Origin of the sequence: Priestia sp. YIM B13486, from assembly GCF_042787865.1 — a bacterium.
GTDB lineage: Bacteria > Bacillota > Bacilli > Bacillales > Bacillaceae_H > Priestia > Priestia megaterium.
Genome location: NZ_JBHZOZ010000005.1, coordinates 54,755 through 170,097 on the forward strand (window position 1 = coordinate 54,755; position 115,343 = coordinate 170,097).

Here is a 115,343-nt window from a genome sequence, read left to right on the forward strand (position 1 = left end):
AGAACCAGGAACACTCATTGGCGGAGTAGGAAGTTCCGGTTATGGACCTCCTGGAACTTCTGGGAAATTCCCTCCTCACTTGCATTATGGAATGTATAAAGATAACGGCAAAAATGAGTGGTCGTTTGACCCATATCCTCAGTTAAGAACGTGGGAAAGAAATGATCGTTTAGAACTAAAGAAAAAATAAAAAAACAGGAAGCCGACGCTTCCTGTTTTTTTATCCTGACGCTTTGCTTTCTTTTGCTTTTTTCACAGCATGAGCAATACTCGCGGCCAAGCCGCCCCATATGATGACCATTCCTACAACCATCATTGTAATTGAACTTCCATCCATTATTTAGAAACCCCCTTCTCTTTAACTGACAAACGGATCGTCCCATCTTTCCATCGTGCAAAAGAGAAAACAATTCCTAAAATAACAGCCAGAGCTGCCACGCCCCAACCAAAAGGACCTACAAAAGTCGTTGCATACTGCTCGTAATTTTCCGAAATATTTTTCCGGAAGTTATCAAACATCATATACCCAAGTACAAGTGGTGTAACGACTCCTAAACATATCTTCCACCATGATCCGATTCGGATATCAGAGACTTCATTTGCATGCTGCTGAAGGCTGCTCAACTTTTTAAATACCCAAGCAACTAATACAACTTCTACTAAGCCTGCTAAAGCAACTCCGAAGTTATTAATGAAATAGTCGACCACATCTAAGAAATAAAGTCCGCCTTGTGTTGCAAATAACAGCGAGCAAATTGAAGCGATTCCTCCGCCTATTAATACAGATTTTGTACGTGAGATAGTAAATTTATCTTGAATGCCTGCTACAAAGGTTTCAATAATTGAAATAAGCGACGTTAATCCTGCTAATGTTAAGGAAGCAAAGAATAACATTCCAAACAGCTGTTTAAAGGCCGGAAATTCATTAATAATTTGCGGGAAAACAACAAAGGCTAGTCCTACCCCTCCCTGAACCACCTTATCGATTGGGATACCTTGCTGAGTAGCCATAAAACCAAGTGCGCTAAACACACCGATTCCTGCTAGTAATTCAAAAGCGGAATTACCGAATCCAGTAATAAACGCATTATTAGTTAAATCAGATTTTTTTGGAAGGTAACTGGAATAAGTGATCATAATAGCAAAACCAACAGATAAACTAAAGAAAATCTGACCATATGCCGCAATCCAAACCTTTCCATCTCCAATTGCGCTCCAGTTTGGTTTAAAGAAAGCGTGCAGACCTTCCATTGCTCCGTCCAATGTTACTGCTCGAATAACGATGATTAAAAATAGAACAATTAGTGTTGGTAAAAAGATTTTGTTTGCCGCTTCAATTCCTTTTTTGATTCCTTTTAATAACACACCTAACGTGACAATCCATACAAGTACAAGCGGAATTAAAACATGTAATACGATGCTTCCTGTTTGTCCTGGTGCTTCAGCTAACTTTAAGTAATCTCCATATAGAAACGCTTCCGTATCCTTTCCCCAGCTTAACTTAAATGAAAAGATAAAATACGACATCGCCCACGCGATAATGACGGAATAGTAAACTGAAATAAAAAAGGAAATAGCTACTTGCCACCAGCCTAGCCACTCAGCCTTTGGACTTAGTCTCGCTAATGATAAAGGAGAAGAACCTTTATATTTATGACCTATAGCAAACTCCATGATTAAAATAGGAATTCCTGCCGTCAACAAAGCAAATAAATAGGGAAGAAAAAATGCTCCTCCTCCGTTTTCATATGCAGTAGCTGGAAACCTCCATATATTCCCTAGTCCAATTGCTGAACCTGCTGCTGCTAAAATAAACCCTGCTCTTGATCCCCACTGCGGCCTATTTTCCACTGTAATTCCCCCTCTTGTTCTCTCCCTACTCTCTTTTTATCGTAGATCAGCGAGAATTTTTATAATTTTTAGATTATTCTTTCTATAACTTCCTATCTCAAATTATAGAAGGGAGAAGATAGTATGTCAAAATATTTTTTATAGAAAATTCAGACAAATGTTCTAATGAATAAAAGCAAGTATGAAAGTCTTTTTGAACTTCCGCACCTGCTTTTTTAATAATACTTTATCACGTTAATATAATATTGTTAATTTTTCTTCGGAAGTTCAATCGCCGGAGAAGACGAGTTTCCACCGTTAAAATAGTCAGGAACGTTTCCAGGAATAACGGTGCCTCCGACCGGGATTGTAGCCGTAACGGTTGTTTTTTTAGTTGCAAATGGGATAATGATTTGCATGTTTACTTTTACTTTGATAGATACTTCAAGAAACGCATTATTTATTCCATACTCTTCGATTTTTCGCACTACGTCTGTTTGAACGTCACCAATAGCATGAAATTTAACCGGAATCAGCGGACCTAGATTTCCAAGCAGCGCATTATTAGTCGCTTGCCCAAGCGGAACTTGGTATACAATTCCTTGATTCCGCAACTTTTCACTTTTTTCAATACGAATATCTGTTGGAAGTTCAAGTGCATCTAAATTCCCTTTCTCTGCTTCTTTTAAGTTAGCCTGGACAAATGACGTAGTTTGAGCTCTGACCCGATTTACAAGCGCTGTGTCAATTTTGGCTACTTGACCGTTAGGTGTGGATTCCACTTTAATGACATCTACGTCCAGTTGATCAAGTACCTGTTTATTCACCGCTTTATTAATAACTAAAGTTGCAATCTCTTTTGTTTGTGCTTCAGCATATTTCATTAACGTCGGTTCAATCCCTCTATTAATTAGCCATAATCCTACCCCTGTGGAAAGCATAAAAAAAAGAAAGGTGAGCAACAGAACGTAACGAAAAGGAAGCGGGCCTTTTCTTGTTAATTTCCGACGAAGTTTAACCAAAAAAAATCCCTCCTTACAAGCTATATGTATGCATGTATAAGGAGGTTCACGCTTCTTTTAAAAAGTTTTATCTTAAATTTTCCACTATATTAAAGCATTTTCAATAAAGCATCTTTACCAATTGTCCCTTTAAAAATCCCTCTTTTTTCAGCTTCAAGCGTTACAGATTCAAGAGGCGCTTCAAGAAGCTGCTCAATTGTACGTACACCTACAGCTCTTCCAGCTATTATTTGACGATCAGCTAATTTATCATTTAATAGACCTACGTCTAGTGCTCCGCACATAATGTACCCTTTATCTGATGAGATTGTTAACAGAGTTGTTTTTGGCAGCAATACGGTAACTGCATTAAACGTATGACCTTCAATTACGATAGGCGCTAAGGTAATCATAGTAACTCACTCCTTTCTTAATCAATTTATGATTTTGAAAGAAAAAAGTGAGGTTTTACATATACTTTTCTACCTATTTGACGTTTATATTCCTTCTTCCTTATTTATATAAACTTTTATAGGACTCAGTTCTAAAATTCATTAAAAAAATCTAATTGTTTAGGAGCTAAATTCTCATATTCAATATTTAATAAACTCATGAGCTGTTTGGCATTATGTACAGCATCTCCGCCCGAGTTATTATTAAATAACAGGTAAATGTCCTTCGTTTGTTTTTGTAGCTTTTCAAGCCGTTCTTTCCACTCTAGGAGCTCTTTTTCATTGTAACGATACAAAAACCTTACTGCTCGCCAATTGCCTTCTGCGGGCTTATTCCAACCGTGTACGTTTCGTCCGTGAAAACGGATAAGTGTTTTCTGTTTATCTGTAGCATGAATCACAATAGGAATAGAGCCTTCTCCTGCCTGCGGTTCATCACAAATACCGTGAATCCACTTCTCTTGTTCCATAAACGTCAGCGTTTTATCGTAGAAAAATGGCTTAAACCAAGATTGATTTCGAAACTCAAGCGCTACTGGCAAATCGCCAAACTTCTCGCGGCTATATCTCAAATAGGCTACATTTTCTTTTGTACAGTCAAACCAGGGCGGCATTTGAAATAAAATCATACCAAGCTTATTCGATGTTACGTAAGGCTTCACTGATTCTAAAAACGCATGAAACATTTCTTCTTTGCTATCGAACGGATTTCCTTCTCCCATATGGCCTGTCATACCTTGATAGGCTTTTACCACAAAACGAAAAGATTCCGGTGTATCGTTCACCCATTTTTCTACATTTGATGTTGGTTGAATTGCATAAAAAGATGAATCGACTTCAACAATTGGAAAATGGCCTGCATATACGGCAAGCTTGTCTCTTGATGAAACCCCCGCTTCATATAATGAATCATGATCTCCCCAGCCTGTAACTCCAATATAAATCATGCCACTCCTCCTCTATGTTCTTAGCTTCGCTTTTCTTTATTTTAATACAAACGATACAAAAAAACTCGTTTGCATAAACAGCAAACGAGTTTTGATCTATTATTAACCGATTGAACCTTCCATTTCAAATTTGATTAGACGGTTCATTTCTACTGCATATTCCATTGGAAGCTCTTTTGTAAATGGCTCAATAAAGCCCATTACAATCATTTCTGTTGCTTCTTCTTCAGAAATACCGCGGCTCATTAGATAGAATAATTGTTCTTCAGATACTTTCGATACCTTCGCTTCATGCTCAAGTGAGATGTTGTCATTTAAAATCTCATTGTACGGAATTGTATCAGAAGTTGATTGATTATCCATAATCAGCGTATCACACTCAATGTTCGCACGTGCACCTTCTGCTTTACGGCCGAAGTGTACGATACCGCGGTATGTTACTTTACCGCCTTGTTTTGAAATTGATTTTGATACGATCGTTGAAGATGTGTTCGGTGCTAAGTGAATCATTTTTGCACCAGCATCTTGGTGCTGTCCTTTACCAGCAAGGGCAATAGATAATGTCATACCACGTGCACCTTCACCTTTTAAGATAACAGCTGGATATTTCATTGTTAACTTAGAACCGATGTTTCCATCAATCCATTCCATTGTTGCGTTTGCTTCACAAACCGCGCGTTTTGTTACAAGGTTGTATACGTTGTTCGCCCAGTTTTGAATTGTTGTATAGCGGCAATACGCATCTTTTTTGATGATGATCTCTACAACGGCACTGTGAAGAGAGTTTGTTGTATAAACAGGTGCTGTACAGCCCTCTACATAGTGAACGTGTGAGCCTTCATCAGCAATAATTAACGTACGCTCAAACTGTCCCATATTTTCAGAGTTAATACGGAAATAAGCTTGTAATGGTGTATCTACTTTTACACCTTTTGGTACGTAAATGAATGATCCACCAGACCAAACCGCCGAGTTAAGTGCAGAGAATTTGTTATCCGTTGGCGGGATAACTTTTCCAAAATGCTCACGGAAAATATCTTCGTTTTCTTTTAGCGCCGTATCCGTATCTTTAAATACGATACCTTGTGCTTCAAGATCTTCTTTCATATTGTGATAAACAACTTCAGATTCGTACTGAGCTGATACACCCGCAAGATACTTTTGCTCTGCTTCAGGAATACCTAGTTTATCAAACGTTTGTTTAATTTCTTCAGGAACTTCATCCCAAGAGCGTTCAGACTTCTCAGATGGTTTTACGTAGTACGTAATTTCATCAAAGTCTAAGCTTGCCATGTCTCCGCCCCACTGTGGCATTGGCATGTTGTAGAAGTGCTCTAGAGATTTCAAACGGAAGTCAAGCATCCATTGTGGTTCCTCTTTCATACGAGAAATTTCTTCTACGATTTCTTTCGTTAAACCGCGTTTTGAGCGGAAAATTGATACGTCTTTATCGGAAAATCCATATTTATAATCGCCGATTTCTGGCATTTTTTTAGCCATCTTTTATTACCCCCTACTTGATAGGATTGGGAATGAATGAAGGTCTTATTTTTGTTCGTTAAGACCTTTTTCCATCGCTTTCCACGCTAGTGTTGCACATTTAATACGCGCAGGAAATTTTGCTACACCTTGAAGTGCTTCAATATCTCCTAAATCTATACTATCATCATACTCTTTACCTTGCATCATGTCAGAGAAGATATGGGCCATTTTAAACGCTTTGTCTACTTCTTGACCTTTAATTGCTTGTGTCATCATTGAAGCTGATGACATTGAAATTGAACATCCTTCGCCTTCGAACTTTGCATCCACCACTTTGCCGTCCTCTACTTTTAAAGAAAGTTCAATGCGGTCTCCACACGTCGGGTTATTCATATGAATGTTCACAGTATCTTCATTCAACGTTCCACGATTACGCGGATTTTTATAATGGTCCATAATTACTTGACGATAGAGAGTATCTAAATTATTAAAAGCCATTTGTAAAATACTCCTTCGTTTTTATTAATGATGACACCAATTTATCTACTTCTTCTTCCGTGTTATACAAATAGAAGCTTGCACGTGCAGTAGAAGATACGTTTAAATATTTCATCAGCGGCTGCGCACAGTGATGACCTGCACGAATCGCAATTCCATCAGCGTCTACTACTGTTGCAACGTCGTGCGGATGCACATCTTCAATATTAAACGTCACAACACCCGCTCGCTCTTTCGGTCCGTAAATCGTAATTCCATCTACTTGCGATAAGCGATCCAGTGCATACTGCGCTAACTTGTGCTCATGTGCTTGAATATTATCTAAACCAACTTCTTCTAAGAAATCAATCGCTGCACCTAAACCAATTGCACCTGCAATGATTGGCGTACCTCCTTCAAATTTCCAAGGAAGCTCTTTCCACGTTGATTCGTATAGGTTTACGAAGTCAATCATTTCGCCACCAAACTCGATTGGTTCCATTTTTTCAAGAAGCTCTTTCTTTCCATAAAGAGCGCCAATTCCAGTCGGTCCGCCCATTTTATGTCCAGAGAAAGCAAAGAAATCACAGTCTAAATCTTGTACATCCACCTTCATATGAGGCGTACTTTGCGCACCATCCACAACCATTACTGCACCGTTAGCATGTGCAATTTCTGCAATCTCTTTTACTGGGTTAATCGTGCCCAATACGTTAGATACTTGCATAATCGATACAATTTTGGTGTTGGATGTAATCGTGCTTTTTACCTCTTCTAGTGAAAGTGCATGATCTTCTGTTAATGAAATATATTTTAACGTTGCACCTGTTTCCTTGGCAACTTGCTGCCAAGGAATGATGTTGCTGTGATGCTCCATATAAGTAATCACAATTTCATCACCAGGTTTGAGATTAGCACGGCCATAGCTTGCAGCTACTGTATTAAGAGCTGTCGTTGTACCGCGCGTAAAGATAATCTCTTCCGTTGATTTTGCATTAATAAACTTACGAACCTTTTCACGAGCGCCTTCGTATCCGTCTGTTGCTCTTGTACCAAGCGTGTGAACACCTCGGTGTACGTTTGAGTTATATTCTTTATAATACTTCTCAATTGCTTCAATTACAGCAAGCGGCTTTTGTGAAGTTGCTGCACTGTCTAAATAAACGAGCGGGCTGCCATTTACCTCTTGGTCTAAAATAGGAAATTGTTTACGAATATCAGAGATATTCATTATCGAACTTTCCTTTCAATTAAATCTGTTAATTGCTTTTTAACCGTTTCGATTGGCAACTCGTTTACAACTGGTGCTAAGAACCCGTGGATAACTAGACGTTCTGCTTCTGTTTGCGGAATACCGCGGCTCATTAAGTAGTAAAGCTGAATTGGATCTACGCGTCCAACAGATGCAGCGTGTCCTGCTGTTACATCGTCTTCATCAATTAGAAGAATTGGGTTTGCGTCTCCACGTGCTTTTTCACTTAACATTAACACACGAGATTCTTGCTCAGCGTTTGATTTAGACGCACCGTGTTCAATTTTACCGATACCGTTAAAGATTGAAGACGCGCTTTCTTTCATAACGCCGTGTTTTAAAATGTAGCCTTCAGAATGTTTTCCAAAATGTACGATACTTGTTGTTAAGTTTTGAGACTGTTCTCCACGTCCAACTGTTACCGTTTTTGTATCTCCATATGAACCGTCGCCCATTAGATACGTTGTATTTTCTGAAACTGTATTTCCTTCACTCATTAAGCCTAAAGCCCACTCAATGCGACCATCTTTGCCCGCTACGCCGCGGCGGTTCACATAAGTAGTTGTGCCTTTAGCTAAGTAGTCAACAGCCCCAAATGTTACTTTTGCATTGCTGTTAGCAAATACTTCCGTCACAATATTGACAACACCTTTTGACTCTTCAGCAGTAGCAATGTAGTTTTCTACATATGTTACTGAGCTGTTGTCTTCAGCTACAACAATCACATGGTTGAATAAAGCAGCTTCTTCATCTTCACGGACAAATACAGCTTGAAGCGGCTCTTGTACTTCTACATTTTTAGGAACGTACACGAATACACCGCCGTTTAATAACGCTGCGTTTAATGCAGTTAAACGGTGCTCATCTACTTTAACTCCGTCTTTCATGAAGTACTTCTCGACAAGGTCGCTATGCTCTTTAGCAGCTGTTTGAATATCTGTAAAGATAACGCCTTGAGACTTTAGCTCTTCTGTTAATGTTGAATATGCAGCTGTTTGGTCACGCTGAACATATAGATTTTTAACAGCTTCTGTATCAATCAATGCTTTAACCACTTCTGGAAGCTCGTCTACAGATGAGATTGTGCTTGCCTGTGAAGTGTGCTTGTCAAATGCAGTAAAGTTCCATTTCGAAATGTTTGTTTTATCTGGCTTTGGAAGTGCAAGATCTTCTGCTTTCGCAAGAGCTTGTAAGCGAAGATCTAGCAGCCAACTTGGTTCATTAGCTTCTTTTGAAAAGCTGCTGATGTACTCTTGATCAAATGGTAATTTCGTATCAATAGTCATAGAGATCCTCCTAACTCTTAAGCTTCTTGCTCTACAGTTTCGTCTTCAATACCTAATTCTTGTTTGATCCAGTCATAACCTTCTGCCTCTAGACGCTGTGCTAATTCTGGTCCGCCTGATTTTACAACGCGACCTTGCATCATAACGTGAACTTTATCTGGTGTAATGTAGTTTAGTAAACGTTGGTAGTGAGTAATCATTAAGCAACCAAACTCGCTGCCGCGCAGTTCATTAATACCTTTTGATACAACTTTTAACGCATCGATATCTAAACCAGAGTCGATTTCATCTAAAATTGCAATTCCTGGTTGAAGCATCATTAATTGCAGAATTTCATTACGTTTCTTCTCACCGCCAGAGAAACCTTCGTTTAGGTAACGCTGAGCCATGTCTTGATCCATCTCTAAGAAATCCATGTTTTTGTCTAATTGACGGATGAATTTCATTAGTGAAATTTCTTCGCCTTCTTCGCGACGAGCATTAATTGCTGAACGTAAGAAGTCAGCATTTGTTACCCCGCTGATTTCACTTGGATATTGCATAGCTAGGAATAGACCTGCACGAGCGCGCTCATCTACTTCCATCTCAAGTACATCTTCGCCGTCTAGCGTGATGCTTCCTTGTGTAACCTCGTATTTAGGATGTCCCATGATTGCTGAAGATAATGTTGATTTACCAGTACCGTTTGGTCCCATGATTGCATGGATTTCGCCGCCCTTAACTTCTAAATTAACACCTTTTAAAATTTCTTTACCTTCAATTGCAACATGAAGATCTTTAATTGTTAAAGTTGACCCTGCCATATTAAAACCTCCAGTTATAGACGTATATAGTAAAAAACGATATACCTATATCTTTTTAATTATTCTCATTTTATTCTCATTACAATCTTATAACAAATGAAAACTTATAGCAACCTTTTGACCCAAAAGGTTTTAAACCATTATGTACATTTTTCAAGACTAAATCCACTCATAAAAAAGTTGCCTTAAAAGACTCCATAGAGCCTTCTAAGACAAGCTTTTTTACCCTCTTTATTTACTTAGTGCGTGTGGCTAGTCAGTTCTGAAATACACTCTTGGACAAGCGTAACGGACTGACTCATCGCTGCGCCTCCGCCAAATGCTGCTGACACTCCGCATGCTTCTAAAATTTCTTGTTCAGTTGCACCTTGATCAATGCAGCCTTTTGTATGATAAATCATACAGTACTCGTCTTGAGCTACTACGCTGATTCCTAACGCGATTAACTGCTTTTCTTTTTTAGAAAGAGAACCTTCTCCAAAACATGCTTCAGTAAACGCATTAAACGTTTTTGTTACTTCCGGCAATTTTTCGCTAAATTTCCCAACACCCATTTTATAATCATGAAGTGCTTGCTCAGTTGAATGACGTGCTTCTTGCTGCATAACGTCAGCTCCCATCATCAGTAAAGTTTTCACGGTTAGTATGCGTGAGAAAAATAAGAGTTATTCGTTTTCCCGCATACAAAAAAAGCACTTGCCCAGAGTGGACAAGCGCTTTTCTTCTATTATTTATTTACCGGCAGTACTCCGCCTTTGTATTTTTCTTTAATGTAGTCTTGAATTTCTTTAGAGTGAAGAACTTTCACTAAAGCTTTCACTGTATCTTTATTTTCGTCGCCTTTGTGAACCGTAATGATGTTTGCATAAGGGTTATTTTCTTTGCTTTCCACTGCGATTGGATCTTTTACTGGATCTAAACCAGCATCGATAGCATAGTTAGCATTGATAACAACAGCGTCACCTTCATTATTTTTGTACATTTGAGGTAGCAATCCGCCTTCAACATCGGCTTTAAATTTTAAATTCTTCGGGTTTTCTACGATATCTTTAATTTGTGCATCTGTTTTCTTTACGCCTGGTTTTAATTTGATTACGCCGGCTTTTTCAAAAATCGATAAAATACGTCCTTGCTCTGCTACTGCATCACGCATAATAACTGTGCCGTTTTTCGGAAGATCTTTTAAGCTTTTGTATTTTTTAGAGTAGATACCGATTGGTTCAATGTGGATGGCACCGGCACTTACAAAATCATACCCTTTTTCACCCTTGTGATCTTTCAGCACTGAATTCATATAAGGAACGTGCTGGAAGTAGTTTGCATCAATTTCATTGTTTGCAAGAGCTGTGTTCGGTAAGATGTAATCTTGGAATTTTTTAATTTCTAAGTCGATTCCTTGTTTTTCTAAAATCGGTTTTGCTTGTTCTAAAATTTCAGCATGAGGCGTATTAGATGCACCCACAACAATTTTCTTTTCATCTTTTGATCCATTGTTAGATCCACATGCAGCTAATCCTACTACTAGCGCAGATGTTAGTGCTAAAGCCGAAAGCCATTTTTTCATAATAAATAATCCTCCCTTTATCTTTTATCAATTTTTGCAGTAATCGCATCTCCAATAAGTTGGATAATAAATACAATAATCAAAATTAAGATCGTAGCAGCTAGCGTTACATCATTATGACTGCGCTGGAATCCTTCTAAATATGCAAGATTCCCAAGACCTCCAGCTCCAATCACACCCGCCATTGCCGTATAGCCGACTAGCGCAATCGTCGTTACCGTCAAACCAGAAATTAAAGCTGGCAGCGATTCAGGTAACAGCACTTTAAAGATAATAGTGCTTGTTGTTGCTCCCATTGATTTAGCAGCTTCAATAACACCTTTATCAATTTCACGCAGACCAATTTCTACAAGACGCGCATAAAATGGTGCTGCTCCCACAATTAAAGCAGGTAACGCTGCATTAGCGCCTAAAATACTTCCTACCAATGCTTTGGTAAATGGAATCAGTAAAACAATTAAAATAATGAATGGAATGGAACGAAAGATATTTACAACTGCTGACACAATGGCATATAAAGGTTTGTTTTGCCAGAGCTGTCCTTTGGACGTTAAAAATAAAAGCAAGCCCAATAAAATACCTAGAACAAACGTGGCTATAACTGAAATAGCCGTCATATATAGTGTTTCATTTGTCGCTTGAATAAAATCATCTAAAATAACGTTCGGAAATAGTTTCTCAAGCATTTGTCATTACCTCCACTTCTACCTGCTGCTCATGAATGTATGCAATGACTTTTTCAACTTCTGTTAATTCTCCGTCTAAATGAACGAACAACGTCCCGTATGAACCTGTTTGTGTATGAGAAATCTTTCCTTGCAAAATATTAATCGTTACATCAAACTGTTTTAAAATCGTTGTGATGAGCGGTTGCTCTGCTTTTCCGCCAACAAACGTCAGCTGAATAATTTGCCCGCTTGGATATAACCCCTGTACTTGTTCAATTGTTTCAAACGTTTCTTCTGGTTCAGAAATCTGTTGAACGAATCGTTTTGTAATCGGCTGCTTAGGTTTTCTGAATACTTCTAGCACTTGTCCTTCTTCTACCACTGCCCCATTTTCCATAACGGCTACCCGATGACAAATTTTACGAATAACGTGCATTTCATGAGTAATCAATACAATGGTTAACCCTAGCTTCTCATTAATATCTACTAACAGATCTAAAATGGAATCTGTCGTTTGAGGATCAAGCGCTGATGTTGCTTCATCACACAGCAATACTTTTGGGTTATTGGCTAGCGCTCGAGCAATACCAACACGCTGCTTTTGTCCACCGCTAAGCTGTGATGGATAAGCATTTTCACGCCCTTCAAGCCCGACTAACTTGATAAGCTCGTCTACTCGTTTCATTCTTTTTTCTTTTGAGATCCCTGCTATTTCTAACGGAAAAGCAATATTTTCTCGCACCGTACGCGACCACAAGATATTAAAGTGCTGAAATACCATACTAATTTCTTGTCTAGCTTTTCTGAGTTTTCCGCCTTTAATTTTTCCAATATCATTACCTGCTACTTCTACCGTTCCTGTCGTTGGTGTTTCTAACCCGTTTAGCAAGCGAATTAAAGAACTTTTCCCCGCTCCGCTATAACCAATAATTCCGTAAATTTCACCTTGGTTAACGGTTAGATTCACATTATCAACAGCTGTTATTTGACCACTTTTGGCCTGATAAATTTTTGTAACGTCTGTTAATGTAATCATATTTCTTCACCTTCTTTAGTAAAAACTTAATTATGTTAGGTTGCCCTATAGGATGAAAAAGCCGTAAAACAATTTTCCCCATCAAAAAAGCCTCTCTGCGCATGACAGAAAGGCTCGATATTTAATCCTTTCTCTCATCTTTCAAAGCGCATAGCTTTGCAGGAATTGGCACCATTTCAGTTAGTCTGACGGTTGCCGGGTTTCACAGGGCTCAGTCCCTCCACCTCTCTTGATAAGAGTTCGCAACAATTATTTTATTTTTGGGAAATATTCATTCATTTATGAACATTCATGAGTGTGATTTTAGCATGTGTCAGATAGGCTGTCAACAGATTTTGTTCTTGGGATAATATCCCAAGATTCCAACAGCCCCAACGGTTCACTCTCTTTCAATTTCTTCATTTTAAACAAACGTTTGATTATCGAAGCTCTTCAAGTACGTGCTCGATGGAATGAAACGCATAGAGTTTTTTTACCATTTCGCCATTTTTCACTTCAATCAAACAAGGTACACTTTCAATTGAAAATATTTCTGCTTTTGAAGGCATATAATTTAAATTGCTCATTCCGATGGTCACACCGGGCAGCATCGCTTCTGCTACGGTTAACATTTTTTTTGCCAGCTGACATGTCCCGCAAAAAGGTGTATGGAAAAAGATAAACGTTCTTTGTCCTTCTTTTAACTGATCGTCAAGCTGTTTTTCGCTCCATTCTTGCATGTTGCTCATTCCTTTTATGTTAAAAATTCTGCATTAACATCGATATTGGCACTCAGTAATACTGTTGCTATGTGATGTCTAGGGGCGGCAGCAACCTCTCGGTACATTTTATCAATATATAGATGCTCTGCTTCCGGAAGCTCTCGTTTAAATTGTTTTCTTAGCTTATTCCCTGAATCATCAGAGTCAACAAGTATGTATACCTCTTTGTTAAACGTACAGTCAATAATTTCATCCAGCTTTGATAAACTAATCGTACCGTTTGTACAGATAATTTCAATTGGTTCTCGAATGATATCTTGGATACGCTTTTTATCTGATTTTCCTTCGACAATAATTACTTTTTCAATTTCAATTAGCCCCATTTTCATCACCCATAATCGTCAGTTGTATAGTAACATCATTTCTTTATGCTATACAATATTCGTTAATGTATCACAGTTCACCTGTTTTTTAAAAGAAATTTGCAAGAAAGAACTGTTTTAAAAAGCAGCTTAGGCCATATTGTTTCCATAAGACAAGAAAAACAGTGGCAGTTGCCACTGTTTAGCACCATCCTGCTTCTTCGTCGCAGTCTGTATATTTTTGCGTTTCACCTTGTTTTTGTACATCCGTATATTGATAGAACTTATTATTTTCTTGCGAATAACCTTCTTCAAAGCGGTATTCATTGCCGCTTGTTCCGTAACTAACTTCACCAATTGGCTGCTTATCAACATATAATTTCATACCGCCGTCATGAAATTTAGCTGTAACGCGATCTGTAACGTCCATTTTTTGTTTTTCAAACATAAAAAGACACTCCTTTAGCTTGTTTACTAATAGAGTGTCCAGTCAAAAACTTTTCATAAAGACAATTTATGGAGGAATATTATCCTTCGTTTGTCATTTCTTCGTATTGCTCTGCTGTCATTAGCTTATCTACTTGAGAAGCATCAGACGGTTTGATTGTAATCATCCATGCTTCTTCGTATGGAGATTCATTAACAAGTTCAGGGCTATCGCTTAAGTTGTCGTTTACTGCTACAACTTCACCGCTAATTGGTGCATAAAGCTCAGAAACTGTTTTTACTGATTCAACGCTGCCAAACGGCTCGTCAGCTTCTACTGTTGCTCCTACTTCTGGCAGTTCAACGAATACGATGTCGCCAAGCTCAGCTTGAGCGAAATGCGTAATACCTACGCGGACAACGTCCCCTTCTGTTTTTACCCATTCATGCTCTTCAGAATAACGCAAATCTTTTGGTGTACTCATCTTAATCCCTCCAAAATATGTATCGTAATTTGTTTATATAAAAAGCGCCTTCAACGTGGAGAACACTTTCTACAACCTAAAATAACTTCCTATTAACAGTGTAACGTAAAAGGTAAAAATTTTCTATTTGAAAACTTACTTCCACACGTCCTCAAACTGCTCTTCTTTGAAGCCAAGCGTTACTTTTTGTCCATCTGTTAGCAGCGGACGCTTAATTAACATGCCATCTGACGCAAGAATCGACAGAAGTTCATCTTCACTCGCACTGCTTACTTTATCTTTAAGTCCTAATTCGCGATATTTTTTACCGCTTGTATTAAAGAATTTTTTTAATTCTAAGCCGCTGTTCTGATAATAAGATTGCAGCTGCTCTTTTGTTGGCGGGTTTTCTACAATATGAATTTCTTCATACGCTACTCCGTTATCATCCAGCCACTTCTTAGCTTTTCGGCACGTACCACACTTTGGATATGAATAAAAAAATAATGACATTTCGTCAACCACCCTTTATTTTAAGCTTTTTTCGTATTTTAACACATCCTTTATCATTTACCTAGATAGAGGCTTCTTAAACAAAAAGGAGCTCGTAAAACGAGCTCCTTTTCCCTTAAACTGTGAACTTCTCTACTTCTAGAAGCGTTTTTGCAATCTCGCGCTTTACACTAATTACATTAATTGGTGTATAGCGAGTTAACTTGCGAAGAGACGAAAGCATGACTCTAAGCGTATCACCTTGTTCAACGCCAATTAACGTTTCCTTTGCATCTGCTTCAATTCGATTAAATGCTTCTTGGCAAAATACTTGCGTATATTTTACCTTCAAGCTGTTTTGATCTGCACCTGTTTTGGAAATCGCTTTTTCAGTACGTAAAACAGTGGATTCCATTGCATATACGTTACTAATCATATCGGAAATATTAACGAGAATTTCTTGTTCTTTCTCTAATTCTTTCCCATACTTCTGTGCAGCTAGACCTAAAAGCAAGAGCGCAATTTTCTTTCCATTTTGCACAAGCATTTTTTCTTGATCTAACGGCTCATTTCCTACTTCCTGCGGCATAAGCATCATCAATTCTTCTTGAAGCGTTTGTGCTTTTTGAAGCAGCGGAAGCTCTCCTTTTAGCGCTTTGCGTAAATATGTGCCTGGTACTAAGAGTCGATTAATTTCATTTGTTCCTTCAAAAATACGGTTAATGCGGGAATCACGATACAGGCGCTCAATTTCATACTCACTCATAAAACCATAGCCTCCGTGAAGCTGCACCCCTTCATCTACGATGTAGTCAAGAGATTCCGTGGCAAACACTTTGTTTAATGAGCATTCAATGGCATATTCAGCAATGGAAGCGGCAATTTGCTTTCCATCTTTTTGCTGTTCTTCTGAAAGCTGGCCCATATGGTCTTCAAAAAGTCCTACCGTACGATAGACGGAGCTTTCAGTTGCATATAATTTAGAAGCCATTGTTGCTAATTTTTCTTGGGTTAATGAAAATTTAGCGATTGGCGTTTTAAACTGCTGACGCTGGTTAACATATTGAGACGTGATTTCTAACGCACGTTTCCCTGCTCCAACTGCTCCAACTCCAAGCTTGTAGCGCCCAATATTTAAAATGTTAAAGGCAATCACATGACCTTTTCCCACTTCACCTAACACGTTCTCTTTTGGAACAAGTGCATCTTCAAGAATCAACGTTCTTGTTGATGAACTCTTGATTCCCATCTTCTTCTCTTCCGGTCCAACCGATACGCCTGGAAATTCGCGTTCAACGATAAAAGCAGAAAATTTATCGCCGTCGATTTTCGCGTACACGACGAACACATCAGCAAATCCGGCATTTGTAATCCACTGCTTTTCTCCATTTAACACATAGTGTGTGCCTTCTGCGTTAAGGCGAGCTGTTGTGCGAGCACCGAGGGCATCGGAACCAGAACCAGGTTCTGTTAACGCATATGCTGCTATTTTTTCCCCAACTGCTAAAGCAGGTAAATATGCTTGTTTTTGCTCTTCTGTTCCAAATAAGACGATTGGCAATGACCCAATTCCTACGTGAGCACCATGAGTGATGGAAAATCCGCCTGCTCGAGACATTTTTTCAGCAATTAAAGCCGAGGTAATCTTATCTAAACCGAGTCCACCGTATTCTTCTGGTACATCTGCACCAAGCAAACCTAATTCACCAGCTTGTTTTAATAACTTTACAGAACGGTCAAACTCATGCTTTTCTAAATATTCCACTTGTGGAAGGACTTCATTTTCTACAAATTCATCTGTCGTCTTGGCAATCATCTTTTGTTCAGATGTATAATCCTCCGGCGTGTAGACGCGGCTTGCATCGCCTTCTTCAATTAAAAAGCTTCCACCTTTAATCATTTGTTTTGTTTTATTTGACATGTTCATATCCCCCTTTGAAATGATTATGCTAACAATTCAAATACACCAGCAGCTCCCATTCCTCCGCCAATACACATCGTGACAATTCCAAACTGCTCATTTCGACGCTGCATTTCGTGCATTAAGCTAATAGTCAGCTTAGCTCCGGTACAGCCTAATGGATGACCTAAGGCAATAGCGCCTCCGTTTACATTTACTTTATCTTCATTAATATTTAATTCACGAATAACGCCAAGTGCTTGAGAAGCAAATGCTTCATTTAATTCAAACAATCCGATATCAGAAAGCTCCAGCCCTGCTAGTTTAAGAGCTTTGGGAATGGCAGCTATCGGGCCAATCCCCATTACTTCAGGCGGAACTCCTCCAACTGCAAATGAGCGAAACTTAAGCAAAGGCTTTAACCCTTCTGCTTCAGCTTGCTCTTTATCCATTAGAAAAACGGATGCAGCTCCGTCACTTGTCTGCGAAGAGTTTCCAGCTGTTACGGATCCTTTAACCGAAAAAGCTGGACGAAGTTTTCCTAATACATCCGCAGTTGTGCCAGGACGAACTCCTTCATCTTGAGAGAACATCAGCTTTTGTTCACGGAGCTTATTGTTTTCATCCACTTTTCGAAGCGTCACTTCCACCGGAACAATTTCGTCGTTAAACTTCCCTTCTTGAAGTGCTTTTGCTGCTTTTTGATGGCTGCGTACAGCAAACGCATCCTGGTCTTCACGTGAAATGCCGTATTTCATCGCTACTTGTTCTGCTGTATGTCCCATGCCCATATAATATTCCGGCGCATTTTCAACCAGCTGAACATTTGGACGCGCTACGTTTCCAAACATCGGAACAAAACTCATTGATTCTGCTCCTCCAGCTAACACTGCTTTGGCTTGCCCTAGCATAATTCGTTCTGCACCGTAGGCAATACTTTGCAAACCTGATGAACAATAACGATTAATCGTTATTGCTGGCACCGTATAAGGCAAACCCGCAAGAGCGCCAATATTTCGAGCCATATTCAAACCTTGTTCTGCTTCAGGCATCGCACAACCAATAATTAAATCATCAATTGGTCCTTCGTATCCGCCTGCTCGGCGAAGAGTTTCTTTAACCGCAATGGCTCCCAAATCATCAGGCCTAACACTTGCCAGTGAACCTTTTTTTGCTTTTCCAACCGGTGTCCTAGCACCTGCTACAATAACTGCTTCTCTCATTTTTTCTCCCCCTTAATTACGCAGTGGTTTTCCTTTAACTAACATGTGCTGCATACGTTCTTGAGACTTCGCTTCTCCAACAAGGCTTAAAAACGCTTCTCTCTCTAAGTCCAGCAAATACTCTTCATCAACTTCCGAACCAAACGCTACACGTCCTCCAGCTAACACAAATGCTAACTTACTAGCAATTTTATAATCATGTTCTGATATATATCCTGAATACTTCATGGATTGAGCTCCTAGCAGCAACGTTGCATATCCTGTTTCTCCAACCACAGGAATTTTAGTTCTTACAGGTGGTTTATAGCCCGTGTCATGTAAAGCAAGGACTGAGTTCTTCGCATCATTCAGCAAGTGATCTCCGTTTACGCTGATGCCATCATGACGATTTAAAAAGTTTAGCTGTCTAGCTTCTGCAGCAGAAGCAGATACTTTTGCAGTAGCAATTGTTTCAAATGTTTTATTGGCAATTTGCTGAAGATCGAGCGTTACACCGTTAGGTAAACCATTTAGCTGTTTGATATAAAGCTCCTTATTACCTCCTCCACCAGGAATGAGTCCGACTCCTACTTCTACAAGGCCCATGTAAGTTTCAGCAGAAGCTTGAATTTTAGCTGACGGTAAGCAAATTTCTGCTCCGCCTCCAAGAGTCATCGCAAATGGAGCTGCAACAACCGGCTTTTCATTGTATTTCACCTTCATCATTGCCTGTTGAAATTGTTTAATGACAAATTCAATTTCAAAATAATTGTCATCTTGTGCTTCCATTAAAATCATAGCTAAGTTAGCGCCAACGCAGAAATTTTTCCCTTGATTTCCTATGACCAGCCCTTTATAGTTCTTATTCACTTCTTCAAGAGACTGATTTAATAAACTAATAATATCTAGCCCGATTGCATTGTTAGGAGAGGTGAACTGCAGGCACGCCACATCATCTCCTAAATCAATTAAACTCGCTCCGCTGTTTTCTAAAATGACATTATTTTGAGAACGTAAAGATGACAGGTGAATCACCTTTTTATTTTCTTTTACCGCTTTATACTCTTCATCTTCGTAGTAAAGCGTTTGACCTTCCATTTCTTTATAGAAGCTTGTAAATCCATTTTCCTGCATTTGTTTTACCCACTGCGGAACTGCTAAACCAGACTGCTCCATCTTCTCAATTGACTTTTCTAAACCAATTGCATCCCACGTCTCAAAAGGACCCATTTTCCAGCCAAATCCCCACTTCATAGCTTGATCAACGGCCACGATATCGTCGGCGATTTCATTTTTTAACTGTGCTGCATATACAAGAACGGGACTGATCACATTCCAAAGAAGCTGTCCGGCACGATCATCAGAATATATAAGCGCTTTCATTTTATTTTGCAGCCCTTTTGCCTGCTTGCTTAATTCGGTAGAAGCTGTTTTTAACTTCTTTCTCTCGACGTATTGAAGTGTACTAGGATCAAGTTCCAAAATTTCCTTTCCTTTCTTCAAAAAGAAGCCTTGCCCTGACTTGCTTCCCAGCCAGCCATTTTCCTGCATTTGTTTCATAAATAAAGGGACATCGAACACTTCTTTTTCTTTGCCTTCTACTTTGTCAAATACATTATTAGCCACATGAATAAATGTGTCTAGACCCACTACGTCTAGTGTTCGAAACGTTGCGCTTTTTGGTCTTCCAATTAAGGGGCCCGTCACAGAGTCAACTTCTCCCACGCTGTAATTGCCTTTTAACATTTCTTGAACGGTCACAAGTAAACCGTACGTACCGATACGGTTGGCGATAAAGTTAGGCGTATCTTTTGCAATAACTACTCCTTTACCTAATACATCTTCACCAAACGTTTTCATATATTCAACAATTTCTGATTTTGTGTCATGAGTTGGAATGATTTCTAATAACTTTAAATAACGCGGTGGATTAAAAAAGTGCGTTCCTAAAAAATGCGCTTTAAAATCTTCTGAGCGTCCTTTAGCCATTTCGTGGATCGATATTCCTGAAGTATTTGAACTTACGATACTTCCTTTTTTTCGTACACTGTCAATTCTTTCAAACAACTGCTGTTTAATATCAAGACGTTCCACTACTACTTCAATAATCCAATCACACTCGCTTAACTCCTGTAAATGATCTTCAAGATTTCCTGGCGTAATTAACGATAGTGATGACTTCGACGTTAAAGGTGCCGGTTTTTGCTTCGTTAATTTAGCTAGAGCAGTTGTACTCAACCGATTTCTCACTTGTCTATCTTCAAGCGTTAGCTGTTTTTTTTCCTCGTCTGCTGTTAATGAAGTTGGAACCACGTCTAGCAAAAGTGTTGGAATTCCTACATTTGCTAAATGAGCTGCAATTCCAGAGCCCATAACTCCTGAACCTAAAACGGCGGCTTTTTTTATGTTCATAATTATCCCCACATCCCCTTTAATATATTGAATGAATGATCATTCATTTTATGCGTAAAAAAAGAGAGTCACTGTTAATCTCTGTTTTTACTATAAAACATTTTTTAAATTTTCGCAATATATTCACAATATTATCTCTAACTATTTTTAATGTGTTTGGTTATCTTAATACACAGGAGGTGATTTTGTGAGCAAATTAAAGAAGGATCCATCGTCAGCAGGCGTAAGCGCAGCAAGCGTTAAAGGAAATGCTGGACCGGTCAATGAACCGCACGGACGCGGCAAAAAGACATCTCAAAACCAACAGTACACAAAGCATAACACTCAAGGACATTAACCTCAAAATCGAACATGAGTAATCGAATCATGTTCGATTTTTGATTATTTCTTACTTTGTCATCACGACCATTTCATTATTATTTTTTTACAATTCCTTTTAAGACAAATGCGACATTTGCAGGTCTTTCTGCAAGGCGCCTCATAAAGTACCCATACCAGTCCGTTCCATAAGGAACGTACACTCTCATTTTATATTGTTCTGCTACGAGCTGAACTTGCCTTTCTGATCGAATCCCGTATAGCATCTGAAACTCAAACTGATTCATTGAAATTCCATGCTTTTTAACAAACTCTTTTGTATACTGAATGATTCGTTCATCGTGAGTAGCAACTGCTGTGTAGTGACCGTTTAATAAGTGAAGTCCAATGATGTTTTGAAAGTTTTCGTCCACGTCTTCTTTATCAGGAAACGCCACGTCTGCTGCTTCTTTGTACGCCCCTTTCACTAACCTTAATTTAGGAGCATAAGCATCTAATTCACGGATGTCACTTTCTGTTCGATATAAGTATGCTTGAAGCACCGTCCCTACGTGTTCATACTCATTTTTTAATTGTTTAAATAGCTTAATCGTCTTGCTGCATCGCTTATAGTCCTCCATATCAATCGTCACAAATACGCTATGTTTTTCCGCTTCTTCAAGAATACGCCGCATATGATGAAGCGCCAAATCTTCTGAAATATCTAGTCCCATAGACGTTAATTTTAAAGAAATTTCTGAATCTAATCTTTCTTTGTGTATAAGGTGAATGGCCTTTATGCATTGAGCTGCAGCATGATCCACTTCAACTTCACTTTCCACAAACTCGCCAAGATAATCAATCGTTACTTTTAATCCCTGTTCATTTAGCTTTTTTATCACACTAACAGCTTCATCGATGGTTTCCCCTGCAACAAAACGTGCTGCTCCAAAACGTAAGCCATAGCGCTTAGCCAGCTTTGTTAACTTTTTGCTTTTTGATAACAATAAAAAAAAGTTTCTTATCGTTTGTTCCAAAGCAACCCCCCGCCTTCACTTGTCATACGCCTCACAAAATTTATTTAATTATCGTTAATTTTACCATTTTTCAAACTAGATAGGCACCCTTTATTAACGTATGCACACAAAACCAAAAAGCGACCGAGAGCTTTTGGATAAAAAAACATCCATCAGCTTTGTGATGAATGTTTTTATTCTGGTTTTCGCTGTGACGCTCGATGCGCTTCATTCAGCTCTTTTATTTCCTTCACAATCTCGACCATTTCCGCTTTTGCTTCTGGATATAATTGATTCCAATGCTTGGTTAAAGGCGGCATGGATTTTGAGATATGGTTGTAAAGTGCCCACATTTTTACTTTTTCTTGTAGCTGCTCGTCACTTTGACCAACCATTAGTTCCGTATACTTTTCAATTAAACCGTCGAATTGCTCTTGAAAGGTTTTACTCATGCACAATCACTCCTTTCTTTGGTTTACAAATAACCGGACACGTTCGACAATAAGTCTTTTTATCTCCTGTTTGGTAAGACAAACAGCACGTTTGCCGACCTCTTATCTCCTGCTTTTGCTTCTCTACTTGAAGAGGTGAACTGTACCTAGCAAACGGATTATGATGGTATGAACCAAAGTGATGACCCTCAGCTTCTTCCAACACATATCGTAAATTCTTTTGTACTTGCACATTTTCTATTTCTTCATTTGCTAAAAGCAAATCACAAAGCCAGTGGATATAAACAGCTACGTTTTCCCACAGCGTCAGCTTCGAGATTTTTGTCACTTTACGCAGTGATGACCATATCCGCTCAATGTGATGAGCAAACAATTCATCAAGAAGTTCATCAAGAAGAATTTTCCGATTGTCCTCTGTTACTTCTTTCGTCTCAGTTTCTGAGATGAACACTTTTGGGAGCCACATCGTTTCAGCGTCTTCTGTATGCAACGAAACATTTTTAGTCGATGCATTTATCTTTTTTTGAAACACAATAAATGAATACAAAGCCGCCACCACAACAAAGCTATACCGCTTAGCTAACATGGAGGCAGCTGCTCTCAAGTTATCAGCCTCCATCGTCTGTTGAATCCATAGCAGCTGCATCCGCAGCGTGCTTTCATCCATGCAGCTGGAGGGAGACAACCTATACAGCGAGTTATCTTTAAACGTACAGCGGAATTTTTCTGCTAACTCGCTTTGCTCTTTCTTATTGAGCATGCTGCGTTTCAACGCGCAGCTTATTCACAATACATCGTCCGCGCCCATGAGGAATACAAAGAGGCGTTCCAAATAACGGATCCACCGTCACTTCACAGTTCATATTAAAGACTCGCTGTACTAAATCGCAGTTAATGACTTCTTCTGGTCTTCCCTGTGCATAGATTTTTTTATCTTGAAGCGCCACAATATGATGAGCATAGCGGCAGGCTAAGTTTAAATCATGCAGCACCATTACGATGGTACGATTTTCTTTTTCATTCAGTTCAAACAACAAGTCCAAGATCTCAATTTGATGCGTCATATCTAAATACGTTGTCGGTTCATCAAGTAAAATAATATCCGTATCTTGTGCTAATGTCATAGCAATCCATGCGCGCTGACGCTGTCCTCCAGAAAGCGAATCAACTTGACGATCAGCCAAGTCTGCTAACCCTGTTGCTTCGAGTGCATTTTGTACTTTTTCTTCATCTTCTTGAGACCACTGACGGAACCAATTTTGATACGGATAGCGCCCTTGTTTAACAAGCTGAAGCACTGTCAGCCCTTCAGGTGCAACAGGACCTTGCGGAAGAATTGCTAGCTGCTTTGCAATTTCCTTGGTCGGAAGAGAGGAAATTTTAGAGCCTTCTAGTAAAATAGAGCCTGCATGTGGCTTTAATAGTCTTGCTAGTGAACGCAGCAGCGTAGATTTTCCGCATCCATTACTGCCGATAAAAACCGTAATCTCACCCTTTGGGATGGTAACGTCAAGCTCATCTATAATCATCGCTTCTCCATATGATAATGTTAGCGATTTTGTTTCTAACGAATGCATGCGAATCGCTCCTTCTACAAAGAATGCTATACGTTTCTTTGTTTGTATAGTAAATAAATGAAGTACGGTGCGCCAATTGCAGCTGTAAATACACCTGCTGGCACTTCGATTGGCAAGAAAAATGTTCGGCCAATTAAATCTGCTGCTGTGATTAAAATCGCTCCGATTAGTGCCGATAGCGGTATTAAAGCTCCGAACGAAGAACCTACCAGCTTTCGGGCAATATGTGGAGCAAGCAATCCTACAAAGCTAATCCCGCCGGCAAATGCAACGGCGCTTCCTGTTAAAGCTGTACTCATCAGTAATAGTGCCAATCGATTTTTTTGAACGCGACTTCCAACGTTAGTCGCAATTTCTTCACCTAATTCTTGAACATTTAAATTTCGAATCATTAAAATCGTGATTATAACCAGCCCTATTGTAACAGGAACTAGTACGGAAACACTGGCCCAGTTTGAGCCATACACCGTTCCTGTAATCCAAATATTTGCCTGGCTTGCGCGATAGATAGGACCCATAATCATAAACAGCGTGGTCATAGCTTTCGTTAACGCTGTTAATCCAATTCCTATTAATACTAGTGTAATAGGAGAGACGCCATTTTTCCAGGCAAACACATAAAGTAAAAGCGCCACTGCCAATGCACCTAAAAATGCGCTAACAGGCATCCAATTAATACTTACGGTTAACGAGTTGCTTTTATCACTAAATAGTGTCAAAAATAACACTACACCGACTGACGCTCCCCCTGTTAATCCAATTAAGTCTGGTGAAGCAAGCGGATTTCGCACAAGCCCCTGCAAGATAGCACCTGCAATGGCTAAACAAATACCGGCACAAATGGCAACGATAATGCGCGGAAGTCTAAAGGAGGTAACAACTAACCGTTCAAACTCCAGTCCATGACCCGCTAAAATGTTAATCACACGAAAGGGATTGATAAATAAGTCACCCGTACCTGCACTTAATAAAAAAAGAGCAATAAGTACAGCTGAAAAACCAGTGATAATCAAAGCTGCTTTTATGTTAATTAAAAATGAAATCCGCTTTAAGCGAAGAGATAAGTATGTTTTCATGACGCCTTCGCCCCTTTCCTTGCCATGTAGATAAAGAAAGGTGTACCAATAACAGCAGTCATGACTCCAACAGGGATTTCTTGAGGCATAATGACATACCTAGCCGCAACATCAGCTAATAAAATTAAAATCCCGCCGGCAACCGCACTATAGGGAAATACCCAGCGATAATCTTGTCCTACAATTGCTCTTACAACATGAGGAACAATGATTCCCACAAAGCTAATCGGACCGGCTACTGCAACGGCTCCACCAGCTAAAATGGCAATAATGATCCCGCTTATAATTTTCACAAGAGCCGTTCTTTGACCTAATCCTTTAGCTACATCTTCACCAATCGTTAAAATATTAATTTTTGAAGCAATAAAAAACGTGACAATAATTGCTAGCACTACATAAGGCAGTATGTCATACAGCATTTCCACCTTGCGCCCTTGAACAGACCCAGCCAGCCAAAAGAGAACTTGATCAAGTGAAGATTCATCGACAGCCAGCAGACCTTGTGTTAAAGAAGAGAAAAAGGCTGCAATAGCCGCTCCTGCGAGCGTCAATTTAATAGGCGTTAATCCTTCTTTTCCGATGGACCCAAGAAAATAGACAACCACTACGGTTAATGCCGCTCCTACAAATGCAATCCATGTAAAAGCTTGAAGTGAATTGACCGAAAAAATCATCACTGCAACAACAATAAAAAAGCTGGCCCCAGCGTTCACACCAATAATATCTGGTGAAGCAAGTGGGTTTTTCGTTAACGCCTGCATCATTGCTCCTGCAATTCCTAAACAAATACCTACCACAGCACCGATTATAGCGCGCGGCAATCGAATATTTTGAATAACTATGTGCTCATTCGAACCGTTAAACGCTTGAAAAGCTTCAAATGCTGTCTTGATACTTGTATCTGTGTATCCGAGTACGATACTTAATCCAATACAGATTAAAAGCAGCATGATTCCAATGATGAGCCCCATTACTTTCATTTGAACACTGCGTAGCATCATTTTCATTGCTCTCCTCTAAGATGATTCCTATATATATCTAACCTTTAGTTTAGGAAACATTGAAAAAAGTGTCAATGATTTTGAGAATCATTTTCAATTTTTAATTGACACCGCTTAAAAGTTAGAATATTATCTTAATTGTTAATGAAAATCATTATCACTTAAGAGGAGGAAGAGATGTGAATACATATTCTAAAGGCAAGTTGTCATATTTGTTATCCATTCTTACCATTATGACACTGCTTGTGCTGGCAGCCTGCGGTAATTCAAACAGCGCTGACGATAATAAAAAAGAAAAAACTGAGGGTTCTGGCGAAACTTATACAGTAAAACACGCAATGGATAAAACAGAGATTAAAGGAACACCTAAACGAGTGGTCGTTTTAACAAACGAAGGTACTGAAGCTCTGCTTGCAATGGGTGTAAAGCCTGTGGGTGCTGTTCAATCATGGTTAGGAAATCCGTGGTATGACCATATTAAAGGTCAGATGAAAGGCGTTAAAAGTGTAGGTACAGAAAGCGAACCAAGCTTAGAAGCAATCGCAGCTTTAAAACCTGACTTGATTATCGGAAATAAGATGCGCCAAGAAAAAGTATACGATCAGCTGAGTCAAATTGCTCCGACTGTATTTTCTGAAGAGCTGCGCGGAGACTGGAAATCAAACTTTAAGTTATATGCAAAAGCTGTGAATAAAGAAGAAAAAGGTAAAGAAGTATTAGCTGACTATGACAATCGCGTAGCAGATTTAAAGAAACGTCTTGGTGATCAGTTAAAACAAAAAATCTCAGTTGTACGCTTTACAGCTGGAGACGTTCGTATCTATCATAAAGATTCGTTCTCAGGCGTTATTTTAGATCAGCTTGGTTTTGCTCGCCCTGAATCTCAAAACAAAAATGATTTTGCTGAAATGAATGCAACAAAAGAACGCATTCCGGCAATGGACGGCGATCAGCTATTCTACTTCTCTTATGAAACGGGAGACGGCGAAGCAACAAAGCTTGAAAAAGAATGGATAAACGATCCGCTTTTCAAAAAGTTAAAAGTAGCTCAAGAAGACCATGTTCATAAAGTAGATGATGCTACTTGGAATACAGCAGGCGGTGTGTTAGCAGCTAATATCGTACTTGATGATATTGAAAAAATCTTCTTAGATAAAAAACAATAATAATATGAAAGAAAGAGCTTCGACGAACCGAAGCTCTTTTTGCATGTATAATGTATTTCCTTTCATCGCACACTAACCGTGGTCTCACTTTATTAAATAGGAGTGGTGAAAATGAATTCAAAAAAACAGCCTAAAAAGCAGCCTGATACAAATGAAATGGCTGACCGTCAGTTCGAAACAGAAGATTATAACCGACACGATGCACTCTCACAAGGCCTAGCAGAAACACATGAGCAAGTAAGCGACGCCTATCAAGAAGGATCATTTGAAGATACAGATCGTTAATAAAAAAAGAGCTGACTCTAAGTCAGCTCTTTTTTATTTTGAATGCTGCCATGCCGTTTTAGGCAATGACATGGACATCCACTGCTGGCGCTTTGATTTATCAATCGTTACTTTCTTTGCTTTAATTCCTTGTTGAATCAACTGTTTCATTAGTTTATCAATTGACTTCATCGCTATTCACCTCAAAAGCGGAAATTTGTTTTGCTTCTACTTTTTTACTTTTTTGCGCTTAAACTTCATAAAAAACTCATAGACAATTGGAACGATAATGAGCGTAAGCAGCGTAGAACTTGTTAGTCCTCCGATTACCGTAACCCCTAGCCCTTTTGAAATAAGGCCTCCACCTTCAAATCCAAACGCTAATGGAAGCAGTGCACCAATCGTTGCAATAGCTGTCATTAAGATCGGGCGAAGACGGGTCATTCCAGCTTCTAGTAACGCTTCACGCGTCGACAGACCCTCTTGCTCTTTATGAATCACGCGGTCAATCAGAACAATTGCATTGGTTACCACAATTCCAATCAGCATAAGAGCTCCAATCATCGAAGAAATGCTGATTGTTTCTCCAGAGATTAACAGCGCCACTAGTGCACCAATAAGTGTAAATGGAAGTGAGAATAAGATAGCAAACGGTGCTAGCCCTCCACCAAATGTCAGTACTAGTACGAAGTACACGATACCGATGGCTGCGAGCATAGCAATTCCTAATTGACTAAATGAGTCATTAATTTGCTCTGATGCTCCGCCAAAGTTAATATCCATATCACTTGGCAAATCAATTTTCTTCACTTCTTTTTGAACGTTAGAAGAAACGCCGCCTACATCGTCACTCTTAATATCGGCACTTACCTCTGCATAAATTTTATTATCACGGCGAGTTACCGTATTCGATGTTTTACCTTTTTTAATATCGACAACTTCATTTAATGTAACTTCCTGTCCAGTTTGAGAGGTCACTTTTGTGCTTGAAAGTTCGGCAAAAGTAGAGAAATCCTCTTTTTCTTTTGGAAGGTATACGTTAATTTCGTTTCCATCTTTTTGGATAGTCGTTAATACTTCACGCTGGCCAAGGTTCGAAATTTGCATGCCGATTTGACTAGCAGACAAGCCCAGTTTAGCGGCTTTCTTTTGATTCGGTACTAGCGTATATTCATCAAACGTATCTGAAAGCGTAGAATCGACATTTTTCAGTTCTTTATGCTTGTCTAAAACATGCTGAACTTTATCAGCATAAGGTTTGATTTCATCTAAGCTATCTCCGTAAATAAGGACGTTTAATGAATTATTGCTACCGCTAGACGCCGTATTCATTGAGCCCCATTCACCTTGATTCGCTTGTTTATTAAGAGCTTTTAATACTTTATCCTGCTCTTTATCAAAGTTTTGTGTATCCTCGTCATATTGCACAAATGTTAAAACGTTATTTTTGCTTCCCGGATTAAAAGAGTTACCTTCACCGAACGAATACTGAACCGTTTTGACACCCTCTCGCTTCATCAAGTACGCTTCTGCGCGATTTGCTGCTTTTTCTACGTCGCTTTGAGACTGTCCGGCTTTCGGTGTATACGTAAGCGTCAGCGTTTTTTCTTGATCGGATGATAAGAAGCTCACGCCAATAGAAGGAACTAAGAATAAACTTCCTACTAACAGTAGTACGGCTAACCCAAAGGAAATAAGCTTATGGTTTAGCGTCCAGTTCAAAATTCGCTTATATCCGTGCGCTAGTTTGCTTGGTTTTTCTTCTTTTACTTTTACATTTGTTTTAAATAACGAATGAGCAAGCATCGGCACGAGTGTTACCGCTACTAGCAGTGATGCTAACAGTGCAAAAACAACGGTTAACGCAAACGGTAAGAATAGCTCTCCTACCGGTCCTTCTACTAGACCTAACGGTAAGAATACGGCCACGGTTACGATTGTAGAAGAGAAAATTGGAACAAACATCTCTTTCGTTGCCGCGACAATTAAATCTTTTCCTTTAAGCTTTTCTTCCTGATAAGCCATGCGGCGGTAAATATTTTCAATAACGACAATGGAATCATCTACAACCCTTCCAATGGCTACAGTCATCGCTCCGAGCGTCATAATATTTAAAGAGATATCCATTGATTTGAGCGCTAAAATGGCGATTAATAACGAAAGCGGAATCGAAATAACGGCAATAATCGTTGAACGAATATCACGTAAAAATAAAAGAATAATAATAACCGCAAAGACCGCACCGATAATAGCTTTATTTAGCATCGTATGAACAGAATCTTCAATCGGTTTACCTTGATCAAAAATATTGTCAACGTGAAGGTCTTTGTTTTTCTTTTCTAGGCTATTCATTTTTTCTTTAATATCATTTACAACATTTACTGTGTTCGCATCCTTCGCTTTGACAACTTGTACAGCAATTGAAGGTTTTCCATTCGTGCGAGAAATAGATTCTGCTTTCCCCGTCACTTTAATATCCGCAATTTCTTTTAATTTCACAGTGGGAATAGAAGCTGCGGACGGCGCCTGCTGAACGGCTCCTTGTGTCTGCTGCTGGCTCATTCCTTGTTGCTGATCTCGAGCAGCTCCTTGACTAGGCACAGCTGGAATCTCTAAGTTTTCCAAATTTTTTTCTGTTGTCATCTTTCCGTCTACCACAACAGATTTTTGAGATCCATCCATCGTATACGTACCAGCCGGCACTTTTGCATCAGATGCTTGGATAAGCTTTTTCACCGTATCTTCATCGAGTCCCAGCTGCTTGAGCTTATCTTGTTTGAATACAAGTTCTGCTTCTTCAACTTGTTCTCCTGACACGCTGACCGAAGAAATCCCCTGCACTTTTTCAACTTGTGGAACAACAGTATTTTTTACATACTTCGTTAATTCTTCTAATGATTTTTTATCATCTGAAACGCTTAATGAAATAATCGGAAAATCACTAATGCTTTGTCTTGAAACATTTGGTTCCTCTACATCATCTGGCAGATCTACGTTTGAAAGAGCTCGTCTAACTTCGTCTTCTGCCTTCTCCATATCTTTACTAAAGCTATATTCAACTTGAATAGTAGCCATATTTTCATAAGAAGATGAGCTAACTGTGTCAACGCCGCTCAGTCCCTGAAGCTTTTGTTCAATCGGCTTACTCACCTTATCTGCCACTTGTTCCGGAGTGGCTCCCGGATAAGTTGCACTGACTGTTACAACAGGCGTTGAAATATCAGGAATGGTCTCTAGCTTCATATTAAACCCTGAATACAGCCCTGCAATAATGACAAATAGTGTTAACAGCCATACTGCAAATTTATTTTTCAATGAAAATTTAATAAACTTCCCCAATGCATATCCTCCTTCAAATATATGTATACTAATAAAATTGACTGATCGGTCACAACAACTTAAAATATAAATGACTAACCGGTCAGTGTCAACCCTAAGCAGGCTCTCTCCTAACATGTTCATAATAAAGACATATTTACGATAAATCGTTTTTTAAAGGAACTGACTCCCGGTTTTAACTTTGATATATACCTTTATCTTTTTTAGTGTATGATACTATTATCTAACGAAATGAATGGCTAAATTGTTCAATAAAGGAGGTAGAATACATGAAAGAAAAAGAAAAGAGAATAATTGAAGCTTCGATTAAGCTTTTTGCAAAAAAAGGATTTAATGCTACCTCTGTGCAAGAAATTGTAGATGAATGCAACATTTCAAAAGGTGCATTTTACCTGCACTTCAAATCTAAGGATGCACTTTTATTATCAATTCTAAACTTTTACTATGAAAAGCTGTTTAGCTCTGTTTATGCTCTCGACGAGGAAGTAAACGATGCCCGCAGCCGCTATATGAATCAGCTCATCTATTTCTATGAATTTATTACGGAGCACAGAGATTTTATTATCATGCAAATTCGTGAAAAATCTATTCCATTTAACAAAGAAGTGGAGACCTTTGTTCATAAAATGCAGCGAGAAACGTTTTACTTTCATCGCAAAAGCCTCGTTAGCGTATACGGAGAAGACGTAACTCCTTATATCTCGGATTTAACGAAAATGATTGAAGGTATTCATCATTCCTTTTTAGAAATTATTATCTTCAATCAATTCGAACTTACATTTAAAGAAGTAGCACAGTACATAATGGATCGAGTTGATGTATTAGTAGAAGATTTATTAGCTAGAAAACCTCGTCCCCTTATTCCTGCTTCTTTTGGTGAAGATATATATGGAAAGGAAAGAACGACTTTTCTCAGTAAAAATGAGCAGGTAAAACAAGCTCTTGAGGAAATTAAACATCTGCTAGACACCAGCGATCATATTTCTGATGAGCACGCAGACAGCTTTCACATTTTACAAACGGAGCTAAAAAAAGATAAGCCTACCGCTGCTATTGTAAAAGGCATGGTTGGAAATTTAACGGAACTTAAACCGTTGGAAGAACCGCTTAATCTTTTAACAGCCTTACTCCAACAAAAATAACAGAAGGCTTCAACAAGCCTTCTGTTATTTTTCTGCTTTTGAACTAGATACTCCCCCAGATAACACGAACTTCATTGCTTCTTCCGGCTTAATATCTAACCATTCAATTTCTTCTTTTGGAATCAAAAAAGTAAAACCAGCTACTTGAAAAGTTTGCGGAACATAGACGGCTACGTGGTCTTTTAACGAGTGAATCACCTCTTCTACTTCTTCGGAGGTCACAAACCCTATGACTTTCATTGACGTGCCGGGCATCATCACTAAAACTACTTTTGAAAAGGACTTTTTTTCTCCAAGAAAAGATTGAAGCGTATCTTTAATGACGATATATAGCGTTTTAACAAGCGGTATTCTTTCTAACAACCGGTCAATTAAGTTAATGATTTTCCCTGCAAAAAAACGAGTGGATAACCATCCTAAGAACGTAATTAAGACAAGAGTCGCTAAGATCCCAACCCCCGGTATATAATCCTGCTTCATGTAGGGCTTCAATACGTTTCCTAAAATGCTGTCTAAAAAATTAAACACTCTTACCAAAATATAAATAACGAGGATAATAGGAACAATCGTTAAGAGCCCATTAATAAAACTTTTTATGATTGCTTTCATGCAAACACCTCATTTTTTCTAACATACTGCTGTTCATTATACAATGGATTTATTTTCGCTGCCCCTCTTTATTCTTATTCACATACGTATAAACTAGCGACGTTTTATCAAAATAATAGATGGGTACATGAACATACATACTTATATATTTATTTTTTCGGAGGGATACAATTGGGACGTTTAGAATCAAAAATTGCTGTTATTACAGGGTCAAGCTCTGGCATAGGAAAAGCAACCGCTGAGCGCTTCGCGAAAGAAGGCGCGGTTGTTATTTGTGCCGATATTAATTTAGACGGTGTGAAAAAAGTAGCACAAGAAATTAAAGATGCTGGCGGTGAAGCCTACGCCTACTATATCGATGTAGCTGAAGAAGAAAAAGTAAAAGAATTCACAGCAGAAATTGAAAAGAAATTTGGTAAAGTGGACATTCTTTTTAATAATGCCGGTACAGACACAGAAGGCGGCAAGCTTCACGAATATCCAGTAGAACTTTGGGATCGCTTAATGTCGGTAGATTTACGCGGAACGTTTCTTGTAAGCAAATACGTTATTCCGCTGATGTTAGAAAATGGCGGATCGATTATTAATAATTCATCTGTGTCCGGACTGGCAGCAGACTTAGATCGTTCTGGCTATAACGCGGCGAAAGGTGCTATTACCAACCTAACAAGAACCATGGCAATTGACTACGCTCGTGAAGGTATTCGCGTTAACTCAATTGCTCCTGGAACAATCGAAACACCTCTTCTTGATGATTTATCAGGCGCTGAAGAAGGAAAAAAATTCAGAAAAGCATATGAATGGGTCGATCCGATGGGGCGTCTAGGAAAACCGGAAGAAGTAGCCGGTGCTGTATTATTTTTAGCATCTGATGACAGCTCATATGTGACAGGTGATTGCATTACTGTAGACGGCGGTCATATGGCGTATACGTGGCCTGGAAAAATGCTTTACGATAAAATGTGAGCATAAAATTAGCTCTATACCAGTAGGTATAGAGCTTTTCCGTTTGAATTTTTTCTTTAAAATAGACGTGACATTATGTCAAGACAAGTGTAAACTTAAAGCAAAATTCTTTGCTTCTAGGAGGAAGACATGAAAACAAAACAATTATCAGAACGTCAGCTTCTTGGCATCGCAGGGCTCGGGTGGCTCTTCGATGCAATGGATGTTGGCATTTTGTCTTTTATCATTGCAGCTCTTCACGCTGAATGGGGACTTTCCCCTACTGAAATGAGTTGGATAGGCAGCGTTAACTCGATCGGAATGGCGGTTGGAGCTTTGGTGTTTGGGTTACTGGCTGATCGAATTGGGCGAAAAACTGTTTTTATTGTAACTCTTGTTCTTTTTTCAGTGGCAAGCGGCCTTTCGGCTCTTACTACTACCCTTGCTGCTTTTTTAGTATTTCGATTTTTAATTGGAATGGGTTTAGGAGGAGAGCTGCCTGTTGCTTCTACACTTGTTTCTGAGACCGTGGCGCCGGAAAAACGCGGTAAAGTGGTCGTGCTGTTAGAAAGTTTTTGGGCGTTCGGTTGGCTACTGGCAGCGCTTATTTCTTATTTTGTAATCCCAGCTTACGGGTGGCAGCTAGCGCTTATCCTAACGGCTATTCCAGCGTTTTATGCCATTTATTTGCGCATTAAACTGCCCGATTCTCCTCAGTTTGTGGAAGCGACAAAAGAAAAGAAACCGTCGATTGCGGACAATGTAAGAAGCGTGTGGTCTAAGCCTTATCGTCAATCTACCATTATGCTCTGGGTTCTGTGGTTTTGCGTTGTATTTTCATATTACGGCATGTTTTTATGGCTACCTAGCGTCATGGTCATTAAAGGTTTTAGCTTGATCAAAAGCTTTGAATACGTATTGATTATGACATTAGCTCAACTGCCTGGCTATTATACGGCTGCTTGGTTTATTGAACGCATGGGCCGAAAATTCGTATTGGTCACATATCTGTTAGGTACGGCTGCCAGCGCATATATCTTCGGAAATGCGGAGTCACTTTGGCTGCTGCTAACAGCAGGTATGCTGTTGTCTTTCTTCAACTTAGGTGCTTGGGGTGCTTTATACGCGTATACACCTGAGCAATATCCGACATCTATCCGAGGCACAGGAGCTGGAATGGCTGCTTCTTTTGGACGAATTGGAGGAATTTTAGGGCCGCTGTTAGTTGGATATATGTCAACGCAAGGTATGTCTTTAACCGTTACGTTCTCAATCTTTTGTGGAGCTATTTTAATCGGTGTTGGTTCGGTTGTTTTTCTAGGAAAAGAAACCAAACAAAAGCAGCTCGTATAAACAAAGACGCTCTTTTAGAGCGTCTTTGTTGTGCTTATTATTTATTTTCTACCAGCTCTTTTTCATCTGCCTCTACTTCCACGTCACGCTGAGCGAATACTTTCTTGGCTACGCTTAAAGCATTTAACACGCGAGGGAAGCCTGTGTATGGGATTAATTGAATAATGCTCTCCACAATCTCCTTCGGCTTTAGTCCAGCTGTTAAACCTGTATTTAAATGCAGCTCAAGCTGAGGCTCTGTACCCTGAGTGACTAATGATGAAATGGTAACTAATGCTCGTTGCTTATTGGTTAGACCCGGTCGTGAATAAATGTCTCCATAGGCAAATTCAATAATATATTTCCCAACGTCAGGAGCTAGGTCTTTTAAGTCTTCTGTAATTTTTAAATGAGTTGAAATATCATCGTTACTCGTTAATGTATATTCCATTAATTTATCTAAACCTTTTTGATAACTATCTTGTGCCATGTAAAATCAACCTCCGTATTTTTTACTGACACCGCGCGGAATCAATGTTTGTTTTCTTGTATGTTTTCTACACTATCTACTTTAACGCACGTTCTCTCTTTCGTAAAATACATATATTCAATACAACATATGCATTTTATCTATATAAAGCAGAATGCTGTTCATTCATATAGTGAAGAAATTGCTTAGAGGCATATGAAATATACTTATCTTTTTTTAAAATCAATCCTAAATCCCATGAAATTGAAGGGTTAGTAATAGGAACTGCTTTTACAATAGAGGAATCTACTTTTGCCGCAATGGACTGTGGAAAGATAGATACTCCTAAGTTTTCGGCAATCATTTCACCAATAAAATCCCATTGAGAGCTCTCGTAAGCTACGTTAGGTTCAAATCCTGCTTGTTGACATGCATGAATAAGCCGGTCGTGAAGCGTAAAATCTTCATTAAATAAAATAAATTTCTCTTGGGCCAATTCATTAATTTCCACATGAGTTTTAGAGGCTAAAGGATGGGAATGGTGAACATATAAAAGCATTTTTTCAGAGATAAAAGGATTAATATCAAAAAGATGTTCATTTACCGGAAGCACCGCTACACCTAAGTCTAACTCTCCTTTTTCTACTGCTTTTTGAACACGATTGGCTCCGTATTCAATAAGTTTAATCGTAATATCTGGATAGAGCTGCTGAAACCCTTTGATAATCTTTGGAAAGAACAGAACTCCAATCAATGGAGGAATTCCAATTTTAATCATTCCTTTCTTCAGATTCATCACATCATATAAATAAGTCGATAGCTCATCAATGGATGCCATGACTTTTTGTCCTTGCGCATACACCACTTCCCCGGCATCCGTTAAATCAATCTGTCTTGCGGACCGATCAATTAATTCTACTTCCAATTCTTCTTCTAAGTTTTTCACCATTTTGCTCAAGGTCGGCTGTGAAATATGGAGACTTTGAGATGCTTTAGTAAAGCTCCTTAATTTAGCGACTTCTAAAAAATAATTAAGCTGACGAATATCCATCTCTGCTCCTCCTATAGATAAGGCGAATATCTTTTATATTTTTTATTCATTTTACCTATTATTTTTTAGGATATACAGTAAAAATATAAAGAAAAGATGGACACATAATAAATCAATTTAATCTAAATAAGGACAAATGGGATAAAGGCGCTGGTATGGACCGCTTGTGACACCGCTGTTGCTTTCCGCGGGCGACCGCTGAGCCTCCTCTTCACTTGCGCTCCTGCGGTGTCTCACCTGTTCCGCTTTTCCGGCAGGAGTCTTCGTCTTGCCCTCCAATCAACATCTAGAAGCTACTACATGCATGAAACCTACGCTTACCATAACATCAAAAAATCCGAACGATTCATCGTTCGGATATACCTTCACCTAAAATACTGTTGTCCCGTCTTCTTTTACGAATATGATTTAAAATGTTTTGGCTGCTTGTGCTGCTTGTTCTAGACCACTTTCAATAATTTCTTGCCCACGATCTGGAAACTGATTATGTCCCTCAATAATAACAGAGTTCACATCCGTGATTCCAAAGAATTGAAGTACGCTGCTGACATATTTAACGGCCATTTCGACCTCAGCTGCTGGACCTTCTGAATACACTCCGCCTCGCGCGTTTAATAACATCACTTTTTTATCGCCTAGTAATCCCACCGGACCTTCGGGCGTATACTTAAACGTTTTGCCTGCTTGATTTAAATAATCAAGGTACGTATGAAGCACGGCTGGCACAGTAAAATTCCAAAGCGGAAAGGCAATAACAATTTTATCTGCTCTCACAAATTGTTCTAAGTAGGAATTAGCAGTTTCTGCTGCTTTGTTTTCCGCTGCCGTCACTTCTAGCCCTCTTGCTAATTTAAACTGACCGTTTATCATGTCGGCACCTAAATAAGGAAGTTCTTCTTTAAACAAATTTAGCTCTATTATTTCTTCATCTTGATGCGATTGTTGATAGCTTTTTAAAAATGCATCATATAATTTCATGCTAACCGCTTCACTTGCCGATCTGTCATTTGCTTTTATAAAAAGAGTATAACTCATACTAAAACCTCCACTGATTGTTCATACTCTTATTTTATTCGCTTTTTTCGTGCGTTTCGAACGACTTTATAATGAAATACCTTCATACTTTAGTCTGAAAAATCCTATATTAGATTTTTATTAAAGAGCAAAAAAACAAATTGATAACGATAATCATTATCATTAAAATTAGAGAGAATTTAATTATTACTATCATTTAAAGTAAGGGGAGCTTTTTATGTGGTCGAGTTTGGCTTTGTCGCTTCGTGAAGGTTTAGAAGCCTCACTTATTATTGGAATTATTTTAGCTCATGTTACAAAAATTGGCCGAAAAGACTTAAAGTATTCCGTCTTCATTGGCGCTGCTGCTGGCCTTATTTTCAGCTTAGTATTTGGCTTTATTGGCTTTAATGAGGCGAGAGAGTTAGAAGAAGAGTCAGAAGAAATTTTTGAAGGAGTCATGATGCTTTTAGCTGCAGGTCTTATCGCTTACTTTATTCTGTGGTTGCATCGGAGCAAAGAAATGACATCTTCGGTTACATCAAAAATTTCCAGAAGCTCTTCCAAATGGGGATTAATCGTTTTAGCCTTTTTATCTGTCTTTCGTGAAGGAACAGAACTAATTATTTTTAATCTGACACAAGTGAATCAACACGCCTCTTCTATTGTATTCGGCAGTATAAGTGGCATTTTGCTGGCCATCGTTATTACATACATTCTGTTCAAAACAGCTATTAAGCTGAACCTGTGGATTATTTTTAAAGCGCTTGGTGTTTTCCTTATTTTTATTGGAGGAGAGTTATGCGGTGAAGGTTTGGTTAAGCTATTTGAAGCTGGTGGAGAACCCCTTGAAATAATTGGATTTAGTGTATTTACAGTTGCATCACTGTATCTATTCTTCCAAACGGAGTTAAAAAAATTAAGAGTAAGAAAACAAAAATCAGCATCATAATCCCACAAAAGCCGCCTAACGGCGGCTTTCTCAGTTTGTAGATGAAACGGGAAGGTGAATCACAACTTCCGTCCCTTGTTCTTCTTCACTTTTAATAAAAATCTCGCCTTTATGCTGACGGACAATAGTTTGTGCAATCGACAGTCCAAGCCCCGTTCCTCCCGTAGCTCTGCTTCTGGCTTTATCGACTCGATAGAAACGTTCAAAAATATGTGCAAGATCTTCTTTTGGAATGCCAATTCCATAGTCTTTTACTTTGATAATGACATCTTCCTGCTTTTTTTCAACGGTCACTTCAATTTTATCCGTACTGTATTTAATTGCATTATCAAGCAAAATAATCAATACTTGCTTCATTTTTAGTTCATCCACTTCAATCATAATGGGCGTTTGATCATAATGAAGAACTAATTCTCTTTTGTATACCTGCTGCAGCTGCTTAACGATTTGTTCAAAAATAAGAACAAGATCTGTTTGCTTCAGATCAAGCGTTTGTTCTTTTTCCACACTTGCCAGATCAAGCAGCGTTTCAATCATTTTTTGCATTTTGGTTGCTTCGGCATAGATAGTGTCGATCGCATCGAGCGTAATTTCTTCATTTTTAATCCCTCTTCTTCTTAATAAATTAGAATAACTGCGAATAACGGTTAGAGGGGTTTTTAATTCATGAGAAGCATCGGAAACAAACTGATTTTGCTTTTCAATATTTTCTCGCAAGCGGTCAATCATATGATTAAAGGTAACGGTCATCCCCTGCAGTTCATCTCTCGTTTCGGTTTGAATGAGGACTTTTTTAGGAACACCGCTCTCTTCGATCTCTTTCATCGTTGTGACCATATTTTTAATAGGATGCATAATGACGCGTGATAACCATCTTCCTCCTAAAAGAGACAGTAAAATGGACACAAGCGAACAAAAAATCAAAATTGATAGCAAAATATCTTTACGGGTTTCAAAACCAGTCAGGAGCTCACCAATCTCAAGCGTTTCAACGACTTGATTATTGACTTTGACAGGCATGCGAATAACCAATACTTGCTTTTCTCTGATTTTGCGAAGTTTCACCTTTTTTTTCTTTGAAAATTCGGGCTTAATTTTCACCAGATGAGGATCATTTGATACCTGGTTAATGACCGTAGAATTTTCTGAGACTGTTCGGATAAATGAATGGTTGGTCAAATAAAATTTTAGTAACTCCGGCGAGAGCTCCACGGAATGATCTTGCTGACCTTTTTGAATAATCTCGCGTGCTTTTTCGAATAAAATGTCCTGTTCCATATTCACGGTAGATTTAGTAAAGGAGAAAAAAACAACGATGTTCATGATTAATAAAATAACCACTAGCCATGCTGTTGTCAGTAAATTAATCTTCGTCGTGATCTTCATGTTTCTCCTCTTTCATCATATATCCTACGCCCCGCACCGTATGAATGAGAGAAGTAGAAAAACCTTCATCTACTTTTTTTCTTAAGTGGCGAATATACACATCAATTACGTTTGTTTCTCCTTCATATTCATAGCCCCAAACGTTTGTGAGAATTCCTTCTCTCGTGACAATTTTATTTTTATTCGTAAGCAAATACACGACTAAATCATACTCTTTCGGTGTCAACGTAATGGATTCATTGTTTCTTAGGACTTCCCTTGTTTCAAGATTAATGGTCAAATCACTTATCGTTAAGAGCTCCGCTTCAGCTTCTTTCGTTCCTGATGCTTCTACGAGCGAACGATAGCGAATACAAGAGCGAACCCGTGCTAACAGTTCTTCAATTTCAAACGGTTTTGTAACATAATCATTAGCCCCTTGGTCTAAGCCCATTACCTTATCCAGCGTCGTATTTCTGGCAGTTAATAAAATAACTGGCGTAAATACTTCCGCTTTCCGAAGTCTTCTTAACACCTCAATACCACTCAGACTTGGAAGCATCACGTCTAGCAAAATGAGGTCATATTGAGCGGATGTTGCCGTCTCTAACCCCGCTTTCCCGTCGTACTCAACATCTACTTCATAATCTTCAAATTCCAATTCAATCTTTAACACTTTCGCAATTTGCGCTTCATCTTCCACAATTAAAATTTTCTCTTTCATGTTATACACCTCTCACCAAATGTCTTAAGTGAAAGAATAGCTTCTTTAGATAAAAAAACAACACCTTTTTCAAAAGATGTTTGTTTTTTTATCTAAACCCTACTTTTTCAACATACTTGTCTTTTAGCTTATCCTTATTGTTTGTAAACATGAATGTTTTACGCATGAAGACCAATCGTTTGCTTTTCGCCTAAAATCCAATTGACTACTGCTAAAAGTTCTTCAGGCGTTTGTGCTTCGATTTCTTTATGGTAAGCAGCAATCGCGTTATATAATGTGCTCATTTTATCAGCATCCTGCAGCACTGCCTGCAGCTGACTTTCTAACGATTGATCCGCCTTTAGTTCTTGAACTAAGTTTCGTTCTGTTAAATAGCGTAAATTCACTTCTTCTTGACCTGGTAAAGCAGAATGAACAAAAATCGGTAAATTCTTGCGAAGAGCTTCACTGACCGTGATACCACCTGGCTTTGTTACAATAGCATCCACTTGTTCATACAGTTCATTCATTTCTGTGCGTGATGAAATGTATGGAATCGGTGTAACGTGCTGTAATTCCCATCCCTTGATTTCTTCATATAGCTTTTGATTTTTGCCGCATAAGATAAAGTAATGAAAATGGCTCGCACCTTTTAAATCATTGTAGAAATCCATAATATTGCCTAAACCGCTGCTGCCTCCAGCAATTAAAATATTTCGATTACCAGGATGCTTAAATGTTCTTGTTTTTGTTATTTCTTCATGTACCGGTATTCCTGTGACCATCATATTTTGAAGTGGAATTTCACTTTGAGCACGAAGTCCTTTTTTTACTTCTTCACTAGGGAGAAAGTGAAAATCAATCTCTTCTTTTCCCCATAAATTATTAATAAAGAAATCCGTGTAGACATTTATAATAGGTACATCGCACTTGCCTTTTGCTTTTAATTGACTGAGCAAATAAGAAGGAAACCCATGTGTGCATATAATTAAATCCGGATTTTCTTCTTTAACTAAGTGCTCCATTTTTTTTGCGAATACGTGATGATACCATTTGAATGAATGAACAGGCGGTTCATAAAAGAGATGTTTGTATGCCATATTGTACGTTTCTGGAGCATAACGAATCCATTTCAAATATGTGCCTGTGACCACTTTTTCTAATAGTTCGTTTGTATAGCTTAATAAATCTATTTTTTTATAACAAATATTTGTTGTTCTTCTTTCCAATATATCCATTAACGCCTCTGCCACTTGATGATGGCCAGAAGGCATTTTTAGAAGAGGTAAAAATAAAACCTTTTTCAACTGTTTCATCTCCTATTCTAAAAGCAGTTTCTTCCTCTCCTTTTTATATCATTAAATGTCCTTAAATTTCGGATTTTAATTGATTTTTAATGTGAAATTCATCGTTTTTTTAGAGTGTCAATCTAAACTAAGAGTGAAAAGTACTGCATAAGGAGAAAACAAATGAACCTCAATTACGAAGTATTTCAATGGATTAATTCGTTTGCTGGTGAATCCAGCGCAATGGATTCTGTAATGATTATCATCACGAATAGCGTTCCTTATTTTATAATGGCTTGTTTGCTTTTGCTTTGGTTTAGCGGAAAAACAGAAAGAACAATTTATCACCGTTATACGGCTTTATACATGTTGTTTACAATTGTACTTTCTCTATGTATCAATGAGGTCATTCACCTGGTGTATTACCACCCACGTCCGTTTGTGACTCATCACGTTCATAAGCTGATTCCGCACCCGGCTAATTCATCTTTTGTGAGTGATCATTCGATTTTAGTCTTTTCTGCTGCTTGGATCATGTGGTTACGAAAAAACAAATGGAGAAGCATCATTTTTATATGGGCTGTCATTTCTGGCCTTTCACGTATTTACGTAGGCGTTCACTATCCAGCAGATGTACTTGGAGGCATGGTGATTGCGGGAGCTATCGGATGCTTTATTATATACGTTTCAGCTAAAACAACTCCTCTTATTCAGCGATTATTCTGGATTCACGATTTGATTATCAAGCGTATTCCGTTTCTATCTTCCTATACACATGAACAAATTAGCAAAAAAAATCATTCAGCTTAAAGAGGCTGAGGCAAAAATAGTTTAGCTGAAATGAAAAACGAATTACTAATCAAACAGTTTGATTAGTGGTTCGTTTTTTTTGTTATGGTGAACGTAGATTTTATCTGTTTCGTTCCTTCCAGCAGTTGATTGGAGGGCAAGGCGAAGACTCTTGCGGGAACAGTGGAACAGGTGAGACCCCCGCAGGAGCGCAAGCGACGAGGAGGCTCAGCGGCCGCTCGCGGAAAGCGAAGCCTTGCACGGAAATCAACTGCGGTCGAGCAAGCAGTCCAGATTACATATCCAGATTGTTCACCTTTCAATGGGATTCATTTCGTTACGTCTCAGCCTCTTTTTTTATTATTTTTAAAAAACAAAGTTCACTTTCTTGACTTTCACTTTTATTTATTTTATATTAGTTGATGTATCAAACATTGATGTATCAAATATTAATTCATCAATAAATATCATAGAAAAAGGGAGCGACTTTCTTGTCACATTCATGTTCTGAAAAAGCAAATGTTCTGTATGCTCTGCAAGAAGTTAATAAACAAATTAATCAAAAGTTTGAGCATTGTACCGGTGTTAGCCAATCACGTCTTGATATTTTACATCAGCTTTATGAAACAGGTGAAATGAGTCAAAAGGCGCTTCAACAGCAAGTAAACATTGACAATGCTGCAATTACAAGGCATTTAAAGCAGCTCGAAGAAAGAGATGTTGTATCACGCCGTAAAAACCCTGATGACAACCGCGTAACATTTGTAAAGCTTACGAAAAGCGGACATGAAAAAATCGGTGCATTTCGAAACGAAAAAGCTCGCTTTATTGATGAAGCATTTAAAGATTTCAGCGAAGAAGAACAGCTGGTGCTTTCCAAAATGCTTGAGCGTTTAAAAGTAAACATTTCGGCCATTGAACGGTCATAACATTTTTAACATAAAGGAGAGTTCATCATGACGCAAACAAAAACACTAAACAATGATTTCCAAGATATTATTACAGGGCGCAGATCTATTCGTTATTACGACCCATCTGTCAAAATCAGCCGTGAAGAAATGAAAGAAATTTTAACAGAAGCGACGCTAGCTCCATCTTCTGTTAATGCACAGCCTTGGCGCTTTCTAGTAATTGATAGCCCTGAAGGAAAGGCAACATTAGCTCCGCTTGCTAAATTTAATCAATCACAAGTAGAAACATCAGCAGCTGTTATTGCGATTTTCGGCGATTTAAAAAGTGAAGAAAATTTAGATGAAATTTACGATAAAGCTGTTGAACTAGGCTATATGCCACAAGAAATTAGAGACATGCAAATCCCTAAAATCAAAGCGCACTACGCAGCTGCTTCTGAAGAATTAAATAAAGAAACAGTATTAATTGACGGCGGTTTAGTATCCATGCAGTTAATGCTTGCTGCACGTGCTCACGGTTATGATACAAACGCTATTGGCGGTTATGAAAAAGATCAAATTGCCGAAGCATTCGGTTTAGACAAAGATCGTTATGCGCCGGTTATGTTACTTTCAATCGGCAAAGCAGCAAATAGCGGTTACCCGTCTGTACGTTTACCAATCGAAAAAGTAGCTCAATTTAGATAATAAAAAAAGGTGCTGTGTATTCAGCACCTTTTTTTATCCTCCACTAACGGGCGGAATAAATGCGACGGTATCTCCCGTTCCAATGGCTTCTTCATCTGTTACAAACTCTTCGTTGACTGCTGTCATCGTTTGCTCCAGAGAGGAAAGCTTATACGTTTTTTGTACATATTCCTTTAATTCCTTCACTGTTATATCTTGCTTATCAACTGTTACTTGTTCCACTCCAGCCTCTTCACGTATAGCAGCAAAAAATAAGACGTTAATCATTTTCACATCTCCTTCAATGGCTTTCCTTCAGGATATTCTTTCGTTTCTAACTGATCTCCAATCCATTTTGTTCCGTCTTCCCAAAATTCTTTTTTCCAAATTGGCACAATTTGCTTAATGCGTTCAATAGCATACTCGTTTGCTTCATAAGCTGTTTTGCGATGCGGAGAAGAAACGGCAATAACTACTGCGACTTCTGTTATATCAAGCTTCCCGATTCGGTGAGTAATAGCTGTCAACGCATCGGGCCACTTTTCCTGAATTTCGTCACCAATTTGGCTAAGCATTTTCACTGCCATTGGCACATAGGCTTGATATTCAAGAGAGAGCGTCTTCTTGCCTTTTGTAAATTCTCTTACCGTTCCAATAAATGTCGTAATAGCTCCCGCGTCTCTTCTAGAAACTTTTTTAATTATTTCATCTACAGCAATTGGCTGATTTACTACTTCAAATAAGTGCTGGTTCATCTTCTTTCCCCCACTTCTTTCAATAAAAAATTAAGATAAAGTTCGTCTTCTTGTAAGTGAAATATTGGATATGCTCCCTGCACTTCTTTTTTTAGCGGAACGTGACTAATCACGCATATAATATTGGTTAGAGAGGAAAGCAGAACAAGATCTTCTTCACTTCGAATCAAGACTGCTTTTGGATAGGATTCTTTTTTATATCCTTCAACAAAAATGACATCTGGCGAGAAAAATTGATAAAAATCAATCAGCTTTTTTAGGCTCCAGTCTTTACTAGCTGCCGTAAGCTGAAGGATTCCACCTCCCTCTACACCTGCCACATCGGCACCTGCTTGCTGGTGGCGATGACTGTCTTTTAGCTCACTGCTGCTATCTGGAGGTCCGCCGTGTCCATGATGCTTAATAGAACCTACACATAGATTGAATTGCTTCGCTCTTTTAATGAGCTTTTCCACTAAAGTAGTTTTTCCGCTGTTTTGAAATCCAACTACTTGTAAAACGGTACAACAAGCTACCAAGGCCATTCACTTCCCCGCACGTCATCTAGCAATAAGACGTCAACCAGCATTCCTTCTTTGTATCCTCTCGTCCCTCCAGGAAATATAATTAATGTATCTGCATGAGCTAAAGAAGAAACAGCACTAGATTTTGTAAAGCTTAATGGAGAAGCAATGAGCTGTCCTTCCCTGTATGAAAGCCTGCCAGATACAAATCGCATAAAAGGATTTGGCTTTAAAAAGTCTTTTCCTAACAAAGCTTTTTCTTTCCGAAGATGAGGGGTTCTTTTACCCGCATATGTACTGATTACCGGACGAGCCAGAAGTTCAAAACCGACATAGCACGCTGTAGGATTTCCCGAGAGGCCAAATAAAAGCTTTTCTTCCATACGAGCAACCGTTGTTACACTGCCTGGTCTCATTGCTATTTTATTAAAAAGAACTTCGGCTTGTAATTGTTTATAAACATCTGGTAGATAATCATAGTCTCCTACTGAAACGCCGCCCGTTGTAATCAGCATGTCCACTTCTGATAGTGCAGCTTTTACCGCATTGTAGCACTGACTTAAATCATCAGGCATAATACCAAAATAGTTCACTTCGCCTCCAGCTTTTTCAATTTGCGCACGCAGCATATGAGCATTGCTATTACGAATTTTGCCCCGTTCAACAGGATCACTCACTTCCACTAGTTCACTTCCAGTTGCAAGTAATCCAACTACAGGTTTTTTGAAGACAGCTACGTCACTATAGCCAAATGTGGCTAAAAGAGCTGCTACTCCCGGAGTGATATACGTTCCTTTTGAAGCTAACACAGTGTCTTTTGTTGTTTCTTCTCCTTGAAAAGAAATGTTATCTCCGCTGTTAAACGAACGCTTGATTTGAACGATCGGCTGATTGTCTTTCGTATATTCTTTTGTTACTTCAAGCATTGCAACCGCATCGCAGCCTTTAGGAATAGGAGCTCCTGTCATAATACGCACAGCCTGCATCGCGCTGACTGTATGTTCAAAAACAGAACCCGCTCCTATTTCTCCTCGAACAGCCAGTTCTACTGGATGAAGTGATGATGCTTCTTTCGTATCTTGTGACCGAACGGCAAAACCATCATATGGAGAACGATCAAAAGCAGGAATATCATGATCTGCTATTAAATCTTCAGCTAAAAATCTGCCGTGAGCTTCTTCAAGCGCAATGATTTCTTGCTTTCTGTTTTTTGCATACTGCATCACTCGTCCAACGCATTCTCCGACAGGGATAGGAGTTCGCTTTTCTCTCATTCTTTTCACTCCTTTACTCATCCTAGTAAACGATAATATAAGCTTCTCGCAAATTGAATATCATTCGTTCCATGAATAAATACACGGCCATCTTGAAAAATTACAAAGCGCTGCTCTGGAAGCTGACATGACAGAAGATATGGATTGCGGTCCACTTTCCCCTGTTTTTTTAACCGTTTTTCCAATTCATCGAAGTTGTACAAATGGCGCTGCGAGGGCCTGATTTGAACCGTCTCTCTGCCGCACAGAACGTCTGTTTTAAGCTGATTTTCATACGCTAAGTACGGATAAGTTTGGGTTGATCCGCAAGAAGAACATTTATCACTTTTCATTTTGCCCGTCTTAAATTCAGCATGCTGATTATTCCAGGCATCAAAGGTTAGAAATGTGTGGCGCAAAGCTTCAACATCTTCGACTAAAATTTTTAATGCTTCGGTTATTTGATAGGCTGCCACAATTTGAACAGCGGGACTAATAATTCCTGCTGTCTCACAGGTTGCTCCTCCGACAGGCACTTTTTTCAATATGCAGTGCAGACAAGGGGTTACATTTGGGATAACAGTATAAGTGGCGCCATAACTCCCTACACATGAGCCGTATATCCAAGGAACTTCATACTTATGTGACAAATCATTTAAAATAAAACGGATGTCGAAGTTGTCTGTCGCATCGATGATCACATCGGCTGTTTGGACGATACTTTCTAAATTAGCAGGCTGAGCATCCATCACCAGCGCTTCAATCTTCACTTCCGTGTTTATTTGACGCAAACGATTTTTTGCTGCTACAGCTTTAGGTAGTTTGTTTTGCGCATCTTGTTCTGTATAAAGCTGCTGACGCTGTAGATTACTCCATTCTACATAATCACGATCTACAAGAGTCAATTTTCCAATTCCAGCACGCACGAGGGCTTCTGCGCTAGCGCTGCCTAGAGCCCCTGCACCTACAACTAAAACATGCTTACTTCTAATTTGCTGCTGCCCTTTGTTTCCAATGGGCTGGAAAAGCTGCTGACGTGAATAACGTTCTGTCACTCTTTTCTCTCCCTTTCTCATTCAATCTCTGACTTCACTATCTATTCCTTCGTTAAAGATATTTCTTTAGAAACATGCTATTATACACATAAAGCTACGCTGCTTTACAGAGACTTTTTTGCATAAATATACAAATATATTTTGATGGAGGTATTTAATAAATGTCCATTGCAGGCATTGTATTAGCAGGAGGAAAATCTTCTCGCTACGGTAAACCAAAAATGTTTGAAACCTATAACAAGAAATCATTTTACGAATATAGTATAGATGCATTAAAAGAAAATCACGTCACACCTATACTTGTGTCTACCAACCAAGATTTACTCCCTTATTTTCAAAGAAAGGATGTTGCATTTGCAGTTGAAAAATGCCCGTATCAAGGTCCTTTGTATGCAATTCATCACGCTTTAACTGCGATCGATTGCTGCGCTGAATGGTTCTTTATTCTTTCTTGCGATATTCCTTTTATTAATGCTGAGTTTGTTCATCACATGATCACACTGACCCAAACGGACTCACCTGACATTGTTCTTCCTGTTCAGCCTGATCACATTCACCCGCTTCTAGCACTCTATCACCGTAGAACGCTTCCTCTTATTGAACAACTCGTTACACAAGGTGAAAGAAGGCTTACGCAATTGTTGAATCAGACAAACGTCCTTCGCGTGCCTTTTTCAGCAGAAGATCCCACTTTTATAAATGTGAATCATCGCAGTGATTGGGAAGTATAAAGCTTCTTTGAATTATCCACCAATATGAGACATTTCCACTTTTTCAGCGCCTTGGACCTGTCTTCCATTAGCTCGTTCGTCTGAGTAACGATCTTTCCGATGATTCCAGATATCAGAAATGGTGTCACAAACAGTATGATCAGAGGCTTCTGACCGTATCAGTGTGCGGAGGTCATATCCTTTTGACGCGAACAAACAGGTATAGAGCTTTCCTTCAGCCGATACTCTTGCGCGTGAACAAGTGGAACAGAATGAATCTGTGACAGATGAAATGATACCAATTTCCTCTTCTGTCCCGACGTATCGATACCTGGTGGCTACTTCTCCCGTATAATGAGGTGTAATTTCTTCAAGAGGCATTTCTTGTCCAACTATATCAAGAATTTGTTTCTTTGTTATAACCTCATCCATTTTCCATCCGTTTGAATTTCCAACATCCATATATTCAATAAAACGCAGCGTATGTTTTTTGTCTTTAAAATAGTGGGCCATCGGAAGAATATCCTGCTCATTCTTGCCTTTTTGGACAACCATGTTTATTTTGACTGAAATCCCCGCAAGAGCTGCTGCTTCTATTCCTTCTAATACTCGTTTTACGCTTCCTCGGTTTCCATTCAACTCTTGAAATCTCACTTCATCAAGCGAGTCTAAGCTAACCGTTACTCTTGATAATCCCGCTTTTGATAAGGCTTCTGCATGCTTCTTTAACAGTGAGCCGTTTGTTGTTATGGCAATATCATCTATACCCTCAATTTGCTTCAGACGATTGATTAGATCTGGCAAGCCTTTTCTTAGCAGCGGCTCTCCTCCCGTTATACGCACTTTTTTTACTCCTAGCGATGCGAATAATCTAGTGAGTCTCTCTAATTCATCAAACGAAAGAATGTTTTCGGCAGGTAAAAATGGATAGTCTGCCCCAAAAATTTCTTCAGGCATACAATATCGACAGCGAAAGTTACAGCGATCTGTTACTGACAAACGCAAGTCTCGTAAAGGACGCTTTAAAGTATCAACTATAGCGTATGACATCTGCCTCATCTCTCCTCTCTCTAGCTGTCAGCTTCTCCACAGCAGATTAACTCTCTCTTAAAATTCTTTCCGGGCATGTATAAATATTCAACGAATCATTTCGAATAAACCCTACCGTTGTAATTCCCAATTCTTCTGCTAGATTTAAAGCAAGTTCAGTCGGGGCGGATTTTGAAAGAACCACTTCACACCCGATCTTCGCTACTTTCAACAAAATTTCTGAAGAAATACGGCCGCTGAAAACGACTACTTTATCTCTAATTGAAATATGGTGTTTTAAGCAATACCCGTATAGTTTATCTAGAGCATTATGCCTACCAATGTCCATTCTGCTAAGCATAAAGCCATTTTTATCACAAATAGCAGCGTTATGAACGCCACCCGTTTCTTGAAACGTAGCAGCAGATTGCTGCAGCTTATTCATCAATTGAAAACAATCCTTAATTGAAAGTTCTACCGATATATCGTTCATTTTTTTAGCAGTCAGTGCATCATTTATAAAGACAAACCCTTGTCTGCTCGCCCCGCAGCAAGACGTGATATATCGTTTATTTTGAAGGTTTTGAAAATACGGGTTTAATTTATCTATTGTAACATGAACATACCCTTCTTTTTCTTGAACCCATATGTTTTTAATGTCTGTGTATGCTCGGATAACCCCTTCAGATGCTAAATAGCCAATTACCATATCTTCAATGTATTGTGGGCTACATACCATCGTGACAAACTCTTCTTCATTAATTTTCACAGTCACAGGAAACTCCGTTACAATTTTATCTTCCACGCTTTCCATTTGACCATTTTTAAATCTAAGAACTGTACGCTTCTTAACGGTCGAGTTCATGTGATGTCTCCTTTTTTAAATAATGTTTTTATCAAAAACGAATACGGAAACCGCTATATTTTCTTTTATTTTCATATCTGAAAATAAATTAACCAACTTTGCTCCTACCAATTCTTCTAACCCTTCCGGCGGATTCGATGCATATACATCTTGGATCATTTTTGTTCGAGCTAGATGAACCATGTCACATCCTTCAGCAGTGCTTGCAATAAATGTTTCTGTCGGAGTTAAATTTCCATACAGTGTTGAGACAGCCATATTTTCAACAAAAACCGTATGTATTCTTTCCGGTCCTTTTCCAAATAAATCTTTTCGAAGCTTCCGAATAATATCATTAAATTCATGAATAGTTTTTGACATAATCAACGCTCTCCCACCGATTAAAATTAAATTGTGCATTTTATTCCTACAGTTTTTTTATCATAAATCAACACTTCAAAAAATAAAAGCCCAAAATCTTTGCAGCAAAACTTTTGAAGAGAGTTGGGTATTTAAAAAAGTTGTGCATTTAAAAACGTAGCGATATAATTATAAATAACCGAGATGGAATAATAATAATGAATTGTTATTACTCTATCACTTTTTCTTAACGATATAAATGGGCCGGATTGGCATATTAGTAAGACCTGCTAGTAAACTATTCCACCATGATTGCACTTCCCTTATTTAATTAGGCGTGTGTATTCATGGTGGTTTTTTGTTTTTATATAAAGGAGGAAAACAAATGAGTCGTGAAATCATCACTGTTCATATAAATGGTAACGAATACAAGGCAGCTTCAGGCTCTACCATACTCGAAATTATTAATCAGCAAAGCATTGAGCACCCTCAGATTTGTTATGTTCCTGAAGTGGATCCTATTCAAACTTGTGACACATGTATCGTTGAAATGAATGGCGAGTTAGTTCGTTCTTGTTCTACAAAAGCTGAAAACGGCATGAAGATTGAATTACAATCAGCACCCGCAAAAGCGGCACAGACGGAAGCAATGGATCGTTTATTAGAAAATCATTTGCTATACTGCACCGTTTGCGACAATAACAACGGAAACTGTAAATTACATAACACAGCCGAAATGATGGAGATTGAACATCAAAAATACCCCTATACGCCAAAGGCCTCAGAGAATGAAGTCGATATGTCTCATCCGTTCTACCGTTATGACCCTAATCAATGCATCGCTTGTGGCCAATGCGTAGAGGTTTGTCAAAATCTTCAAGTTAATGAAACACTCTCTATCGACTGGGAAGCGAAACGCCCCCGCGTTCTCTGGGATGACGGTGTAGCAATCAATGAATCTTCTTGTGTGAGCTGCGGTCAATGTGTAACCGTATGCCCTTGTAATGCCTTGATGGAAAAATCCATGCTTGGAGAAGCTGGATTTATGACTGGGCTTCCAAAAGACGTTTTAAATCCAATGATTGATTTAGTTAAAGAAGTAGAACCTGGATACAGCGGAATTTTTGCTGTTTCAGAAGTGGAAGCCGCTATGCGCGAAACACGCACGAAAAAAACAAAAACTGTCTGTACATTTTGCGGAGTTGGATGTTCATTTGAAGTATGGACAAAAGGCCGTGAAATCCTTAAAGTTCAGCCTAGCTCTGATGCTCCCGCAAATGCCATTTCAACCTGTGTAAAAGGAAAATTCGGCTGGGATTTTGTAAACTCTGAAAAACGTATTACTAAGCCTTTAATCCGAAAAAATGGTGCATTTGTAGAGTCGTCATGGGAAGAAGCCCTCGACTTAGTAGCAAGCAGGTTAAGCTCTATTAATCAGCAGTATGGACATGGATCAGTTGGTTTCATTTCTTCTTCTAAGATTACAAACGAAGAAAACTATGTTATTCAAAAGCTGGCTCGCCAAATATTTGAAACAAATGACGTAGACAACTGCTCTCGCTACTGTCAGTCTCCTGCAACTGATGGATTATTTCGAACAGTGGGAATGGGAGGCGATGCCGGCACGATAAAAGACATCGCAAAAGCTGGACTGGTTATCATCGTTGGAGCTAACCCTGCTGAAGGTCATCCTGTATTAGCAACTCGCATCAAACGCGCGCACAAGCTTCATGACCAAAAACTAATCGTCGCAGATTTGCGCAAAAACGAAATGGCTGAACGCTCTGACATTTTCATCAGTCCAAAACAAGGTACGGACCAAGTATGGCTAATGGCTGTAACAAAATACATGATTGACCAAGGATGGCACAATGAAAAATTCATCCAAGAAAACGTCAACTATTTTGAAGACTTTCACTCTTTGCTTGAAAAGTACACGCTTGAATATGCTGAACAAATTACGGGTATTCCAGCAGCAACGCTCATTCAAATAGCTGAAATGATTCGAGACGCCGATGGAACCTGTGTGCTGTGGGGCATGGGCGTAACGCAAAATACGGGAGGCTCTGATACATCAGCGGCTATCTCAAACCTGTTGCTTGCTACTGGAAACTATCGACGCCCTGGAGCAGGCGCTTATCCGCTCCGAGGCCACAATAACGTCCAAGGAGCATGTGATATGGGGACTCTTCCTGCTTGGCTTCCAGGCTATCAGCACGTCACAGACTCAGTCGCCCGAGCGAAATTTGAAAAAGCATACGGTGTAAAAATTAAAGATAAGCCAGGGCTTGATAATATTCAAATGCTGCATTCAATTGATGAAGGAAAAATGAAGGCCATGTACCTTGTCGGAGAAGATATGGCTCTTGTTGATTCAAATGCTAACCATGTACACGAAATATTATCAAATTTAGATTTTTTTGTCGTCCAAGACATTTTCCTTTCGAGAACGGCTCAATATGCTGATGTTGTACTTCCTGCTGTTCCTTCTCTTGAAAAAGACGGAACATTTACCAATACGGAGCGACGTGTCCAAAGATTGTATCAAGCATTACCAACGCTCGGTGATTCAAAGCCGGATTGGTGGATTGTTCAAGAGATTGCCAACCGCTTAGGTGCGAACTGGACGTATACACATCCTGGTGATATCTTTGCAGAAATGGCTAGTCTATCACCTTTATTCAGCCAAGCCAGCTACGAAAATCTTGAAGGCTGGAATAGCTTCTTATGGGGGAGCTTAGAGGGAAAAAGCACGCCGTTACTTTACGTCGATGGGTTTAATTTCCCAGATAAAAAAGCGCGCTTTGCTTTATCACATTGGGTACTTCCTGCCGAATTCCCAGAAGAATATGATCTACACATTAATAATGGAAGAATGTTAGAACATTTTCATGAAGGGAATATGACCAATAAATCGAGCGGCATCCAATCAAAAGTACCGGAAGTATTTGTAGAAATTTCACCTCAGCTTGCCAAGGAGCGTGAAATTGAAGAAGGTTCGCTTGTCAGATTAATCTCACCGTTTGGAGCAGTAAAAGTACAGGCATTAATTACAGAGCGAGTAAAAGCAAATGAGCTGTATCTTCCAATGCACTCTGTTCATAAAGATTCGGCTATTAACTTCTTGACCGGACCTGCAGTCGACCAACGAACAAATACGCCGGCTTACAAACAAACAAAAGTACGGATGGAAGTATTAAGTAAAGGTGGAGAAACGCCTTTACCGTCTACAAATCCGCGTAACAAAAAACGTCATCCTCAAAATGGGGTCGAGGTTCAGCGTAAATGGAACCGTCCTGGCTACGTCCATTTAACAAGTAAATAGGAGGAGAAAAGATGGCACAACCTATTACAGAAATTAAGAAACCTCTTCTAAGCGAGGAAGAAGAAAAACAACAAAAATTAGAAGATTTAACTTCTCTGCTGGCAGATAATGAAGAAGCATTGAACCGTATTCTCGGTATTGTTGGCGAACTTAACGACATGGGTGTTCTTGAAGCTGCTGATTCAATGATTCAAGCGAAAGAAAAAATCTCAAAAATTGCGCTTCATCAAATTTCCAGAGAACCGGTAACCAATTTAATTAATACTCTTATGGGTGCAAGCAGCGGTTTGATGAAGGCAGATCCAGAGGTAACTGCTAAACTTGTAAATAGCGCAACAGCTGGTATGAACGAAGCGAATGAATATGTAAAAACCGGAAAAAAAGTAAGTGCATTAGCTCTTATAAAAGCGCTAAACGATCCAGATGTCAATCGTGCAATTGGATTTGGGCTTCACTTTTTAAAAGGAATGGGCAAAGCGTTGGAAGAATAAATGAAGCAGCGACTTGAAAGTTTTCCCCCTTTCAAGTCGCTGTTTTCTTTTTAGGAAGTCAAATTTAAAATGAACGTGATATAGTTATACTAAATTGCTTTACTACAACTAACTGAGGTGACACGATGCAACAATACTTTAAACCCTTATTCGCACTATTATTTTTAATTATGTTTACTGCTGCTTGTTCGAACGAAACAAATACCGATCAATCCGCAGCTCAGCACAAAAACATCAGCTTAACGATATCCGCTGCGGCCAGCTTAAAAGATGCGCTCACTGATATTCAAAAGCAATATGAAAAAAAGCATCCAAATATAGACTTGAAATTTAATTTTGGAGCTTCAGGCTCGCTGCAACAGCAAGTTACAAACGGCGCACCTGTTGATTTATTTTTTTCAGCAGCGGAAGACAAGTTTGATGCACTAGTAAAAGCAGGAGCTATCTCCAAAGAGAATGGTGCTGACTTGGTTGGCAATGACCTTGTGCTTATCGTGCCAAAGAATAATACGTCTGCTATCACAAATTTTGAAGATCTATCAAAGCCGACTGTTCAAAAAATTGCACTTGGAATACCAGAATCCGTTCCTGCCGGACAGTATGCGAAGGAGACTTTTGAACACATGAACCTCTGGAAAAACATTGAGCCAAAAACCGTCTATGCGAAAGACGTACGCCAGGTGCTTTCCTATGTAGAGACAGGAAACGTTGAAGCTGGGGTGGTTTATAAAACCGATGCCTTGATTTCAAAAAAGGTGAAGATTGTCGCTACTGCAGATAATAGCACTCACAAACCAATTGTATATCCTGTAGGCGTTATTAAGGATTCGAAACATCCACAAGAAGCAAAAGCTTTTTATCAATTTTTACAAAGTAAGACGGCTCTTGACACTTTAAAGAAATACGGTTTCACTGCAAATTGAGGCCGCTATGATTCAAGAATTTTTATCTCCTCTTCAGCTATCGCTTAAAATTGCGTTAGTAGCAGGATTTGTCGTTATTATTTTAGGCACTGTTATAGGAAAACTGTTATCCAAGAAACACTTTAAGGGAAAAGTGATGATTGAAACGGCGTTAATGCTCCCGTTGGTGCTCCCTCCGTCCGTTGTTGGATTTTTATTGATTGTCATATTCGGGAAACACAGCCTGCTCGGCCGGGCAATTGAATGGGTCTTTCAACAACCCGTTATTTTCACATGGTGGGCAGCTGTTATTGCCTCCGTTGTCGTTGCGTTTCCGCTTATGTATCAATCTGCCAAAACAGGCTTTCAAGGCGTTGATTACGAAATTGAAGACGCAGCTCGAGTAGATGGTGCAAGCGAATGGAAAGTCTTTTTCTTTATTTCTATCCCTTTAGCTTCTAAAGCCATCGTAACAGGAGGAGTGCTAAGTCTGGCAAGAGCACTCGGAGAGTTTGGAGCCACTTTGATGTTTGCCGGCAATATTCCAGGTGAAACTCAAACTGTGCCTACCGCTATCTACGTAGCGATTGACTCTGGAAACATGAATCTCGCTTGGCTATGGGTTATTTCAATCGTCTTTCTTTCCTTTCTTATGCTGCTTTTTGTTCAGCTTAAACAAAAATAAAAGGATGCCTCTTTGTGTAACAGGCATCTTTTTATTTCTTTCCTGCTTTTTTCAATTTTACATAAATTATAAATTAAAAAGGAGCTAATCAAATGAAGAGCATACATTTGATTAACTCCTGTTATAAGTAAGGTAAGCCACCATACAATATGTATTGGTGGAGACGGTGGGAGTCGAACCCACGTCCAGAAATATCGCCACTTAAGCGTCTACGAGTGTAGTTGGCATATTGATCATTCGCGAGCTGTTCTGCCTACCAACAGGCGTCCTAGTCGCTAGTCTGATTATTCTCTTCCTTCGTCCTCAGACGGCGAACTCCGGCGTAGCCCACTTAAAGTGAGTCCCTTACCCTACCACATGGGCGATGGAGGGAGGAACCGCTAAGCTACTATTATGCAGCTAAAGCGAAGTTATTGTTAGATTTGCCAGTTATTATTGGCGTTGATGTTTTAACGAGGCCATCTCCTCGACTCGCAACCTAAGCTCGAACTACCCCTGTCGAATCCGTAACGTCCCCATATAAAAGGGAGTCGGAATGTGTAAGAAAAAATCTTACATCAGATAGCGACTTCAGTGTGCAAAATGAAATCTAACTGATAACAATACTTATTATATCACAAAATGAGCATTTTGCAATTGTAAGATTTTGTAATGTTACATCTTTTGACGATCACGAAATGCTCGTTCGATATCGCGCTTCGCTTCTTTTTGCTTTAAGTCTTCACGCTTGTCATATTTCTTTTTACCCTTACCAAGCCCTAGTAAAACCTTTGCGTATCCATTTTTTAAATACACTTTTAAAGGAACTAATGAATAACCCGTTTCTTTTGAATAGCCAATTAGCTTGCTGATTTCACGCTTATGCAGCAATAGCTTTCGTGTACGCAACGGCTCATGATTGTATCGATTTCCTTGTTCGTAAGGACTAACGTGCATATTGTGTAGAAATACTTCTCCGTTTTGCACACGAGCAAAAGAGTCCTTTAAATTTACACGCCCATTACGAATTGATTTAATTTCCGTTCCTTGTAGAACAATACCCGTCTCATATGTTTCTTCAATAAAAAAGTCGTGGCGGGCTTTTTTGTTTTGTGCAATTAATTTCCCTTCACCTTTTGGCATAAAACGTTCCTTCCCTTCAGCCGTACTTACGTATATGTATGATATTATGTATCATTTTACTGTATGGAAATCTAAACAACAACTAAAACGTTTAATGGAGCTGTTTTGAAGCAGAAGGAATACCCTTCTGCTTCACTGCTGTCGATTTCGATTATTTACGCTTTTTCTTTTTGCGCTTAACATTTGGGGCACCCTCGAAGAATCTCTTTTTCTTTTTCTTCTTTGGCTTTTGAGTAGACCACTCTTCATTTTTGCTTCGGCTGCCCTCGCGACCTTTTCCTTTATCATCTTTGCGTGACTTTTGTTTTGCTTTAATCACTTTAGGACGGTCTTTAGATAAGCGTTTGCGACTTTCTTTCATTCCTACAATAATAAAGTCAACCGAACGCTCGTCTTTATTCACATCGGCCACTTTCACTTCAATTTCGTCTCCAATTCGGAAGACATTGCCCGTTTTTTCTCCAATCATCGCATAGTGACGTTCGTCGTAACGATAATAGTCATCTGTTAAGTCACTGACGTGAACTAAACCTTCAATCGTATTTTCTAGCTCCACGAACATTCCAAAGTTAGTAACAGAGCTAATAATACCATTAAATACTTCCCCAACTTTATCAGCCATAAACTCAGCTTTTTTCATATCGTCCGTTTCCCGCTCAGCGTCAACTGAACGACGTTCCATATTAGAAGAATGCTCAGCAACATCAGGCAGAAGCTCGCGCCATTTTTCTTGCGTTTGCTGATCTGTTTTTCCTTCAATTAAATACGTGCGAATGAGACGATGAACGATTAAATCCGGATAACGACGGATTGGAGACGTAAAATGCGTATAGAACTCAGCTGATAAACCAAAGTGGCCTAAACTTTCTGCTTCATATTTCGCTTGTTTCATCGAACGAAGCATAACAGTTGAAATAACCATCTCTTCAGGCGTGCCTTTTACTTCTTCTAAAATATCCTGTAGCGCACGCGGATGAATATCGTTTCCTGTTCCTTTCACCGTGTAACCAAAGTTTGTAATGAACTCTAAGAAACGAGTAAGCTTCTCTGCATCTGGATCTTCATGAATACGATAAATGAACGGTACGTTCATCCAGTGAAAATGTTCTGCTACTGTTTCATTCGCCGCTAGCATAAATTCTTCAATTAGCTTTTCAGCAACCGAACGTTCACGCAAAATAACATCGTGAGGATGGCCATCATCATCTACTAATACTTTTGCTTCTTTGAAATCAAAATCAATGGCCCCGCGATCCATTCTCTTTTTACGAAGAATAGCTGCCAGCTTTTCCATACGCTCAAACATCGGAACGATTGGCTCGTAGCGTTCTAACACTTCTTCATCTTTATCCACTAAGATTTTGTTAACGTCTGAATACGTCATTCGTTCTGTCGTTTTGATGACACTTTCAAAAATCTCATGTTTCACTACTTCACCCTGTGGATCGATTTCCATCTCACAAGAAAGCGTAAAACGGTTAACTTTTGGATTTAATGAGCAAATTCCATTAGATAAACGGTGAGGAATCATCGGAATAACTCGGTCTACTAAATAGACGCTTGTTCCGCGCTCTGCTGCTTCTACATCAATCGGAGAACCTTCTTTAACGTAGTGACTTACATCTGCAATATGGACGCCTAATTTGTAGTTTCCATTTTCAAGCTCTGTAACCGTTACGGCGTCATCCAAATCTTTTGCATCTGCTCCGTCAATGGTTACAATAACTTGATCACGAAGATCGCGGCGGTTGCCAATATCTTTTTCGTCAATCGTTTCAGGTGTATCAATTGCTTGTGTTAAAGCATCAGCAGGAAATTCTTGAGGAAGACCGTGCTTATGGATAACAGAAATGATATCGATCCCCGGATCGTTTTTATGTCCAAGAATTTGAACAACTTTTCCTTCTGCATTCATGCGGCCTTCCGGATAGGTTGTCAGTTCTACTACTACTTTATGGCCTTCAACCGCACCGTTTCTTGCTGCTTTGGGAATAAAAATATCACCTGCAATTTTTTTGTCATCCGCAATCACAAAGCCAAAATTTTTGCTTTGCGTATACGTACCTACAATTTGCTGGGTACCTCGTTCTAAGATTTTTACAATGGTTCCTTCACGACGAGCACCTGATGATTCTGATGACACTCTTGCAAGCACAATATCTCCGTGCATAGCATTGTTTGTTTCAGTAGGGGGAATAAATACATCACCCGCATCTTTTTCTTCAGGAACTACGAACGCAAACCCTTTTGCATGTCCGCTTACTTTCCCTTTGACAAAATTCATTTGTTCCGGCAGCCCGTAGCGATCGTTTCTTGCTCGGATAATTAAACCCTTCTCTTCCATAATAACAAGTGCCTTCACAAACTCTTTGAATGACTCTGCATCCTCAGTATTAAATTCTTTTGCAAGCTCTTGGACAGTCAAAGGTTTGTAATTATCCCTTTTCATAAAATCCAATATTTCATTTATATAGGGCTGATTTTCTTCTTTCACATCATGTCCCTCCTTTTTCTTTATTCGTATTATCTCTATCACCAATCAAGTGATTCCAAAAATGCATATACATCCTCGTGAAGCTGATCACGCTCTTTATCAAAGGTAATGGTATGACCAGATTCTTCGTACCATTTTATATCTTTTGTAGGAGACTCGACGCTATTATAAATAATATTGGCGCTGTCTGTATTAATCATATGATCATGACGACCTTGTACAACAAATGTCGGTGCATAAATCATATCAACTGAATTTCGCACTTCAGCGATTAATTCCTGTAAAGACTTTAATGTGTTCATTGGTGTTTGCTTGAACTCTTCCATTTCTTGTTCAATCTGTTCAGACGATTTACCTTCACGCTTTTTATATTCGCGTGCATACGCTAAAACACCTTCATACATGACTTCTTCACTCTTTATATACATAGGGGCGCACATAGGCACAATACCCTTTATAGGTACAGTGTAACCTAATTTCAGTGAAAATACGCCACCTAGTGAAAGACCTACAGCGGCAATACTTTCATGACCTTTGCTTTTCAAAAACTCATAGCCGTCCATGACATCTTTCCACCAATCTTTTGGACCAGTATGAACAAGTTCTTCAGGCGCTACGCCATGTCCTTTGTAATGAGGTGCGTGGCATGTGTATCCTTTTTTCTCTAAAAAACGACCTAACATACGAACATCAGCAGAATTTCCGGTAAAACCATGAAGTAATAAAACAGCTTTTTCGCCGCCTTCAAATGTAAATGGCTTTGGTTGTGCAATTTTCATATATCATTTAACTCCTTTTAGTTATAATATCTGCAGTCCTAATAGAAAAAAACATGTATTTATGTGACGGTCATCACATAACAAGAGATGTAGCCATCAACTTTTACGCTTTTATACTATATTTAGTACTTTTTTCTAAAGCTATATTATATCATTACTTAAAAATGAAATTAAAGTATTCAACACGCCCATTAAAAAACCACCTAATACATAAGTTGGTATACACCAAGTACATATGCATTAGGTGGCAGTCTATCCAGTAACATATTAAAGTTTGAAATAAGATACAGCAAGTGTTAACACAAAGAATAAGATAGATAACACTACTGTCAAACGGTGTAAAACTAAGTCAATTCCACGTGCTTTTTGTTTCCCAAATAACGTTTCAGCTCCACCGGAAATAGCTCCAGATAATCCAGTAGTTTTACTTGATTGTAAAACGACCACAACAATCAAAGCAATTGAAACAATCACTAGCAAAGTAATCAGCAATGTATGCACTAAGACACACCTCCTACACCAAGTAATAGTCAATCAGCGGGGTTTCTTCATCCCTTCTGATTGGCATTACCGGGGATAAAGTACGCGCACTACGCTAAGGTTAATTTATCATAAAAAACCCTCTCGTACAAGTAATGGCAGTGAAATACAACGGATTTTAACGTAAAAAAACGGATGACAATCGTCATCCGTTTTTTATACTTTCAACTTATTTTTTTAAGTTGTAGAAAGATTTAGCGCCATCGTATACAGCTAGAACACCTAGCTCGTCTTCGATGCGTAGTAATTGGTTGTATTTCGCAATACGATCTGTACGGCTCATAGAACCAGTTTTGATTTGACCAGCATTTGTTGCAACAGCGATATCAGCGATTGTTGCATCTTCAGTTTCACCAGAACGGTGAGAAACTACTGCTGTGTAACCAGCACGTTTAGCCATTTCGATAGCTTCGAACGTTTCAGTTAATGTACCGATTTGGTTAACTTTGATAAGGATAGAGTTACCTACGCCTTGTTCGATACCTTGAGCAAGTTTTTTCGTGTTTGTTACGAATAGATCGTCACCAACAAGCTGTACTTTTCCGCCAATGCGCTCAGTTAATAGCTTGTGACCATCCCAGTCATTTTCGTCTAAACCGTCTTCGATTGAAACGATTGGGAATTCGTTAACTAACTGCTCGTAGAAATCTACCATTTCAGCAGAAGTTACGCCTGTACGGCCTTCGCCTGCTAAATCATATTTACCAGTTTCTTTGTTGAAGAACTCAGAAGAAGCTACGTCCATACCTAATTGGATGTCTTTACCAGCTTCGTAACCAGCTTTTGTGATTGCTTCTACGATTACTTCTAATGCTTCACGGTTAGAACCTAAGTTAGGAGCGAAACCACCTTCGTCACCTACAGCTGTGTTTAAGCCTTTAGCAGATAAAACAGATTTTAACGCGTGGAATACTTCAGCACCCATACGGATTGCTTCTTTGAATGTAGGAGCTCCTACAGGTAAGATCATGAATTCTTGGAAGTCAACGTTGTTATCAGCATGAGAACCACCGTTGATGATGTTCATCATTGGAGTTGGTAATTGCTTAGCGTTGAATCCACCAAGGTAACGGTATAATGGAAGACCTACGAAATCAGCTGCTGCGTGAGCTACTGCCATAGATACACCAAGAATAGCATTGGCACCTAATTTACCTTTGTTTTCAGTACCGTCTAACTCGATCATAAGTCGGTCGATACCGATTTGATCAGTTACGTCCATACCTACTAATTCAGGAGCGATAATTTCGTTTACGTTTTCTACTGCTTTTAATACACCTTTACCTAGGTAGCGAGATTTGTCACCATCGCGTAATTCTACTGCTTCGTATTCACCAGTAGAAGCACCACTTGGTACTAAAGCGCGTCCGAAAGCGCCTGATTCAGTATATACTTCAACTTCAACTGTTGGGTTACCGCGAGAATCTAATACTTCGCGTGCATAAATGTCAAGAATTGCTGGCATTTTAAAACTCTCCTTTATAATTAATTATTTAATTAATGTTTTACCTGTCATTTCTTTTGGCTGTGCTACATCTAGAAGAGTAAGCATCGTAGGAGCTAGATCTCCTAGAATACCGTCTTCACGAAGCTCTAAGCCTTGTTTGGTTACGATTACTGGAACAGGATTCGTTGTATGAGCCGTCATTGGATTACCTTCAAGCGTAATCACTTCATCAGCATTACCATGGTCTGCTGTGATGATTGCTGTACCGCCTTTAGCTAAAATTGCATCTACAATTTTTCCTAAGCACTCATCTACTGTTTCAATTGCTTTTACCGTTGGTTCTAACATACCTGAATGGCCTACCATATCAGGATTTGCAAAGTTTAATAAAATAGCGTCTTGCTTATCGCCTTCGATTTCTGCAAGCAACGCGTCCGTCACTTCATAAGCACTCATCTCAGGTTTCAAGTCATATGTTGCTACTTTTGGTGAATCGATTAAGATACGTGTTTCACCAGGAAACTCTGCTTCACGTCCACCGCTCATAAAGAACGTTACGTGAGGATATTTTTCTGTCTCGGCAATACGAAGCTGCTTTAAGTTATTTTGAGATAATACTTCACCAAGCGTGTTATCCAAGTTAATTGGCTTAAAGGCTACATATCCGTCAACTGTTTCGCTGAAGTGAGTTAAACATACAAAATGTAAGTTTTTCGGATGTTTTTCACCACGATCAAATGAACGGAAATCTTCGTTTGCGAACGTATTTGAAATTTGAATTGCGCGATCCGGACGGAAGTTGTAGAAAATAACTGCATCTTCGTCTTGAATTGTCGCAACTGGCGATCCGTCTTCTTTTGTAATAACAGAAGGTAAAACGAATTCGTCATAGATTCCATTTTCATACGAATCTTTTACGCACTCTTCAGCGCTTGTATATGATGGACCTTCGCCGTACACCATTGCGCGGTATGATTTCTCTACGCGCTCCCAGCGTTTGTCGCGGTCCATTGAGTAGTAACGTCCTGAAATTGTTGCAATTTCACCAACGCCATACTCTTCAATTTTTTCATTAAGTTCTTTTAAATACGTTTCAGCAGATTGAGGTGCTACGTCACGACCATCTAAGAAGCCATGAATGTAGACTTTTTCCAAGCCTTCACTCTTAGCTAGACGCAATAATGCATATAGATGTTCGATATGACTGTGTACACCGCCATCAGATAAAAGCCCGAAAAGATGAAGATTTGTACCCTTTTCTTTTGCGTGCTTTACAGCTGCTAGAAGCGTTTCGTTTTGTTCAAACTCGCCTTCACGAATTGCTACGTTTACACGAGTTAAGCTTTGGTACACAATTCGGCCTGCGCCGATGTTTAAGTGACCTACTTCAGAGTTACCCATTTGGCCTTCTGGTAAGCCTACAGCTTCTCCAGACGCCTCAAGTGTAGCATGAGGATACTCGTTCCAGAAACGGTCGAAGTTTGGTTTTTTTGCATGTGTTACCGCATTACCTTTATCTTCATCGCGTAATGCAAAACCATCTAAGATGATTAATGCTACTGGCTTTTTACTCATTACTTACCAGCCTCCAAAAGCTGTAAGAAAGAATCTGCTTCTAAGCTTGCTCCACCTACTAAAGCTCCGTCAATGTCTGATTGAGACATATATTCTTTAATATTAGCAGGTTTTACGCTACCGCCGTATTGAATACGTACAGCATCTGCAACATCTTGAGAGAATTGTTCTGCAACAACGCTACGGATGTATGCACAAACTTCGTTTGCACCTTCAGCAGTTGAAGATTTACCTGTACCGATTGCCCATATTGGCTCATATGCGATAACTGTTTGTTTTACTTGCTCATCAGTTAGACCAGCTAATGCTTTTTGTACTTGATTAGCTACAACTGTTTTTGTTTGATCTTGTTCGTACTCTTCGTTTGTTTCACCGCAGCACACGATTGGTGTTAAACCGTGTTTGAATGCAGAAATTGTTTTTTGGTTTACTGTTTCGTCCGTTTCAGCAAACATTTCACGACGCTCAGAGTGTCCTAAAATGACATAGTTCACACCTAAGTCTGCTAAAGCAACAGGGCTCACTTCTCCAGTGAACGCACCGTTTTCTTCAAAGTGCATGTTTTGTGCACCAATTTTTAAGTCTGTGCCTTTAGTCGCTTCTACTAAACGATCTAAAAATAGTGCAGGTGCACATACTACTGATTCTACGCTTTCAGGAGATGGTACTGCTCCTTTTACTTCTTCAACAAAGCTAGTTGCTTCAGAAAGTACTTTGTTCATTTTCCAGTTTCCTGCAATAATTGGTTTACGCATGTATAACACCGTCCTTTGTTTATTGTGGGTTTTCCCTTCACGCGTTAGATGTCCAAGAGGGTGCTGTTAAAAGTGATTCGGTCCCTTTTATCTCTTGGTCATCCATCTTCGCTGCTTGATAATTTTTTATATTATCAGTCGTCAGGTCGGTCCTCCGTCTTACTGAAACATAAACTTACTTATCGTTTAATGCAACTACGCCTGGAAGTTCTTTACCTTCCATAAACTCTAGTGACGCACCGCCACCTGTAGAAATATGGCTCATTTTATCAGCTAAGTTGAATTTTTCAACAGCTGCTGCAGAGTCTCCTCCGCCGATTACTGAATATGTGTCAGTTGCTTCTGCTAAAGCTTCTGCTACTGCTTTTGTTCCGTTAGCAAATGCGTCTAATTCAAATACACCCATTGGTCCATTCCAAATAACTAACTTAGAGTTTTTGATTACGTCAGCATAGATTTCGCGCGTTTTCGGTCCTGCGTCTAAGCCTTCCCAATCGCTTGGAATATCTTCAATTGATACAACTTGAATATTAGCATCATTTGAGAAGTCATCTGCTACTACCACGTCCACTGGCATGTAGAAGTTTACTCCGTTTTTCTTAGCTTTTTCCATGAAAGATTTTGCAAGTTCAATCTTGTCTTCTTCAAGAAGTGATTTACCTACTTCATGGCCTAGTGCCTTAATAAATGTGTAAGAAAGTCCTCCACCGATGATTAAGTTATCTACTTTATCAAGCAAGTGGTCAATTACACCGATTTTGTCTTTAACTTTTGCTCCACCAACGATTGCAGTAAATGGACGTTCTGGGTTTGATAATGCTTTTGAAAGCACATCAAGCTCTTTTTCCATTAAGAAACCTGCTACTGCTGGAATATGTTGTGCAATTCCTTCTGTTGAAGCATGCGCACGGTGAGCTGCACCGAATGCATCGTTTACGTACACGTCTGCTAATTCAGCAAATGCTTTTGCTAATTCAGGATCGTTTTTCTCTTCACCTGGGTAAAAACGTACGTTTTCAAGTACTAAAACATCGCCTTCGCTCATGCCGTCGATTGTTTTCTTTACTTCTTCACCAAAAGCTTCGTCAGCTTTTGCAACGTCTTTACCAAGAAGAGCTTGTAAACGTTCTGCAACAGCATTTAGACGTAACTCTTCAACAACTTCGCCTTTTGGACGTCCAAGATGGCTAGCTAAAATTACTTTTGCACCTTGTTCTACTAAATATTGAATAGTAGGAATAGCTGCACGAATACGAGTTTCATCTGTTACTTTTCCGTCTTTCATTGGTACGTTAAAGTCTACGCGACAAAATACTCGCTTTCCTTTTACATCGATGTCTTTCAACGTTTTTTTGTTCATCGTTAAAAGGCCTCCTTAAGTATTTATGGTACTAAGCAAGTAGGCTTCTATGTAATCATCAATCCACAAACCACCGTAGATTTCATTTTATATATTGGCGCCTTTCTATATAAAGTGAAACTCCAGTTAGCTGCTTATGACGCTTTTTCATGTAGAAGCCAATACATAAATCAAGGAAGAGGGGGTATGCCCCTCTCTTCCTTAGCAAGTCTTATTATAGTCGTTCTATTTTCAGATATCCAATAAAAAAGGAAAGTCTAGTCGATTTCTGTCTTATTGAATAAAATAGAAGCGAATTTTAAGTTATTCTTATAGTCCTTTAGCAGCGATGTATTGAGCAAGGTCTACTACACGGTTAGAATATCCGCTCTCGTTATCGTACCAAGAGATAACTTTAACCATGTTACCTTCCATTACCATTGTAGATAATGCATCGATTGTAGAAGAGTTGATGTTACCATTGTAGTCACCAGATACTAGTGGCTCTTCGCTGTAACCAAGGATACCTTTAAGATCGCCTTCAGCAGCTTCTTTAAGAGCGTTGTTTACATCTTCAACAGTTACTTCTTTGTCAAGTTCAGCAACTAAGTCTACTAAAGAAACGTTTGGAGTTGGAACACGCATAGCTCCACCGTTTAATTTACCTTTTAATTCAGGTAATACTAGAGATACAGCTTTAGCAGCACCAGTTGAAGTTGGGATGATGTTTTCAGCAGCTGCACGAGCACGACGGTAATCTTTGTGTGGTAAGTCTAAGATTTGTTGGTCGTTTGTGTAAGAGTGAACTGTTGTCATCATTCCGCGTTTAAGACCGAACTTGTCATTTAACACTTTAGCAAATGGCGCTAAGCAGTTAGTTGTACAAGAAGCGTTTGAAATTACGTTGTGGTTAGCCGCATCGTATTTGTCTTCGTTAACACCCATTACGATTGTGATATCTTCGTCAGATGCTGGAGCAGAGATGATTACTTTTTTAGCTCCTGCTTCTAAGTGTTTTGCAGCGTCAGCGCGTTTTGTGAAGAATCCAGTAGATTCAACAACGATTTCTACGCCTTGTTTGCCCCAAGATAATTGAGCTGGGTCACGTTCAGCAGAGATTTCGATTGTTTTACCGTTTACTACTAAGTTGCTACCATCTACTACTACTTCTGCATCTAATTTTCCGTGTACAGAATCATATTTTAAAAGGTGAGCAAGCATGTTAGCATCTGTTAAATCGTTGATTGCTACTACTTCAACGTTATCATTTTTTAAAGCTGCGCGGAATACATTACGGCCGATACGACCAAATCCGTTAATACCAATTTTTACTGCCATGGGTATTTCCTCCTTGAATGTAAAAAGTATTTTTTATATGAGGGATTAATTAAAACCCCTTACTAACTCTTTTGCGGCGCCTTCATCTGTAATGAGAATCGAATCATGCGCTTGTTGCATAAACGCTTTAATTGCCTTTGCTTTTGATGAACCTCCTGCAACAGCAATAACACATTTATTGTTCTTTAAATCATCGAGTTGTATGCCAACTGTTTTAACTTTATGAACAACTTCGCCTTGATGATTAAAATAGTATCCAAATGCCTCACCTACAGCATGTCCATTTTTCACTTTTTCTAAGTCTGCTTGTGGTGTTTTACGGCGTTCTGCCATTGTCATAGCGTCTCCTATTCCGTGAACAACCATACCAGCGGACTTAATTAAATGAAGCATGTCTTTAATAGATGGTTCACCGATAATAGATCGGTATGCTTCATCACTAAGCTGATCTGGAACATGAAGCAAGCGATAGTGACTCATGGACTTTTCAGCCATCTTAGCACAAATCGTATTTGCTTGGTTTTGTACATTTTCCCCTAGCCCTCCGCGAGCAGGTACAAAAAGTACATCAGGGTGTTTTAAATCAGGTGTCATCATTTCGGCAACGGCGGCAAGCGTCGTACCACCTGTAACAGCAACGGTATTTTTTTGACCAACAAGGCGCTCCTTGATACACGAAACAGATGCTCGACCCATTTCATTTTTGACCCAAGGAGACTGATCACTATCTCCAGATACAACAACAACTTCTGATAAAGAAAACGCCTCTTTTAATGTTGTTTCCAATAACCGAAGTCCTGAAACTTCCTTCATTACTTCTTCTAATTCAGCCAGAAGGAGCTCTCCCTCATTTGTAAGCGTCATTCCACTAGGATAAATGTCAATCAAATCTTGTTCTTTTAAGAATGTTACTTCGCTTCGTAACACACGCTCTGTTAGCCCAAGGCTTACAGCTAAGTTTCTGCGGCCAATCGGCTGCATTAAACGTATGTATTGCAAGATTTGATAGCGCTTTTGCATAACTGAGAGAAGTTCAGGTAATAATTTTCGTTGTACTTCTATTAAAGAACGCATGTTAAAATCCCCTTAAGGCATAAACTCGCTGGACATTTTTTGTCCCGTATAGACATATTATGTCCCACCTTGCGCAAAAAAAATTCACCCTGCTACAAAATCTATTCTAACAGGAGTGAATCCTTTATTCAACTCATGTGTTGCCTATTTTTAAAAGTAAGCGTTTTCTTAACAGAATACCTGTTATTTTTCCATATTCTACTTCTTCTCCATCCATTTCTACTACAGGAATGGCAAGGTGATACTTTTCCAGCCACTCATCGTTTTTGTAAATATCTCGTTCAATAAGCTGAAAGGGAAACTCCGACTGCAGCTCTGCAAGCATCTTCTTTGCATCATCGCATAAGTGACAGCCATTTTTAGTATACAGTACGACCTCCACATTCCCACTCCTTTACTGCGTGACAAAAAGTTTTCGTTGACTGGATGGTAGAACGTTTAATTGATCTCGATATTTGGCTACCGTTCTTCTTGAAATAGTAACGTTATAATTGCTTTGCAAAACGTTAGCCAACTGCTGATCTGAAAGCGGACGCTGTTTGTTTTCTTCTGCTACTAGCTTTTTAAGCAGTTCTTTTACGTGAGTTGTAGAAGTCGCTTCGTTGTTGCCCAGTTGAATACTAGTTGAAAAAAAAGATTTCATTGAAAAGGTGCCAAAAGGCGTTTGAATATATTTGTGCCGAGTAGCACGGCTAATCGTTGATTCATGCACAGACGTTTGTTCCGCTACTTCCTTCATTGTTAACGGCTTCAAATACGAAGGACCCTTTTTAAAAAATGCTTCTTGTTCAACGAGTAAGGTATTCATTAATGCGTTTAATGTATCTTTGCGTGTGTGTAAACTTTTCATAATCCATTGGAATTCACGATATTTCTCTTGCAAATAAGAAAACATTTCTTGGTTCTGCCTATTTTTCAGCTGAAGTTTGTATTGTTCATTCACTGAAAGTCGAGGTTCCAAATCCTCATTTGCATAAGCAACGACATTTCCATCTTCAATTTTTACAATAAAATCCGGTACAATGAATCGTTCATTGGACTTCATATAAAACGATCCAGGACGAGGATTTAATTTCTTAATCTGTTCATGTAAGTGTTGAAGAGCTTCAAGTGAGATTTGACATAACTTTGAGATTTTCATCCATTTTTTATACGCGAATTCCTCAAAGTGATGTGTCAAAATTTGCTCTATTTTTTCTGTCCATTGATTATTCCTTTTTAATTGAAGCATTAAGCACTCTTGTAAACTTCTTGCCCCTACTCCTGCCGGGTCCATCTGCTGCACAAGCTGGAGAGCCTTTTCAACCTGCTCCTGATCTTGGCCAAGCTGGTTAGCAAGTATGATTAACTCATCGTGCAAATAGCCAGCATCATCCAGGCTATTAATAACAAACTCAACGGCTGCCTGCTCACATTCATCTAACTTTAATAATGCGGATTGATTCATTAAATGTTCGTACAGCGTTTCTTTAGGAGCAGGTATACTGCTCATATAATCTGTTGAATCAGAAGTTGCATGATTTTTTTGATTGTGAGATGTATAGACGGGCAGCTCTGAAAAATCTATAAGCGGATTTTGAAGCGCCTGCTCATGTAAAAACGCTACAATATCCATCGATGAATATTGTAAAAGAGAAATAGCTTGTGATAATTCTTTTGACATCGTCAGCTTTAACGACTGCTGCTGAAATAATCCAATTTCCATTATTTCTCCCCTCCCCTTCATCTATTTTACTATAAAAACGCTTTCAAAGAGCATGTAACTATTTTTTATATGTAATTTTTTCATCAAAAAATCTTCGTCAACCTTTGTTAACGAAGCGGTTCATCCTATTTTTAATTATTAACCATCAAAAAAGTAATAGAGTTATGCACCTTTATAACTTTTCATTATAATTCGCACCAACCACATGATCCGAGTAATAATCCGACATGACGCTTTCTTCGTCATGTCGAATTTTCTGCATGTGTATAATATATAGAAAAATTGCTTATTGAATGGTTTGTGCCATTTGCATAAACTTGTCCAAGTTTTCTTCTTCATTTTTCGTGAAGATGATTAGCTTCATTGGTTTCTTTCCTTTAACCAACACGGCGTTTACCGTATGGTCCCCAGATGTGGCTTCATACCAAACAGAATCTTTGAAGATTCCATTCTCTTCAAGATTCTTTTTCTCTGCTGCATTTTTATTAACTGCTGTTGCCGTTTGTTTAACAGATTGAGCAGCGTCATCCATCGATACTTCTGATGAAAGCATTTCAATACGCATAAATTGAGAATCATCTGAAGTTAATACTAACGCATCTTTTCCTGGTTCTTCACCCGTTAGTTTATAACCGTCCATTACTTGAATAGAATAATCTTGTTCTGGGCTTTTTGTTAGTTTTGTTTCTGAAGAAGACGTTGACTGTCCATCTTCCGCTGTTTCGCTAGTTGATGATTGACTTCCTGAAGGTTTGGCTGAGACCTCGGAAGAATCCGCATCTTTTTTCGAATCTTCTTTTGCAGCGCCTGATGTTTGATCAGATTTAGAAGCTGTGTCCTGCTGAACATTTTCTGCTTGATCATTAGACTTCGGCTGAGCAGAATCTTCGTTCGTCCCGCATGCAGACAGCAATAATGCTACCGATGCACTGACAATGAAAAGTTTGTTCATATATTTCATATTTATTCCTCCTCCGTGTTTCTTTTCCTTATATACTGTTTTATAGTATTCTGACAAATTCCGCAACCGGTACAATGGAATTAATTTCTTGCTTCCTTGCGCGTATAAAGGATTGGAGGAGAAAAATAAATATTATTTTTTGAGAAGATGAGCCTTTTTACTCAAAATAAAAAACGTTGCGTAATCCGCAACGTTTTAAGACGCCCTCGACAGGATTCGAACCCACCCTAAGAGAACCGGAATCTCTTGTGCTATCCACTACACTACGAGGGCATATTTGTCACAACTTCCATTATAGGAGAGAAAACTTCTCTTTTCAATAGAATACTACGTTTATTTTTTTTAGAAGGGGGAAAAATTTTAATAATGTCAAAGAGGAATACATAGTCTTTTAAGCGAATATGTGTAGTAGAGGTTCTTTTGTTTGACCTTTATTGACCATACGTGTATTATAGGTACATAACAAATTATTCTTGTTAAGGAGGAATTTAATATGAACTTAATTCCTACAGTTATTGAACAAACAAACCGTGGTGAACGTGCTTATGACATTTATTCACGTTTGTTAAAAGACCGCATTATTATTTTAGGTAGTGCTATTGATGATAATGTAGCTAACTCAATCGTTTCTCAGCTTCTATTCTTAGCTGCTGAAGACCCAGAAAAAGATATCTCACTTTATATCAACAGTCCAGGTGGCTCTATTACAGCTGGAATGGCTATCTACGATACGATGCAATTCATTAAGCCAAAAGTTTCTACAATTTGTATCGGTATGGCTGCATCAATGGGTGCTTTCTTACTGGCTGCTGGTGAAAAGGGCAAACGTTTTGCTCTTCCAAACAGCGAAGTAATGATTCATCAACCTCTTGGTGGTGCTCAAGGACAAGCTACTGAAATCGAAATTGCGGCAAAACGTATTCTATTCTTACGCGAAAAACTAAATTCAATTTTAGCTGAGCGTACAGGTCAACCTTTAGAAGTGCTACAACGTGATACAGATCGTGATAATTTCATGACTGCTGAACGCGCTTTAGAATACGGTCTAATTGACAAAGTATTAGAAAGCGACCCTAAATAAAAAAAAAGCCTTTCCCGCAGCGGGAAAGGCTTTTTTATGCATCGTTCTCTACGTAAGCTACTAACGCATCCATTGCTTCTTTTTCATCTACCCCTTCAACGATGAGCGTAATAAGAGAACCGTTATTAATCGCTAAGCTCATTAACCCCATGATACTTTTAGCGTTGACCACTTTCTCATCTTTCTTCAAGTACACATCAGATGTAAAACGAGTTGCTTCTTGCACAAATAGTGCGGCAACACGAGCTTGTAATCCCGTTTTTAATTTTACTTCTACTTGTTTTTCCATGATAAAATCCTCCCCCTTGCAATTCCCCTTATGTGACTGGCTGACCGGCGCGAAGCTTGTCTGCTATTTGGTCAATTTTACGCAACCGATGGTTAATGCCCGATTTGCTAATTTGACCTCCCGATACCATCTCACCCAGCTCCTTTAACGTAACGTCTTGGTATTCCACACGTAAACGAGCAATTTCTCTTAGCTTTTCTGGTAAGATGTCTAAGCCAGCTGTTTCATCAATATAACGAATGTTTTCCACTTGACGAATAGCCGCTCCGATCGTTTTATTTAAGTTAGCTGTTTCACAATTAACTAAGCGATTAACGGAATTTCGCATATCTCGGACGATTCTTACATCCTCAAACCGTAACAGAGCGTTATGGGCTCCAATGATATTTAGAAACTCCGTAATTTTTTCAGCTTCTTTCAAATAGTTAATATAGCCTTTTTTCCGTTCTAATGTTTTACTATTCAATTGAAACTCGTTCATTAAATTGCATAAAGCTTCGTTGTGCTCTTCATACAATGAAAAAATTTCAAGATGGTACGATGATGTCTCTGGGTTATTAATAGAACCGCCGGCTAAAAATGCGCCTCTTAAGTAGGATCGCTTACAGCATTTTTTTTGTACTAGCTCTGGTGAAATACGATGTGTAAACGTGAATCCTTCTTCTACAATTTTTAAGTCTTCCAAAAGCATTCTCGTTTTCTCTACTAATCGAACAATATACACATTGTTTTTTTTCAACCGCATTTTCTTACGCACAAGCAGTTCTACTGACACATCATAATTTTTCTTAAGCAGGACATAAATGCGCCGAGCAATCGCTGCGTTTTCTGTTTGAACATCAACCGTGAATTTTTTATTCGAAAAAGAAAGTGAACCATTCATTCGAATTAATGCAGAAAGCTCTGCTTTTGCACAGCAATCTTTGACTTCTAAATTCGTTAACTCTTTTTTTGTTTCTGATGCAAATGACATAACTTCACCTCCAATCTACATACGGAAATAGTGTTAAACACCCGTATTCGCTTTACCTTGCAGCGATGTCAGCATAGAATACACAAGCTTTGCTACTTTTTTTGTATCATGCCTAATTACGCTGCCGTCATACTGAATAATTTGATCTTCAATCACTTCTAACCCTAATTTTAGCAATACTTCACGATCATATTCTACAGGCTGAGCCTGCTCTACTTGATATTTCTTTTTCAAAGGCGCTGGAATAGGTGCATTATTGACGATAATCGCATCTAAAAATGCACACGGCATATGATTGTAAAGCGCTTTAATATGATCACTTGCCTTAAAACCCAATGTCTCACCCGGCTGCGTCATCACGTTGCATACGTACACTTTCTTTGCTTTTGTCGAACAAAGCTCGTTACAAATATCCTGTACCAGTAAATTCGGCAAAATACTTGTATAAAGACTTCCAGGCCCCAACACAATTAAATCAGCGCGTCGAATCGCTTTTATTGTCTCGACAAGCGGTTTCACATCGGCGGGAGATAAAAATACTTTATTAATTTTTTTATTAACTTCTGGAATTTTAGATTCACCTGTTACGATGGATCCATCTTGCATCTCCGCATGCAGCACAACACTTTGATTAGCTGCTGGAAGTACTTTCCCTCTGACGTTTAGTACTTTGCTCATTTCTCGTATAGCATGCACAAAATCGCCAGTAATAGACGTCATAGCTGCAAGCAACAAATTGCCAAGAGAATGGCCTGTAAGCTCATTTCCTGTATCAAATCGATGCTGAAAAAGCTCTTCAACTAGTGGCTCTACATCTGATAAAGCAACTAGCACATTTCGAATATCACCAGGAGCAGGGATTTCAAGTTCATCGCGCAATCGGCCAGAACTTCCCCCGTCGTCTGCTACGGTTACGATGGCTGTAAGATCAAGAGGGTATTCCTTCAACCCTCTTAACAGCACTGGTAAACCCGTTCCTCCCCCAATGACGACAACTTTTGGAAGCTGTTCACTGCTCATCTATGATTTTCCTTTCTCCTCTCAATGTCACGATGAGAAATATGAGTTTTGTATTCATTCTGGAAATGGTGACCTAAATATTCAGCTAATGTGACGGAGCGATGCTGTCCGCCTGTGCATCCTATAGCAATGACCAGCTGGCTTTTACCTTCTCGCTTGTACTGTGGAAGCATAAACGAAAGTAAGTCTACTACTTTTTCAATGAACTTTTGAGTTTCCGTCCATTTTAATACGTAAGAAGAAACCTCTTCTTCAAGCCCTGTTTTAGGGCGCATATGGTCAATGTAGTGAGGGTTTGGCAAAAAGCGCACATCAAAGACTAAATCAGCGTCAATAGGTACACCATATTTAAAACCAAACGACATCACATTAACAGTAAAAACCTGTGAAGCGTGCGACGAAAACTGAGTTAAAATCTTTTCTCTAAGCTCTCTTGGTTTTAACTCTGACGTCTCATAAATAAGCTGAGCTCTTCCCTTTAACTCCTCAAGAAGCTCACGTTCCATACCAATTCCTTCTAAAGGTAAACCCGAAGGAGCTAGCGGATGTGAACGTCTCGTTTCTTTATAGCGCGTCACCAATACAGAATCTTTTGCATCTAAAAATAAAATTTGTGGCGTGACCCACGTTGTTTCACTCATGTTATCTAATGCTTCAAACAGGCTTTCAAAAAACTCTCTGCCTCGCAAGTCCATAACAAGAGCAACTTTATTCATTTTATTCCCTGACTCTTTCATGAGTTCTAAAAATTTCGGTAGCAATGTAGGGGGTAAATTATCTACACAAAAGAACCCTAAATCTTCAAAACTCTGAATTGCTACTGTTTTTCCTGCACCTGACATTCCAGTAATAATCACTAATTGAATATCGCTTACAGACCCAGTACTCATTTTCCATCCCCCTCAATCTATGCATACATGTCTATTTATCATTAACAAGGATCAATTCGATAAGATAATAACTCGAAATCCGTTGTATACGTAAAGTTGCCATAAATAACACCCGACCCTTTTGCTACATAATCGATAATGTGATGATCTCCCGGTGCCATTGGCAATTCACTTACTTCACTCAAATTATGCCAACCGAGTTTGCCTTCTTCTGATTCTAGCACATTTGTCCCATCAAAATCTGTAGCAAAAAAAGTAAACATCATCCATTCAGATGAAATTTGATCGTTTTCTTTCATCGTAAAAGTAAAGATACCTTTTACAGTGGGATTTTTCAAATAAATTCCCGTTTCTTCACGAAATTCTCTTACAACAGAGTCTTTTACAGATTCTCCTTGCTCCATTTTCCCACCCGGGGCCACCCACCAGTTTCTTCGTGGCTTTTGAAGCAACAATACTTTATCATCTTTCATTAATACACAATTTGTGACCCTTTGCATGTTTTCCACCTCATCATATATATACTGACATTTTCTTTTATTATACTACGAAACAAACTTCTCTCACAACGGAGATGAACTAACTATTACTAAATTTTCTGAAAATAATTCATTGCTGTTATATACGTAAATTCAATCTGTTATAGTCACAAAAAAGAGGCATAGGAACACGTCCTATGCCCGACATACATATATTTTATAAAAGGGGGTCAATTACTATCTATATAGTACCCCATCAATGTTTCACAGGTGTTACAGAACAGTTAAAACCGAATTACGTTTTGTAAAAGATTGATTTCAGCCTTATTGCTGAATAGCTTTTAACTTTTCTTTTAACTCTTCTACATAGTGCTGAGCCGCTTGAGCAGCAATGCTGCCATCGCCTGTAGCTGTTACAATTTGACGAAGAGCCTTTTCACGAACGTCTCCAGCTGCGAACACACCTGGTACTTTTGTTTCCATTTGCTCGTTCGTTTCAATATATCCTTCTTTATTCGTGATGTTTAGGCTTTCGAATGGTTTTGTTAGTGGAACCATTCCAACATAAATGAATACGCCGTCCGCACCGAACTCGCGCTCTTCACCTGTTTTTGTGTCTACCAACGTTACGCTTCCTACTTTACCGTCTTTTTCATTTACTTCTTTGACCGTCGTATTCCAAATAAAGTCAACTTTTTCGTTATCAAATGCACGCTGCTGTAGGATTTTCTGCGCGCGAAGCTCATCGCGTCGGTGAATAATTGTTACTTTTGTTGCGAAGCGTGTTAAATATACGCCTTCTTCAACCGCAGAGTCTCCACCGCCTACAACAACTAGCTCTTTACCTTTAAAGAATGCACCGTCACATACAGCACAATAAGATACGCCGCGGCCGCCTAGTTCTTTTTCTCCTGGCGCGCCTAATTTTTTATATTCAGCACCCGTAGCAACGATTACTGAACGTGTTTTATATTCTTTGCTGCCTGCACGAACTGTCTTGTATTCTTCTCCGTCGATGATTTCTTTAATATCACCGTACGCATATTCCGCACCGAATTTTTTTGCATGCTCAAACATTTTGTTAGAAAGGTCAGGACCAAGGATATGATCATAACCTGGATAGTTTTCTACATCTTCCGTATTAGCCATTTGACCGCCTGGAATTCCACGTTCAATCATTAGTGTTGATAAATCTGCACGAGATGTATATACAGCAGCAGTCATACCTGCTGGACCTGCCCCAATAATAATGACATCATAAATTTTTTCTTCTGTCATTGCTTTACACTCCTTTTAGGAAATTCCTTCGTAGTTGATTCCAAATTTATGGATAATTATTTCGTTACCACTATCCTAATATGTTCTTCCTATTACCGTCTATTTTTTTGCTCAATTTAATAACGTATTCACAATTTTACTGTACTTTCTCACTGTTGCAGCGGAAATGGAATATTGTTTTGCCGCATCGGCTTGAGTAATAGACTGGTTTTGTTCTTTCGCCCATATATATGTGACGGCTGCGGCCCATGCATTTACGTTCACATGCTGAAAATCATAGGATTGTTTATATACCTGTACATATACATAAAACCAAAAGCTTAAAAGATCCTGGGTATCACTTTCATTGTGCGATTCCATCTCCAGTTCAATAACATCTGCCACCTCAAAAATCACATGTTGTTTATCCTGCCATACATACGTATATACTTCATCCAAAAGTGTACTCATATGTATGGACGACTTGATTTCTTCTAAAAGGAGCAGACGCTGCTGTTCAGGAAGCTTCTTCGCCATATACAAGCTGTAAAGCTGATCGTGAACATTTTTTGTTGCACACTTCTTTTTCGCTGTAACATCCACTTTCGATTGAAAAACCTTCGCAGCTTTTTGACTGATGCGCCAAGGCTCCTCTCCTTCTTTATCAGGAACGTCTTCCAATGCCAGCTTCCACATTTCTTTAGCGAACGCTTCACGTCCGGTATAGTAAGAGGCATATGAGAGCCAATAATGAAATGAGTTGTCTCCTTGAAATCCTTGTGTATAAAGCTTTTTTAACCATCTGTATGATAGTTTGTATTGACCAATCAATGCAAATGTTGCTCCAAGCTTATAGCGGTGTTCAAATGACATTGGATAAACGCGGCTAAGCCCGTCTGTAAGCTCCTCTACTTCTTTATGCTTATGGCAATAATAATAGAAAATTAGCTGATTGCATAACGCATGAAGATTTCCAGGGTTTTTCTCCAATACTTCATTCAGCAAATCCATTGCCTCATCAATTTTATTTAAATAAAAATAAGCTAACGCTAAATTATTATATGCAGACCAGAATTCTGGATACTCATCAATTATTTCAGTTAACAAATCCACTGCTTCTTCAAAATTCGTTGCTTCAAGCAGTCGTTTTGCTTGTTCTTGTTTTATAATCAGCATGTCGCCTAGCTGATTTTTAGGCTCTTCATCTTCTTCATCCACATCAATTGATAGTAAATCTAACAGATCTGTAGCCGATCGAAAGAGGTCACCATTTGGAAAATGCTCAATGTAATACATCGCGTATTTTTTTGATTCTTCAAACAGTCCAAGATGCGCATAGCTGTTGGCTATATAGTAGTAACAGCTTCCTAATGCATCGTCCATATGATGAATCACATGGAGAAAAAGCTCGTTGGCATCTTGATAATCTCCCTGCTCCGTTAAAGCTACTCCAACGTTTGTAAGAAGCTGTGGATTACGGGCATTTTCTTTGTTTGCACGCGTTAAATACTTGAGCGCTTTATCCGACTCCTCTTCTTCAAACGCCTGCAGCGCTTTTTCGAAATAGAAGTCACCCGTTTGCGAAAATGGAATTACTTGTGCCATTTTTTGAATTACTTTTGAGTGTTTTTCCATTAAGCCCTCCAAATAAGTTGATAATTTCGACGTTCGTAGTATATCACATTTGCCAAGAAGTTTAATACCTCTATTCAAAAAAGGAGCCTGTAAACAGTCGTTTCTGGACACAAATAAGAGAAGGTTTTGCCTCTTTTATCTAAAATGAGACAACTCCTTCTCTCCTTTCACTATGTAGCTATTAGCTAGAGTGACGCTCTTTTAATACTGATAGGACATCGTCTAAAGGCAGCTTTTGCTCACGAAGTAAAACAAGTACGTGGTACAATAAATCTGCAACTTCCCACTTCAGCTCATCATGGTCACGATTTTTTGCTGCAATAATCACTTCACCAGCTTCTTCTCCTACTTTTTTGAGGATTTTATCTACGCCTTTATCGAATAAGTACGTCGTATAAGCTCCTTCTGGCATTTCAGCTTCACGCTTAGCGATTACTTCTTCTAGCTCATTAATAATAGCAAACCGATTATCGTTTTGTTTACTTTCACCAAGAATTGTTTCATTAAAGCAGCTGTAAGCGCCCGTATGACAAGCAGGACCTTGAGGCTCCACTTTTACAACAAGAGAATCAGCATCACAGTCATATGCCATGCTCACAATTTTTTGTGTGTTTCCAGAGGTTGCACCCTTGTGCCACAACTCTTGTCGAGAACGGCTGTAAAACCATGTTTCACGTGTATCAATTGATTTTTGAAGTGATTCTTCGTTCATATAAGCCAATGTTAAAACTTCTTTGCTCACAGCATCTTGTACAATAGCTGGCACAAGTCCATCACTGTTGAATTTAATGTTTTCAATCGTCATCGAATGCTCACTCCTTGTTGTTTTGCATAGCTTTTAATTTCTTTTACAGATGTTTCTTTATAGTGAAAGATCGAAGCCGCCAAAGCCGCGTCAGCTTCCCCTTTTTCAAACGCATCGACAAAATCTTGACCATTTCCTGCGCCGCCAGAAGCAATAACAGGAACGCTCACCGCTTGGCTGACTGCTTTAGTTAATGCTAAATCAAACCCTGACTTTTCACCGTCTTTATCCATACTCGTTAACAAGATCTCACCCGCACCGCGCTTCACTGCTTCTCTGGCCCAGTCGATTACTTCCCAGTCCGTTGCGTTGCGGCCTCCGTGTGTGTAGACTCGCCATGATTGTAAGCTTTCATCATACTTAGCATCGATGGCTACCACAATACACTGAGCTCCAAAAAAGTCGGACCCTTCTGTAATCAGTGTTGGATTGAGTACGGCCGCTGTATTTAATGACACTTTGTCTGCACCAGCACGAAGCATTCTTTTCATATCTTCTAATGCATTAATTCCTCCGCCCACCGTAAAAGGAATCGCTAGCTGAGATGCTACTTCTTCTACAACATGTACCATCGTTTTGCGTCCTTCATGAGAAGCAGAAATGTCTAAAAAGACTAATTCGTCTGCGCCTTCTTCATCGTAAAATTTCGCCAACTCTACAGGATCTCCTGCATCTCGAAGTTCCACAAACTGAACTCCTTTTACCACACGGCCGTCCTTTACATCTAAACAAGGAATGATTCGTTTTGTAATCATTACGCTTTCACCTCTTGAAGTGCTTCAGCTACTGTAAACTTATTTGTATAAAGTGCTTTCCCTACGATGGCACCAATAACGCCGTCAGCTTCATATTTCTTTAGTGCATCTAGATCAGCAAGTTTACTAACTCCCCCTGATGCAATCACACCTTTTCCAGTAGCCTTAGCCATTTCAACAATTCCTTCCACATTAGGACCAGACAGCATACCATCAGTAGAAATATCCGTGAAAATAAATGTTTCCGCACCAGCATTAGCCAATTCTTTTCCTAGTTCTGTCGCTTTGATTGTAGATGTTTCCACCCAGCCTTCCGTCGCAACATAGCCATCACGTGCATCAATACCAATAGCAATACGCGCACCATATTCCTTCAGCATTTTTTTCACAAATTCAGGATTAGAAATAGCTGCACTTCCTAAAATAACACGGTCAATTCCGTTTTCTAAATAGTAAGCAACGTCAGCTTCTGAGCGAATGCCTCCTCCAATTTGCACACGTACATCTAATTTCTTTTTCACGCCTAGCACAAATTCATCATTCACGCGCTTGGCCGCTTTTGCGCCGTCTAAATCAACCATGTGAATCCACTGAGCGCCTTCACTTGCGAATTGTGTGGCCATATCTACCGGAGAATCTCCGTACACCGTTTCTTTTGAGTAATCTCCTTGAAGCAAACGGACGCACTTTCCTCCGCGCATATCAATGGCTGGATATATTTCAAATTTGCTCATACGATGGGCTCCTTTTCTCTACGAAGTTTGCATAATTTTGCAGCATTTGCATTCCGATTGCACTGCTTTTTTCAGGGTGGAATTGAGTGCCAAATACGTGTTCTTTTCCAACAACTGCTGGAACTTCGACATCATAAGGACTTGTTGCTAAAAGCACGTCTTGATCATTTGTTTTTACGTAATAAGAGTGAACAAAGTACACATGACCTTCACTGATTCCATCAAGCAGAGCAGACTGCTGATGAAAATCTAAAGAGTTCCAGCCCATATGGGGAACTTTATATGTCTGTCCTTCGGCAGTAATGCCGGGAATACGCTCGACTCTCCCTTTTAACAGTTCCAGCCCTTTTGTTACGCCGTTCTCATCGCTTTCTTCAAATAAAAGCTGCATACCTAAACAAATTCCAAGCAAAGGCATTCCTTTTGCTACTTCTTCTTTAATAAAGTCCGTCAGCTTTGTTTGATTCAGCTGTTCCATCGCATCTTTGAATGCTCCAACTCCAGGAAGAATCAGCCCTTTTGCCTTTCTTAGTTCTGCAGGATCTGCCGAGATAATATAATTATAGTTTAATCGTTCAAGAGCTTTACTTACGCTGTATAAGTTGCCCATCCCATAGTCGATAATTCCAATCATTTACAACATCCCTTTCGTCGAAGGCACACCTTTGACACGCGGATCAATCGTTGTCGCTTCGTCCAAAGCACGTGCTAAAGCCTTAAACACCGCTTCAATAATGTGGTGCGTATTTTTACCGTAGTGTACAATTACATGTACATTCATGCGAGATTCTAATGCAAATTTCCATAAAAATTCATACACAAGCTCTGTATCAAATGTACCGACGCGCGGCGCGGGAATATCACCTTTAAATTCAAAATGAGGACGATTGCTTAAATCTACTACCACTTGAGCCAACGCGTCATCCATTGGTACGAAAGCATTTCCATAGCGCTTAATTCCTTTTTTATCACCGAGCGCTTCTTTGAACGTTTGACCAAGGCAAATACCGATATCTTCCGTTGTATGGTGATCATCAATCTCCGTGTCTCCATCTGCTTTTACATCAAGGTTAAACTGTCCGTGTTTTGTAAATAAATCGAGCATATGATTTAAAAAAGGAACGCCTGTATCAATGCTCGCTTTTCCTTCTCCATCGATTCCAATCGCTAATGCAATATCCGTTTCGTTTGTTGTACGTTTAATACTTGACTCTCTCATTGTGAAACTCCTTTCAACTGTGCATGTAATAAGTAAAGAAAAGAACATTTCTACTCTTTTCTTTTAATCTCCACCTTATTTTTTAAAGCGTTCTTCAACCGCCCTTGCATGAGCTTCTAGCCCTTCTAAACGAGCAAATGCTGCGATTTTCGAGACATTTTTCTGCAGAGCTTGTTGGCTGTATGAAATGATACTAGACTTTTTCACAAATGAATCAACTGATAAAGGACTTGAGAATTTTGCTGTCCCATTTGTTGGAAGAACATGGTTTGGTCCCGCGAAATAATCGCCAACAGGTTCTGAGCTGTATCTTCCTAGAAAAATAGCACCGGCATGACGAATGGAACCTAAAAGTTCAAGCGGACTTTCAGTCATAATTTCTAAATGCTCAGGAGCTAATTGATTAACAGCTTCAATCGCTTCTTCTAATGACCCGGTCACATAAATAGCGCCATGGTTATCAATAGAAGGTTTTGCAATTTCTTTACGAGGTAAAGATTCCACTTGTCTTTCCACTTCTTCTTTAACAGCTTCGGCTAATTTCATAGAAGGTGTAACTAAAATACTTGAAGCTAATTTGTCATGTTCTGCTTGAGACAATAAATCAGCGGCCACTTCGTTCGGCTTAGCCGTATCGTCTGCTAGTAAGACAATTTCACTAGGTCCAGCAATTGAGTCAATGTCTACTAAGCCATATACTTCCCTTTTCGCTAATGCAACAAAGATATTACCTGGCCCTACAATTTTATCGACGGATTGAATTGTTTCTGTTCCATAGGCAAGTGCCCCTACTGCCTGAGCTCCCCCTACTTTATAAATCTCTTTGACCCCAAGCTCACTCGCTGCTACCACTACTCCAGCAGGAAGCGCGCCGTCTTTTCCTGGAGGTGAAACCATCACGATACGTTTTACACCTGCCACTTGAGCAGGAATGACATTCATTAAAACGGAAGAAGGATAAGCCGCAAGGCCTCCCGGTACATAAACACCTACTGCATCTAAAGGCGTTACTTTCTGCCCTAAAATGGTTCCATCTTCTTTTGTTGTCATCCAAGACTGCTCGACCATTCTTTCGTGGTAATCACGAATGTTGTCAGCAGCTTCACGAATGATTGACAGCATATCTGCATCAACCAGCTCATAAGCACGCTTCTTTTCTTGTTCTGTCACAAGCAAAGAAGAAAGCTCAACGCCGTCAAATTGGGCTGTATACCTTTTTAAAGCTTCGTCTTTTTGCTCTTGCACCTGCTTTAAAATATTTACGACAATTTCTCTTTGAGCACTCGTTCCTTGATCAATCGTACGTTTTAAGCTCACTTGTTCTGTTACACGTGTAATTTTCAATGTATGTCACCTCTTTTATACAGGTTGAACCACTTGGGCTAAACGATTCACTAAATCATCAATTCGTTCGTCTTTTAAACGATAGCTCACAGGGTTCACAATCAAACGCGATGTAATATCTTCAATGTGCTCCAATTCAACAAGTCCGTTCTCTTTTAGTGTTTGTCCTGTTGATACAATATCAACGATCCGATCAGCCAGGCCGATTAAAGGCGCTAATTCAATGGAACCATTCAATTTAATAATTTCTACTTGCTCTCCTTGCTCCCTGAAATAAGTAGATGCTACATTTGGATATTTGGTTGCCACTTTTTGAGCAATTTCTGATTTTTTAGCATTAGGCAAACCGGCAACGGCCAGATGACATTTACTAATATTTAAATCCAACAGCTCATAGACATCTCTTTCTTCTTCTAACATTACGTCTTTACCTGCAATACCAAGATCCGCTACCCCGTATTCTACATAAGTAGTAACGTCCATTGGTTTTGCTAAAATAAAGCGCATGTTCTCTTCAGGAATGTCTACAATCAGCTTGCGCGAATCGTCAAATTCTGGCGGCAATTGAAAGTCTGCTTGACGCAAAAGTTCAGCTGCTTCTTCAAAAATACGTCCTTTTGGCATTGCAATTGTTAATAGTTCACTCATTATTGTCCCCCCTTGCCTCGTTTTCCAATTAGAAACGTGACTTCTTCAAACTGTGCAGTAAATACATCAACATCATCAACGCCTGCAATTTCCTGAGTCACTACCCGGTATCCTTGCTTGCGCTGTTCAGCAGCTAAAGCTAATGCCTCATCTAAACGCTCCTGGCTATATAATATGCCGTATACTGCTGAAGGCTCATATACTTCTTCGCCCAGCGCTTCAATTAAGCGGTCGAGCTGAATTCCAAATCCTGTAGCTGGTGTTTTAGACGCAAATTTTTCAAGAAGCTGGTCATAACGTCCTCCATTACCGATATGGAAACCAACGTTTTCAGCAAAGACTTCAAATAAAATACCTGTGTAATAGCTCATATGACTGACTAAGTTAAAATCAATTTTAATTTCATCCGTTACACCGTACGCATCAAGCATATTCCATAGCTTTTTCAAATCACCGGCTGCTTTTTTACCAGCTTCGTTTTCAACTAGTTCAACCGCTTCTTCAATCTTCTTTTCATCTCCGCGCAGGTTAAGCAGCTGAAGGAGACGCTGTTTATCAATAGAAGATAGATTCAAATCTTTTACATGATTACGATAACCCACGTAATTTTTCTCATATAAAAAGCGGCGAAGCACGTTAGCACGTTCTTCATTTCCGACAATTTCTAAAAAAAGCGAATTAACAAACCCGATATGGCCAATTGCCACTTTAAATGATTTAAGTCCCGCTCTTTTTAACGCGCCGATCATGAGAGCAATCACTTCAGCATCGCTGCTCATCGTAGCGTCTCCAATTAGCTCAACGCCTATTTGTTCAAACTCCGCCGGGCGGCCGCCCTCACGCTGCTGAGCTCGGAATACATTTGCTTCATAAGCTAAGCGCAAAGGAGAATTATTTAAAAGTTTTGAAGCGGCCACACGTGCAAATGGCGTTGTTACATCCGGTCGCAGCACAAGCGTATGCCCTTCTTTATCTAAAAGTTTAAACAATTGTTGATCTAAAATAGCTGATGCGCTTCCTACCGTCTCGTAGTATTCCACAGTAGGCGTTGCCATATATTGATAGCCCCAGCTGCTGATTTCATCTGCCAGCTGATTGCGAACTTGTTTTTTTCTTTCAAAAAGAGCTGGCAGGGTATCTCTCATTCCAAGGGGTTTTTCAAACATAAATAACTTTGACATTCCGACACGTCCTTTAAGCTTGATTTTATCTATTATTGATAGGTTGATTTCGCTTTATCACGCTAATATATTAGCGAAATAACAAATTAAAGTTATTGATAGTTTACACCCGATAAAGTCAGCCGTCAACCGCCAGCTGTTCAAATTTACAAAAAAAACCACAGCTTAGTTCTTGCTAAGTTGTGGCTTTAGGCTCTGCTTCCTTGCGCTTTTCCATTTCTTCTTTTGTATAGATGACACGCATAGGGTTACCTCCAACAAAGAAACCGGGTGCTACATCTTTATGAACCACCGTTCCAGCCGCTACAACCGCTCCGTTGCCGATTGTTACGCCTGGAAGGATGGTGCTATTTGCTCCAATCATCACTTCATCCCCAATGATGACATCTCCAAGACGATATTCCGTTATCAGATATTCATGAGCGAGAATAGTTGTATTGTATCCGATAACCGTATTGCGTCCTACTTGTATTTTTTCAGGAAACATAATATCGAGCATCACCATAAGGGCAAAGGATGTTTGAGGTCCTACTTTCATCCCTAGGCACGCTTTGTACAGCCAGTTTTTCATCGAAAGAAAAGGCGTATAGCGAGCGCATTGAATGATTAGGAAGTTGCGCACTACTTTCCAAAAAGGCACGGTCTTATAGACATGCCAAAGGGAATTAGCTCCTTTAACCGGATAGCGCGTCGTTTTTCTCACTGACGTTCTCCTTTTAATATATCAATTAAATCCGTCATATTCTCTAAAATAATATCAGGATTATAAGAAGCGATATGATCTCTTCCTTTTGCGCTCCAAGCAACTCCAGCTGTTTTCGTATAAGCTCTTTGGCCAGAAACGATGTCATGATGGTTATCTCCCACCATCAGCGCTTCTTCAGGTTTAGCATTAAGCAGCTTCAGTGCTTTTTCTACTGGCTCAGGATGCGGCTTTGCATTTGTTACGTCTTCAATTGCAACAATCGTATCAAAGAACTGGTCTAACTTTGTTAACTTAAGCCCCATCATGACCGTATTTCTTTGCTTTGTTGTGACAATGCCTAATTTATAATTCTGCTCGTGCAGCCATTTAACTGTTTCAAGTACGCCTTCAAATTCTTTAACAAGCAAATCATGATTAGCTAGATTATGCGTGCGATACATCTCAATCATTTCGTTTACTTTCGTTTTATCCATTTCTACAAACGTGTCGTATAAAGGAGGTCCCATAAACTGTAAAATATCTTCACGAGTATATTGTTCAGGATAATAGTGATTAAGCGTATGAGTAAATGAAGCAATAATTAATTCATTTGTATCAATTAACGTACCGTCTAAATCAAACAAAACCGTATTAATCGTCATTATTCATTTCCTTCCCTTGCGTCAAATCAAGTTTGTGTAAATCTTGTAGCTTTTCTTCATTTACGCCTTAGATTGTGCTTCTTCATTCTCTAAGTATTTCTGTTTACTCATGCCCGTCACGCGGCGGACAATAATTAAAATAATGGCTATTACAATCAGTGCGAGTGAAACAACTTGAGCGATTCTGAGTGTATGCGTCAGCATTAAACTATCCGTGCGAAGCCCTTCTACAAAGAAGCGTCCAACTGAGTACCAGATTAAATAAGATAAGAAAATTTCTCCTTTTCGCAGACTGGTGCGGCGAAGTACCATCAACAGGATAAATCCGGCAAAATCCCATAATGATTCGTATAAAAACGTAGGGTGATAGTATGTACCGTTAATATACATTTGGTTAATGATAAAATTTGGAAGGTGCAACCCTTCTAAAAAAGCACGGGTAACCGGGCCCCCATGTGCCTCTTGATTCATAAAGTTTCCCCAGCGCCCAATGGCTTGGCCAAGGATTAAACTAGGCGCAGCAATATCAGCCAACTTCCAAAATGAAATTTTTTTTACTTTCGAATACACAATGGCAGTTAATACGCCTCCGATTAAGCCCCCATGAATGGCAATCCCACCTTGCCAAATCTGAGGTATTTCATTTAAATGCTTTGAATAGTATCCCCATTCAAAGGATACATAATAAATTCGTGCACAAATAATAGCTATTGGCACAGCAAATAAGATAAGATCAACAAATGTATCTTTTGATAAGCCTCTTCTTACACTTTCTCTTGTCGCAATATAAAGACCTAATAGAACACCTGCACCGATAATTACGCCGTACCAGTAGACCGTTAGAGGGCCAATTTCAAGGAAAACGCGATCTAACGGCTGAATAGTTGCTTCCACAAGTTAACACCCTTTCTTATAAATCTTCACGATCTCCTTCTTCAATTACATCTGTTAGACGTGCAGAAAATTGTTCTGCTGCGTTAATACCCATACGCTTTAAGCGGAAGTTCATTGCCGCCACTTCAATGATAACAGCTAAGTTTCGTCCTGGACGTACTGGCAATGTAATTTTTGTAACGTCTGTATCAATAATTTTCATTTTATCTTCTTCTAAACCAAGGCGATCATAATGTTTCTGCTGATCCCATGTCTCTAACTGAATAACAAGTGAAATTCGCTTATAGCTTCGTACAGCTCCTGCGCCGAATAGCGTCATCACATTGATGATCCCTAGTCCTCGAATTTCAAGCAAATGCTCGATTAAACCAGGCGCATTTCCTACAAGCGTGTCTTGATCTTCTTGACGGATTTCCACACAGTCATCGGCTACTAGACGATGTCCCCTCTTAACAAGCTCTAGAGCTGTTTCACTTTTACCAACGCCGCTTTTTCCCATGATTAATACACCAATTCCGTATATATCAACTAATACGCCGTGCATGGCAGTAGTAGGTGCTAGCCGGCTTTCAAGAAAATTCGTTAAATGGCTGGAAAGTCGCGTTGTTTTAAAGCTTGAACGCAGCACAGGAACTGATTCACGCTCTGAAGCTTCGATAAGTTCTTTCGGTACATCCATTTCGCGCGAAACAATGATAGCCGGCGTGATATCTGTACACATCTTTTCCATTCGAACTTTTTTTTGTTCATCATCTAATTGTTTAAAAAATGATAGTTCTGTTTTACCTAACAGCTGGATACGTTCTGCTGGGTAATATGTAAAATAACCTGCCATTTCAATACCTGGACGTGAAATATCACTTGTTGAAATAGGGCGGTCGATTCCTTCTTCTCCGCTAATAAGCTCTAATTTAAATTTCTCAATGATGTCTTTTGTACGTACTTTAACCACCGTGCATCCTCCTTTTATGAACAGTCATATACCTGTTCATGTCTACAGTATATCCAACTCTCGCTTTTATGTCGCGTTTGGTTCTAGCCATTTTATTTTATCATTAATACGGAAAGAAAAGAAAAAAAAGATGGCATAGGCTGCATCACCTTACCATCTTTTTTAGAAAATTAAATATTGCAAGAAAGTTATCTTCTATTTTGAAGCGGTTCAACAATGACTCGTTGAATAAGCGCATTTAAAAGCGACATAATTACTGAGGCTAAAAGCGCTGTACCAAACCCGTCAATATTAAAAGAATCTCCCATAACACTTTGTGTAATCATCAGCGTAATGGCATTAATGACGAATAAAAACAGCCCAAGCGTAAGAAATGTCACCGGCAGGGTAAGTAAAATTAAAATCGGCTTAACAAACACGTTCAAAATAGATAGAATCAAGCTCGCGATAATAGCTGCACTGACTGATTCCAAGTGGAAAGTGTCGATATAACCTGCAATTACGATTAATACGAGGGCATTGATTAAAATACTAATGATTCCACGCAATAACATTTTTAGAAATCTCCTTCTTCATTTGGAACTAAAAACACAAAAATCATATATAAGATGACCGGAGTACCTACTGTAAAAAATAAACTGATGATAAACAATACGCGGAGTAGTGAAGCATCTATTCCGATATACTGAGAAATACCGCCGATAACACCCGCAAGCTTGCGATTTGTTCGCGAACGATACAACTTTCGCACGTTAATCATCTCCTTTGTTTTTTTACTAAAACAAGCGTTTTCTATTTTATAACAATTGAGCCCGTTTTGGATTCAGCTAACAATTTATAGCCTTTCGGCGAAGCGACATTTGCTTTGAAACGAAGTTGTTTCATCACCGTTTCTTTTTTCTCATCTACTATTTCCATCTCAGGAAGTGTACACGTAAAATTCCCAAAGTTAGATTTCAAATCTCCATCAACGGAGAGATGAGGCGGCGTATAGAGCGTAATGCTTCCTGTAGTCGTTTTGAAAAATGCTTTTTCAATGCGCTCTCCTTTTAAATACGTATCAATATCTCCGTTAAATGTCTGAACATCAATCTTTTTTGTATCTCCATCAAATTTAACCGTTCCATTGATTGTTTCAAGCTCACATTTCGAAGCGAGTATTCGAGAAAGTTCCATGTGCCCGTTTGATGTCTCCATTTCGAGAGAATGGCTGTTCACATCGTAAAAGCGGATGGTACCATTAGCTGTTTTGGCTTTCAGGTCTCGTACGCTTAGTCTTTCCCCATCGATTGAACCATTAAACATACGGAGCTTGACGCGTTCATATTCCATTTCTGGAATATAAATAATCGCTTTCACTTTCATTTGCTTTTGCTGAATTGAAAAGCGCAATTTGCCATTTTCAATGGAAAATGCCGTATGCTGCAAGAAAGTGCGGCGTGCTTCATCCGAATTCTCTACTTTGTAGATAGCAGCTTCACACTCTATTCGTACTTCTGTACTTCCCCAAGGTCGGAGTTGGACGCTTCCATTTGCTAAATCTACGTCAATCTCTTGAATATATGCTTCTGATTGTTGAAAGATGTGCTGAACGTCAATCGAAGGACCAAAGTTAAAATCTAAATCTCCTTCTTTTACTTTTTTTACCGTTTGATCTACAAATGTAAATAATTTTTCCTTTAAAGAGCTTTGAGATGACTTAGAAGCGTACGTTTTTTTCTGTTTTCCTCCTACATAAGGGGATAGCTCAGCTTTATCAGGCGTAGCATAGGAAGAATCATTAGCTGAGTCTTTTTCCAATGAATTCAGCAAAGTTAAAGCCTCATCTACGCTAAGTTTCCCTTCTTCTACCATCTGTAAAATTTGTTTACGCTTTTCACTCATACCTTCCATCTCCTCTTTACGTTTTAGTCATTTAACTTTTATCTGCTTAATATTTGTATCCCTTTTACAATATTCCATACAAACACAACAACATTAACTAAAGAAACAACAACTAAAGCTACAATTAAAAGAATAAATACCGTTCCACTAGAGCCAGTAAGAGCAGGAAGCAAGAAAAATAAGAACAAGATCGCTGTAGCGATAGGTAATAAATGTGACAAAAATGCAGTTTTTGCATGTTTCTTTACTTCTATGTTATGAACAACAAAATAAATAATAATAGGTAATAAAAATGGTGCAAAGAAAACGCTAAAATAATTTAAGGAAGATAGTATGCGATTTCCTTCCATAATAATCAGCTCCTTATATCATGTATTACGGTTTAATGAGTTAAAAAGTTTCATTCTTTATAAAAAAGACACCAATGCTGGTGTCTTTTAACGAGTTAATGCCTCTGCTTTTTCAACTTTTTTCTCCATACGCTTGCGGTCACGTTCTAAAATTGGCTTCAAATAATGACCAGTATAGGATTCTTTTACTTTTGCCACTTCTTCTGGCGTACCCGTAGCCACAATTTGTCCGCCTTTATCTCCACCTTCAGGCCCTAAATCAAGCAGGTAATCAGCTGCTTTGATGACGTCTAAATTATGTTCGATCACTAAAACCGTATCTCCATTTTCAACTAAACGCTGGAGCACTTTTAATAATCGTGCAATATCATCGACATGAAGACCGGTAGTCGGTTCGTCTAAAATGTACAGCGTTCTTCCTGTTGAGCGGCGGTGAAGCTCTGAAGCTAATTTTACACGCTGTGCCTCTCCACCGGATAAAGTAGTAGCCGGCTGTCCAAGGGTGATATAGCCAAGTCCTACATCGTAAATTGTCTGCAGCTTCCGCTTAATCTTTGGAATGTTTTCAAAGAAGTGAAGCGCGTCTTCAACGGTCATATCCAACACATCTGAAATGTTTTGATCTTTGTATTTCACTTCTAAAGTTTCACGGTTATATCGTTTGCCCTGGCAGACTTCACAAGGGACGTATACATCTGGCAAGAAATGCATTTCAATCTTGATAATACCGTCTCCTCGACAAGCTTCACAGCGGCCGCCTTTCACGTTAAAGCTAAAACGGCCTTTTTTATATCCGCGCACTTTTGCTTCGTTTGTTTGGGCAAATACATCTCGGATGTCATCGAATACACCTGTATAAGTTGCAGGGTTCGAACGAGGCGTACGGCCTATGGGAGACTGATCAATATCGATGACTTTATCTAAGTGTTCAATGCCTTTGATTTCTTTATGTTCTCCTGCTTTGCTTTTTGCTTTATGCAGCTTTTGCGCCAATGATTTATGAAGGATATCATTTACCAGCGTACTCTTACCTGATCCAGATACACCTGTAACAGCCGTGAACATACCTAACGGAAGCTTTGCTTTTACATTTTTTAAATTATTTTCTTTTGCTCCTATAATTTCAATCATCCGATCTTTATCTATTGACCGTCTTTCCGCTGGAAGAGGAATAAACTTCTCTCCTGATAGATATTGACCCGTTAAAGAGTTTTCATCCTTCATCACTTCCTGAGGCGCACCTTGAGAAACAACAGCACCTCCGTGTACGCCGGCTCCTGGTCCGATATCAATTAAATAATCAGCTGCCATCATCGTATCTTCGTCATGTTCTACAACAATCAACGTATTTCCAATATCGCGCATATCTTGCATCGTGCGAATTAAGCGATCATTATCACGCTGATGAAGACCGATAGAAGGTTCATCTAAAATATAAAGAACCCCCGTCAAACGAGAACCAATTTGAGTAGCTAAACGGATCCGCTGTGCTTCTCCTCCCGAGAGAGTTCCAGCAGAGCGGTTTAATGTTAGGTAATCAAGCCCCACGTTAATGAGAAAGCTTAGACGCTCACGAATTTCACGCAGTATCATATCCGCAATCTTCATGTCTTTTTCAGATAGGCTGAGACTTTCAAAAAAATCATATGCTTCTTTTACGGAGAAGCGGGTTGTATCTCCTATATGCTTTTCGTCAATAAGCACCGCTAAGCTTTCGCGTTTTAAGCGATTTCCTTTACATTTTGGGCAAGCTTGCTGAGCCATGTACTTTTCCATTTGCTCACGGATATAATCTGAACTTGTTTCATGATAACGACGCTCTACATTCCGAAGCACGCCTTCAAATTCGATATGATTTTCTCTTACTTGGCCAAAATCATTTTCATAGCGAAAGTAAATTTTTTCTTTACCGCTGCCATATAATACTTTATCAAATAAATGTTCCGGGATATCTCGCACCGGCACGTCCATATCGATGCCGTAATGTGTACATACGGCTTCAAGCAGCTGCGGATAGTATTGAGAACTTGTTGGCTCCCAAGGTGCAATTGCGTGCTGACGAAGCGTTAAGTCATAGTTAGGAATAACTAAATCTTTGTCCACTTCCAATTTCGTTCCTAACCCGTCACACGTTGGACACGCCCCGTACGGACTATTAAATGAAAACATGCGGGGCTCAAGTTCTCCAATGGAGAAACCACATTTTGGACAAGCATGATGCTCACTAAAAAGCAGTTCTTCTTCACCTATCACATCAATAATTACTTTCCCTTCTCCGAGGCGAAGAGCTGATTCCAAAGAGTCCGACAAACGAGCGGCTACACCTTCTTTTACAACAACGCGATCAATTACTACTTCAATGGAGTGCTTTTTGTTTTTTTCCAGTTCAATTTCTTCTGTTATTTCACGCATTTCTCCGTCTACTCGAATGCGAACGTACCCTTCCTTTTTAATATCTTCTAACACTTTTACGTGGGTACCTTTTCGGCCAGATACCACAGGTGCCAGTACTTGAAGCTTTGTACGTTCAGGGTACTCTAAAATTCTATCTACCATTTGCTCAATCGTTTGAGATGTAATTTCAATTCCATGATTAGGACAAATCGGCTTTCCTACACGAGCAAACAAAAGGCGCAAATAGTCATAGATTTCGGTCACAGTTCCGACGGTTGAACGAGGGTTTCGGCTCGTTGTTTTTTGATCGATTGAAATAGCAGGCGACAATCCTTCGATTGAATCTACATCGGGCTTATCCATTTGACCTAAAAACTGTCTTGCATATGCCGAAAGCGACTCGACATAACGTCTTTGTCCTTCTGCATAGATTGTATCGAAAGCTAAAGAAGATTTACCAGAACCTGATAACCCTGTTAATACTACTAATTTGTCTCGCGGGATTTCAATATCGATATTTTTCAAATTGTGGGCTCGTGCACCTTTTACCACGATTTTTTCCATCGCCATGTTTTATCACCCTTCCGCTTTTAATTCTAGAATCAAGTCACGAAGCTCAGCTGCGCGTTCAAAGTTAAGCGCTTTGGCTGCTTCTTTCATTTCTTGTTCCATTTCTTCTACGAGCTTTGCTTTTTCTTTTTTGTTGAGCTTATCAAATGCCGGTGCTTCTTCATACGTTTCTGTATCTTCTGCTACTACTGTTGCACGAATTGAGCCTCGAACTTCTTTTTGAATCGTTGTCGGTGTAATACCATGCTCTTCATTGTAAGCTTCTTGAATACTTCTACGACGCTTGGTCTCATTGATAGCAATGTTCATGGAGTTTGTGATGCGATCTGCATACATAATGACATGTCCATTAGCATTTCGTGCAGCACGTCCGATGGTTTGAATAAGCGATCGTTCTGAACGCAAGAATCCTTCTTTATCCGCGTCTAATATAGTTACTAACGAAACTTCCGGAATATCTAAACCTTCACGAAGTAAGTTAATTCCTACAAGCACATCGTACTTTCCAAGCCGCAGCTCTCGGATAATTTCAATACGCTCGAGCGTCTTCACTTCAGAGTGAAGATATTGAACTTTAATGCCGATTTCTTTTAAGTAGTTCGTTAAATCCTCGGACATTTTCTTTGTTAACGTCGTAACGAGTACTCGTTCATTTCGCTTAATCCGGTCGTGAATTTCTCCAATTAAATCATCAATCTGCCCTTCAATTGGTCGAACTTCAATATTTGGATCCAATAATCCCGTTGGACGGATAATTTGTTCAATCACATCAGGTGCCTTCTCAAGTTCATAAGGACCTGGTGTTGCGGAAACATGAACCATTTGGTTAATATGCTGTTCAAATTCATCAAATTTAAGCGGGCGGTTATCTAATGCGGAAGGCAAGCGGAAACCATGGTCCACTAACACTTGTTTACGCGCTTGGTCCCCATTGTACATTCCTCTAACTTGAGGAATCGTAACGTGTGATTCATCCACAACAAGAAGGAAATCTTCAGGGAAGAAGTCCAGCAGTGTATAAGGTGTAGAACCAGCGGGACGAAGCGTTAAATGACGAGAGTAGTTCTCGATTCCCGAACAAAAGCCCATTTCTCTCATCATTTCTAGGTCGTAGCGCGTGCGCTGCTCCAAGCGCTGCGCTTCTAAAAGCTTGCCTGCTTCTTTTAGCTTCTCTAGCTGTTCTTCTAGTTCTTTTTCAATATTTTGAATGGCAACACGCATTTTTTCTTCTCTCGTGACAAAGTGAGATGCCGGGAAGATAGCTACATGTTCACGATCACCAATGATTTCTCCTGTTAGAGCGTCAACTTCTCGGATGCGGTCAATTTCATCGCCGAAAAACTCGACGCGAATACAGTGTTCATCTCGAGACACAGGGAAAATCTCCACAACATCACCGCGAACGCGAAACGTTCCGCGCTTAAAGTCAATATCATTTCTTTCGTACTGTACATCTACTAGCGTACGAAGCAGCTGATTACGCTCTTTTTCCATTCCTACTCGAAGAGATACGACCATTTCTTTGTATTCTTCCGGAGACCCTAAGCCATAAATACAGGATACGCTGGCAATAATAATGACATCTTTTCGTTCAAAAAGAGAAGAAGTTGCCGAGTGACGAAGTTTATCAATTTCATCATTAATGCTTGCATCTTTTTCAATAAATGTATCTGTTTGAGGTACATAGGCTTCAGGCTGATAGTAATCGTAGTAACTGACAAAGTATTCGACTGCATTATTAGGAAAAAACTCTTTAAACTCACTGTACAATTGACCAGCAAGCGTTTTGTTATGAGCCATAATTAGTGTCGGCTTATTTATTTCCTTAATAACATTAGACATGGTGAAAGTTTTTCCCGTTCCTGTAGCACCTAACAAAACTTGATGCTGCTTACCTTCTTTAATTCCTTTCACGATCTTTTCAATTGCCTTTGGCTGATCACCCTGCGGTTGATATGGGGATACTAATTCAAACTGATCTTTCAAATGAAGGCCTCCGTTTCTATTTTCTTGTTTTATCTATTTTTATTACGATATGTAAAAACCGAAAACGCGAACTGATATTCGTATTTTATCACTTTATAATCATAAATGAAACTAATGAGTATTAATCTTATATAGTGTTTGTTTGTTTTTATTTTTTACCCTGTTACTTTATTACCCACTAAATTCTTATACTACCCTTTTCGAAGGGAATACAACTCTTTAGATGAAAGCAATAAAAGAAAGTAAGCTTCGTTATTGTTTGAAAAAGATAGGCTTTTGCGCCAATTTCTAAATTATGATACAGTATAAAAAATATGTACTGAGAGGGGTTTAGTATGGCAAGCGTTGATCAAGTTCTTATAAATAACTCCTTTATAACAGTTGAAGAATCAACTTCTTTAGCTAAAGTGACATCTGAACTTTCAAACTATGACTTCGTCGTAGTCACAGCAAGTACCTTTTATGTAATACAAAAAGATGAACGATACCTGTTAACAGGTCATGACGAGGCATCGTCCATAAAAAAAGTAATAGCGGATACAAATTGGCCTTCATCTTCTACTTCTACGTTAGCCAATTTACAAGCCAACACAAACTGGAACAGACCAGTCCTCATTCAAGCAGAAAACCAAGAAACCACAATAGGACTTGTAACACCTTCGCAGTGGATTACACATTTGCATAGCCAAAATGAGATATTAGCTTCCTATTTTGATACATTGGCAGAAACCATTAATGATGCAGTGACAGCGGTCGATAATGAAGGAAATGTAATCTTGTGGAATACTGCTGCGGAACATACGTATAAGATTCAGAGAGATGATATTATTGGTAGAAAAATCGGAGAGCATTTCAAAGATGAATCCATCATTCTACATACGATTCTAAATGAAGGGCGCCCTGTACGCGGAACGTATCATCGTCCTAATGAACAAACTCACGTGCTCATCAATGCATCTCCTATTATAAGAAACAATCGAGTCATAGGTGGAGTCGCAACTGAACATGACATTACCAATATTGTAAGATTAAATGAAGAAATTGATGTGTCTCTTCTCATTCCAAAAGATAATCCATTTTCTTCTTTCGCGGGTATCAGTCCTGAAATTAAGCAAGCCGTTGACATTGCCAAAAAAGTGGCATCTACAGATATGCCTATTTTATTAACAGGAGAACCTGGTTCTGGGAAAGAAATGCTGGCTCAGGCCATCCACTACGGTGGAGCCAAACATAAAGAACCTTTTTTATCTTTAAATTGCGCCACTATTCCATCGGGACTCCTGGAAATTGAGCTCTTTGGTCATCAAAAAGATGTCTTTTCAGAAGATCCAACAACCATTGCGGGAAAACTGGAGCAGGCTCACAACGGGACGTTATTTATTGAAGAAATTGATAAAATGCCTCTTGAAATTCAAGTTAAGTTTCTGCGTTACTTGGAAGAACGATCCTTTTATCACGTTGGAGGCACGGAAGAAATTCAAGTTCAAACCCGAATTGTAGCCTCTACCACGACGCCTTTGGAAGAGTTGCTAAAAGCCGGTGAATTCCATGAAAATCTTTACTATTTGCTGACCGTCATTAACATTATAATTCCGCCGCTTCGAGACCATAAAGAAGACATCGAAGCATTGACACAGCAATTTGTACAGGAATTCAGCAAGAAGTATAAAAAGAAGGCTCCTTTCATTAGCTCTGAAGTTCTCGAAGCCTTTATGCAATACGATTGGCCAGGCAATATTCGCGAGCTGAGAAATACGATTGAACGAATGATTTTTCTAAGTGATCAGTCGTTGATTACCCTTACGCACCTTCCTGACAATCTGAAGGATGCAAGTTCTTTCACAGAAGTTCAAAAAGAAGAAGATTCTCTTCAAGAAGCTAGGCTAATAGAAGAGACTCTTCAAAAAACCTATGGAAACAAAAGTGCAGCAGCAGATTTGCTTGGCATTTCACGCGGCACCCTTTACAACAAAATCAAAGAATACGGACTAAACTAATCAAAAAATTCGACACGAAGCTCAGGGTACTTGTGTCGAATTTTTTATGTTTCTTTGACTGAACTTATTTGGAGAAATTTTTTAATACGAACCATACATTGGCGGGGCGTTCGGCTAGGCGTCTCATGAAATAACCAAACCAATCAATTCCGTAAGGAACATACACCCTTACTTTATATCCTTCTTTTACTAGACGGTCCTGCAGCTCTACGCAAATTCCATAAAGCATTTGGAACTCAAATTGGTCATTTGAAATACCATTTTCTCTTACTAATCGTTTTGTGTACTGAATCATTTCTTCATCATGACTTGCTACAGCTGTATAGTGACCATTTAATAAATGCATTTTAATGATTTTTTTATAGTTTTCATCTACGTCTTTCTTTTCTGGAAATGATACTTCTGGTGATTCTTTATAAGCTCCTTTTACTAGACGTAAATTAGCTTGATATTGATGTAAGTCATTCATATCTTGTTCTGTACGATGAAGATACGCTTGAATCACAATTCCAACATTATCAAATTCTTTGCGTAATTCTTTATACATATCAAGGGAGATTTGGCAGTGCAAGTAGTCTTCCATATCAATTCGAACAAAAATATTATTCATTCTGGCCGTGTGTAGAATTCTGCGCATATTTTCCATACAAAGCTCTTTGCTAATATCCAATCCTAAAGAAGTCATCTTTAATGATAAATTTGATTGAACGCCCGATTCTGCAATGGCTTCTAGTGTCTGAATGCACATGGCAGTAGACAACCTGGCTTCCTCTTCTGTAAAAACAAATTCTCCTAAATGATCAAGTGTAACAACTTTTCCACTATTGTTAAGCTCCTTAGATGTGTGAATTGCTGATTCGGTTGAGTCTCCAGCAACAAAACGAGCTGCTCCCATCCTCAATCCATACTTTTTAGCTAATTTGTTTATTGAATGATTTTTGCCAAGCGACTGAAACATCGTTCTCATTAATACTTCCATCAATCCTAAACCTCCTTTTATTTTTTAAAATCAAAAATAAACTAAATTTTCAGATTAATATTTTTATTTTTCTATACCCTTCTCACATTTCTGTACACTTATTTAAATAAATTTATACATAAGTGTTTAAAATATTTTAAATATAAACATATTTGTCTAATTGATTTGATTATACTCGCTCATTAAATGAACCGAAACAATATTGTTATAAGTTCTAACTCACTTTTTTACACACAAAAGCTCTCCACGTTGTGCAGAGAGCTTTTGTGTACAGTTTAATAATAAGCGATTAACTTATCATCAAACCAACAATCTTTATTTTCCAGCTGCTAGCATGCTTTTTGCATATATAAAACCGATGGCTGCTGAAAGTAAATCTATTAAAATAATAAGCGGATAATCTGCGTACCCTTTATATACAGAAACAGCTATCAACAAAAGCGTCAGCGCTGTGGCAACATATAAGTTATATGTTACTCTAGCAAACAGAACAAGTAATATGGCGGGTAGAAAAACTGCGGCAATCGTTTTGACTTCCACAAACATTTCTCCTTTTTATCCGTCTTTTAACCAGCTTGTGAATCACGTTTTGTATAATTGTGTACAAACAAAATACCTAGTTCATGATGTTCGTTGTCATACAATGCTCGCTGAGTAAAGCGAACTTCTCCATTTTCGTCAATAACTTCCAGCTTACAAAAAGCACGGTTATTAACTTGTAATGCTTCATAAAATTTATGGACTTCAGATACAGCGATTCCATTTACCTTAATAATCACTTCTCCTACTTTCAAACCCATTTTCTCTGCCGGAGAATGAGGGATGATTCCTAATACAACCAAACCTTGTGTACGCTTAGTAAACAGTGCGGGCGCTTTTTCATCGCTTCGACGCTGCTGCAAACGAATCCACTCTCTTCCTATGATCGCTAGAATAACAACAGCTACAGCGGCAAGAGGATAAAAAATAGCAGCAATCGTAATGATCGTTAATCCTACGCCTAATGCTAATACACGCTTACCAGTAAATTCAATAGATTTAAACGGCACCATACTTTGAATTCGCTGATAAAAACCGATAGCAAAAGGAACAAAAAACAGGCTAAATGATGTTCCGTCAATAGATAACACAGGCCACCATGGAAACACAGACGTAATGGCGCTGCCTGGAATTAAGACAAAAAGCGGGACAACCCATAATTTTTGAGAGTAATGAGCTCCAATTTCCTGCCCTCTTTTACTTTTCACAATGGCTGGAGACGTACCTTTTGCTCCAAATTTCCAAATTAAATATCCTTCTGCTAATACAAGCAGAGACATTAAAATAGTCAGAGAAGGTAAATCTGCGTTATGAGCTTGCACAGACCACGTTTGAATAAATCCTTCACCGAAACCAGATGCCGGAATAAGCAAGGTTGCAAGCACAGCCAGTCCTACGGTGTAAGAAGGAGAAAGCCATTTAAACGTCCAAGGGCCGCTTATGATAAAAGTTAAAACAGCTACAAGTACAATCATTCCTATAGATACATAGACACCTAGCAACACGGTAACAACGGATAAAATCAACCCAATAATGATACCTGGAAAAAATAAATATTTTGCTTCTAAAATAAAATCAAACACGCGAACATGAAAATTCTGACGCTCTCTCTTGACGCGAGAAAGACCTACAAAAAACGAGACGAGCAGAAATAGATAAGTTAGCGGATGTAAAAACAAACGCCCGATACCTTTTAAGAGCTCTAATGCAAAATCCATTTTTTCACCACCTGTAATTTTTCACATTTTTATTACAACATTTACGATTGATTGTTATGTAACATAGGCTTCTTTATTTTATCAAAATGCATCACTAACCGACAATGTTGTTTTTACTAAAAAAGTTCCGTGCTTTGGAAAAGCACGGAACTTTTTCTACTTCTTATTGACTAGCTAGCTTTAAAGCCGTTTGAAGCTGACGATCTTCATCTTTTGATTTAATTTTTTCTAGAAGTTTTGTTTGTAAAAGCGCTGCTGTATCTTCATCGATTTCACCTGTAGCTTTTTGCTTATTGGCTTTTTGGAATGCAGTTACAGCTGTTTCTGTCTCTTTACTAAAATATCCGTCTGTACGTCCAGGTTCAAAGCCAAGGCCTTTTAGCATCACTTGAGCATTCTTCACTTGGTCACCTGTCATATCACGTGTTAATGGCTTTTTATCAACTTGAATTGGATTTGCATAATAATAATCCGGCTGCTTGACTTCTACTGTTGGTTTTATACCTTTTTCGTTAATCCAGTTTCCATCAGGCGTTAGCCATTTATAGAACGTTAATTTTAAATTACTGCCGTCTTCCATTGGAACAGCTTGTTGAACGGTTCCTTTTCCATAGGATTTTTCACCGACTAGCTTGTATCCTCCTGCTTCTTTTAATGCCCCGGCAAGAATTTCAGAAGCGGATGCACTTCCTCCATCAATCAAGGCCACAATTGGATAATCCTTTTGCTTTTTCATTGAAGAAACCACTTTTTGACGTTCACCGTTACGATCTTCAATTTGGATATATGGCTTTTTATTCGTTACTAATTTATCAAGCATTTTTTCAACGCTCGTTAAATAGCCACCAGGATTTCCCCGAACGTCTAGAACTAAGCCATCAATATTTTTATTTTCAAGTTTTTTCAACTGTTTCGTAAATTCGTCTCCCGTTGATTCAGAGAATGACGTAATTTCCATGTAGCCAATTTTTTTATTGTTTACATTTTTAACAGAAGAATAGACGGTTTCAATTGGAATCTCATCTCTTACAACTTTTACTTTCATCGTTTCTTTCACGCCCGGTCGTTGAACATCTAATGTCACGGTAGAGCCTTTTTTACCGCGAATTTTTAATACTGCTTCATTCAATTCCAGACCCGCGATACTTTTACCATCGATCTTTAAAATCTGATCATTTGGTTTTAATCCTGCTTTTTCCGCAGGAGATTGTTTAAACGGAGCTACGATTGTTACTTTTCCATCTACCATGCTTACTTCAGCGCCAATTCCCTCAAACGATGAATCAAGAGACTGCGTGAATTGCTGTGCCGTTTTCTTATCCATGTAAGATGAGTGAGGGTCTCCTAAGGTTTGTACCATTCCTTGGATTGCGCCATCTAATAATTTTTTGTCATCTACATCTTTGTAATATTTTGAAGATATCAGTTCATAAGCTTGCTTGATTTTGTCTAGCTCTTCCTTTTCCACTTTACTATCATTTGAAGAAGTTGTAAGGGGGGTACTGACCGTTCCAGCATTTGCATACTGAATGCCAAAATATGTACCTGCTGCTCCAACAACTAAGGAGAGTGCCATTAATAGTGCAACGATTTTCCGATTCAAGTTCTTTCATCCTCCTCAACCTTAAGCCATCTCTTCTTATTATAATAGATACAACCAAAACTATGTAATAAAAAGGATGCATGTGTTATTTGTAGCAAAAGGCACCACACAAATCAAGTGCGATGCCTTTTTGTTAAACTATATGTTGAGCTTGTACCACGTATGCTAGGAACTTAAAATTTAATATAACTTTCAGGGTTTACAGCGGAACTTTTACCTTTCCAATCGCCTTTATGCAATTCAAAATGCAGGTGAGCACCAAACGAACGTCCTGTGTTCCCTATATAACCTAATTGTTGACCTTTATTGATAGATTGACCGCTTGAGACGCTGTAGCTCTCTAAATGAGCATAAACTGTAACCCACGTCTGACCTTCTACATTGTGACGAATAAATACGGCATTACCAAAAGAAGAAGAATGATATGCTCTAATTACCTTTCCGCTTGCCGCGGCTACAACTGGCACACTTTCTCCTCGCTTTCCAATATCAATACCGTAGTGTCCTCTTCCAAACGTTTCTCGATACCCAAAATGAGATGTTACCGGGCCCTTTGCCGGCCTCATAAACGACCCGCTTGTAACAGGGGGTGCCTCCTCTGTTGCCCCGGCTTTTTCAATTTCTTGCTGTTGAGCTTGTGCTGCATTTTTTTGATCAGCTAAAATAGAAGCTTGCTCTTCTAATCCAACGGCTTCTTCATTAAATTCTTTTTCCTGATCTTTGAGCGTTTGCATGAGCTGATTCTTTTCATCCACTTGTTTTTGCAGCTGCGCACGAAGATTTTTAAGTTCTTCAAGCGCTTGACTTACTTCCGTTAGCTTGTTTTGAACTTTTGTTTCTTTCTCTTCTTTTGCCTTTTTATCGGCTTCATGCTGCATTAACAAATCACGGTCAGCCCCTACAATTGTCGAAACCGCACTCACTCTGCTAATAAAGTCTCCGAAGCTTTCAGAGCCTAGCAGTACATCTATGTAATCCACAGACCCGCCATTTTCTTGTAAAGCACGAGCACGTTTTTTTAATAGCTCATTTCGTTTTTCAATTCTTTTTTTTACAACGTCAATCTCGCTTTTCAGCTTCTCGATGTCTTGCTTTACTTTTTCTACTTCAGATTCACGGCTGCGGATATCTGCATTCGTTTGTCCGACTTCTGAATCCAAGCGCGCGATCTCAGCTTCTTCGTTTTTTTGCTTTTCTTGAACCTCTTTTAATTTCTCTTTATTTTGATTAATATTTTGGTTCACATCATCACTTTTTTTCTCTAAATCACTGAGTTTAGTAGTGCTGGCACTTTGTGCATAAGCAATTTTTTCATCACCTATCCAAACCGCACTTAGTCCAACTAAAACTGCTGCTGTCATTACTAATGTCTTACGTGTCATTTGTTTCTCCCCATCTGCACATATTTCCCCGTATAAACGGGCATTAGCAAGACCCCCATTAGCACTTTTTTCTATTTTTATGTGTAATTACACAACAACCTCACATTTGATAAACATCAAATGTGAGGTTGTTGTAATCTATTATGTTAAAAATCTATTCTTATTTTCGCAAGAACTTACGGATGGATAATGTACTTCCCCACATCCCAATTAGACCGCCGATCACTAGTAATAATAGCGACACTTGAAGCACGAATGGAAAGGCAGGTAAAAGTTCAAAGAATCCATCAAACTTAGGTTGAACTTCATTATATAAAACGCTGTACACACCGATAATAACTGCAATTGGCACAATAGAACCAAGCACTCCTAAAAACAGACCTTCAATAAAGAACGGCCAGCGAATAAAGGAGTTCGTGGCTCCAACTAAGCGCATAATTTCAATCTCTTCACGGCGAGCTACAATCGTAATTTTAATTGTATTTGAAATTAGGAACATTGCTGTAAATAGAAGCCCTAAAATCAGCACTACTCCGATATTACGAGCTACTTTCAGCACTTTAAATAACTTTTCAACTTGATCTTGTCCGTATTGAACTTTTGCTGCATACGGATATTTCTCAATTTGTTTAGCTACTTTTGCGACATCAGTCGGCTCTTTTGTTTTAACAACAAATACATCATTTAATGGGTTTTGCTGTTCAAACGGTTCAAAAGCTTGTCCTTCATCACCCATACTATTAATTAAATCTTTTAACTCTTTATCTTTAGAAGAAAACGTCACCGTATCAACTTGCTTAATTGCATCTAGCTTTTCTTTCATTGCTTTTCGATCCTCTGCTGTAGCTGCAGCATCAACGTGAACGCGAATTTCCACATCATTTTCAATCAATTTGGCAATGTGGTTTAAATTCATCATCAACATAAAAAATACGCCTACAAGCAAGAGCGTCACGGTAACAGCACTTGCAGATGCGAATGTCATCCAGCCGTTTCTTCCTAAACTTTTAGATCCTTCACGTAAGTGGCGACCGAATGTCCTAGCCTTCATATCCGTATTCACCTCTTACTTCATCGCGCACAACATTTCCATTTTCAATCGCAATTACGCGCTTTCGAATTGTATTTACAATTTCACGGTTATGCGTTGCCATTAAAATAGTCGTACCGCGTTTATTAATCTCCTCAAAGATATCCATAATTTCCCACGAAGTCTCCGGATCAAGATTCCCTGTCGGTTCGTCGGCGATGACAACCTTAGGACTATTCACAATTGAACGCGCAATAGACACACGCTGCTGCTCTCCTCCAGATAGTTCATCAGGGAAAGAATCCATTTTACCCTTTAACTTAACAAGCTCTAGCACCTTTAGCACTCGCTTTTTAATTTCTTCGGGACTTTGCTCAATTACTTCTAGTGCAAAAGCAATGTTTTCATAGACCGTTAATTTTGGAAGCAGCTTGAAATCTTGAAAGACTACACCAATATGACGTCTAAAGATAGGAACTTTGCTATCTTTTATTTTTGCTACATTTGCACCGTTTACAATGATATTTCCTGAAGAAGGCTTTTCTTCACGATACATCATTTTAATAAAAGTGGATTTTCCTGCTCCACTTGGTCCTACGATATAAGCAAACTCACCTTGATTAATCTTGATGCTAATGCCATTGATTGCTTTTACACCGTTCGGATACGTTTTATATACATTTTGCATTTCAATCATAAGTAATCACCTAATCAAGTGTGTTATTTTAATACTATGTAAAACTTGTCAAAATACGACAAAACTCTACAATTCAAACCAAAAATTCGACTCTTCTCACGCGCTTTCTCATTATAACATCACTCTTCGTGAAAATAAGCCCCAAAAATATTACATTTTTATTTCAAATATGACATAAGTAGGATATTTTTAGCAAGGTATGAGAATTTATCCTTATTTTTAATTCTGTTGTTTTTGCTGTGCATTTTTTTACGAATATCGTTAGACAAAGCACATTCATGTCTACTTTTTTCACAAACAAGGTATGATAAATAAGAAAAACGATGAGGAGAGATAACATGATCACCATTTATGGAAGTTCACGAGAAAACGGAAATACGGAGGAATTAGCTAAAGTAGTGTTAAAAGATATCAATACGGAAGAAGTTTACTTGCGCCGGCATACCATTAACCCTATTACTGATATGCGTCACGATGAACTTGGATTTACCAATCAACAAGATGATTATTATGATATAGCGAAAAAGATGGCAGCGCACGACACTATTTTATTTGTTACGCCTCTTTACTGGTACGGTATGAGCGGATTAATGAAGAACTTTATGGATCGTTGGTCTGAAAGTCTTAGAGATTTGACAATCAACTTTAAAGAACAAATGAAAAATAAGCGCGTGTATGTATTAGTAGTGGGGGGCACAGGTGCATCTATAAAAGCTCTTCCTCTTATTATGCAATTTCAATACATTGTCGATTTTATTGGCTCTTCCTTTAGCGGATACATCATTGGAGAAGCAAATGCACCTGGAGACATAACAAAAGATGTCAAAGCTCAAAAGCAAGCCATTGTCTTAAATCAAGAATTAAAGCAGCTTTAACACAAAAATAAGACGGATACCCGTCTTATTTTTTCTTTGCCAGCCAAGCAGCAACTTTTTTTGCATCTTCTTCATTGATTAGTCCTTTTGGCATACCGCCTTGACCATTGTTAATAATGTTTTGAATTTCAGCTTCTGAGTGCTTGCTGCCTACATGCTGCAAGCTTGGCCCATTCGCTCCTCCTAAATCTACTCCGTGACAGCCTGTACAGTTTTTCTTCACAATGTCTTCTGCACTCGCTGAAGATTCACCAGCAGATTCATTTTTAGAGCTTCCTCCGCCGCACGCAGACAAAACAAGCGCTAGACCGATTGTTAACGTCAGTAATACTTTTTTCAAGCCTTCTCCCCCTTGCTGTAGAGTTTTCACTCTATTATAACCTACTCCAGAATGTTTAAAACACTCTGTTTACAAGGACTTTGTTTCAATTTCATGAATTCTCTCATCACACTTATGTATACGATTAAGCAATTGATTCGTTTCCTAAACGTTTTTTGTATACTACGCGTGAAATTGTCACACTGAGCTCATATAAAAGCAGAAGCGGAACAATGACTAAAATATCCGAAATAAAATCAGGAGGAGTAATAAGTACGGATATCACAATTAAAGCAAAATATGATAGCTTCCTTGCTCTAGCTAACCTTAATGGATTTAGAACCCCTAGGCGCGTTAAGAATAGAACAACTAAAGGCATTTCAAATAAAAACCCAAACGGTAAACAAAGATTAAGCATAAAACGAAAATAATGCTCAGCCGTAAACATCAGTGAAAACTGATCATTCGACAAGCCCGTTAAAAATGCTAAAACCATTGGAAATAAAACAAAATAACCAAACCCCAGCCCGCTTACAAACAAAAGAAAAAAGAATGGAATGAAGGTAATCAGAACCTTATATTCTTCCTTTTTTAAACCAGGTGAAACAAACCGAAATACTTGATAAGCAGCTACTGGAAGTGTAAAAGCAAGCGCAAAAACAAATGCAATCATCATATAAATCCATACGATTTCACTTGGTCCAAGTACCGCAAGCTTGCCGTCCAAATCTTTTACTAGCCACTGATAAATATCTTGCACAAATACAAAACTGACAATAAGTAAAACTACAAATGCACAAAGTGTTTTAATAATACGAACACGCAATTCTTCAAGGTGCTCCATCAGGCTCATTTCTCCCATTGTCTTTCTCTCCTTTCTCACAAGTAGAAATAGACGAGTTTCCTCGTCTATTTCCTTACTTACGATGTGGATTCATTCCCTTTTTGTTCAGAAACGGTTGCGGTCTGCTTTTCTTTAACACTTTCATCATCTGATACGAGCCCTTTTGCTGCTCCTTTAAATTCAGTTAATGTTCGTCCAAACGCTCGTCCAACTTCCGGCAGCTTAGACGGTCCAAAAATTATTAACGCAATGACTAAAATAATAACCAAACCAGGGATTCCAATATTAGAAAACATACTTGACCTCCTTTTTCTTACTTAGTTTACTGCTGAACTTTTTCTTTCTTTTTCAACTCTTGTTTTTCATGTGCTTTCCCGTGTGCCCGCATACGATCTTCCTCTACTTCCTTAGAAATCTTTAGTCCACGCGGCACGTTATTTACTTCAACTTCCGTCATACCTTTTCCATCTTTTTTATATTGAAAGGAAGCTCGAGTTGAAATTTCTGCACCAGGCTCTGTTACAAAAGGCACAACGCGATAATCGGCTTGCCATATATCAGGAGTTACCGTACACCTTACATATCCTCTATAATCATTAAAAAATGTGAGGTGTGGATTTTGACTTAGAATTTTATCCGTGTCTGCTCGTTTATCTGCTCCGTTCCCTCCGGAAGTGATGGAGGTGCCGATGAACTCTGCACCAATAATTCTTGAATTAAGGTTAGCAAAATCCGCGTATAAGTTAGAAGCCCAGTTAGCGTGTACATCTCCAGTTAGTACAATGACGTTGTCCAACTTTTTCTTTTCAATAAAATCAATGACGCGCTGACGATTCGCCGTATACCCATCCCATGCATCCATGCTGTATGTAGGCTTAGCAGCCGTTCCAAATTTTCTTGGCGCAAAGAAAATTTGTTGAGCCAGTACGTTCCAATGACACGCTGACTTTTCAAGATTAGTAAACAGCCATTTTTCTTGTTCATTCCCCAATAGCGTACGTTTGGGATCAAGAGATTCTGGCGTTTGCGGCTTTGTTCCGTCTCCGTTTGCTTGATCGTCTCTGTATTGACGCGTATCCAACACTTGAAAAGAAGCTAGTTTCCCATATGAAAAGTCACGATATAATCTCATATCCGCTCCGTGAGGCAAGGATGTTTGACGCAAAGGCATGTGTTCGTAATAAGCTTGATAAGCTGCCGCACGGCGTTGAATAAATGCTTCTACTGATTGGCCTTTTTCAGGAATTACATTTGCATAATTGTTTTCTACTTCATGGTCATCCCACGTCACAATCCATGGAAAAACAGCGTGAGCAGACTTCAAATTGGCATCTGACCTGTACTGAGCATGCCTGTTTCGATAATCTTGCAGCGTTTGAATTTCTGCGCTGCTGTGAGTACGAACGTTTCCGCTTGCAGCCACGTACTCGTTTGGTCCATATTCATAGATGTAATCGCCCAAATGAACGACAAAATCTAATTGTTCTTTAACCATATGCTCATAGGCTGTAAAGTACCCATGTTCATATTGCTGACACGAAGCAAATGCAAACGTCATACTGGCTACTTCTGCATTTGCTGAAGGAAGTGTTTTTGTTTTTCCAACCGGGCTTAACTCATGGCCGCTTTTAAATCGATAATAATAAATATGACTCGGCTTCAATCCTTTTACATCAACGTGAACCGAATGAGCAAGTTCAGGTCTAGCCACTTCTGTTCCTCGTTTGACAATTCGATGAAAGTCTTCATCTTCACTAAGCTCCCATTTTACCGGAATAGGTTGATTAGGCATTCCCCCGCCATTCAACGGGTCTGGTGCTAATCTTGTCCAAAGAACAATGCTATCTGCTAAAGGGTCTCCTGATGCGACGCCTAGAGTGAACGGATAACTTGAAAATTTAGGCGCTGCAGCTGAAACTTCTACTGCATTTAAACCAACAGACTGAGCAATTGTTAAGCCAAGTGATACTCCCGCTACTTTTCCAGCTCCTTGTAAAAAACGCCGTCTATCAAACCCTTTACTCGAAGAAAAGCTATTTTGTTTCACTTGCTCTATTAATTCGTTTAACGATTTATTTTCCACTGCACATGCCCCTTCCTCATGATTTAACTCAAATTATAAATACTGTTTGTAAAAGGAATATAAAGGATTGTAAAGAAGCACTTACTGCAAAACAGGTATTTTTAACCATTTTATTTCATTGACAAAATAAGTGAACTGACGACAGCAACCTTTAAATTTCTGCATTTTCTTAATTTTCTTTTTAACAATAGTTCTTTACGCTCGTTTTTCTTCATCCAAATTTTACAAAGTCCAACAACTAAAAAAAGGCAGCATACCTAAGTATGCTGCCTTTTGATTAAATATGAGAACGTAAATACGCATCGATAAATGGATCTAGATCTCCATCCATTACGCTTTGCGTGTTTCCGACTTCCGTATTTGTACGGTGATCTTTTACTAATGAATACGGATGGAATACGTACGAACGAATTTGACTTCCCCACCCAATATCTTTTTGTTCTCCGCGAATTTCAGCTAGCTGTTCTTGCTGCTTTTCAATTTCTAATTGATACAGCTTAGATTTTAACATCTTCATTGCTTGCTCACGGTTTTTAATTTGTGAACGTTCCGTCTGACAAGATACGACTACATTAGTTGGGAGGTGAGTAATACGAACAGCTGAATCTGTTGTATTGATATGCTGACCTCCCGCACCACTTGCACGATACGTATCAACCTTCAAATCTTCCGTACGAATATCAATTGAAATTTCATCATTAAATTCCGGCATTATGTCGCACGATACGAATGATGTATGACGACGGCCTGATGAATCAAACGGAGAAATACGAACGAGACGATGAACGCCTTTTTCAGCTTTTAAATACCCATACGCATTATGACCTTTAATTAAAAGCGTTACACTTTTAATACCAGCTTCATCTCCAGGTAAGTAATCAAGCGTTTCTACTTTGAAACCTTTTTTCTCCGCCCAGCGCGTATACATACGTAGTAACATTGAACCCCAATCCTGTGATTCTGTTCCACCAGCACCTGGGTGCAGTTCCAAAATGGCATTATTTTTATCATACGGCTCGCTTAAAAGCAGCTGTAATTCAAAGTCATTCATGCCTGATATAAGCTCTTTTAATTCACTAACTAGTTCTTCTGCTAAATCTTCATCGTATTCTTCTTTTACAAGTTCATGAGACACTTGTAAATTTTCATATGTTTCATCCAAGTGGTTAAATTGATTTACTGCATCTTTCAAACCATTGGCTTCATTAATAACAGTCTGAGCTGCCTGCTGGTCATTCCAAAAATTTGGATCAGCCATAGTCTCATCTAATTCATCGATACGAGCTTGTTTTGTATCGAGGTCAAAGAGACCCCCTAAAGTCCGCTAATCGCTTAGCTGTTTTGTCAAGTTCTTGCTTAATTTCTACTAAATCCATGAGTTGAACACCTCTATTTTATTTTTGACGCACAGGAAGGAAATGAGAAGACTCATTTCCTTCCTGTACTAATTCATTCTATACTAATTGACTCTTACTTTATGATTCTTTACCGCAGCAGTTTTTATACTTTTTGCCACTTCCGCAGATACAAGGATCATTTCGGCCAACTTCTATTGCATTTACTTTTGGCTTCTTCTTAGCCGGCGCGTCTCCTTCTTTTGGATGAACAGCCGCCTGACCTTGCGCTACCTCTTGACGCTCAAGGTTGTTGTTAATTTCTGCTTTCATGATATACTTCGTCACTTCTTCTTCAATGCTTGCAATCATATTTTCAAACATCGCAAAACCTTCCATTTGGTATTCGCGAAGAGGATCTGTTTGGCCGTACGCACGAAGGTGGATACCTTGGCGAAGCTGATCCATCGTATCGATATGATCCATCCATTTAGAATCAACTGCTCTAAGAACAACAACTTTTTCAAATTCACGCATTTGTTCTTCAGGGAGCTGCTCTTCTTTTTCATTATAACGAGCTTTTGCATGATCTACCAGCAGTTCTACCATTTCTTCAGGCTCTTTACGGCGAAGATCTTCTTCTGTGACTTCACCTTCCTCAAGAACATTAGCATTTACGTAATCAATAATCGCTTGTAAATTCCATTCTTCTTCTAATTCTTCACGCGGTGTGTTTACTTCAACCACACGCTGTAGAGTTGATTCAATCATACGTTCTACAATCGCACGCAGGTTGTCTGAATCAAGTACTTCAAAGCGCTGTTTGTAAATAACTTCACGCTGTTGACGAAGCACGTCATCATATTGAAGCAATTGTTTACGCGCATCAAAGTTATTACCTTCAACGCGTTTTTGAGCGGATTCAACAGCTCTTGTTACAATTTTACTTTGAATTGGCTGTGAGTCATCCATACCAAGGCGATCCATCATTGCCATCATATTATCTGAACCAAATCGGCGCATTAATTCATCTTCCATGGATAGATAGAATTGAGATACCCCTGGATCCCCTTGACGTCCAGCACGTCCGCGAAGCTGATTATCAATACGGCGTGATTCATGACGCTCTGTACCAATTACAGCAAGGCCTCCAGCTTCAACGACACCTTCACCTAGTTTGATATCCGTACCACGACCGGCCATATTTGTTGCGATTGTTACCGCACCTTTGTGACCCGCATTTTCGATAATATCCGCTTCACGCTCATGCTGTTTTGCATTTAAAACGTGATGGGGAATGCCTTTTTTCTTTAATAAAGCTGATAAAATTTCAGATGTTTCAATCGCAACTGTACCAACAAGAACAGGCTGTCCTTTTGCGTGGCGCTCGGCAATATCTTCTACTACCGCATTAAACTTGCCTTCCATTGACTTATAAATTAAATCTGCTTTATCATCACGTGAAATTGGCTTGTTTGTCGGAATAACAACAACGTGCATATTGTAAATATTACGGAATTCTTCTTCTTCCGTTTTAGCTGTACCCGTCATACCTGATAATTTTTCATACATACGGAAGTAGTTTTGGAATGTGATCGTAGCTAACGTCATGCTTTCATTTTGAATCTCAACATTCTCTTTAGCTTCGATAGCTTGATGCAAGCCGTCGCTAAAACGTCTTCCTTTCATTAAACGACCAGTAAATTGGTCAACGATTACGACCTGATCTTCATCAATTACGTAATCCACATCATTTTGCATCGTTACATGTGCTTTAAGCGCTTGGTTGATGTGATGGTTTAGCGCTACGTGTGAAATATCAAATAAGTTTTCAATGCCAAATGCGCGCTCTGCTTTTGACATACCTTCTTCGGTTAGCTGAACGCTTTTTGTTTTGATATCAAAAGTAAAATCGGTTTCTTTATCAAGCGTGCGAACGAATGCATTAGCTTGAATATAAAGAGCAGTCGATTTCTGCGCGCTGCCGGATATAATAAGCGGCGTACGTGCTTCATCAATTAAGATAGAGTCAACTTCATCGATTACGGCAAAATGAAGCGGACGTTGAACCATTTGTTCTTTGTAAAGCACCATGTTATCACGTAAATAGTCAAATCCGAGTTCATTATTTGTACTATACGTAATATCCGCTGCATATGCTTTTTGCTTTTCTTCACGCGTTAAATGGTTTAAATTTAAACCTACTTTCAAGCCTAGGAATTCATATAAACGACCCATTTCACTAGCATCACGGCTCGCTAAGTATTCATTGACTGTTACTACATGTACACCTTTTCCTGTAATGGCGTTTAAGTATACAGGCATAGTAGCTGTCAACGTTTTACCTTCACCCGTTTTCATTTCCGAGATATTCCCTTCATGCAGAGAAATACCCCCCATTAGCTGAACTTTGTACGGATACATGCCTAACACACGTTTCGCTGCTTCACGTACAACCGCAAAAGCTTCATCTAATAGGTTATCGAGCGATTCGCCATTTTGGTAGCGTTGTTGAAATTCAGCCGTTTTTTCACGAAGCTGATCGTCTGTTAAAGACGCTATTTCAGGACCTAACGCATCAATTTGGTCCGCCATTTTTTCTAAACGGCCGATTTGGCGCTGATTGCCGTCAAACACTTTTTTAAATAATCCAAGCATATTAAAACGCTCCTCTATTTATAATCAGTACATTTTATACTATTTTCATTCATATCTGTATCTTTCATTATAAAACATTCTGAGTAAAATTGTAACATTGCAGCTAAACAAGTAGCAACTTGTACCCTTTTTCGTCTGTCTCTTTACTAGTACTCCTCTATTAACAAGTTATTTTTTATTGTGATTTCCCCTGCCTCACTCTTACAATAAAAAAGGGGAATGTAGAATGAATGTTCAATCGATTACAAAAGAACAAGCTTGGGAAGTCCGACATACCGTCATGTGGCCTGATAAAGATTTCAGTTATATTCAGCTGAAAGATGATCCATTAGGCATTCACTATGGACTGTTTGAAGAAGGAGAGTTAAAATCAGTTGTTTCCTTATTTATAACAGGTAATGAAGCTCAATTCCGAAAATTTGCTACTCTCAAAGAAGAACAAGGAAAAGGATATGGCAGTCGTCTACTAGAGGAGGTTTTTCTCAAAGCTAAGAACCTTGGGGTACGAAAGATCTGGTGTAACGCACGAGAAAATAAAGTCTCTTTTTATCAGGCATTCAACATGAAAGAAACCACGCGTGTATTCACCAAATCTTCTACGCGCTATGTAGTGATGGAACTATTTTTTTAAGCAGCTAAAAAGCAGCGTGCGGGGGCACGCTGCTTTTACTTTACTGCTCTTTTTTAAGAGAGCCTATAATCTTAGTTTGGTTCAATCAATCCATATCGTCCATCTTTTCTTCGATATACAACGTTTGTAATGTTGGTCTCAGCGTTTGTAAACACAAAGAAACTATGCCCTAACATATTCATTTGCAAAATAGCCTCTTCACTATCCATTGGCTTTAAGTTAAATCGTTTTGTACGAACTAGTTCTAATTCATCTTCTTCAGTTGCAACTGCTACGTTCGCTTCGCTTTCTAATGCTGCGAACAGATACTTCTCAGCGCCTTTTTCACGCATTTTTCGATTTACTTTTGTTTTATGTTTACGAATTTGACGCTCTAATTTATCTAGGACAAGATCGACAGCTGCGTATAAATCACTGTGTGTCTCTTCAGCTCTCAATACGAGATCATTCATTGGGATTGTGACTTCTATTTTTTGATCGTTATTGTAGACTTTTAAGTTTACATTTACGTCAGCAGTTGGTGTTTCGTCGAAATAACGCTCTAACTTACCAAGCTTTTTCTCTACGTATTCCCTAATTGCTGGAGTCACCTCAATGTTTTCACCGCGAATGTTATACATCATGTTCGAACTCCTCCTTTAATCCATTGCTATACCTCTACAATTCTACAATACCCGACACAATCCCTTCCTAAACTATTAAAATTTTTTGAAAATTTAGTGAAAATTTATGGAACCTGAGAAAAGTTTATGAAAAAACCAAAAAAATAGACCTTCTTCATAAGAAGAAGGGTTGTATTTTTTTACGCAGGATTAATTTTTTTTATCGTAAAACATTCCATCAAACATTTTTGTTTCGTAAGGGTTTACATAGCTGTTACTATGCTTTTTTTTCGCTTTTAGCAAACGGAGATCTACCATAATTTGATGCCGAATTAAGATGAGCTTTTGATCAATTTCCTTATTCATTTCGACAATTTTTTTACCAATCGATTCATTATCCCTACTTTTTGGCGGCAGTTTCTCTATGAGGTCACGTCTTTTTAATAGAAGATACTCTAACTTTTGAATGCCTTCTTCTCGATTTTTGTCAGAAAATGTTTGAATAAGCCGATAAATCTCATCAGTTAGCTGATATAGGTCGTTAATCATATTTATGCTTGACCGCCGCTTCCATGGACTTGCTGGCGGTGAAGCTGCACAACTTGCTTCCATGTATCGCGGAATTCTGTTACGTATTGTTCCGCT

At 39.0% G+C, this 115,343-nt stretch carries 120 protein-coding genes, 1 tRNA gene, 1 other RNA gene and 1 riboswitch (2 of these 123 running past the window's edge); of the genes, 21 read left to right on the forward strand and 101 right to left on the reverse strand.

Annotated features, from left to right (window positions below):
- Positions 1-190: the 3' portion of a M23 family metallopeptidase gene (locus tag ACFX4G_RS14985; protein ID WP_097824858.1), read on the forward strand. 812 nt of this gene lie to the left of the window's left edge; 190 of the gene's 1,002 nt are visible here — the last part of the coding sequence; the start codon falls outside the window, past its left edge; the stop codon is at positions 188-190.
- A gap of 30 nt (positions 191-220) precedes the next feature.
- Here ACFX4G_RS14985 and ACFX4G_RS14990 read toward each other — a convergent pair whose 3' ends face one another.
- The 22 genes from ACFX4G_RS14990 to ACFX4G_RS15095 form a co-directional block, all read right to left on the reverse strand.
- Positions 221-337: a methionine/alanine import family NSS transporter small subunit gene (locus tag ACFX4G_RS14990; RefSeq protein WP_016765823.1), complete on the reverse strand. Its 117-nt coding sequence runs from the start codon at positions 335-337 to the stop codon at positions 221-223.
- Complete coding sequence (locus ACFX4G_RS14995; RefSeq protein ID WP_045291599.1) at positions 337-1,851, reverse strand: sodium-dependent transporter; 1,515 nt, start codon at positions 1,849-1,851, stop codon at positions 337-339. Before ACFX4G_RS14995 ends, ACFX4G_RS14990 begins: the two co-directional genes overlap by 1 nt.
- A gap of 248 nt (positions 1,852-2,099) precedes the next feature.
- The gene (gene yunB / locus ACFX4G_RS15000; protein ID WP_013085335.1) at positions 2,100-2,852 is read right to left on the reverse strand and encodes a sporulation protein YunB; all 753 of its coding nucleotides are present in this window, start codon (positions 2,850-2,852) and stop codon (positions 2,100-2,102) included.
- 89 nt (positions 2,853-2,941) lie between these two features.
- Positions 2,942-3,244 (reverse strand): YunC family protein, encoded by a 303-nt coding sequence (locus ACFX4G_RS15005; protein ID WP_013059641.1) that lies wholly within the window; start codon positions 3,242-3,244, stop codon positions 2,942-2,944.
- A gap of 131 nt (positions 3,245-3,375) precedes the next feature.
- Positions 3,376-4,230 carry a DUF72 domain-containing protein gene (locus ACFX4G_RS15010; RefSeq protein ID WP_377575504.1) on the reverse strand — a complete coding sequence of 285 codons (855 nt, stop codon included), beginning with the start codon at positions 4,228-4,230 and terminating at the stop codon, positions 3,376-3,378.
- 102 nt (positions 4,231-4,332) lie between these two features.
- Positions 4,333-5,730: a Fe-S cluster assembly protein SufB gene (gene sufB, locus ACFX4G_RS15015; RefSeq protein ID WP_013059643.1), complete on the reverse strand. Its 1,398-nt coding sequence runs from the start codon at positions 5,728-5,730 to the stop codon at positions 4,333-4,335.
- Between the two features lie 45 nt (positions 5,731-5,775).
- Positions 5,776-6,210 (reverse strand): Fe-S cluster assembly sulfur transfer protein SufU, encoded by a 435-nt coding sequence (gene sufU / locus ACFX4G_RS15020; RefSeq protein ID WP_013085338.1) that lies wholly within the window; start codon positions 6,208-6,210, stop codon positions 5,776-5,778.
- Complete coding sequence (locus ACFX4G_RS15025) at positions 6,200-7,420, reverse strand: cysteine desulfurase (RefSeq protein ID WP_013059645.1); 1,221 nt, start codon at positions 7,418-7,420, stop codon at positions 6,200-6,202. Before ACFX4G_RS15025 ends, sufU begins: the two co-directional genes overlap by 11 nt.
- On the reverse strand, positions 7,420-8,727 hold the full coding sequence (gene sufD, locus ACFX4G_RS15030) for a Fe-S cluster assembly protein SufD (RefSeq protein WP_043977250.1): 1,308 nt from the start codon (positions 8,725-8,727) through the stop codon (positions 7,420-7,422). The genes ACFX4G_RS15025 and sufD overlap by 1 nt, the downstream gene beginning before the upstream one ends.
- Before the next feature lie 17 nt (positions 8,728-8,744).
- On the reverse strand, positions 8,745-9,530 hold the full coding sequence (gene sufC, locus ACFX4G_RS15035) for a Fe-S cluster assembly ATPase SufC (RefSeq protein WP_013059647.1): 786 nt from the start codon (positions 9,528-9,530) through the stop codon (positions 8,745-8,747).
- Positions 9,531-9,769: 239 nt separating this feature from the next.
- Positions 9,770-10,135, reverse strand: a complete 366-nt coding sequence (locus tag ACFX4G_RS15040) for a carboxymuconolactone decarboxylase family protein (RefSeq protein ID WP_013059648.1) — start codon at positions 10,133-10,135, stop codon at positions 9,770-9,772.
- Between the two features lie 122 nt (positions 10,136-10,257).
- On the reverse strand, positions 10,258-11,094 hold the full coding sequence (locus tag ACFX4G_RS15045) for a MetQ/NlpA family ABC transporter substrate-binding protein (RefSeq protein WP_014457885.1): 837 nt from the start codon (positions 11,092-11,094) through the stop codon (positions 10,258-10,260).
- A 17-nt stretch (positions 11,095-11,111) separates the two neighbouring features.
- On the reverse strand, positions 11,112-11,780 hold the full coding sequence (locus ACFX4G_RS15050; protein ID WP_013085342.1) for a methionine ABC transporter permease: 669 nt from the start codon (positions 11,778-11,780) through the stop codon (positions 11,112-11,114).
- A complete protein-coding gene (locus tag ACFX4G_RS15055) occupies positions 11,773-12,798 on the reverse strand; it encodes a methionine ABC transporter ATP-binding protein (protein ID WP_043977252.1) in 1,026 nt (341 codons plus the stop codon). The genes ACFX4G_RS15050 and ACFX4G_RS15055 overlap by 8 nt, the downstream gene beginning before the upstream one ends.
- A 131-nt stretch (positions 12,799-12,929) precedes the next feature.
- Positions 12,930-13,037, reverse strand: a riboswitch (SAM riboswitch).
- 180 nt (positions 13,038-13,217) lie between these two features.
- Positions 13,218-13,517, reverse strand: coding sequence for a thioredoxin family protein (locus ACFX4G_RS15060; protein WP_097824861.1), 300 nt, complete (start codon positions 13,515-13,517; stop codon positions 13,218-13,220).
- A gap of 14 nt (positions 13,518-13,531) precedes the next feature.
- Positions 13,532-13,882, reverse strand: a complete 351-nt coding sequence (locus ACFX4G_RS15065; protein WP_025752660.1) for a toprim domain-containing protein — start codon at positions 13,880-13,882, stop codon at positions 13,532-13,534.
- A 181-nt stretch (positions 13,883-14,063) separates the two neighbouring features.
- Positions 14,064-14,309, reverse strand: coding sequence for a YusG family protein (locus ACFX4G_RS15070; RefSeq protein ID WP_013059654.1), 246 nt, complete (start codon positions 14,307-14,309; stop codon positions 14,064-14,066).
- A 79-nt stretch (positions 14,310-14,388) separates the two neighbouring features.
- The gene (gcvH, locus tag ACFX4G_RS15075; RefSeq protein ID WP_013059655.1) at positions 14,389-14,772 is read right to left on the reverse strand and encodes a glycine cleavage system protein GcvH; all 384 of its coding nucleotides are present in this window, start codon (positions 14,770-14,772) and stop codon (positions 14,389-14,391) included.
- Between the two features lie 135 nt (positions 14,773-14,907).
- The gene (locus ACFX4G_RS15080) at positions 14,908-15,264 is read right to left on the reverse strand and encodes an arsenate reductase family protein (protein ID WP_013059656.1); all 357 of its coding nucleotides are present in this window, start codon (positions 15,262-15,264) and stop codon (positions 14,908-14,910) included.
- Positions 15,265-15,379: 115 nt separating this feature from the next.
- On the reverse strand, positions 15,380-17,164 hold the full coding sequence (locus ACFX4G_RS15085) for an acyl-CoA dehydrogenase family protein (RefSeq protein ID WP_043977255.1): 1,785 nt from the start codon (positions 17,162-17,164) through the stop codon (positions 15,380-15,382).
- Between the two features lie 23 nt (positions 17,165-17,187).
- Positions 17,188-18,366 carry an acetyl-CoA C-acetyltransferase gene (locus ACFX4G_RS15090; protein WP_097824863.1) on the reverse strand — a complete coding sequence of 393 codons (1,179 nt, stop codon included), beginning with the start codon at positions 18,364-18,366 and terminating at the stop codon, positions 17,188-17,190.
- Positions 18,367-18,378: 12 nt separating this feature from the next.
- On the reverse strand, positions 18,379-20,760 hold the full coding sequence (locus ACFX4G_RS15095) for a 3-hydroxyacyl-CoA dehydrogenase/enoyl-CoA hydratase family protein (protein ID WP_377575728.1): 2,382 nt from the start codon (positions 20,758-20,760) through the stop codon (positions 18,379-18,381).
- A gap of 184 nt (positions 20,761-20,944) precedes the next feature.
- Here ACFX4G_RS15095 and ACFX4G_RS15100 point away from each other — a divergent pair, with 184 nt between their 5' ends.
- Positions 20,945-21,094, forward strand: coding sequence for a YuzL family protein (locus ACFX4G_RS15100; RefSeq protein WP_013059660.1), 150 nt, complete (start codon positions 20,945-20,947; stop codon positions 21,092-21,094).
- Between the two features lie 79 nt (positions 21,095-21,173).
- Here the strand turns inward: ACFX4G_RS15100 and ACFX4G_RS15105 are convergent, their stop codons facing one another.
- From ACFX4G_RS15105 to ACFX4G_RS15130, 6 genes are all read right to left on the reverse strand, one after another.
- The gene (locus ACFX4G_RS15105) at positions 21,174-22,091 is read right to left on the reverse strand and encodes a proline dehydrogenase family protein (protein WP_043977260.1); all 918 of its coding nucleotides are present in this window, start codon (positions 22,089-22,091) and stop codon (positions 21,174-21,176) included.
- A gap of 173 nt (positions 22,092-22,264) precedes the next feature.
- Positions 22,265-22,522, reverse strand: a complete 258-nt coding sequence (locus ACFX4G_RS15110) for a YusU family protein (protein ID WP_013059662.1) — start codon at positions 22,520-22,522, stop codon at positions 22,265-22,267.
- Complete coding sequence (locus ACFX4G_RS15115) at positions 22,515-23,282, reverse strand: IucA/IucC family C-terminal-domain containing protein (RefSeq protein ID WP_097824865.1); 768 nt, start codon at positions 23,280-23,282, stop codon at positions 22,515-22,517. The genes ACFX4G_RS15110 and ACFX4G_RS15115 overlap by 8 nt, the downstream gene beginning before the upstream one ends.
- Positions 23,272-24,099 (reverse strand): ABC transporter ATP-binding protein, encoded by an 828-nt coding sequence (locus tag ACFX4G_RS15120; protein ID WP_013059664.1) that lies wholly within the window; start codon positions 24,097-24,099, stop codon positions 23,272-23,274. Before ACFX4G_RS15120 ends, ACFX4G_RS15115 begins: the two co-directional genes overlap by 11 nt.
- A 26-nt stretch (positions 24,100-24,125) precedes the next feature.
- Complete coding sequence (locus ACFX4G_RS15125) at positions 24,126-25,175, reverse strand: FecCD family ABC transporter permease (protein WP_377575509.1); 1,050 nt, start codon at positions 25,173-25,175, stop codon at positions 24,126-24,128.
- Complete coding sequence (locus tag ACFX4G_RS15130) at positions 25,172-26,176, reverse strand: FecCD family ABC transporter permease (RefSeq protein ID WP_377575513.1); 1,005 nt, start codon at positions 26,174-26,176, stop codon at positions 25,172-25,174. The genes ACFX4G_RS15125 and ACFX4G_RS15130 overlap by 4 nt, the downstream gene beginning before the upstream one ends.
- A gap of 179 nt (positions 26,177-26,355) precedes the next feature.
- Here ACFX4G_RS15130 and ACFX4G_RS15135 point away from each other — a divergent pair, with 179 nt between their 5' ends.
- On the forward strand, positions 26,356-27,342 hold the full coding sequence (locus ACFX4G_RS15135) for an ABC transporter substrate-binding protein (RefSeq protein ID WP_377575517.1): 987 nt from the start codon (positions 26,356-26,358) through the stop codon (positions 27,340-27,342).
- Positions 27,343-27,453: 111 nt separating this feature from the next.
- Entirely contained in the window at positions 27,454-27,627 is a 174-nt protein-coding gene (locus ACFX4G_RS15140) for a YozQ family protein (RefSeq protein ID WP_377575520.1), read from the forward strand.
- 33 nt (positions 27,628-27,660) lie between these two features.
- Here ACFX4G_RS15140 and ACFX4G_RS15145 read toward each other — a convergent pair whose 3' ends face one another.
- Positions 27,661-27,798 (reverse strand): hypothetical protein, encoded by a 138-nt coding sequence (locus ACFX4G_RS15145; RefSeq protein ID WP_014457868.1) that lies wholly within the window; start codon positions 27,796-27,798, stop codon positions 27,661-27,663.
- Positions 27,799-27,834: 36 nt separating this feature from the next.
- On the reverse strand, positions 27,835-30,945 hold the full coding sequence (locus ACFX4G_RS15150) for an efflux RND transporter permease subunit (protein WP_377575523.1): 3,111 nt from the start codon (positions 30,943-30,945) through the stop codon (positions 27,835-27,837).
- A gap of 269 nt (positions 30,946-31,214) precedes the next feature.
- Here ACFX4G_RS15150 and ACFX4G_RS15155 point away from each other — a divergent pair, with 269 nt between their 5' ends.
- Positions 31,215-32,087: a TetR/AcrR family transcriptional regulator gene (locus ACFX4G_RS15155; RefSeq protein ID WP_013085359.1), complete on the forward strand. Its 873-nt coding sequence runs from the start codon at positions 31,215-31,217 to the stop codon at positions 32,085-32,087.
- Positions 32,088-32,111: 24 nt separating this feature from the next.
- On the opposite strand, the gene ACFX4G_RS15160 is transcribed toward ACFX4G_RS15155, so the two are convergent.
- A complete protein-coding gene (locus ACFX4G_RS15160; protein WP_043977273.1) occupies positions 32,112-32,696 on the reverse strand; it encodes a DUF502 domain-containing protein in 585 nt (194 codons plus the stop codon).
- A 171-nt stretch (positions 32,697-32,867) separates the two neighbouring features.
- Here ACFX4G_RS15160 and ACFX4G_RS15165 point away from each other — a divergent pair, with 171 nt between their 5' ends.
- Both ACFX4G_RS15165 and ACFX4G_RS15170 read left to right on the forward strand, forming a co-directional pair.
- Positions 32,868-33,662, forward strand: coding sequence for an SDR family oxidoreductase (locus ACFX4G_RS15165; protein WP_025752640.1), 795 nt, complete (start codon positions 32,868-32,870; stop codon positions 33,660-33,662).
- 129 nt (positions 33,663-33,791) lie between these two features.
- Entirely contained in the window at positions 33,792-34,994 is a 1,203-nt protein-coding gene (locus ACFX4G_RS15170) for an MFS transporter (RefSeq protein WP_377575526.1), read from the forward strand.
- 37 nt (positions 34,995-35,031) lie between these two features.
- Here the strand turns inward: ACFX4G_RS15170 and ACFX4G_RS15175 are convergent, their stop codons facing one another.
- From ACFX4G_RS15175 to ACFX4G_RS15185, 3 genes are all read right to left on the reverse strand, one after another.
- Positions 35,032-35,463: a carboxymuconolactone decarboxylase family protein gene (locus tag ACFX4G_RS15175; protein ID WP_377575529.1), complete on the reverse strand. Its 432-nt coding sequence runs from the start codon at positions 35,461-35,463 to the stop codon at positions 35,032-35,034.
- A gap of 136 nt (positions 35,464-35,599) precedes the next feature.
- Entirely contained in the window at positions 35,600-36,493 is an 894-nt protein-coding gene (locus ACFX4G_RS15180) for a LysR substrate-binding domain-containing protein (RefSeq protein WP_230183992.1), read from the reverse strand.
- Between the two features lie 408 nt (positions 36,494-36,901).
- A complete protein-coding gene (locus ACFX4G_RS15185) occupies positions 36,902-37,528 on the reverse strand; it encodes an FMN-dependent NADH-azoreductase (RefSeq protein ID WP_043977282.1) in 627 nt (208 codons plus the stop codon).
- Between the two features lie 217 nt (positions 37,529-37,745).
- Between ACFX4G_RS15185 and ACFX4G_RS15190 the strand changes: the two genes are divergently transcribed.
- Complete coding sequence (locus tag ACFX4G_RS15190; RefSeq protein ID WP_043977283.1) at positions 37,746-38,459, forward strand: FTR1 family iron permease; 714 nt, start codon at positions 37,746-37,748, stop codon at positions 38,457-38,459.
- A gap of 30 nt (positions 38,460-38,489) precedes the next feature.
- Here ACFX4G_RS15190 and ACFX4G_RS15195 read toward each other — a convergent pair whose 3' ends face one another.
- The 3 genes from ACFX4G_RS15195 to ACFX4G_RS15205 form a co-directional block, all read right to left on the reverse strand.
- Positions 38,490-39,845, reverse strand: a complete 1,356-nt coding sequence (locus ACFX4G_RS15195) for a sensor histidine kinase (RefSeq protein ID WP_097824871.1) — start codon at positions 39,843-39,845, stop codon at positions 38,490-38,492.
- A complete protein-coding gene (locus ACFX4G_RS15200; RefSeq protein WP_013059676.1) occupies positions 39,823-40,548 on the reverse strand; it encodes a response regulator transcription factor in 726 nt (241 codons plus the stop codon). The genes ACFX4G_RS15195 and ACFX4G_RS15200 overlap by 23 nt, the downstream gene beginning before the upstream one ends.
- 158 nt (positions 40,549-40,706) lie before the next feature.
- Complete coding sequence (locus ACFX4G_RS15205; protein ID WP_377575533.1) at positions 40,707-41,834, reverse strand: MGDG synthase family glycosyltransferase; 1,128 nt, start codon at positions 41,832-41,834, stop codon at positions 40,707-40,709.
- 162 nt (positions 41,835-41,996) lie between these two features.
- Here ACFX4G_RS15205 and ACFX4G_RS15210 point away from each other — a divergent pair, with 162 nt between their 5' ends.
- The 4 genes from ACFX4G_RS15210 to ACFX4G_RS15225 all read left to right on the forward strand — a co-directional run bounded on the left by ACFX4G_RS15210 (position 41,997) and on the right by ACFX4G_RS15225 (position 44,200).
- Positions 41,997-42,623 carry an undecaprenyl-diphosphatase gene (locus ACFX4G_RS15210; RefSeq protein WP_043977288.1) on the forward strand — a complete coding sequence of 209 codons (627 nt, stop codon included), beginning with the start codon at positions 41,997-41,999 and terminating at the stop codon, positions 42,621-42,623.
- 162 nt (positions 42,624-42,785) lie between these two features.
- Positions 42,786-43,025 (forward strand): hypothetical protein, encoded by a 240-nt coding sequence (locus ACFX4G_RS15215; protein WP_377575736.1) that lies wholly within the window; start codon positions 42,786-42,788, stop codon positions 43,023-43,025.
- Between the two features lie 68 nt (positions 43,026-43,093).
- Entirely contained in the window at positions 43,094-43,531 is a 438-nt protein-coding gene (locus ACFX4G_RS15220) for a MarR family winged helix-turn-helix transcriptional regulator (RefSeq protein WP_274156995.1), read from the forward strand.
- 27 nt (positions 43,532-43,558) lie between these two features.
- Positions 43,559-44,200 carry a nitroreductase family protein gene (locus ACFX4G_RS15225; RefSeq protein WP_340448299.1) on the forward strand — a complete coding sequence of 214 codons (642 nt, stop codon included), beginning with the start codon at positions 43,559-43,561 and terminating at the stop codon, positions 44,198-44,200.
- Positions 44,201-44,233: 33 nt separating this feature from the next.
- Here ACFX4G_RS15225 and moaD read toward each other — a convergent pair whose 3' ends face one another.
- Genes moaD through ACFX4G_RS15250 form a run of 5 tightly spaced genes read right to left on the reverse strand, consistent with a single transcriptional unit; the run spans position 44,234 to position 47,745 of the window.
- Positions 44,234-44,467: a molybdopterin converting factor subunit 1 gene (moaD, locus tag ACFX4G_RS15230; RefSeq protein WP_050688936.1), complete on the reverse strand. Its 234-nt coding sequence runs from the start codon at positions 44,465-44,467 to the stop codon at positions 44,234-44,236.
- A 2-nt stretch (positions 44,468-44,469) separates the two neighbouring features.
- Positions 44,470-44,934 carry a molybdenum cofactor biosynthesis protein MoaE gene (locus ACFX4G_RS15235; protein ID WP_025752620.1) on the reverse strand — a complete coding sequence of 155 codons (465 nt, stop codon included), beginning with the start codon at positions 44,932-44,934 and terminating at the stop codon, positions 44,470-44,472.
- Positions 44,931-45,458 carry a molybdopterin-guanine dinucleotide biosynthesis protein B gene (gene mobB / locus ACFX4G_RS15240; protein ID WP_237075057.1) on the reverse strand — a complete coding sequence of 176 codons (528 nt, stop codon included), beginning with the start codon at positions 45,456-45,458 and terminating at the stop codon, positions 44,931-44,933. Before mobB ends, ACFX4G_RS15235 begins: the two co-directional genes overlap by 4 nt.
- A complete protein-coding gene (locus ACFX4G_RS15245; protein ID WP_097824874.1) occupies positions 45,446-46,711 on the reverse strand; it encodes a molybdopterin molybdotransferase MoeA in 1,266 nt (421 codons plus the stop codon). The genes mobB and ACFX4G_RS15245 overlap by 13 nt, the downstream gene beginning before the upstream one ends.
- A 17-nt stretch (positions 46,712-46,728) precedes the next feature.
- Positions 46,729-47,745 (reverse strand): molybdopterin-synthase adenylyltransferase MoeB, encoded by a 1,017-nt coding sequence (locus tag ACFX4G_RS15250; RefSeq protein WP_043977293.1) that lies wholly within the window; start codon positions 47,743-47,745, stop codon positions 46,729-46,731.
- 161 nt (positions 47,746-47,906) lie between these two features.
- On the opposite strand from ACFX4G_RS15250, the gene mobA reads away from it, so the two are divergent.
- The gene (gene mobA, locus ACFX4G_RS15255; RefSeq protein WP_098333930.1) at positions 47,907-48,476 is read left to right on the forward strand and encodes a molybdenum cofactor guanylyltransferase; all 570 of its coding nucleotides are present in this window, start codon (positions 47,907-47,909) and stop codon (positions 48,474-48,476) included.
- Between the two features lie 12 nt (positions 48,477-48,488).
- On the opposite strand, the gene moaA is transcribed toward mobA, so the two are convergent.
- From moaA to ACFX4G_RS15270, 3 genes are all read right to left on the reverse strand, one after another.
- Positions 48,489-49,505: a GTP 3',8-cyclase MoaA gene (moaA, locus tag ACFX4G_RS15260; protein WP_013085378.1), complete on the reverse strand. Its 1,017-nt coding sequence runs from the start codon at positions 49,503-49,505 to the stop codon at positions 48,489-48,491.
- Between the two features lie 46 nt (positions 49,506-49,551).
- Entirely contained in the window at positions 49,552-50,298 is a 747-nt protein-coding gene (gene fdhD, locus ACFX4G_RS15265; protein WP_370506938.1) for a formate dehydrogenase accessory sulfurtransferase FdhD, read from the reverse strand.
- 66 nt (positions 50,299-50,364) lie between these two features.
- Complete coding sequence (locus ACFX4G_RS15270) at positions 50,365-50,709, reverse strand: Na-translocating system protein MpsC family protein (protein ID WP_013085380.1); 345 nt, start codon at positions 50,707-50,709, stop codon at positions 50,365-50,367.
- A gap of 364 nt (positions 50,710-51,073) precedes the next feature.
- Between ACFX4G_RS15270 and fdhF the strand changes: the two genes are divergently transcribed.
- The 4 genes from fdhF to modB all read left to right on the forward strand — a co-directional run bounded on the left by fdhF (position 51,074) and on the right by modB (position 56,091).
- Positions 51,074-54,013 carry a formate dehydrogenase subunit alpha gene (fdhF, locus tag ACFX4G_RS15275; protein WP_377575540.1) on the forward strand — a complete coding sequence of 980 codons (2,940 nt, stop codon included), beginning with the start codon at positions 51,074-51,076 and terminating at the stop codon, positions 54,011-54,013.
- Positions 54,014-54,024: 11 nt separating this feature from the next.
- Positions 54,025-54,504: a helical membrane plugin domain-containing protein gene (locus tag ACFX4G_RS15280; RefSeq protein ID WP_013085382.1), complete on the forward strand. Its 480-nt coding sequence runs from the start codon at positions 54,025-54,027 to the stop codon at positions 54,502-54,504.
- A gap of 125 nt (positions 54,505-54,629) precedes the next feature.
- The gene (modA, locus tag ACFX4G_RS15285) at positions 54,630-55,427 is read left to right on the forward strand and encodes a molybdate ABC transporter substrate-binding protein (RefSeq protein ID WP_034648423.1); all 798 of its coding nucleotides are present in this window, start codon (positions 54,630-54,632) and stop codon (positions 55,425-55,427) included.
- Between the two features lie 7 nt (positions 55,428-55,434).
- Positions 55,435-56,091, forward strand: a complete 657-nt coding sequence (gene modB / locus ACFX4G_RS15290) for a molybdate ABC transporter permease subunit (protein ID WP_377575543.1) — start codon at positions 55,435-55,437, stop codon at positions 56,089-56,091.
- Between the two features lie 155 nt (positions 56,092-56,246).
- On the opposite strand, the gene ssrA is transcribed toward modB, so the two are convergent.
- From ssrA to ACFX4G_RS15365, 15 genes are all read right to left on the reverse strand, one after another.
- Positions 56,247-56,608, reverse strand: a transfer-messenger RNA (tmRNA) gene (gene ssrA / locus ACFX4G_RS15295).
- A 137-nt stretch (positions 56,609-56,745) separates the two neighbouring features.
- Positions 56,746-57,213, reverse strand: coding sequence for an SsrA-binding protein SmpB (gene smpB, locus ACFX4G_RS15300; RefSeq protein WP_034648422.1), 468 nt, complete (start codon positions 57,211-57,213; stop codon positions 56,746-56,748).
- Positions 57,214-57,364: 151 nt separating this feature from the next.
- Positions 57,365-59,707 (reverse strand): ribonuclease R, encoded by a 2,343-nt coding sequence (rnr, locus tag ACFX4G_RS15305; RefSeq protein ID WP_013059695.1) that lies wholly within the window; start codon positions 59,705-59,707, stop codon positions 57,365-57,367.
- A 38-nt stretch (positions 59,708-59,745) separates the two neighbouring features.
- The gene (locus ACFX4G_RS15310; protein WP_013059696.1) at positions 59,746-60,486 is read right to left on the reverse strand and encodes an alpha/beta hydrolase; all 741 of its coding nucleotides are present in this window, start codon (positions 60,484-60,486) and stop codon (positions 59,746-59,748) included.
- A gap of 267 nt (positions 60,487-60,753) precedes the next feature.
- A complete protein-coding gene (secG, locus tag ACFX4G_RS15315; protein ID WP_013059697.1) occupies positions 60,754-60,987 on the reverse strand; it encodes a preprotein translocase subunit SecG in 234 nt (77 codons plus the stop codon).
- Between the two features lie 208 nt (positions 60,988-61,195).
- A complete protein-coding gene (gene eno / locus ACFX4G_RS15320; protein ID WP_013059698.1) occupies positions 61,196-62,491 on the reverse strand; it encodes a phosphopyruvate hydratase in 1,296 nt (431 codons plus the stop codon).
- A 24-nt stretch (positions 62,492-62,515) separates the two neighbouring features.
- The gene (gene gpmI / locus ACFX4G_RS15325) at positions 62,516-64,048 is read right to left on the reverse strand and encodes a 2,3-bisphosphoglycerate-independent phosphoglycerate mutase (protein WP_043977316.1); all 1,533 of its coding nucleotides are present in this window, start codon (positions 64,046-64,048) and stop codon (positions 62,516-62,518) included.
- Positions 64,048-64,803: a triose-phosphate isomerase gene (gene tpiA / locus ACFX4G_RS15330; protein WP_043977318.1), complete on the reverse strand. Its 756-nt coding sequence runs from the start codon at positions 64,801-64,803 to the stop codon at positions 64,048-64,050. The genes gpmI and tpiA overlap by 1 nt, the downstream gene beginning before the upstream one ends.
- A 175-nt stretch (positions 64,804-64,978) precedes the next feature.
- Positions 64,979-66,163: a phosphoglycerate kinase gene (locus tag ACFX4G_RS15335; protein ID WP_013059701.1), complete on the reverse strand. Its 1,185-nt coding sequence runs from the start codon at positions 66,161-66,163 to the stop codon at positions 64,979-64,981.
- A gap of 309 nt (positions 66,164-66,472) precedes the next feature.
- The gene (gap, locus tag ACFX4G_RS15340) at positions 66,473-67,480 is read right to left on the reverse strand and encodes a type I glyceraldehyde-3-phosphate dehydrogenase (RefSeq protein ID WP_013059702.1); all 1,008 of its coding nucleotides are present in this window, start codon (positions 67,478-67,480) and stop codon (positions 66,473-66,475) included.
- Positions 67,481-67,525: 45 nt separating this feature from the next.
- Complete coding sequence (locus ACFX4G_RS15345) at positions 67,526-68,554, reverse strand: sugar-binding transcriptional regulator (RefSeq protein ID WP_043977320.1); 1,029 nt, start codon at positions 68,552-68,554, stop codon at positions 67,526-67,528.
- A gap of 133 nt (positions 68,555-68,687) precedes the next feature.
- Entirely contained in the window at positions 68,688-68,936 is a 249-nt protein-coding gene (locus ACFX4G_RS15350) for a glutaredoxin family protein (RefSeq protein WP_377575547.1), read from the reverse strand.
- Positions 68,937-68,948: 12 nt separating this feature from the next.
- The gene (gene rpoN / locus ACFX4G_RS15355) at positions 68,949-70,259 is read right to left on the reverse strand and encodes an RNA polymerase factor sigma-54 (RefSeq protein ID WP_043977325.1); all 1,311 of its coding nucleotides are present in this window, start codon (positions 70,257-70,259) and stop codon (positions 68,949-68,951) included.
- Positions 70,260-70,545: 286 nt separating this feature from the next.
- Positions 70,546-71,220 carry a hypothetical protein gene (locus ACFX4G_RS15360; protein WP_043977326.1) on the reverse strand — a complete coding sequence of 225 codons (675 nt, stop codon included), beginning with the start codon at positions 71,218-71,220 and terminating at the stop codon, positions 70,546-70,548.
- A 201-nt stretch (positions 71,221-71,421) separates the two neighbouring features.
- Positions 71,422-71,493, reverse strand: a tRNA-Arg gene (locus ACFX4G_RS15365).
- 220 nt (positions 71,494-71,713) lie between these two features.
- Between ACFX4G_RS15365 and clpP the strand changes: the two genes are divergently transcribed.
- Positions 71,714-72,301, forward strand: coding sequence for an ATP-dependent Clp endopeptidase proteolytic subunit ClpP (gene clpP, locus ACFX4G_RS15370; protein WP_162215081.1), 588 nt, complete (start codon positions 71,714-71,716; stop codon positions 72,299-72,301).
- A 34-nt stretch (positions 72,302-72,335) separates the two neighbouring features.
- Here the strand turns inward: clpP and ACFX4G_RS15375 are convergent, their stop codons facing one another.
- The 25 genes from ACFX4G_RS15375 to uvrB all read right to left on the reverse strand — a co-directional run bounded on the left by ACFX4G_RS15375 (position 72,336) and on the right by uvrB (position 95,907).
- Complete coding sequence (locus tag ACFX4G_RS15375; RefSeq protein ID WP_013059708.1) at positions 72,336-72,590, reverse strand: HPr family phosphocarrier protein; 255 nt, start codon at positions 72,588-72,590, stop codon at positions 72,336-72,338.
- 28 nt (positions 72,591-72,618) lie between these two features.
- Positions 72,619-73,563 carry a DNA-binding protein WhiA gene (gene whiA, locus ACFX4G_RS15380; protein ID WP_013085390.1) on the reverse strand — a complete coding sequence of 315 codons (945 nt, stop codon included), beginning with the start codon at positions 73,561-73,563 and terminating at the stop codon, positions 72,619-72,621.
- 33 nt (positions 73,564-73,596) lie between these two features.
- Positions 73,597-74,583, reverse strand: coding sequence for a gluconeogenesis factor YvcK family protein (locus tag ACFX4G_RS15385; RefSeq protein WP_013085391.1), 987 nt, complete (start codon positions 74,581-74,583; stop codon positions 73,597-73,599).
- Complete coding sequence (gene rapZ / locus ACFX4G_RS15390; protein WP_013059711.1) at positions 74,580-75,473, reverse strand: RNase adapter RapZ; 894 nt, start codon at positions 75,471-75,473, stop codon at positions 74,580-74,582. The genes ACFX4G_RS15385 and rapZ overlap by 4 nt, the downstream gene beginning before the upstream one ends.
- Positions 75,474-75,514: 41 nt before the next feature.
- Positions 75,515-75,973 (reverse strand): 8-oxo-dGTP diphosphatase, encoded by a 459-nt coding sequence (locus ACFX4G_RS15395; RefSeq protein ID WP_013059712.1) that lies wholly within the window; start codon positions 75,971-75,973, stop codon positions 75,515-75,517.
- Between the two features lie 303 nt (positions 75,974-76,276).
- Positions 76,277-77,230, reverse strand: a complete 954-nt coding sequence (gene trxB / locus ACFX4G_RS15400; protein ID WP_013059713.1) for a thioredoxin-disulfide reductase — start codon at positions 77,228-77,230, stop codon at positions 76,277-76,279.
- A 111-nt stretch (positions 77,231-77,341) separates the two neighbouring features.
- Positions 77,342-78,844: a tetratricopeptide repeat protein gene (locus ACFX4G_RS15405; RefSeq protein WP_377575552.1), complete on the reverse strand. Its 1,503-nt coding sequence runs from the start codon at positions 78,842-78,844 to the stop codon at positions 77,342-77,344.
- A 181-nt stretch (positions 78,845-79,025) separates the two neighbouring features.
- Complete coding sequence (hisIE, locus tag ACFX4G_RS15410; RefSeq protein ID WP_377575554.1) at positions 79,026-79,649, reverse strand: bifunctional phosphoribosyl-AMP cyclohydrolase/phosphoribosyl-ATP diphosphatase HisIE; 624 nt, start codon at positions 79,647-79,649, stop codon at positions 79,026-79,028.
- Positions 79,646-80,404: an imidazole glycerol phosphate synthase subunit HisF gene (gene hisF / locus ACFX4G_RS15415; protein ID WP_016765868.1), complete on the reverse strand. Its 759-nt coding sequence runs from the start codon at positions 80,402-80,404 to the stop codon at positions 79,646-79,648. Before hisF ends, hisIE begins: the two co-directional genes overlap by 4 nt.
- Positions 80,404-81,138 carry a 1-(5-phosphoribosyl)-5-[(5-phosphoribosylamino)methylideneamino]imidazole-4-carboxamide isomerase gene (hisA, locus tag ACFX4G_RS15420; protein WP_013085396.1) on the reverse strand — a complete coding sequence of 245 codons (735 nt, stop codon included), beginning with the start codon at positions 81,136-81,138 and terminating at the stop codon, positions 80,404-80,406. The genes hisF and hisA overlap by 1 nt, the downstream gene beginning before the upstream one ends.
- Positions 81,125-81,772 (reverse strand): imidazole glycerol phosphate synthase subunit HisH, encoded by a 648-nt coding sequence (gene hisH / locus ACFX4G_RS15425; RefSeq protein ID WP_377575557.1) that lies wholly within the window; start codon positions 81,770-81,772, stop codon positions 81,125-81,127. The genes hisA and hisH overlap by 14 nt, the downstream gene beginning before the upstream one ends.
- Complete coding sequence (gene hisB, locus ACFX4G_RS15430) at positions 81,773-82,357, reverse strand: imidazoleglycerol-phosphate dehydratase HisB (protein ID WP_043977358.1); 585 nt, start codon at positions 82,355-82,357, stop codon at positions 81,773-81,775.
- A gap of 75 nt (positions 82,358-82,432) precedes the next feature.
- A complete protein-coding gene (gene hisD, locus ACFX4G_RS15435; RefSeq protein ID WP_377575560.1) occupies positions 82,433-83,701 on the reverse strand; it encodes a histidinol dehydrogenase in 1,269 nt (422 codons plus the stop codon).
- 15 nt (positions 83,702-83,716) lie between these two features.
- Complete coding sequence (gene hisG, locus ACFX4G_RS15440; protein WP_013059721.1) at positions 83,717-84,349, reverse strand: ATP phosphoribosyltransferase; 633 nt, start codon at positions 84,347-84,349, stop codon at positions 83,717-83,719.
- Entirely contained in the window at positions 84,349-85,530 is a 1,182-nt protein-coding gene (locus ACFX4G_RS15445; protein WP_043977360.1) for an ATP phosphoribosyltransferase regulatory subunit, read from the reverse strand. The genes hisG and ACFX4G_RS15445 overlap by 1 nt, the downstream gene beginning before the upstream one ends.
- A gap of 175 nt (positions 85,531-85,705) precedes the next feature.
- Positions 85,706-86,233 (reverse strand): acyltransferase, encoded by a 528-nt coding sequence (locus ACFX4G_RS15450; protein ID WP_097824890.1) that lies wholly within the window; start codon positions 86,231-86,233, stop codon positions 85,706-85,708.
- The gene (gene ppaX / locus ACFX4G_RS15455) at positions 86,230-86,877 is read right to left on the reverse strand and encodes a pyrophosphatase PpaX (protein WP_028409653.1); all 648 of its coding nucleotides are present in this window, start codon (positions 86,875-86,877) and stop codon (positions 86,230-86,232) included. Before ppaX ends, ACFX4G_RS15450 begins: the two co-directional genes overlap by 4 nt.
- Before the next feature lie 60 nt (positions 86,878-86,937).
- On the reverse strand, positions 86,938-87,771 hold the full coding sequence (gene lgt, locus ACFX4G_RS15460; protein WP_013085403.1) for a prolipoprotein diacylglyceryl transferase: 834 nt from the start codon (positions 87,769-87,771) through the stop codon (positions 86,938-86,940).
- Positions 87,772-87,787: 16 nt separating this feature from the next.
- Positions 87,788-88,723 (reverse strand): HPr(Ser) kinase/phosphatase, encoded by a 936-nt coding sequence (hprK, locus tag ACFX4G_RS15465; protein ID WP_013085404.1) that lies wholly within the window; start codon positions 88,721-88,723, stop codon positions 87,788-87,790.
- A gap of 188 nt (positions 88,724-88,911) precedes the next feature.
- On the reverse strand, positions 88,912-89,277 hold the full coding sequence (locus ACFX4G_RS15470) for a phage holin family protein (protein WP_013059727.1): 366 nt from the start codon (positions 89,275-89,277) through the stop codon (positions 88,912-88,914).
- A gap of 2 nt (positions 89,278-89,279) precedes the next feature.
- Positions 89,280-89,474, reverse strand: a complete 195-nt coding sequence (locus ACFX4G_RS15475; protein ID WP_013059728.1) for a PspC domain-containing protein — start codon at positions 89,472-89,474, stop codon at positions 89,280-89,282.
- A gap of 41 nt (positions 89,475-89,515) precedes the next feature.
- Positions 89,516-90,607 carry a DUF4097 family beta strand repeat-containing protein gene (locus ACFX4G_RS15480; RefSeq protein WP_043977367.1) on the reverse strand — a complete coding sequence of 364 codons (1,092 nt, stop codon included), beginning with the start codon at positions 90,605-90,607 and terminating at the stop codon, positions 89,516-89,518.
- 38 nt (positions 90,608-90,645) lie between these two features.
- Positions 90,646-90,957 carry a hypothetical protein gene (locus tag ACFX4G_RS15485; RefSeq protein ID WP_013059730.1) on the reverse strand — a complete coding sequence of 104 codons (312 nt, stop codon included), beginning with the start codon at positions 90,955-90,957 and terminating at the stop codon, positions 90,646-90,648.
- A gap of 87 nt (positions 90,958-91,044) precedes the next feature.
- On the reverse strand, positions 91,045-93,921 hold the full coding sequence (gene uvrA / locus ACFX4G_RS15490; protein ID WP_377575563.1) for an excinuclease ABC subunit UvrA: 2,877 nt from the start codon (positions 93,919-93,921) through the stop codon (positions 91,045-91,047).
- A 6-nt stretch (positions 93,922-93,927) separates the two neighbouring features.
- The gene (gene uvrB / locus ACFX4G_RS15495) at positions 93,928-95,907 is read right to left on the reverse strand and encodes an excinuclease ABC subunit UvrB (protein ID WP_377575566.1); all 1,980 of its coding nucleotides are present in this window, start codon (positions 95,905-95,907) and stop codon (positions 93,928-93,930) included.
- 335 nt (positions 95,908-96,242) lie between these two features.
- Here uvrB and ACFX4G_RS15500 point away from each other — a divergent pair, with 335 nt between their 5' ends.
- Positions 96,243-97,904, forward strand: coding sequence for a sigma-54 interaction domain-containing protein (locus tag ACFX4G_RS15500; RefSeq protein ID WP_043977375.1), 1,662 nt, complete (start codon positions 96,243-96,245; stop codon positions 97,902-97,904).
- Positions 97,905-97,968: 64 nt separating this feature from the next.
- On the opposite strand, the gene ACFX4G_RS15505 is transcribed toward ACFX4G_RS15500, so the two are convergent.
- From ACFX4G_RS15505 to ftsE, 7 genes are all read right to left on the reverse strand, one after another.
- The gene (locus ACFX4G_RS15505; protein ID WP_043977377.1) at positions 97,969-98,883 is read right to left on the reverse strand and encodes a proline dehydrogenase family protein; all 915 of its coding nucleotides are present in this window, start codon (positions 98,881-98,883) and stop codon (positions 97,969-97,971) included.
- Between the two features lie 315 nt (positions 98,884-99,198).
- The gene (locus ACFX4G_RS15510) at positions 99,199-99,423 is read right to left on the reverse strand and encodes a DUF2198 family protein (protein ID WP_013059736.1); all 225 of its coding nucleotides are present in this window, start codon (positions 99,421-99,423) and stop codon (positions 99,199-99,201) included.
- A gap of 26 nt (positions 99,424-99,449) precedes the next feature.
- Entirely contained in the window at positions 99,450-100,640 is a 1,191-nt protein-coding gene (locus ACFX4G_RS15515) for a PDZ domain-containing protein (protein ID WP_025752562.1), read from the reverse strand.
- 163 nt (positions 100,641-100,803) lie between these two features.
- Positions 100,804-102,243: a S41 family peptidase gene (locus tag ACFX4G_RS15520; protein WP_013059738.1), complete on the reverse strand. Its 1,440-nt coding sequence runs from the start codon at positions 102,241-102,243 to the stop codon at positions 100,804-100,806.
- 173 nt (positions 102,244-102,416) lie between these two features.
- Entirely contained in the window at positions 102,417-103,625 is a 1,209-nt protein-coding gene (locus ACFX4G_RS15525) for a murein hydrolase activator EnvC family protein (RefSeq protein ID WP_377575569.1), read from the reverse strand.
- Between the two features lie 160 nt (positions 103,626-103,785).
- Positions 103,786-104,676, reverse strand: coding sequence for a permease-like cell division protein FtsX (ftsX, locus tag ACFX4G_RS15530; protein ID WP_043977384.1), 891 nt, complete (start codon positions 104,674-104,676; stop codon positions 103,786-103,788).
- Positions 104,666-105,352: a cell division ATP-binding protein FtsE gene (gene ftsE / locus ACFX4G_RS15535; RefSeq protein WP_377575573.1), complete on the reverse strand. Its 687-nt coding sequence runs from the start codon at positions 105,350-105,352 to the stop codon at positions 104,666-104,668. The genes ftsX and ftsE overlap by 11 nt, the downstream gene beginning before the upstream one ends.
- Positions 105,353-105,690: 338 nt before the next feature.
- Between ftsE and ACFX4G_RS15540 the strand changes: the two genes are divergently transcribed.
- Complete coding sequence (locus tag ACFX4G_RS15540; protein WP_377575576.1) at positions 105,691-106,227, forward strand: flavodoxin family protein; 537 nt, start codon at positions 105,691-105,693, stop codon at positions 106,225-106,227.
- 25 nt (positions 106,228-106,252) lie between these two features.
- Here ACFX4G_RS15540 and cccB read toward each other — a convergent pair whose 3' ends face one another.
- The 6 genes from cccB to secA form a co-directional block, all read right to left on the reverse strand.
- Positions 106,253-106,567, reverse strand: coding sequence for a cytochrome c551 (gene cccB, locus ACFX4G_RS15545; protein ID WP_043977392.1), 315 nt, complete (start codon positions 106,565-106,567; stop codon positions 106,253-106,255).
- A gap of 124 nt (positions 106,568-106,691) precedes the next feature.
- Complete coding sequence (tatC, locus tag ACFX4G_RS15550; protein ID WP_097824896.1) at positions 106,692-107,408, reverse strand: twin-arginine translocase subunit TatC; 717 nt, start codon at positions 107,406-107,408, stop codon at positions 106,692-106,694.
- A gap of 59 nt (positions 107,409-107,467) precedes the next feature.
- A complete protein-coding gene (locus tag ACFX4G_RS15555) occupies positions 107,468-107,686 on the reverse strand; it encodes a twin-arginine translocase TatA/TatE family subunit (protein WP_016765885.1) in 219 nt (72 codons plus the stop codon).
- A gap of 26 nt (positions 107,687-107,712) precedes the next feature.
- Complete coding sequence (locus ACFX4G_RS15560; RefSeq protein WP_372587279.1) at positions 107,713-109,446, reverse strand: alkaline phosphatase D family protein; 1,734 nt, start codon at positions 109,444-109,446, stop codon at positions 107,713-107,715.
- Between the two features lie 304 nt (positions 109,447-109,750).
- Positions 109,751-110,849, reverse strand: a protein-coding gene (gene prfB / locus ACFX4G_RS15565) for a peptide chain release factor 2 (RefSeq protein WP_114324550.1) whose coding sequence is annotated in 2 segments (ribosomal slippage) — positions 109,751-110,785 and positions 110,787-110,849 — 1,098 coding nt in all. Because the reading frame shifts where the segments join, the coding sequence is not laid out codon by codon here.
- A 99-nt stretch (positions 110,850-110,948) separates the two neighbouring features.
- Positions 110,949-113,465, reverse strand: a complete 2,517-nt coding sequence (gene secA, locus ACFX4G_RS15570; RefSeq protein ID WP_377575579.1) for a preprotein translocase subunit SecA — start codon at positions 113,463-113,465, stop codon at positions 110,949-110,951.
- Positions 113,466-113,691: 226 nt separating this feature from the next.
- Here secA and ACFX4G_RS15575 point away from each other — a divergent pair, with 226 nt between their 5' ends.
- Positions 113,692-114,096, forward strand: coding sequence for a GNAT family N-acetyltransferase (locus tag ACFX4G_RS15575; RefSeq protein ID WP_043977398.1), 405 nt, complete (start codon positions 113,692-113,694; stop codon positions 114,094-114,096).
- Between the two features lie 71 nt (positions 114,097-114,167).
- On the opposite strand, the gene hpf is transcribed toward ACFX4G_RS15575, so the two are convergent.
- The 3 genes from hpf to fliS form a co-directional block, all read right to left on the reverse strand.
- A complete protein-coding gene (gene hpf / locus ACFX4G_RS15580) occupies positions 114,168-114,719 on the reverse strand; it encodes a ribosome hibernation-promoting factor, HPF/YfiA family (RefSeq protein WP_013059750.1) in 552 nt (183 codons plus the stop codon).
- 189 nt (positions 114,720-114,908) lie between these two features.
- On the reverse strand, positions 114,909-115,247 hold the full coding sequence (fliT, locus tag ACFX4G_RS15585) for a flagellar protein FliT (protein WP_377575583.1): 339 nt from the start codon (positions 115,245-115,247) through the stop codon (positions 114,909-114,911).
- 2 nt (positions 115,248-115,249) lie between these two features.
- On the reverse strand, positions 115,250-115,343 hold the 3' portion of the coding sequence (fliS, locus tag ACFX4G_RS15590; protein ID WP_377575586.1) for a flagellar export chaperone FliS. The gene runs 308 nt beyond the window's last position; only the last 94 of its 402 coding nucleotides appear in the window; the start codon falls outside the window, past its right edge; the stop codon is at positions 115,250-115,252.

Excerpts from the sequence above, each read along its gene's own strand:
- ACFX4G_RS14990 (WP_016765823.1), bottom strand. The coding sequence starts at position 337 with ATGGATGGAAGTTCAATTACAATGATGGTTGTAGGAATGGTCATCATA.
- ACFX4G_RS15005 (WP_013059641.1), bottom strand. The coding sequence starts at position 3,244 with ATGATTACCTTAGCGCCTATCGTAATTGAAGGTCATACGTTTAATGCA.
- ACFX4G_RS15010 (WP_377575504.1), bottom strand. The coding sequence starts at position 4,230 with ATGATTTATATTGGAGTTACAGGCTGGGGAGATCATGATTCATTATAT.
- sufB (WP_013059643.1), bottom strand. The coding sequence starts at position 5,730 with ATGGCTAAAAAAATGCCAGAAATCGGCGATTATAAATATGGATTTTCC.
- sufU (WP_013085338.1), bottom strand. The coding sequence starts at position 6,210 with ATGGCTTTTAATAATTTAGATACTCTCTATCGTCAAGTAATTATGGAC.
- ACFX4G_RS15025 (WP_013059645.1), bottom strand. The coding sequence starts at position 7,420 with ATGAATATCTCTGATATTCGTAAACAATTTCCTATTTTAGACCAAGAG.
- sufD (WP_043977250.1), bottom strand. The coding sequence starts at position 8,727 with ATGACTATTGATACGAAATTACCATTTGATCAAGAGTACATCAGCAGC.
- sufC (WP_013059647.1), bottom strand. The coding sequence starts at position 9,530 with ATGGCAGGGTCAACTTTAACAATTAAAGATCTTCATGTTGCAATTGAA.
- ACFX4G_RS15040 (WP_013059648.1), bottom strand. The coding sequence starts at position 10,135 with ATGCAGCAAGAAGCACGTCATTCAACTGAGCAAGCACTTCATGATTAT.
- ACFX4G_RS15045 (WP_014457885.1), bottom strand. The coding sequence starts at position 11,094 with ATGAAAAAATGGCTTTCGGCTTTAGCACTAACATCTGCGCTAGTAGTA.
- ACFX4G_RS15050 (WP_013085342.1), bottom strand. The coding sequence starts at position 11,780 with ATGCTTGAGAAACTATTTCCGAACGTTATTTTAGATGATTTTATTCAA.
- ACFX4G_RS15055 (WP_043977252.1), bottom strand. The coding sequence starts at position 12,798 with ATGATTACATTAACAGACGTTACAAAAATTTATCAGGCCAAAAGTGGT.
- ACFX4G_RS15060 (WP_097824861.1), bottom strand. The coding sequence starts at position 13,517 with ATGCAAGAATGGAGCGAAAAACAGCTTGACGATCAGTTAAAAGAAGGA.
- ACFX4G_RS15065 (WP_025752660.1), bottom strand. The coding sequence starts at position 13,882 with ATGGGGCTAATTGAAATTGAAAAAGTAATTATTGTCGAAGGAAAATCA.
- ACFX4G_RS15070 (WP_013059654.1), bottom strand. The coding sequence starts at position 14,309 with ATGTTTGAAAAACAAAAAATGGACGTTACAGATCGCGTTACAGCTAAA.
- gcvH (WP_013059655.1), bottom strand. The coding sequence starts at position 14,772 with ATGAGTACACCAAAAGATTTGCGTTATTCTGAAGAGCATGAATGGGTA.
- ACFX4G_RS15080 (WP_013059656.1), bottom strand. The coding sequence starts at position 15,264 with ATGTCATTATTTTTTTATTCATATCCAAAGTGTGGTACGTGCCGAAAA.
- ACFX4G_RS15085 (WP_043977255.1), bottom strand. The coding sequence starts at position 17,164 with ATGTCAAATAAAACAAAACAAATGATTAAAGGTGGAAGCTTTTTAATT.
- ACFX4G_RS15090 (WP_097824863.1), bottom strand. The coding sequence starts at position 18,366 with ATGAGAGAAGCAGTTATTGTAGCAGGTGCTAGGACACCGGTTGGAAAA.
- ACFX4G_RS15110 (WP_013059662.1), bottom strand. The coding sequence starts at position 22,522 with ATGAGTAAAACCTTTCAAGAGCAATTCGACGGTTTAATTGAAAAGTAT.
- ACFX4G_RS15115 (WP_097824865.1), bottom strand. The coding sequence starts at position 23,282 with ATGCTCAATAAGAAAGAGCAAAGCGAGTTAGCAGAAAAATTCCGCTGT.
- ACFX4G_RS15120 (WP_013059664.1), bottom strand. The coding sequence starts at position 24,099 with ATGCATTCGTTAGAAACAAAATCGCTAACATTATCATATGGAGAAGCG.
- ACFX4G_RS15125 (WP_377575509.1), bottom strand. The coding sequence starts at position 25,175 with ATGAAAACATACTTATCTCTTCGCTTAAAGCGGATTTCATTTTTAATT.
- ACFX4G_RS15130 (WP_377575513.1), bottom strand. The coding sequence starts at position 26,176 with ATGATGCTACGCAGTGTTCAAATGAAAGTAATGGGGCTCATCATTGGA.
- ACFX4G_RS15140 (WP_377575520.1), top strand. The coding sequence starts at position 27,454 with ATGAATTCAAAAAAACAGCCTAAAAAGCAGCCTGATACAAATGAAATG.
- ACFX4G_RS15145 (WP_014457868.1), bottom strand. The coding sequence starts at position 27,798 with ATGAAGTCAATTGATAAACTAATGAAACAGTTGATTCAACAAGGAATT.
- ACFX4G_RS15155 (WP_013085359.1), top strand. The coding sequence starts at position 31,215 with ATGAAAGAAAAAGAAAAGAGAATAATTGAAGCTTCGATTAAGCTTTTT.
- ACFX4G_RS15160 (WP_043977273.1), bottom strand. The coding sequence starts at position 32,696 with ATGAAAGCAATCATAAAAAGTTTTATTAATGGGCTCTTAACGATTGTT.
- ACFX4G_RS15170 (WP_377575526.1), top strand. The coding sequence starts at position 33,792 with ATGAAAACAAAACAATTATCAGAACGTCAGCTTCTTGGCATCGCAGGG.
- ACFX4G_RS15175 (WP_377575529.1), bottom strand. The coding sequence starts at position 35,463 with ATGGCACAAGATAGTTATCAAAAAGGTTTAGATAAATTAATGGAATAT.
- ACFX4G_RS15180 (WP_230183992.1), bottom strand. The coding sequence starts at position 36,493 with ATGGATATTCGTCAGCTTAATTATTTTTTAGAAGTCGCTAAATTAAGG.
- ACFX4G_RS15185 (WP_043977282.1), bottom strand. The coding sequence starts at position 37,528 with ATGAGTTATACTCTTTTTATAAAAGCAAATGACAGATCGGCAAGTGAA.
- ACFX4G_RS15190 (WP_043977283.1), top strand. The coding sequence starts at position 37,746 with ATGTGGTCGAGTTTGGCTTTGTCGCTTCGTGAAGGTTTAGAAGCCTCA.
- ACFX4G_RS15195 (WP_097824871.1), bottom strand. The coding sequence starts at position 39,845 with ATGAAGATCACGACGAAGATTAATTTACTGACAACAGCATGGCTAGTG.
- ACFX4G_RS15200 (WP_013059676.1), bottom strand. The coding sequence starts at position 40,548 with ATGAAAGAGAAAATTTTAATTGTGGAAGATGAAGCGCAAATTGCGAAA.
- ACFX4G_RS15210 (WP_043977288.1), top strand. The coding sequence starts at position 41,997 with ATGAACCTCAATTACGAAGTATTTCAATGGATTAATTCGTTTGCTGGT.
- ACFX4G_RS15225 (WP_340448299.1), top strand. The coding sequence starts at position 43,559 with ATGACGCAAACAAAAACACTAAACAATGATTTCCAAGATATTATTACA.
- moaD (WP_050688936.1), bottom strand. The coding sequence starts at position 44,467 with ATGATTAACGTCTTATTTTTTGCTGCTATACGTGAAGAGGCTGGAGTG.
- ACFX4G_RS15235 (WP_025752620.1), bottom strand. The coding sequence starts at position 44,934 with ATGAACCAGCACTTATTTGAAGTAGTAAATCAGCCAATTGCTGTAGAT.
- mobB (WP_237075057.1), bottom strand. The coding sequence starts at position 45,458 with ATGGCCTTGGTAGCTTGTTGTACCGTTTTACAAGTAGTTGGATTTCAA.
- ACFX4G_RS15245 (WP_097824874.1), bottom strand. The coding sequence starts at position 46,711 with ATGAGAGAAAAGCGAACTCCTATCCCTGTCGGAGAATGCGTTGGACGA.
- mobA (WP_098333930.1), top strand. The coding sequence starts at position 47,907 with ATGTCCATTGCAGGCATTGTATTAGCAGGAGGAAAATCTTCTCGCTAC.
- moaA (WP_013085378.1), bottom strand. The coding sequence starts at position 49,505 with ATGTCATACGCTATAGTTGATACTTTAAAGCGTCCTTTACGAGACTTG.
- fdhD (WP_370506938.1), bottom strand. The coding sequence starts at position 50,298 with ATGGAAAGCGTGGAAGATAAAATTGTAACGGAGTTTCCTGTGACTGTG.
- ACFX4G_RS15270 (WP_013085380.1), bottom strand. The coding sequence starts at position 50,709 with ATGTCAAAAACTATTCATGAATTTAATGATATTATTCGGAAGCTTCGA.
- fdhF (WP_377575540.1), top strand. The coding sequence starts at position 51,074 with ATGAGTCGTGAAATCATCACTGTTCATATAAATGGTAACGAATACAAG.
- ACFX4G_RS15280 (WP_013085382.1), top strand. The coding sequence starts at position 54,025 with ATGGCACAACCTATTACAGAAATTAAGAAACCTCTTCTAAGCGAGGAA.
- modA (WP_034648423.1), top strand. The coding sequence starts at position 54,630 with ATGCAACAATACTTTAAACCCTTATTCGCACTATTATTTTTAATTATG.
- modB (WP_377575543.1), top strand. The coding sequence starts at position 55,435 with ATGATTCAAGAATTTTTATCTCCTCTTCAGCTATCGCTTAAAATTGCG.
- smpB (WP_034648422.1), bottom strand. The coding sequence starts at position 57,213 with ATGCCAAAAGGTGAAGGGAAATTAATTGCACAAAACAAAAAAGCCCGC.
- ACFX4G_RS15310 (WP_013059696.1), bottom strand. The coding sequence starts at position 60,486 with ATGAAAATTGCACAACCAAAGCCATTTACATTTGAAGGCGGCGAAAAA.
- eno (WP_013059698.1), bottom strand. The coding sequence starts at position 62,491 with ATGCCAGCAATTCTTGACATTTATGCACGCGAAGTATTAGATTCTCGC.
- gpmI (WP_043977316.1), bottom strand. The coding sequence starts at position 64,048 with ATGAGTAAAAAGCCAGTAGCATTAATCATCTTAGATGGTTTTGCATTA.
- tpiA (WP_043977318.1), bottom strand. The coding sequence starts at position 64,803 with ATGCGTAAACCAATTATTGCAGGAAACTGGAAAATGAACAAAGTACTT.
- ACFX4G_RS15335 (WP_013059701.1), bottom strand. The coding sequence starts at position 66,163 with ATGAACAAAAAAACGTTGAAAGACATCGATGTAAAAGGAAAGCGAGTA.
- gap (WP_013059702.1), bottom strand. The coding sequence starts at position 67,480 with ATGGCAGTAAAAATTGGTATTAACGGATTTGGTCGTATCGGCCGTAAT.
- ACFX4G_RS15345 (WP_043977320.1), bottom strand. The coding sequence starts at position 68,554 with ATGCGTTCTTTAATAGAAGTACAACGAAAATTATTACCTGAACTTCTC.
- rpoN (WP_043977325.1), bottom strand. The coding sequence starts at position 70,259 with ATGGAAATTGGATTATTTCAGCAGCAGTCGTTAAAGCTGACGATGTCA.
- ACFX4G_RS15360 (WP_043977326.1), bottom strand. The coding sequence starts at position 71,220 with ATGAAATATATGAACAAACTTTTCATTGTCAGTGCATCGGTAGCATTA.
- clpP (WP_162215081.1), top strand. The coding sequence starts at position 71,714 with ATGAACTTAATTCCTACAGTTATTGAACAAACAAACCGTGGTGAACGT.
- ACFX4G_RS15375 (WP_013059708.1), bottom strand. The coding sequence starts at position 72,590 with ATGGAAAAACAAGTAGAAGTAAAATTAAAAACGGGATTACAAGCTCGT.
- whiA (WP_013085390.1), bottom strand. The coding sequence starts at position 73,563 with ATGTCATTTGCATCAGAAACAAAAAAAGAGTTAACGAATTTAGAAGTC.
- ACFX4G_RS15385 (WP_013085391.1), bottom strand. The coding sequence starts at position 74,583 with ATGAGCAGTGAACAGCTTCCAAAAGTTGTCGTCATTGGGGGAGGAACG.
- rapZ (WP_013059711.1), bottom strand. The coding sequence starts at position 75,473 with ATGAGTACTGGGTCTGTAAGCGATATTCAATTAGTGATTATTACTGGA.
- ACFX4G_RS15395 (WP_013059712.1), bottom strand. The coding sequence starts at position 75,973 with ATGCAAAGGGTCACAAATTGTGTATTAATGAAAGATGATAAAGTATTG.
- trxB (WP_013059713.1), bottom strand. The coding sequence starts at position 77,230 with ATGACAGAAGAAAAAATTTATGATGTCATTATTATTGGGGCAGGTCCA.
- ACFX4G_RS15405 (WP_377575552.1), bottom strand. The coding sequence starts at position 78,844 with ATGGAAAAACACTCAAAAGTAATTCAAAAAATGGCACAAGTAATTCCA.
- hisIE (WP_377575554.1), bottom strand. The coding sequence starts at position 79,649 with ATGACGATTGAAAACATTAAATTCAACAGTGATGGACTTGTGCCAGCT.
- hisF (WP_016765868.1), bottom strand. The coding sequence starts at position 80,404 with ATGATTACAAAACGAATCATTCCTTGTTTAGATGTAAAGGACGGCCGT.
- hisA (WP_013085396.1), bottom strand. The coding sequence starts at position 81,138 with ATGAGCAAATTTGAAATATATCCAGCCATTGATATGCGCGGAGGAAAG.
- hisH (WP_377575557.1), bottom strand. The coding sequence starts at position 81,772 with ATGATTGGAATTATCGACTATGGGATGGGCAACTTATACAGCGTAAGT.
- hisB (WP_043977358.1), bottom strand. The coding sequence starts at position 82,357 with ATGAGAGAGTCAAGTATTAAACGTACAACAAACGAAACGGATATTGCA.
- hisG (WP_013059721.1), bottom strand. The coding sequence starts at position 84,349 with ATGAGTGAACTATTAACAATTGCAATGCCAAAAGGACGTATTTTTGAA.
- ACFX4G_RS15445 (WP_043977360.1), bottom strand. The coding sequence starts at position 85,530 with ATGTCAAAGTTATTTATGTTTGAAAAACCCCTTGGAATGAGAGATACC.
- ppaX (WP_028409653.1), bottom strand. The coding sequence starts at position 86,877 with ATGACGATTAATACGGTTTTGTTTGATTTAGACGGTACGTTAATTGAT.
- ACFX4G_RS15470 (WP_013059727.1), bottom strand. The coding sequence starts at position 89,277 with ATGTTATTGCGTGGAATCATTAGTATTTTAATCAATGCCCTCGTATTA.
- ACFX4G_RS15480 (WP_043977367.1), bottom strand. The coding sequence starts at position 90,607 with ATGAGTGAAAAGCGTAAACAAATTTTACAGATGGTAGAAGAAGGGAAA.
- ACFX4G_RS15485 (WP_013059730.1), bottom strand. The coding sequence starts at position 90,957 with ATGGAAGGAAATCGCATACTATCTTCCTTAAATTATTTTAGCGTTTTC.
- uvrA (WP_377575563.1), bottom strand. The coding sequence starts at position 93,921 with ATGGCGATGGAAAAAATCGTGGTAAAAGGTGCACGAGCCCACAATTTG.
- ACFX4G_RS15500 (WP_043977375.1), top strand. The coding sequence starts at position 96,243 with ATGGCAAGCGTTGATCAAGTTCTTATAAATAACTCCTTTATAACAGTT.
- ACFX4G_RS15505 (WP_043977377.1), bottom strand. The coding sequence starts at position 98,883 with ATGGAAGTATTAATGAGAACGATGTTTCAGTCGCTTGGCAAAAATCAT.
- ACFX4G_RS15515 (WP_025752562.1), bottom strand. The coding sequence starts at position 100,640 with ATGGATTTTGCATTAGAGCTCTTAAAAGGTATCGGGCGTTTGTTTTTA.
- ACFX4G_RS15525 (WP_377575569.1), bottom strand. The coding sequence starts at position 103,625 with ATGACACGTAAGACATTAGTAATGACAGCAGCAGTTTTAGTTGGACTA.
- ftsX (WP_043977384.1), bottom strand. The coding sequence starts at position 104,676 with ATGAAGGCTAGGACATTCGGTCGCCACTTACGTGAAGGATCTAAAAGT.
- ftsE (WP_377575573.1), bottom strand. The coding sequence starts at position 105,352 with ATGATTGAAATGCAAAATGTATATAAAACGTATCCGAACGGTGTAAAA.
- ACFX4G_RS15540 (WP_377575576.1), top strand. The coding sequence starts at position 105,691 with ATGATCACCATTTATGGAAGTTCACGAGAAAACGGAAATACGGAGGAA.
- tatC (WP_097824896.1), bottom strand. The coding sequence starts at position 107,408 with ATGGGAGAAATGAGCCTGATGGAGCACCTTGAAGAATTGCGTGTTCGT.
- ACFX4G_RS15555 (WP_016765885.1), bottom strand. The coding sequence starts at position 107,686 with ATGTTTTCTAATATTGGAATCCCTGGTTTGGTTATTATTTTAGTCATT.
- secA (WP_377575579.1), bottom strand. The coding sequence starts at position 113,465 with ATGCTTGGATTATTTAAAAAAGTGTTTGACGGCAATCAGCGCCAAATC.
- ACFX4G_RS15575 (WP_043977398.1), top strand. The coding sequence starts at position 113,692 with ATGAATGTTCAATCGATTACAAAAGAACAAGCTTGGGAAGTCCGACAT.
- hpf (WP_013059750.1), bottom strand. The coding sequence starts at position 114,719 with ATGATGTATAACATTCGCGGTGAAAACATTGAGGTGACTCCAGCAATT.
- fliT (WP_377575583.1), bottom strand. The coding sequence starts at position 115,247 with ATGATTAACGACCTATATCAGCTAACTGATGAGATTTATCGGCTTATT.